The organism is Halobacteriovorax sp. RZ-2 (genome assembly GCF_043196685.1).
Lineage (GTDB): Bacteria > Bdellovibrionota > Bacteriovoracia > Bacteriovoracales > Bacteriovoracaceae > Halobacteriovorax_A.
This window is the reverse complement of sequence record NZ_JBEBMR010000003.1, coordinates 1-115,343: the sequence shown is the minus strand read 5'-3', so window position 1 is coordinate 115,343 and position 115,343 is coordinate 1. Positions and strand designations below refer to the sequence as shown.

Below are 115,343 nucleotides of genomic sequence, written 5' to 3'. Positions count from 1 at the left end.
AATTACACCAATGATCTTATCTTCACGGTTATGAATTGGGTAACAGATAATTGACTTTGTCGTGAATCCATTTTGCTCATCAAAGGCATTATTAAAACGAGACTCATCACTTTCAGTACAAATATTTAAAGCAACACCTGTTGTGAAAACAGAACCTGCAACACCTAGGCGATAATCAAATTTTAGTCCCGTCTTATCAAGCCCTAAAGCGGCAATGGCCTCAAGCTCATTAGTATCTGGGTTAATTAGAAAGATTGAAGAGCGTTGTGCATTTAGGATACGAATCACTTCTTCAAGCATCGTATCAAGAAACCCTTCTTTATCACCAAAGTGAGTAATATCTTTAAATAGCGAAAGTAAAAGTGAGAACATTTCAAATCCTTCATTTGGATCTGTATAGCGCTCTTTAAGTGCTGATTGAATCAGACAATCTTTTAATCTCTCAGATGAAAAACTCATGATATATGATTCAAGAAATTTATTAATTCCCTTTTCAACATCAAGTTCAACACCATAGATAATTTCTTCATCTTCTAAAACATTTGAGAAGGCACGAACAACTCGTCCCGTAAGATCAAGATGCTTCTTTTTAAACTGTAGAGAAACCTCTAGTTCTGTTCCAACAGAAATTCTCTCATGTGTTTTAAAACCAAAACCTGTAACAGAAATATCAACAAGTTTAGCGTCATCGATATACTCGAGATGCCCAACCTCATCTTCTTTCTGAACGAGAAAACGTAAATTATCCGCTTCCTCAACTGGAATTCTAAATGATTGAAAGAACTTAAATTCTGAAAAACTGGCGAGCATGATAATCCCCTCATTAATGCTTTACAGTTATTAATCGGTAAAATTTGGTTAAAACTTTAGGGTGATGCCCAAAATTATTGGCTATAAAATCTATACGATGGCCCTGATTATGCCCTATTTGCTTGCCTGATGAGCTCACAAGCAATAAGATGTGATATTAAAATTAGTTGTAATATTGGATACTTGCACCATGTAGGCATATATTCACGCATTTAAAAATTGGATGAAATATGATTTTTGAAGGTTCAGAAAAGAAGGCCGAAATCATCGTTAAAGATGGCCTTAACTTACTAGAAATCCCTGATACTTTTTGGGCCCAGCTAGTTGAAAAAGCGAAAGCGACAATCCTTTCGAGCGTTAAAAATGACAAGTTGAAAGCATTTCTACTTTCAGAGTCCTCTCTCTTTGTTTGGGAAGACCGAATGCTTATCATCACTTGCGGCCAGACCACATTAATTCAGGCCATTGACTTCTTTACTAGTGAATACGGAAAGGATTCAATTAAACAACTTATCTTTCAAAGAAAGAATGAGTACTTTTCTCATATGCAGCACTCAACTTTTATGGATGATATCAAACTACTAGAAAATAAATTTAGTGGAACGGCATTTCGTTTTGGAAATATTGATGATCACCACAACTATATTTATTTCCTCGATCAAGAATACACTCCATCTGCGGATGATCACACATTTGAGCTTCTAATGTATGAAATCTCTTGCGAAGCGAGAAAACTTCTTACAGATGAAAATGTAACAAAGGATCAAATAAGAAATTTATTAAAACTTGATGAAATCCTACCGGGATTTGAGCTTGATGATTTCGTTTTCAATCCATATGGTTATTCTTTAAATGCCATTAAAGATGATAACTACTTCACTTGCCACATCACTCCACAAGAAGAGTGTCCATATATTAGTTTTGAAACTGATATCGACATGAAGGAAATAGCAGGAGTTCTTATTGATGCTATGGAACCAATCTCTTATGACTTCATTGAGTTCTGTCCAAATCAAGATGGAAATTGTGGGCTTAATGTAAACCCAGGAGAATACAAGGCGAAGACTCAAGTTGAAAGCTATTTAAAATGCGGCTATATCATGTACTTTTCACACTTTTACAAGTTACGTACAAACCGCTTAACACCATATAAATTACTTTAAAAAAATAAAATCAGGAGACAGTTATGCACAGTAACCTATGGATCGAAGAAAGATATAAAGATTTTTACGGGATGAGATATAAAGTAGAGAACGTTCTTTACTCTAAGAAAACTGAATTCCAAACAGTAGACGTAGTTGAAACAAAAGGGCATGGAAAAATGCTTCTTAACGACGGTCTAGTTATGGTAACGGAAAGAGATGAAATCGCTTATCACGATATGATTTCTCACGTTCCTTTATTTGTTCACCCAAACCCGAAAAACGTACTTGTTATCGGTGGTGGTGACGGTGGAACAGCGAGAGAGGTTCTGCGCCACTCTTCTGTTGAAAAGTGTACAATGGTAGAAATCGATGGTGCCGTATGTGAAGCATGTATGGAATTTATTCCACAAACAGCTGAAGTACTAAAAGGTCATCCAAAGCTAGATCTAATCATTGGTGACGGTGTTAAATTCGTTCAAGAAACTACTGAGAAGTTTGATGTTATTATCATCGACTCAACTGACCCAATCGGTCCAGCGGCCCCTCTATTTGGCCCTGAGTTCTACACAAATGTAAATAAGTGCCTTGCTGACAACGGTATCGTTGTTTCTCAAGGTGAGTCACCTTGGTTTGAAGCAGAAATTCAAAAGAGCATGTTAGGTGTTCTAAATGATATTTTTAAAAATACATTTATCTACAACTTCTCTAACCTAACTTACCCAGGTGGACTGTGGTCATTTACTTTTGCAACAAAGGGCGACACTCACCCAATTAATGACTTTAGAGAAGAAGCTGTTGCAGAAAGTGGACTTGAGTTCTCTTACTACAATGCTGGACTTCATAAGGCGGCATTTTATCTTCCTACATTTATGAAGAAGAACCTTGAAGGGCTAATCCAAAACCCTTAAGGAACAAAGGATCTAAAATGCAATACTGGCTCTTTAAAAGCGAACCTGATGCTTTCTCTATTGATGATCTTGCAAGAAGACCGAAGCAAACGGAATCTTGGGATGGAGTGAGAAATTATCAGGCCCGTAACTTCATGAGGGATGAAATGAAACTTGGCGACAAGGTTTTCTTTTATCACTCAAGTTGTAAAGAGCCAGCTATCGTAGGCCTCGCTGAAGTCGTTAAGGAGTCCCATCCAGATAAGACTCAATTCGATGAAAAATCGAAGTACTATGATCCAAAAGCAACGAAAGAAAATCCACGCTGGTTTCTTGTGGATGTAAAATTTGTCGAAAAATTTTCAAAAGCATTAACGCTAAAAGAGATGAAAGCAGATAGTCGCTACGAAGAAATGCCTTTAGTTAAGAAAGGCTCTCGCCTATCCATTATGCCAATCCCTAATAAGATTGCGACAACGATATTAAAAGATATTGAAAACTAGAGTTTGTAAAAACTCGCGCCCGAAAGTTGTATAACTTAGAAATAGAGTCACAAAAGATAAGACAAGCCCTATCGTAAAGAAGCTTAGAATAACAAGGCCTGTACGGCCTATAAGTGCTTTTATTGGCTGCTTATAATAGAGAGACAGATGTGAAAGGTCATTATGTCCATGAACACCACCAAATTTGTACTCCTGAACGCCACCACCTTGAGTGTCTTCAGATGTATTTAAATCGACATCAGATAGGTCCTGAATTGGCATTTCCCACTACTCCTCACACCAGCTTATTCGCTGATATGAAGAGTATCGGTAAATGCTTAAATTATTTTAATGATTCGGTTATTGAATAATTTGTGATTCTTGAGATGTGTGATTAGTTGCTGAAATTACAGTACTTTCTTCAATTAGTTCAGAGTCATCATCGCTACCAATTGTTTCTTCAACTAAATCCATTTTAGTTGCCATAATTTCACTGGCCGCCTCAATTTGTCCTCTAACTTCTTCAATCTCACAAGCAATATCTTGTTTTGAATCTAAGTAAGAATCAATTTCATCACGACATATAGCTAGTTTTTCAATTAGTTGATCCTGATTTCCACGGTAAGTTTCTTCAAGATTTGAAAGTAGTCCAATTACATTATTAAAGAATTTTGCAAGATTACGACTTAGGGCCTCAAGTTCACTACTACTTTGAGTCATTTCAGAATCATTGAGTAGGCTTGCTTGAACGTCCACACGAAAGCTTAACGTCTTAAGTTGGAAGATAAGATCTTTCATATCCTGGAATTCATTCATAAACTTTTCAAAAGTTTCTTGGAATTTAGAATCCCCTTCTTCTGTTTCAATCTTTGCATCACTTTGCTTTGGTAGCTCTTTGATAAATTCAAGTGCTCTTTCTCTTAACTCATTAACTGCATCAACAATTGGCCCCATTCCCTTGTGTCCATCATTGATCACAAGTAGCTGGTCCTTAATATCTTCCACAGTATTTTGAAGTTCAATATTCATTAATTCAAATTGAGAGATTTGCACTTTTTGACTTTCAACAGTTTCCATTTCTTGTGAGAGCTTAATTTGAAGTGACTGCTTACTATCTTTTAATTCTTTCATTTCATTTGTCAGTCTTTCAACTTCCAGACGAAGTAATTCACTATCATTGAAAAGACGCATTTTTGCGTAATACTCTTTAATCATAGGAATGATAGCGATAATAGCAAGTACACCTGCTACAACCATAAAGATAAGATTGTATAAGCTTCTTGTAATAAGCCAATTATAGATAAGAACACCATGTGTCATAAGAGATAGTGCGCATATGATGATGTAATTCGATTTTGATGTTGGCGATTTTGGTTGTTTTGGTGGTTTGATTGAATTCTTTTCAATTTTTAAAGACATGTTATCGATCCCTGACAAACTTTCTTTTAATAATACAATAATTATCAAACACTAAAGTAAGTAAGTCAATTATCAGGGACCGATTATTTCAGTATGAATCTAATAACTTATAACAAGTTTACTTAAGATATGTGTAGCTCTTTAGACAGTCTTCATAGAAGTCTACTAACGATACTCCATCACGAGGACGAATTCTTCCTCGCGAAACTTGGCGATCGATATAGCGCTTAACCTTAAATGCCATAAATTCAGGATTATACTGCATTGTCGATAGAACCTGACGAGCAGAGTTTCCTTCAACAGTCTCTTCAATATAGAAGCCCTTCGGATCATCGCTATCTGCATAGACGTGTACTTCATTAACTCGTCCAAAGAGATTGTGCATATCACCCATAACGTCTTGATAGGCTCCTGTTAAGAAAATACCAATGCGATACTCCTCTCCTTCATTTAGCTGGTGGACAGCAATCGTCTTCTTAAATCCTTCATCTGGATCATAGAAGCGATCAATCTTCCCATCACTATCACAAGTGATATCTGCAAGAGTTGATCTCTTAAGAGGTTTTTCATTCAGACGTGTCAGTGGAACAACTGGTAGTACCTGTTCAATGGCCCAACTATCACACGCAGACTGGAAAACTGAAAAGTTACAAAGGTATTGGCCACTTAGTGTATTTTCAAGATCCTCCATTAGTTCCGATTGAAAGTCTTCTTCAGGAACGAGTGAATTAATTTCTTTAAGAATACGCAGGTGCATTGTCTCAATTTTAGCGCGTTCTTCAAGCTCAAGAATCCCAAGCTTGAAAGCGTGAATTGAGTCTGTCTTAATTTTTAAAGCATCATTATATGCTTCTTGCCAATTTTTCGTTTTCTCTAAAACCTCACCAACTTGTCTCATCTCTGTCACAAGATTATGTTCGCCAGTTTCTTGCTTAGTTGAAAACTCAATCTTAGTATTATCAATTTCACCAATGATATTTGTGATAACACAACTGTGGTGTGCCGTGATTGCGCGTCCACTTTCAGTGATAATATGTGGATGCTCAACACCCTCGAGATCACATACAGACTTTAGTCCATAAACGATATCTGTAATATAGTCCGTGATCGAATAATTAATTGATGAATCGTTTGTCGAATTTGTCCCATCGTAGTCAACACCAAGGCCACCACCTACATCAAAGTACTGAAGAGGTGCTCCAATTTTCTGCATCTTACAATAAATACGTGAGCCTTCCTCAATCGCTTCTTTAATAGAACGGATATCAGTAATTTGAGATCCAATGTGGAAGTGGAAAAGCTTTAACATATCCAAACGGTCATGCTTTTTTAAAAACTCAATGGCCAGGATGATTTCAGAAGTTGTTAAACCAAACTTCGCTTTATCTCCACCACTAGACTCCCATTTACCACGGCCCTTAACAGACATGCGGCCACGAATTCCAATAAATGGAATAACCCCATGCTCTTTACCAAGTTCAACAAGCATGCGAAGCTCAGAGAATTTTTCGATAACAACAAATACCTTACGTCCAAGCTTTGCACCAAGAATGGCAAGCTTTAGGTAGTCGCGATCTTTGTAACCATTTAGAACTGTAAGTGAGTCAGCGTTATTATTATATGCGAGAGCAGAAAGAAGCTCAGGCTTAGAGCCAGCTTCAAGTCCGTAGTTGTAGCGAGAACCTGCATCAACAATTTCTTCAACGACTTCTCTCATCTGGTTTACCTTGACAGGGTAAACGCCAAAGAATTTCCCGCGATAATCTTCATCATCAATTACCTTTTGAAAGGTATTATTTAAAAGCTTTACTTGCGAGCGTAAAATATCATGAAAACGAATTACTAAAGGAAGTTGAATTCCTTGTTCTTTTGCTTCTTCAATAACGTCATTAATAACGATTCCAACATTCTTATTTGGATTTGGAGTCGCTTTAAGTTGTCCATTTTCTTCGATCTTAAAATAACCGTTACTCCACTTACTTACGTTGTAGAGGCGATCAGAATCTTGAATTGTCCAAGTCTCATTTGTCATTTCTTAAACTTCCTTTTCTTACTAAGACTTCGTTTTGCTAGTTAGAAGTAGGATCATCTCCCTTACAACTTTTGCAGCAAAAACAGAACTATTCCCAGATGAGTCAATCTCTGGAGCTAGCTCAACAATATCACAACCTACAATATTCTTTTCTAGTAGGATTTTTACAAAACTAATAAATGAATGAAAGTCTTCTCCACCTGGCTCCGGTGTTCCTGTTCCTGGAAAGAAACTTGGATCAAAGTAGTCTAGATCAAGAGTTAAATAAACAGGACGATCAGCAGGGATCGCACGAACTCGATCTAAGAACTCTGCGCGTGATTTTGCAATAGTTCCATTCTCATTCATATACTCATATTCTTCTTTTGTACCAGAGCGAATCCCATATTGAATAAGACTATGCTTTGGCCCAAAGTGATCAAGGCTTCTCTTGATAATTGAAGCATGTGAATAGTGGTAACCAAGATATCCATCACGAAGATCAGCATGTGCATCAAGATGAATTAAAACAAGATCTTCAAAATCATGAAGGTACTTCTTAATTGGAGCATAAGAAATTGAATGCTCTCCACCAAGAGTCATAATTTTAATATCGTTTTCTTTTAAATTAATGTGATCAAAATTCTCTTCGAAACAAGCAGTCGCAACTTTCCAACTCTGCTCTTGTTGATCCGCAACTGGAAGGTTTCCAAGATCATAGAAAGTGCAATCTTCTGTTGAGAGATCGAGATATGGTGAATAAGTTTCGATACCATCAGAAACTTCTCTTAAAGCATCTGGCCCTAAGCGCGTTCCTTTTCTGAAACAGGCCGTTCCATCAAAACCAAAACCAACAAGGTTAACACTATGTGGTCTAACTTCGTCAGTAACAATTGCCATATCATAAGGCGTATTTGGGGCCTCTAGGCCCGCTAATTTCCATAAGTTCTTTTCCATAGGCTACTAATAAATCCTAATGGAATTTGAGTCAATTTAAATTGATATGAAAGTGTAAAAAAGTGGTCCAAAATGGCTTTTAAGTCACTAAAATGACTAAACTTTAATCAATCTGGTTCTTTCTGGCCGTAACATCAGTACGAGTCATTGGAGCATGAAAAACTGCGAAGTCAATTGACTCGCGAAACATCTTCCAATACTTCTTATGATTGCGGTTATCACTTGAAGGAAGCTCAAGCGTATAAGTAGGAATCTTTCTCTCATTTCCAGCATAGTTTCCTAAACTTCCAGGAAAGAAAGGATAATTCTTCACACGATACCCATTGGCCTTCTTACTCATTGTATTAAGAAGTTCTTCGGCCTTTAGCGCTAGGCCATCCTCTTCATGAATATGATTAGAAACCACTGGCCCATCATAGTCGAGAATCGTTAATGGGGCGTGAACTGTAATAATCTTATTTGGGTTATAACGTGAGATAATATTCACTTGAAAGATTGTCTCTTGTTCAGAGTTTGCAACCTTACCAGGATATCTACGCTTGGCAGCTCCATAGCGAGTTTTCCATAAGTGTAGGGCCTTCTTTTCCCAATCCTTAGTTGGAAAGTTTCTATTTGGATCAATTCCACGGGAATTTGTTCTAGTAGGTCTTCTCTTAAAGAATGAATCAGGAGAGACAATTGGAGCAACAGCAACGAGATTATCTTTTAACTTCTTTTGCCCTTCAATCGTAGCAACTTCATGATAAAGGTGGTGTAGAATATCGAAACAAAACTTAATCGGTGTAATTTCATCACCATGAACACCACAAAGAACTAAGGTCATATTCTTAGGTTCTTGCTTATGTTCTTCCTCGTCACCAAAAACGGTCCACATAATTGGACGCCCTTGATGAGTGTCTCTTACATGAATCCACTTATACGAGTCACAGTGAGACTTTCCCCATCCGTACTTTTTAAATTTCTTATCGATATCACCGCAGAATGATTTTACGCGCTTTGTGTTTGCAACAGTTGAAAATTCATTCTTATGAGAATGATCCGTGAAGCTTAGACTTTCACTAGTGACGGCCTTTTTAGGATGCTCAATTTTTTTTCTTGCGACTTCACCTTGCTTGGCCACCTCTGGAGCTTTTGATGCATCATGTCCGTCTTGGTTACTATTAATAACCTCAACACCAGAACATGAAAGTAAAACGATAATTAAAGAGAATAAAATTGTGTAATTAAATTTTGATAATCGATTCATAGCTACCATTAAGGCCAAATTAATATAGTGTTATAATATCATATATAATTTATAGATATTCAATATTTTAGTGAGATATTACGCAATATGGAAAGCCAAAACTTACTCATTTTGACAACCAACCCAAGGCTTTACGCCTGTACTCAACTCGAAGCAGCGATCAATGAAGCGACTCATTCGTGCCGTTTCTCTGATCCATACTCCGTTAGTGACGAGGAATTGGCCTGGGCCGATGTTGTGATTAATCGTAACACAGGCCTGAACTATAATGATGATGACCTTGAAAAAATGGCCATACTCGGGCCCAAAAAAGTTATCAATCCTGTTACTTGTTCACGTGTACTAAGAGACAAGTTTCAACAGTGGTTACATTTCAAAGAAATTCTTGGCCCTTCTCAGCTAATTGAAACGTATTCACTTACACAAGGCCCTGACGACGCCAACATGCAAAACAAGTGGGTTATCAAAACAACACGAGGTCAGCAGGCCAAAGGTGTCTATCCATCAACAGATATCATTAATGACCGAAAGAAGTTAATTGCTAAGGGAGATCTCAACTATATCATCCAACCCTATATTGAATTGAAGTCTGAATGGCGTGTTCTACTCTTTAAAGGAATATCTTCAAAGAAGGTTGAAAAGATCATTATTAGAAAGTTACCCAAGATTACACATAATGATTTTCATATACTTAATTTTGCTTCTAGTAGTTGTGAAATTATTGAAGAAGACAAGACGCCGCAACAAGTGCTTTCTATTGCAGATGCAGTTGCCGGTAGTCTTGATTTCTACTTTATCAGTGTTGATGTCTTAGAAGAGAGTGAAGAACAAGGTGGTGGCCACCGCTTAATCGAAGTCAATGGATGCCCTGGGATGGCCCATAGTGATGAAATACTCCTCACCTCAAAGCACCAGATGACCATGGCCCAATTATTCATGGAAAAAGTTATAAATAGCTGAAATCACATTTTAGAAATCAAATATATTTATCACATGTCAATTTTTTGTTTGATTATTAAAACTTTTGACGATAAGATCAAATGAGGAGACAAGTTAATGTATATTTGTATATGTAACGCCATTACACAAGATATGCTCGATAATGCAATCAAGCAGGGACAAACTGAGAAAGAGGTTATCAATAGCCTTGGCATCGGTAACTCATGCGGTGTTTGCTTATTAGAACAAGTTTCTGCCGGTCTTGCTAAAAAGAATCTAAAAGCTAATCAGAAAGAGCAGGCCAATGAAGTTAAGAATAACTTAACTCCAGTCAAAAAATAAAATCCTTGAAACACATCCCAATCTTCTATAGCATTAATTCATAATTAATTATTGAAAGGGATTAATCATGAAAGGTGATCAAGACGTAATCAAAGCATTAAATAATGTTCTTACAAAAGAATTAACGGCCATTAACCAGTACTTTCTTCATGCAAGAATGCTTGAGGACTGGGGACTCGATAAGATCGGCCATCTTGAATATAAAGCAAGTATCGATGAGATGAAGTACGCTGATGAAGTTATTAAGAGAATTCTCTTCTTAGAAGGACTACCTAATCTTCAAAAGCTTGAGAGAATCAGAATTGGTCAGAATGTAAAAGAAATCATCGAAGCAGACCTTGAAACAGAAGCTGAAACTGTACCATTATTAAAAGAAGCAATTGAGCTTTGTGAGAAGAAGCAAGATTATGTTTCTCGTGATCTTTTATCTAAGATCCTAGACTCAGAAGAAGAGCATGTCGACTGGCTTGAGACTCAATTATCACTAATTGAAAAAGTGGGTATTGAGAATTACATGCAATCTCAAATTGAAATGAAAACAGGACACTAGTCCAAAATGATAAAAGCCTCGCTTAGCGAGGCTTTTCTTTTATCTGTATGGCAGACTATGCTTTTTCTTCGATTGGTTTTGGAAGTCTTGCAATCATTAGAATTGGAATAATCAAGAAGATACTTCCAAGATAATATGGAGCTGCCGAGCTGTAGCGCCAGTAAACAAGAGAGGCAACGATTGGCCCGATAACTCTTGCTAAAGCTCCAAGGGATCTAAAAACACCAATGACATGTCCCTGGCTCTGTGCCGGAGAATACATTGAAACAAGTGAAGTTAGACATGGGATTACTAATGACGATCCCACAGCTAAGAAAAATAGACCACCGTAAACAAGCCAAGAAGACTCTGCTAGGCCAATTAGAACAAGTCCCGGAATAATTGTCACAAGACCTTGAAGAGCCATACGCTTCTCACCTACTGTATGGGCCTTACGGCGAACATATCCACCTTGAACAAGTGCTAAGATAAGTCCGATAAAGATAAACATATAAGCGTTATCCATCGATGAGTAGCTTAGCCTCTCTGCCGCTAAGAATGTTAGTGTAAACTCCATCCCACTAAATGCTAGTAGGAATAAGAAGTAACCAAAGTTAGTTAGGTTAACACCTTTATATGGAAGTGGTTTGAAAAGTGTAATCGGGTTTGCACTTCTTTCACTTTCATGTTTACCACGCTTCTCTTCAGGAAGAGTTTCATCAAATTTATTAAATAGATTAACTAAGTTAAATAGTGAAAGAACACCTGCTACAATTGCGGCCATTGAAAATGGATTCACGCCGTAATCAGCAAGTACTGGATAAATCTTAGTTAGATCAAACAGAGAAAGAATCCCACCCATTGCTGGCCCAATAATAAAACCTAGAGCGAAGGCAATACCAATCGTTGCCATCCCTTTTGAGCGGTTCTTCTTTGTTGTCACATCGGCCACAACAGCTGTTGCTGTCGAGATATTTCCCCCCATGATCCCACCAATGAATCTTGCAATAATAAGGATTGTAAAATTACCTGCAACGGCCCAAAGAACATAACTTACAAAAAGGCCAAATACTGAAACAAGCAGAACTGGCTTTCTTCCGATACGGTCAGAGATTGTTCCCCAAATTGGTGCGGCAACAAATTGTAGTAATGAGTAAAGAGCACCTAAGGCACCACCAAAGAGTACGATAGCAGAGAAGTTACTTGCTCCTCCAGCTTGTGTTAGCGTATCGATTGAACCAAAGATCGCTTTTAAGAAAACGTTATCAGCATCAACAGTTAAGTAATACTTAGCAAGTGCTGGAAATAGTGGGAAGATAATTGAGAATCCCACAAGGTCTAAGAATAATGTTAAAAAGACGATCTTAAGCGACTTCTTAGCATTATCACTTAATGGCTCTGATTCCATTGTTTGCTTTGGCATATCCATGTATTTTTCCTCTTCTAATTGATACTCTATTTTTTCGACTTCCTTTGGGTTCTCACAAAGTGTTTCAACATAATCGGCAAAACCTTTGGCCCAATTTTCGTCATCATTCAAACACTCAATAGCGTGAATATGAGTTCCAAACTCTTCAACTTCTTCTTGTAACTCAGTTCCAATTTCATCAATAGTTTCTAAGCAATCTGCAACGAAGGCCGGGCAATAAACAGCAATATTCTTTGCGCCACCTTTTGCAAGATTCACAGTGTATTCATCTGTATATGGAGTTAACCATTCTTCACTTCCAAAGCGAGATTGGTAAGTCATGTGAATTTTTTCTGGATCAATGCCAACAACTCCTTGCTTGATAAACTCGAAAGTTTCAAAGCAGTGCTGATAGTATGGATCTTTCTTATAGATAACTCTCCTCTTTGGAATACCATGGAAGGAGATCACTAATTCATCAATACTTTCACTAGCAAGCTTCTCATTAATCTTTGCAATTGAATTATCAATAAAAGCATGGAGGCGGTGAAAATTTGTAATGACTTCAAAGTTTGGAATCCTAACCTTAGTTTCTAAAAGCTTTCCAAAGAAGTCAATTCCACTGGCAATTGTTGATTCTGAATATTGTGGAAACATCGGAATAACGATTAACTTTTGAGCTGGATCTTTTCTCTCATCAAGCTCCTTTTCCCACTTTGCATAGACGTCAGCAACCTTAGGTCCACAAAGTAAGAACGCATGTTCGACTTCAATATGCTCAGGAGTTAATTCATTTACTCGATGAGTGAATTCGCGAGTGATTCTCGTTAAAGGAAATTCACTCCCTTCCCAAATTCTACTATAAAGAGCTGCCGACCTCTTTGGCCTAAAAGGTAGCACAAAGAGATTTAAAACAATTTTCCAAAGTCTTGGATCGATATCCACGACTCGCGGGTCGGCCAAAAATTCTTTTAAGTATTTACGCACATCCGAAGTTGATGGTGATTCAGGAGAGCCAAGTTGAACAAGAACAACCTTAGTAACCTTGTGCCCACCTTTTTTACCAACTGGAAATGTTAAATGATCATGACGCATTGCCATTGTTCCTTGATAATGTTAAATTAAGTAAATATAACCTATCAAAATAATTCAAGAGAGTCGATAAATGTCAGCATCGAAAAAAACTATTAAAAAAACAAAATCAAAAGCAAAACAATCACCGAAGGGAAGAAATGTAAAAGAACTTGATGCATTTGCACTAGGTTCAGCAAATACTGAATATCCAGATACGTATGCCCCAGATGTACTTGAGGCCTTCGACAATAAGAATCCAGGAAGTGATGCTTGGACGACTTTTGTGTGTACAGAGTTCACATCTCTATGCCCAAAAACAGGTCAGCCTGACTTTGCTCGTATCTACATTAATTATATTGCAGATAAGAAGATGGTTGAGTCTAAGTCTTTAAAGCTATACCTATTCAGCTTTAGAAATCACGGTGACTTCCACGAAGATTGTGTGCAAAAAATTTGTGACGATTTAACAAAGCTAATGAAGCCAAAATACGTAGAAGTTATTGGTGAATTCACTCCAAGAGGTGGAATTTGTATCTACCCATATGCCTCAAATTCCAACAATAAGAAGATTTATAAGGATATTCGTGCAAAAAGATTTAGCGAATATGCTCCAGGTAAGTATACAATGGACTTATCTAAAATTTATTAATTTAGCTTGAAATGAGGAAAATATGAGCCTTGGAATTACAGAAAGTTTAATTATCCTAGCTATCATTATTCTACTATTTGGAGGTAAGAAGCTTCCAGAACTTGGTAAGTCTCTAGGAAAGGCCATTACAGGCTTTAAACATGGACTTAAAGAAGAAGATCAGCCGGACAATACTAAAACTGCCAGCAAAATCGAAGACCAATCAAAGAATGAAAATAAGAATAGCTAGTTTCTAATTTTGTAGAACAGTTATTACCTGCTTAAGGGTAAATGGTTTTGGTAGAATACCACTAACACCTTTGCCCTTAATCGTATCAGAATTAATCGAACAATCACCAGTTGCAAGAATAAAAGGAGGCATCTTCTCTTTTAGAACCCCTTGCGCCCTAGTTGCTAATTCCATTCCATTTACTTCAGGCATTTGGTAATCCGAGATAACATGCGAATACGTATGTTCACCTAGAGCACTCAAGGCCGCACTCGCATTTGCACAAGCATCGACTTGATAGCCCTCCATCTGTAAAGCATCTTGTAAAAGCTCTAAAATTTCAATTTGGTCATCTACTAACAGAATACGTTTTACTTCTGGATTTGTTGAAATAGACATTGATTCAATCATATATATGCTCTCTTTTGTTTAAACAAAAATAAAAAAACCTATCTTTCGATAGGTCTTTTTAAAACACAATATTTATTGATTCAAGTAAATTATTCTATAATTTCTAAAACAGATCTTTTTTTCAACTTAGTTGAAGCAGCATTAAGAATTGTTCTTAGTGCGCGAGCTGTTTTCCCTTGCTTCCCAATAACTTTACCAAGGTCAGTTTTATCAACCTTAAGTTCGATAACTGTTGTTTGTTCACCAACAATCTCGTTTACTTCTACTTGCTCTGGCATATCAACTAATGCGCGACTAACTGTATCGATTAAGTCTTTTAACTCACTCATCATGAACTCCTTCTACAAAAATGCCGTTTATGCTTTTTTAAATGAAAAACAAAAATTACTAGTTAAGAGTAACTTTGTTCTTCTTTAGAAGTGTTCTTACAGTATCAGAAATTGTAGCACCTTTACCAAGTAGCTCAGAGATTCTCTCAGCTTTGATATCGATAAGGTTATTTTCTTTAAGTTGTGGGTTATATTGACCTAACTTTTCGCTGAATTTTCCGTCTCTTGCATTTCTTGAGTCAGCTGCAACGATTGTGTAAATAGGCATGTGAGTTCTACCACCGCGTTGTAATCTAATTGTTAACATTAAGTACTCCTACATCAATTTGTAACGCTTATAATAAATATATTAAATAATTCCTAAATAAATAATTGATTTTAAAAAGATAAGCAATATCTTTTTTCAAATTTTTAATTAGAACCGTAATGTATTAAAATATATGCCATATGACAAGCAAAGAAAGCGAAAGTGCAAAATTTATCGACCTTCACGGCCATTCAGGGCCAAACAAAACAGCTCCTATTGAGGATTTTTGCATTTATTCATACTCACCGCAAATCAATGACTTACCTAAAGAAGGCCAATTCTTTAGTGCTGGAGTTCACCCATGGAGGCTTACTGACGCCGTTACTAGCTTTGAGGAAGTTAAAGAACTGTGCAAGATGAACTTATGCCTTATGGTCGGGGAGGCCGGCCTTGATCGCGCTATCGAGACCAATTTAGAAATACAAGAAAAAGTCTTTAGCTGGCACATTAAATTGGCCAACGAATTAAATAAGCCTCTCATAATTCATAATGTAAGATGTCTGTCTGAAATATTTCGCCTTCACAAGGCCTATCCTGGCCATACTCCTTGGATACTTCATGACTTTAATGGAACGATGAAGGATATGACTGACTGTCATGAGCGCACAATTTACACCTGCCTCGGTCCCCGCTTCTACGAGTCGTCTAATGCAAAAATAAGTAGCACCATCTTGAATAATAAAGTGGACTTAGAGTATATCTTCTTTGAAACTGATGATCGTCGTGATCTAAAAGTTTCCGACATCTATTGTGAGTTTGCGAAAAGACAAGAGCTCGACCTATCAGATCTAAAGGAAGAAATTTGGCACAACCTCAGGCGCCTTCTTGGCAAAGATTTAACGATTTAATTGAATTTAGAGCGCTTTTAGCTCCCATGGTAGGCCTCTCGCATGTTGCTCTTAGAGATGCCCTAAGGCCCTACTTTCCAAAAGATGTAAAAACCTTATGGGCCACAGAAATGTTAAATTCAAGAAGACTACCTGATCAAGTCCTTGGAGAGACTCCTGAAACATTCAAAAGTGAATCTGACTATGGGCTCTACCCACAAATACTTTGTAATGAAGAAAGATATATTGAAAAGGCCATCCCGAAACTAGAGGCCTGGGGAGCAAGTGCCATTGATATCAATATGGGCTGCCCAGTGAAGAAGGCCCTAAAGCATAATTACGGTGTTTCTTTAATGGGTGATACAAAGTATGCAGCAAGTGTTGTGGAGATGGTTAAGAAACATGCTACGGTTCCTGTCTCGGTGAAACTTAGGGCCGGCCATCAAAATGATAAGAGCTTTCTTTTAGACTTCTGTAGTGCCCTTAAAGAAGCCGGCGCGGACTGGCTAATTTTACACCCAAGGCTAGCGGCCCAAAAAAGAAAGGGAGTTGCAGACTGGGAGCAGATAAAATTCCTACAAGAAAGTATCGATCTTCCAATCATTGGTAATGGCGATATTCAAGATCACGGCGACATTGCTCAAATGCTAAATGAAACAGGCTGCCAGGCCGTTATGCTAGGACGCTCTCTTACTGCAAAGCCATGGCTAATTACGCAATTTGCATCTGATCAAGGTTATGAACTTGATGAGTTCCAAAATCAATTTCTAAGCGAAGACCCTCACCTTCATGCTCGCTACTATGGTGAATTTGTGAAGGCCTATATAAATGCTTGCTTTAAATACTATGAACCAAAGGCCGCCCTTAAGCGCATTCGCTTCTTTTTAAAAGTTGGGCATGTATGGCTTAATTTTGGCCATAGCTTTACCAAGAAACTTTTTGGATTAGAAAGTGCGCAAGCATACAGTGATGCCATAGATCTTTATATGGATAATTCTTCATTGAAAATTTCGAAAAGAACGAATCTACGTTACTAGTGTTCGCAGTGGTTACAACGACATAACTTAATATTAAGTAAGTGCGCTGCAATTAGTGCTAGGCCACCGACGATAGATGCCACAACTTCAACTGTTCCAATTGAATGAGAGTGCATGTGCATATGCATATGACCAGCATGATCAGCTAAGAAGTATTGATTAAAGTGCCCAACTAAAATAGCGGCCATTCCTAGGATACCAATAAAGAGTGGTCTCTTATCATTGTGAACTTTTAGGTTCTTGATAAAAGCATAGAGACCTACTGGTACAACAATGAAGATCGCAAGACTGTGAATCAGTGGATTTTCAAAATATGTGGCCAGTGACGGAACAAAGATAATCAATAATGGAATTGCCATGCAATGTAGGCAACATAAGACAGAAACTAGCAGGCCTGCACGATCCGCTGATTCGTCGTATTTAGATGTTTTAACTTCTTCCATTTTGTTGTCCATAAGCGTCCAATTGATTGATATATGTATATATAGAGAATTCTGTGACTCAAAGCAAGTAATTATTAAAAAATTACCATCATTAAAGTGTTGAAAATACTTTCTAATACGATACACTTGTAACGTAATATTATTTACGTGTATCAAGAAAATCTTGCTACAGGGGGAAAAAATGAGTGGTTTAGATGATTTTTTAAAAAAGAAGAACAAGCAGGCCAAGCATGCACTAACTTCGTCAAGTGATGAGATTGTGAAAAAGTGTAGACACCTGTTAGAAAGAATTCAAGATGAAGGTAGTGAGAAATATGATGAACTTTATGCTCATTTTCGCTTTCGCTACGACAGAGTAAATGTACAGAAGCACAAAGTTGAAAAATTCTTAGAAGAGCTACAACAAGAACTCGATCGTCTTGGTAAAGATCCGATTAAAGTTCTTGCAGAATACGATAAGCTAATCGAAAAAGAACTTGAGGCCATAGGCCACGTGGAAACTTACCAAAGCGTTAAAAAGTCGACAAAGAAGGCCATTAACAGAATGGCAAAAGCCGCTAAAGAGGTTTCAGACGACGTTGAAGAAGCCGTTGAGGAAGTTAAGCGTACAACAAAGAAAGTTGCAAACGACCTAACAAAGAAAGCAAAAGAGGCCAAAAAAGAAGCTAAGAAAGTTGTAAAAAAAGCAACCAAGAAAGTGGCCAAAAAGACTGCGAAGAAAGCAGCAAAGAAAGTGGCCAAAAAGACTGCGAAGAAAGTAGCAAAGAAAACGGCCAAGAAGACTGCAAAGAAAGTAGCAAAGAAAACGGCCAAGAAGACTGCAAAGAAAGTAGCAAAGAAAACGGCCAAAAAGACTGCAAAGAAAGTAGCAAAGAAAACGGCCAAAAAGACTGCAAAGAAAGTCGCGAAGAAGGTCGCTAAGAAAACGGCCAAAAAAGTAGCCAAAAAAGTAGCCAAAAAAGTAGCCAAGAAAACTGCAAAGAAAACTGCCAAGAAAGCTACAAAGAAAAAATCAAAATAAAAAACAAGGCCCTCGTTTGAGGGCCTTTTCTTATAAAACTCTACTCTTCAAAAAATAAAACTTTATCACTATTTCGGAGCATAAATCCCTTTATGTGATCATTCATATCAACAAATAACTTAAAAACCTTCTCTTCCTGAGGAAGTGAGCTATCAAATGTTTTATTAAATAACTTGATATTCTTACAAACGACAGATGATGCATAATAAGTATCTGAAGTTTCATAATAATTAAATGTTCTATCCTCACCTTCACCGCTATACTTACCAAGATAAACGCTTACTGTAGAAATACTTCCTGACTCTTCTTGTTCGGCCGTATAACAACTCGTTGAAGAAACTGTTGCTAAATCAACAATTCTTAAAGTTTGTAGGCCCGCTACTGCATAAAAATTAAATGCACCTACTAAAATTACCAAAGCTAATTTCATAAACTCTCCTAAATATTTTTTCCATATTTAGCATGACCAATGAGACATAAATACTCCCCTGAAGTATTTACAATAAGCTAAAGAAGCGCGTGGGCAATAGAGAAATAGATAATGATTCCCGTCACATCGCAAATTGTTGCAACAAAGGGAGTTGAGGCAGTGGCCGGGTCAAAGCGAAGCTTCTTAAGTAGAAAAGGAAGCATTGATCCAACGAGAGTTCCCCACATCACGATACAAATAATACTGCACCCTACAATGAGAGAGATACTTGCAAAGTTTACGCCGTAAACTTCGTTTGCATGCGGCCAGAAATAAATTCTCATGAAACCAAAGATTCCGAGAATAAATCCCATAAATAGGCCAGAACCTAACTCTCTTAAAAAGACACGAAGAGAGTCACTATTTTTAACTTCACCAAGAGCAAGGGCGCGAATAACAAGCGTTGATGCCTGCGCCCCAGAGTTTCCACCTGATGAAATAATAAGAGGAATGAAAGTTACAAGTGCAACTGTATGTGCAATAGCAGCTTCAAAGTGAGTCATGGCAGTGGCCGTAAGCATTTGCCCAATGAAGAGAATAACAAGCCAACCAAGACGTTTCCTTGTCATCTCAAAGAAGCCAACTTCAAGATAAGGAGCATCAAGAGATTCAACGGCCGCGATTTTTTGCATATCTTCTGTCGTCTCTTCCTCGACGGCCTTGATAATATCATCAATTGTAATGATCCCTTTCATACGGAATTCTTCATCAACAACCGGTAGAACAACTTGCTCAAAACGACTGAAGACACGACCAATTTCTTCCTGATCCATATTATCTGGAATGGCAATAAGGTCATCACCCGTTGTCATTAGCTCTGAAATCTTTTGGCCGTCGCGAGCACCAAAGAGCTCACGTAGAGATACCACCCCTACTAGCTTTTGAGCTGTGTCGATAACGTAGGTATAGTAAATCGTTTCAACGTTACTTAGTGTTTGAGTACGAATGTAGCGAATGGCCTCTTCCACCATCATATTTGCACGCAGGCGAATATAATTGGAATTCATAAGACCACCGGCAACGTCTTCGGCATAGGCCATAAGGGCCATAACTTCAACGCGAGCATGTTTAGCTAAGAGAGAAAGAGTCTCTTCTACTTGCTCATAATTCAGAAGTTGTAAAATATCGGCCAAGTCATCATAGGCCAAATCATTTGCCCAACGTCTTTTAAGGTCGCGGTCAAATTGTTCAAAAAGATCAGCTTGGTAATTTGAATCAAGGGAGTCAAAGAAGTCCTGGGCCTCTTCTTCTGACATACTATTGAAGGTCGACAGACGCTCGGACTCAGAAAGAGAAGGCCAATCTTTTAGGGCAATACCAATTTTGGTAAATTGCATTGTGTTCTCAATTTCTGGATGAGTTTCGTTTGTCATTTATTTTGCTCCCACAAAATACTAATCGACGTTTTAAGTACAAACTTTAATAAAATTAGCTAGTTAGATTTTGACATCACATCTTTACTGGCACTTTCAAAAACGGCGCACCATCTTCTTCATTAAAAATGAACTCTCCCCCATTCATATTGTATTGAATACTAGGGATTAAAAGTCGAGGAGCACTTAAAACAGCATCACGAGATGTTCTAAAGTCCAAGAACTCTTCTTTAGTAGTACTTGCCTTACACTGTATATTATTGCGCTTTTGCTTGCCCACAGTTGTCTTAAACATAATCTCACGTCCACCTGGGCCGTAATCATGGCCGACGTATATACTACAATTATCATCGAGAGAGTAAATTTTTTGAATCGACTCATAAAGGTCGTCAGCACTCCCCTTTGGAAAATCGCAACGGCCAGTTCCCATATCAGGCATAAAAATAGCATCTCCTACAAAGATTGCTTCCTTGTTAATGTATAAACTCATACAAGCAGGAGTATGCCCCGGAGTCTCAATAATTTCGACTTCGAGATCTTCTGCGACTTTAAAGACCTCACCTTCACGAGTTAATAAATCAAATTGAGAGCCGTCTTCTTTTACCTGAGAACGGAAGGCCCCATTAAAAACGTTTTGTACCTTTTTAATATTTTCATGAATGACGATCTTAGCACTAGGGTAATATTTCTTTAGGCTCGACGCACCAGAAAGATGATCCGCGTGAACATGGGTTTCAAAAATATATGAAAGCTCTAGATCCTTCTCTTTTAAGAACTCATGAATGAGTAAAACTTCTTTTGTTGACACTGATCCACTTGCGTAGTCAAAGTTTAAAACAGGATCAACAACAATGGCCTTCCTTGTTTCCAAAGAGTAAATGATATAAGTCAGAGTATTTGTGTCTTTATCAAAAAAAGAGTGGATCAACATTTAAAATTCTCCTAATCCTTGAGGGTATATTTGCACCGCGCATCACAAAATGAAATTCACTTAAAAATTCACTTAAGTTTTGGTGATTAAAGGATTATAATCCAATCAAATAACATTTTAAAATTTTTATTAAATTAGACAAAGGAAATGTATCAATGTCAGCATTACGCTTTTATTTGACTAACTCCGTTGCTAAAAAGCAAGTAATGGGAGTTACGGGACTACTTCTGTGTGGTTTTCTACTATCACACATGCTTGGTAACTTTTTACTAATGGTTGGAGCAGACGCTTTTAACAAGTACGCTTACACGCTTACTTCAAACCCACTAATCTACGTTGCAGAAGCTGGTCTTCTTGTAATCTTTTTAACTCACCTCTTTATGGCCCTGAAACTTACGATGGAAAATAAAGCAGCTCGTCCAGTTAATTACTACATGAAGCAACCAACAGGACGTGGAGCAACTTTCGCATCTTCAACTATGCCATACACTGGTATGCTAATTCTTTTCTTCATCATCATGCACTTAATTAACTTTAAGTATGGTGCTGTATATATGACAACATTAAATGGAATGGAAGTTCGTGACCTTTACAAGACTGTAATTGAGTACTTTGCTTCTCCTCTTAATGTGGGAATGTATGTAGTTTTCATGATTGTTATTGGAATTCACGTATCTCACGGGTTCTGGTCAGCATTCCAATCAATTGGATTTAACCACCCTAAGTATATGCCAGCGATCAAGTTTCTTTCAAAACTATACGCTGTTGTCTTAACTGTTGGATACTCAACAATCGCAATTTGGTGTCACGTTAAGGGAGGAATGTAATGACTAATATGAATATCAAAAAAATGGATGGAAAAGTTCCTGCTGGTGACGATATCACTAAAGTATGGACTCAACATAAGTTTAATATGAAACTTGTTAACCCTGCCAACAGACGTAAGTTTGAAGTAATCGTTGTTGGTTCAGGACTTGCTGGTGCATCTGCTGCAGCAACTCTAGGTGAGCAAGGTTATAATGTTAAGTGTTTCTGCCTTCAAGACTCTGCAAGACGTGCTCACTCGATTGCAGCTCAAGGTGGTGTTAACGCTGCTAAGAACTACCCAAATGATGGTGACTCAATCTGGCGTCTATTCTATGACACTGTAAAAGGTGGAGATTACCGTGCACGTGAAGCTAACGTTTACCGTCTAGCGGAAGTTGCAAATAATATTATCGACCAATGTGCGGCACAAGGTGTTCCTTTTGCTCGTGAATACGGTGGGACTCTTTCTAACCGTTCATTTGGTGGAGCTCAGGTATCACGTACTTTCTACGCTAGAGGACAAACTGGTCAACAGCTTCTTCTAGGTGCTTACTCTTCTCTAATGAAAGAAGTAGGTCGTGGTAAAGTTCAAATGCTAACTCGTCGTGAGATGGTTGACCTAGTTATGGTTGACGGTCGCGCACGTGGTATTATCACAAGAAACGTAATCACTGGTGAATTCGAAAAGCACGCAGCAGATGCAGTTCTTATGTGTACAGGTGGATACGGAAACGTTTACTACCTATCAACAAACGCAATGACTTCAAATGGTTCAGCAGCATGGAAGGCCTATAAGAAAGGTGCAATGTTTGCTAACCCATGTTTCACTCAAATTCACCCAACTTGTATTCCAAGACACGGTGAAAACCAATCGAAACTAACTCTTATGTCAGAGTCTCTAAGAAATGACGGACGTGTTTGGGTTCCAAAAGTAGCTGGAGACCACAGAGCACCAAATGATATTCCAGAAGAAGAAAGAGATTACTACCTAGAAAGAAAGTATCCTTCATTTGGTAACCTTGTTCCTCGTGACGTTGCTTCTAGAAACGCAAAAGAACAAATCGACCAAGGTAAGTCAGTACGTGCTGGAGAAGAAGCAGTTTACCTAGACTTCGCTACAGCAATCGCACGTGATGGTGAAGATGCTATTAAAGAGCGTTACGGTAACCTTTTTGATATGTACGAAAGAATTACTGATGAAAACCCATATAAAGTTCCAATGAGAATTTACCCTGCTGTACACTACACAATGGGTGGACTATGGGTTGACTATAACCTTCAAACAACTGTTCCAGGACTATTTGCTCTTGGTGAAGCTAACTTCTCTGACCACGGTGCAAACCGCCTAGGTGCTTCTGCACTTATGCAAGGTCTAGCAGATGGTTACTTTGTTGCACCATTTACAGTTCCTAATTATTTAGCATCTGAAAAACTTATGGGTAATAAAGTTGGAACTGATCACCCAGAATTTGATAAGGCCCTAACAGAATCAAAAGATAGATTCTCTAAGCTACTTTCAATCAATGGGACAAGATCAGTTGAATCAATTCACAAAGAACTTGGTCAAATCATGTGGAACCATGTTGGTATGGCAAGAGATGAAAAAACTCTTAAGGCCGGAATTGAAAAGATTAAGAAACTTCGTGAAGTATTCTGGAAAGACGTTAAAGTTACAGGAACAGCAGATGGGATCAATATCGAGCTTGAAAAAGCTAACCGTCTTGCAGACTTCCTAGAGCTTGGTGAGTTAATGGCACGCGACGCTCTTGAAAGACCAGAATCATGTGGTGGTCACTTCAGAGAAGAGTCTCAGACTGAAGAGAATGAGGCCCTAAGAAATGACAATGACTTCTGTCACGCAGCTGTATGGGAATACATGGGTGAAGGTAGTGAGCCAATTAGAAACGTGGAAGAACTAGACTTCCCTAACGTTCCACTAACACAAAGAAGTTACAAATAAGAGGTATATGATATGAGTAACAATAATAATATGACACTTCATCTAAAAATCTGGCGTCAAAAGAATCGTGAAGATAAAGGTCAAATGGCCGACTATACTTTAGAAAACGTTTCTCCGGATGCTTCATTTCTTGAAATGCTAGATCAGTTAAACGAAGAACTTATCCCACAAGGTGTTGAGCCAGTAGCTTTCGATCACGACTGTCGTGAAGGTATCTGTGGTATGTGTTCTCTAATGATCAACGGTCAAGCACACGGGCCAGAAGCTGAAACAACAACTTGTCAGCTTCACATGAGAAAATTCTCAGATGGTGACACGATTGTAATCGAGCCATTTAGAGCAAGAGCTTTCCCAGTAGAAAAAGACCTTATGGTTGATCGTAGTGCATTTGATGAAATCATCGCAGCTGGTGGTTTCGTTTCAGTTAACACTGGTAACGCACAAGATGCTAACGCAATCCTAGTTCCAAAAGAACAAGCTGACCTAGCAATGGATGCTGCTGCATGTATTGGTTGTGGAGCTTGTGTTGCTTCATGTAAGAACGCTTCTGCTATGCTTTTCGTATCGGCTAAAGTTTCTCAAATGGCACTTCTTCCACAAGGACAAGCTGAAGCTTCTCAACGTGTTCAAAACATGGTTAAGAAGATGGATGATCTTGGATTTGGTAACTGTACTAACGAAGCAGAATGTGAAGCTTCATGCCCGAAAGGAATTGAGATCACAAATATTGCTCGTATGAACAGAGAGCTACTAAAAGCAGCTGTTACTTCTAAGACGACACCAACTGTTTAATTAAGTTAATTAAATTCAGATAAAATAAGGGCCTACAAATGTAGGCCTTTATTTATTGTAAGCTCCAACTTCACAGCGTAGAATAAGTGAAAGGAGCATTTATGAAAGTATTAATTTCTCTCTTAATGACAACACTTACACTCGCATTATCACCGGGTGACAAAGCGCCGCAATTCACTCTTAAGAATCAAAATAACGAAATAATTAAGCTCTCTGCTTTCAAAGGAAAGAAAGTCATTCTAGAGTGGTATAACGACGGCTGCCCCTTTGTGAGAAAGCACTATGATTCAATGAATATGCAACAAACACAGGCCCTTGCAAAAGAAAGTGGTTATCACTGGCTTTCCATCAACTCATCTAATGTTGGTAAACAGGGATATATCAAGGACGCACAAGCTGCGAAGAATCGTCTTCAAGTTGAAAAATCTCAAGCGGCTCACTTTCTCATTGATACGGACGGAACAGTTGGCAAGCTTTATAATGCCAAGACGACTCCTGAGATTTTTATCATCAACAAAAATGGAATTATCGAATATATGGGTGCCATTGACAGCATCCCTTCGGCCGACAAAAGTGATATTCAAAACGCTCGAAACTATGTTAAAAACGCATTAGAACAACTAAAAGAGAATAAGAAAGTAAGTCCAGCACGAACGAAACCGTATGGATGTAGTGTTAAGTACTAATGTTTATTTATAACGAAAATACCCAATTATTTGTTAAAAAGATCAGACTCATGGCATGTGATATCTTCGCAAGTATTGGGCTATCTTTTAAACGCTCACGCCTCCATTATAAAGGCGTCATGTACCCACTTACATTTGTCGTCAATGACTCTGATAAGATCCTAGGCTTCTACGATCCACTGATTTATCAGGTTGGTATCAATAAATGCTTTCTTACAATTAACGACGACAAGCTCTTAGAAAATGTTTTAAAGCATGAGCTGGCCCATTTCCTAGTCCATATTGAATGTGGCATCCACGAACAGGCCCACGGAGTGGAGTTTAGAAATATATTTAAACGCTTTGGTTGGGACGAGAGCTTTTCAAAGTCTCAAGTCAACCTTACGGCCTTCGTTAAAACAAATGATAATATTACGGCAAAGATTCAAAAGCTTCTTGAACTTGCCAAGTCGGAAAATGAATTTGAGGCCAAGCTTGCAGCAAAGAAGGCCAACGACCTCATCCAAAAGCATAACCTGAATAAGCTTAAGCTTAATCATTTAACGCGATCAGATTTTGATATGAAGGAATTTGAAGACACCTATGTCAGACGTGTTGCCTCTTTCAAAAGACGAAATATTCTTCACGACTGCCTCTACGATATTCTAAAGGAATATGCTGTCTCACCAGTTTTTAGCTCAGGCCGCGGTGGTGGTTATCTTGAAATTATCGGGGCCAAAGAGAATGTTGAGGCCGCTCACTTTATCTATGACTATACAGCTAATGCAATAGAAGGCCTATGGAAGCAGGCAAAGAAGACATCAAATTTAAAAGGTGTTCGAGCACGTAACTCCTACTATAAGAGCTTTACCAAGTCGTTTCTAAATGAGTTAAAAGGCCACCAAAGTAAACAAATCAGCTCCCGTGAGCTCATTCATATAAAAGGCCTAGCAGAGGCCCACAGAAATCGCGTCTACCCTCGTGTCTCATCACAAACAAGTCAAGCAACAAGCTTTGATGCAAATGCATGGAATCTTGGCGCTAAGGCAGGAAAACAATTTAAAATGGGTAAAGGTATTGGCCAAAAATCAGGGACGAAACTTCTAAGTAACTAAAATCTAGTTAGACATCTTTCTTCGCAAAATCTCTTAATATTTTGCCTGAATTACCGATATGATACAGGTAAAGCGGAGATCTAATGGCGAAGATAGCAAATTCCAAAAAAATAATTAAAGGATTTATCACTCAATGTACGATGGTTTTTAAATCATATGAGTACCATGTTGTTGAGTCTAAGAATAAGTCCAACCTTTGGCACTTTAGCGTCTCTAAAGATGACAAGAAATACGTCGTCTACTGCACAAACTCACTTGAAAAAGTACAAGGAATTATCAAGATTGCTCTTAAGAAACTTCCTGAAGATACTAAGCTTGTCGTTATCTGTGACAACTTCTCTCCAGAGGATCGCACAAAGGCAGAGTCTAACTCATACACGATTACTGACTTAGGTACGATTAAGAAATATGGTATTGATTTACTAGAGGCCAAGCAACGAGAAACTTTGGCAAAAACTCGAAGAGCTGCTTAGTTATTTAGACACTCTTTTTATCTGCGCCGTAAATCCACTTGTGCTGCTGACCAATCACTCTAAAAGGCCCACCTTCTAATTGATTCCACTCTTGAATATCGATGAATCTCTGCATTGGAAATTCTTCACTTGGTTCAAAGCATGGAGTTAAAACCCAAGGAAATTCAATTGAACCTAAACTCTCCTCAAGCTTTCTGTAAGCACCTAGAGTATAATCAAAGTCCTTACGATCAGCGATAACTGCTTTAAGCTGAAATTTTCCAACATAGTTTTGGGCAAGCTTTTCAATTAGAGATAAGCGAGTTTGAACTCCAGTAGAAGGAGTTTTAAGATCAAATGAAATATAGTCGAGATTTTCAAAAACCTCATCAACAACACGTGTTCCAGCTGCTTCAATATTTAGCTTAAAGCCTTTCTCTTTTAGAAATTTTGAAAGGGCCACAACACTTGGAACATGCTTAGGATGAAGAGGATCTCCACCAGTAATTGAAATCCAATTAATTTTTCCCTGATAAGACTCTTCTAAAACCTTTTCAAAGATCGATTCAATTGATGTTGGTTCAATTTCAAAACTCCAAGTATCCATTGAGTCACAATTAATACAACCAACAGCACAACCTTGAAAACGCACGAAGACCTGTGAGCGTCCAACAAAGACTCCCTCTCCTTCTGTAGCGCGGTAAATGTCGTTAATAAGATACTGTTGCATTGAAAAACCTTCTTAAAGGGTATTTATATAGCATAAGGCCTTAAAATGTCATATATTTAAAAGTAAATCGAGTAATTGCTACATGAAAAATGGCCCAAAGGAAGAAATATGATTGATATAGATGAACAATTTCGCGCAGTCATCGCTGATTTACAGGCCGGCAAAAGACCAAATTGCACTTATACCAAAGAAGACTTCAGTGTCTTTAAGGCCCGCTTTGAGGAGCTAAATCGCGAAGAAAATTGGGAGGCGCTCATTCCTCTTCTATGCTTACTCGATAATACAATTACTCTCGATCATATTATCTACCCTGAAATCATGGATTGCTTGGCACTATGCCATGACCCAGAAGTCCTAACTCTATGCCTTGGAGTGGCCAGAAAACAAATTATCGATGAATTTCATAAAAGAGGCGAAAGGCTGCCTTTTGATTTTCTTGAGGCCCTAGAAAAACTTGTCGGTCACCAGAACCCAGAAGTCTTTGAATGGACACTACGCCTGATTGAGTCACTCGGTTCACAGTCGATCTATTTTAAAAAGGCCGTCTTAGAGGCAAAACCAGGCTTCTTTGCACGCTTTAATCAACACAAGAAGGCCTGTGTGGAAATAATTGAACTGCTTGAACACCGCTGGCAATAGTGTGTTACAATTGGATTCATGGATAGAAAGTTTAGCGCCAACGACAATTTTGAATTACTAAAGAACGAACGCAATATTGCTAATAGGCAAATGTACCAAATGCAGCCTTCACAAGAGGTTCAAGTTCAAATCTTTCCAGACAAGAGTGTAACACCCGCAAAATTTATTCCAAACACAACAATGCCTGGTACTTTCAGGGCCCACCCTACAACAATTGCGGCCATGAGAAGTGATCTCTTTGCTAATATGTATGACGAAGCATTTGAAGAACTGAGTGCGATAATCACCTGTTCAGGCTGTAAAACAGAGGTTGATAAGCAGTTTTGGAAGTTTTGTCCTCACTGTGAAGCATCGTTTCCAAAAAACTAGCTCTAAACTATTGATATTCCATGACAAAGTAATCCTTTGTAAGAAAAATACCTTTTACTAACACCTCCCCGACCAGTAAATTCTTTCTACAACACACGAACACAATATTTGTTGTGCGTAATTGTTTTGCCTAAGCGCAAAACTAAGGTTACAAACAACTTGTTTCACTGGAAGAAACACGGCACAAGGGAGTCGAAATGAACAGAGCTAACTCGTATCTATCGGACAAGCAAATAGCTGCACTTAAAGATGCGCTACTTGCTGACAAAGAAAGAATTCTTAACAAAAACAGTGAGAAAGAGCAGTATTGCATGGACAAGAACGAACTACTTGACCCTCTAGATGAGGCAGTAGCAAACGTTCAAACATCGCAGGAAATTCGTTTCAGAAATCGTGAAAACTTCTACGTAAAGAAAATCAACAAAGCACTGACAAAAATCGAAAAAGGTGAATACGGCCTTTGCGATGAGTGTGATATTGAAATTGGTTTTGATCGCCTGATGGCGAGAAATACTGCTGAGCTTTGCATTGCATGTAAGGAAGAAGCTGAGCATGAAGAGAAATCGAATGTTTACTTAAAGCGTTCTAAATCTCTTGGAAAGACAATTGCTGAAATAGGAAAAAGATAAAAAATAAGGCCTCATTAGAGGCCTTTTTTATTTGTGCTTATTTTCTAAAGTAACTAATGCTTAATAATTCAAACTCATCTGCAATATGATATTGCCCCGTTGAGAATTCCGCTGAATTAGCGATTCCGCTATCAATGACACTCTTTCTTATATCTTTAATCTCATCTCTTTGAGCATCAAAGTACAGAACGTAGACTTTTGAAGAAAGCTTATCAACTTTCTTAGCTCTAAGCCCCTGCTCGCTTAAGAACTTTTGTAGATCGACAATATTGGCCTGATCAACAGAAACGATAAGCTTATCACTTGCTATACTTTGACAGGCACCCTTACTATCTTGGGCCAGGCCAATGCCTGAAAACTTAAGGCCATGATCTTTTTCAATATTTGCCCTTAGACAGTAGTCGACCTTCTCATAAGAAATACGAAAGGCCATTGAAAGCCTTGGGCCACACAGTCCATAAGAGTGAATCATATCTATTTTTTCGGCCTTAAATTTTTGTTCATGTAAGTATTGAACGACTTGGCCTAGAACTTCATCACGATTTGTATTAAGACTTACTTGATCATTAAAGGATGCAATTTTCGTACGTCCTTGGTCTTCTTTATACCAACATGTATCGTTATTTACCGAAATTAACGGACCTGCATAGATAAATTTACCTAGGAGTAATGAAAGTAAAGAGATAATTATTTTGTTCATAAACTTTCATCGGTATTTAAAGCACAAAATTTAGTGTAGACTTAACTTATGACAGGCAATGATTACGAGATCAAACTAATTGAGAATATCACTCGGACATTTTACACCAAGGCCATTAATGATGTTTTTATTGGCTATCACTTTAGAAAAATAACGGCCAACAATGGCCCTCTAGCAAATATTGATGACTTCAATGAACACTTAGAGGTTATCAACGCCTTTTGGCAGGCACAGTTATTAGGAATAAAATTTCCACGTCCTGCGGCCCACCTACTTGAGGCCCATGAATACTTAAATATCCGCATGGGCGAACTTGGACGATGGGTAATGCTGTTTAAGGAAACATTAGAAGAGTATAGAGAAGAAAATCCTGAGTTTATTAATGCATGGGAAGTTAAGATCGATGCTTTCCAAACAGGATTTAAGAAGTACTTCTTTAAAGAATAAAAAGGGATAGGCGCAACAGGAGATCGATATGTTAAAACTTGAAAAGAATTTTCAAAACTTAACACTCAACTCTTTTCCATCGAAGCTAGCACTTCTATGTATTCTCTTACTTGTTGTCGGACTTGGTAGCTACCTGAGCTTCAATAATAAACTTGGTCAAAAGGATCTTCTGCTCTTTCTCTTTACTCCAACAATCGTATTATCACTTCTTAAATATCGTCATCTTGAGATGAGTAAACCCAGAAATACAGCAAGGCTTGTTGCCCGCTCACTACTAAGGAAGCAGATCACTCAATTTGGGCTTGATGAAATTAAAAGAGTCGAACTCTTAAGAACCAGAGGTGCTACGGCATCAAATCACGCCATTCAAATACATTTAAAAAGCGACAAATGCTTTCTTATTACCAGTAGTGATATCATAGGAACAAATAAGAAGTTAGAAGAGTATCACGAAGAAATTAATCAGTGGCTAATGGACTAATCACACTCTTCTTTTGTTTGTGGGTTTTTGGCCTTGTAGACTTGTTTAACAAAGTCCACAAGAACGGGCTCACTAGCAACATCATCAAATAGCCAGTTGCGAGCATAGTATTGATTAAGCTTGTATGCTGCCAAACAAGCTTCCTGAGACGTTAAGTATTGCACGACAATCATTTCAACTAATCTAACTTTAAAGCGCTTTGGTGAGCCCACAATGCAGCCAGCAGGATAATCCTTACAGTCTAAATGTCGCCCCTCTTCTTTTAATCCAATACGAACTTCTTCAATTGTATTGTCAAACTTATAGGCCATATCAAACATTTCTAAAGGAGTATAAATATCCTTTTCTGAACATGATGACATAACAAAGAATGATGAAAGAAAAAAGAAAATGCTAATACGTTTAAACATATTAGCATTTTATCATTTAACGGCGTCTGCCGCGAGAATTTTTTGATGTACGAGATGGTGTACGAGTGCTTGTTCGTGAAGTAGTCTTCTTTTGAGGAAGCTGCCCTCTACGAGCAACTTTCTTTGTCGCCTTCTTAGCACCAGATTTCTTTGTCATAGACTTTAAGAAGATCGGATCAATCTTTAGAGTATCCTGATTCTTAATGGCCTCGTTAATTTGACCAATTAATTTCTGATCCTTTTTTGTCACAAAGTTGTAAACACTTCCAGCTCTTCCGGCACGTCCCACACGGCCAGAACGGTGGATATAGTAAACAGCTTCAAATGGAAGGTCATAGTTAAGCACCCATTGAAGAGTCTTAATATCAATCCCACGAGCGGCCATATCTGTTGTGATAAGAATACCACCTGTCGCTTTAAACTTTTTAAAGTTCTCACTTCTTTCTTTTGCTGTGATATCACCATGAGAAACATAGAGATTTTTTACAAGATTGGCCTGCTTCATATAATTATATACTTCAACGGCCTTCTCTTTTTGGTTAACAAAGATAATCCCACTACCCTTTGCTTCTTTTTTAATGAAAACATCAAGCATGGCATTCTTCTCTGTATAGTCCAGAGCGATATTAAATGTTTCAATTGTTTGAGAAAGTCCATGAGAGCCAATTAAGCTTACCGACTTAAACTCCATTCCAGAGAAGAACTCGGCCTTAAGCATATCAAAATCATCTGCCATCGTTGCAGACACAAGACATGCTTGATACGGCGAAGTAAGGTGGCGACGAATGGCCTTAAGCTCACGCATAAAGCCCATATCAAGTAGCTGATCAGCTTCATCAATCACAAGATACTCAAGGTCATCTAGACGGATCTCTTTCTTTTCAAGCATCGACTTGATACGACCAGGTCCACCAATAAGAATATCAAAAGTTTGCTTTTTAAGAGTGCTTACTTTCTTTCCTTTTTCACCACCAAGAGCAAGACGAACACGTAACTTTGCATGGTGAGAGATCTTCTTACATTCATCAGAAACCTGCATCGCAAGTTCTTTGATAGGAAGTAAGATGATGGCACGAGGAGAACCAGCTTTTTGGTTCTTTAAGTCAGATTCTGTTTCTTTTAGCTTTTGAAATAGAGGAAGAAGATAACTCAGGGTTTTTCCGCTACCTGTTTGGGCCTGTACCTGAAGATTGTGGCCATCTAGAAACTCTGGAATTGCTTCTGACTGAACTTCTGTCGGCTTAGATAGCTTATTTTCTTTTAAGAAACCTGCAAACAGGTCCATATCAACGATTTCAACAAATTCTCTTGTGTTTTTTGCCATTTTGTACTCTCCTAAATAGACAACTCCGCTCGCGACCAGAATTGGTCTACGCAGAAATAAATGGGGGGATCTTTTGATCCCCCGATATTTAACACAATGTTTCTTAAATTAGAAGTGTAGTCTGAAGTTTACAGAGTGAATTGTTGAAATTTTCACACCTTGTACTTCTGAAGTGATTGGCTGCTTAAGAGAATACATGAAATCCATGAATCCTAGCTTAAGTCTTGGAGTTAGAGTTAGGTGTTCAGAGTCAACCATCCCTCTTACAGTAACAGCTAGTCTTTCTTTCCAAACATGGAACATTACGTCTGTACCAGCATAAACTCCATCAGCAAAATCATAACCATCTCTCATGTGGAAACCTACGAATGGACGAACTCTCATATTTGAAAGATTGAAGCTATAATCAGTATGCATACGGTAACCAATTTCTGGCTCATATAATGGAAGATAACCTTCATCATTTTCAATCACTGTCGCAAGAGCGATATCTTGGATCTTAAACATTGTTCTGAAATTTGATAGCCAGTGAAAACCATAAGTGATGTCGGCCATCGCATAAAGAGTCATATTTTGATCAAGGTTTTCAGTATCGATAACATCACCGTCACCAGCAATTGCATCTTGATCAAGAACACGTCTTACGTCAGCTCGATATAAACCATAAAGAGAAAATGAACCAAAGTGTCTCTCATTCTTATAATCAAAATTAAGACCAGCTGTAACGTCTGCTTTTACATAAGCATCGATAATAGGTGCCATTGAACCAGACCCTGAAAATGGAATCGCTGTTCCACCAAGAGCATCTGTTAGCTCAGCTTCAAATTGAGTTTTTTCAGCACCTGTTAACCCAAGGTCATCAGCTAGTTCAGAAACAGTAGAAGTTGTTCCAGCAAGTACTTTATTTAAAACTGTTTGTGTAAGCTTATCTTGAAGAATAGTCTTCGTTTCAGCATCTACTGGGATTGCGTTAATAAGAGTATCAGTTTCAATCTCTTCTTCACCAATTCCAATTAGTGAACCAACATTCACACCAAGTCTAACGCTTGGACTGATTAGCCCTTTGAAAGCATTAAATGATGGAAGAGGAACTCCTACTTCAACATTTAATCTAAGGTTTTGTTCCGTATCAGCATAAGCAGAAAGTACATCCGCTGCCGCTTGATCAGGATCAGCTGCATCTGAAGCATCAGATACATCACCTACTAGTTCCATAAGGTCTGTATTAGCATAAACTGACATATCAACGAGAAAGTCATGCCCAGGCTCTCTTAGGAATTCTTGAGTTTGAAATTTGTCTTCCATTAAGCGAAAACGATCCTGTACATCATAATTAGCATCGGCCGCAAAAGTCATTTGTCCTGCTAAGAGCGTAGCAAACGTCGCTCTTACTAAAAAAGATTTTTTCATTTATTTGTCCCCTTCCGTGGTTAAATCTTCTTAATTGTCTTAACCAATATTAACACGGAATGAATTCTAAAAATTAGTAGGAAAATTTATATAATCCCTTTAAAATAGAAAGGAAATTAATTGAAAATTAACAAAGGTTGACTATGCAGGTTGGTTTTATCCACAGCACTTCTAATGAAAATAAAGAAATCATTATCTCAGTTAAAGAGTTCTTCTTTAAGGAAGAAAATAACGAATTAATTATTTCTGAAAACGGTGGAAGCATCAAGGTTCAGGTTGATGATGACTGCTTAGTCCTAAAGTTAATTCAAAAAATTCAGGATGCAAAACTTCAAGAAACACCTCTTCAAGAAGGCTCGACTTACTTCATGGAAGTTGGAGAAAGACTTAGCTACAAAAGAAGTGAATTCAAATTAAAAACTCTCTCTCATGCTCAACAGTTACCTGACGAGTTTGAAGTCACATCTGAAAAAGATGAAGATGACCTAGGTCTTGATGAAGTACAAAGCTTCCATCACCTAGAAGACCAAGAATCACTTGAAGAGATCAAAAAAGCGACTCAAGACAGCTCTCCTTCATTTGAAATGACAAGTAGTGATATGCTTACAAGAGATGAATCTGATGATGACTCCGACAGTGACGAAGAAGATATTTCATTTATTATCGATACTAATGAAGATCAACCAGCACAGCAAAAAGTAGATGAAGATACTGACTCTCTTAGTATCACTCAAGTTCTAAACGTCGCTCGCCTGCAAAATGCAGAAGCCGAACAAGAAAAGAAGGTTGCAAAACAAACTGAGCATATCAGCCGCCCTCTAGGTGGAAACAAGAAGAAAAAAACAAACAAAAATACGAAGAAGAAATCGACAAAATCAAAAGAAGCCTCAGGCCTTAAGCTAGGAACTGCCCGCGACTATGAAGGTGCAAAAATAAGAAAGGCACAACAGAAGAAGAAAAAAGCAAAGCAGAATGAAAATAAGTTAGTGGGGCCTTTTACTCGCTTTGTGAGTGCCCTATCACTAGTCTTTGCAACCACGATTATTTCAACACAAGTAGAAGTTGAGGCCGTCGAGTCATTAAGTGTAAAACTGGCCGACTTGGCCAATACAGAACTTGCAAAATATGTTGAGTTTTCACTAAGTCCAGATATTGCAAAAATCTTTATCGTTCTTTTTGGAATCTTATTTGTTTCCAACTTAGTATTTAGTGTGTCGCCAACTCTCTTTATTAGTGGAGCGACTACTTCTGGCTCATTCCTATCAAAGAGGGCCAAGGCCGTACTTAGAACACCACTAGATTTAATTGCGCACCTTATTCCTCTTTTTGAGATGCCTGTGATTTTTGATACTCCCTCACTAAAAGAGTTAATCACTCGAGGACGTATTACTTATCGAGTAAAAGGTTTCAAGTTTATTTCACTTATTAACTTAGCTATTTTTACTCTCCTAGTAATTGGTTATCCAATTATCCAGGAAGGCTTTTCAGATACCGCAGCACCAACACAAATCAATGTTTCTAAAGAACTTGGAAAAAGGCCATTAAAGATCAAAGAGCTTCTTATCTCAAAGAAATTCTCACAAGAGCATATTATTCTTAGAGTTGGTGGGTCTAGGCCAAGCTACTTTATCATTAACAAAGACTCGGCCAACACATATGTCGTTAAAATGACGGATTCGATGCCATTTGAAAGATTTGAAAATAGCTTTAGCTCAATTCCGTTCTTTAAGTACCGCTACCCTTACCTAAGTTCATTTTATAAGGATGAAAAGTCGAGCTATTTAACAAGAGAAGACTTTGGAAAATTATTCTGGGCCGGTGAGATCATTAAGGGCCGATCGACTAAAGACCTTGTCCATGTTGATCTACTCGCTATTGGCCAATCAAAGAAAGCATTTTCAGAATTTAAAATGGATTATAAGCAGTATCGAAACTTGAATAAATTCACTTCATTCTATCGAGGAAGTAGTGATGAGATTTATCTCTACATCGCACAAGATCAAGTTATGCAATTTGCTAAGGTTGGCGGCAATATGAAATCAAGTGAGCTTGAAGGCTTTACTTTCCTAGCAAGGCCAAAGGTTAAAATTGAATATATCGACAGTGTTGAGAAGGCCTTTCAAGGGACAAATAAATCAATTTTAATGAGCCAAATTGCAGAGATCAACCAACTTGTCTCTCTTAAGGACAACGGTGAAAATCGCGCCTCATTCGTAAAATTTGCCAAGGATCTGGCCAAATTTTTACAAGGTAGTACAAATACTGTTGGACAAGAAGCGGCAAAAGAAATATTAAAGCTAAGTACTTTAAATAATTAAAGTTAGTAGAAATATTTCAACAGTCGAGTTACGACAAAGGGTGATCTATGCGTATTCAAGATCAAGTCAAAGAACACTTCAAGTTCAAAGTTGTCCACGAAGATAAGAACTCAGGAGCAAGAGCAGGTGTTATCACAACTCCTCACGGAGAAATCCCAACACCAGTTTTTATGCCAGTTGGTACTCACGGTGCAATTAAAGCACTTCCACCAAATTTCTTAAAGGATCTGGACACTAAAATTATTCTTTCAAATACATACCACCTTCACCTATCACCAGGTTCAAAACTGGTTCAAAAAGCAGGTGGACTTCATAAATTTATGAATTGGGATAGACCAATTCTTACTGACTCTGGTGGATTCCAGGTATTCTCTCTTCAAAGAAAGAGTATCAAGGAAGAAGGAGCAGAGTTTAAAGATCACAAAGGTAAGGCAATTATGCTTTCGCCTGAGACATCAATCCAAATTCAACAAGAGCTTGGATCAGATATCATGATGGCATTTGATGAATGTATTCCATATCCTGCAACTCGTGAGTACACAAAGAACTCAATTGATCGTACTCACCGTTGGCTAGATCGTTGTATCGACGCTTGGACAAATCCAAAGCAAGCGCTATTTGGAATCATCCAAGGTTCAACTTATGATGACTACAGAGATGAGTGTCTTGATGAACTTGTTAAGCGCGACCTTCCAGGTTATGCCATTGGTGGTGTCTCTGTTGGTGAAGGGCCTGAGCTGATGGAAAAGATCGTTAAGTACACAGGACCTAAGATGCCAAAGGATAAACCACGCTACGTAATGGGCGTTGGGAATCCAGAAGACCTTTGCATGATTTGGGAATATGGAATCGATATGAGTGACTGTATCATTCCAACGAAGTTTGCTCGTGGTGGAACACTATTTACAAAACGTGGGAAAATCAGAATTCGTCACAAGAACTATCGTCGTGACTTCTTTCCAATTGAACCAAATTGTAAGTGCTACTGTTGTGAGAACTTCACACGTGCCTATGTGAAGCACTTATTTGACTCAAATGAGATTCTAGGACAAGTTCTAGCGACTATGCACAATATTGAGTTCTATAAGAATATGGCCGAAGAAGCTCGTGAGGCCATCTTAAACGATCGCTACAATGAGTGGAAAGCTGACTTCCTAAAAAGTTACAATAAAGATGACGGTGCAAAAAACTAATTAAGTATTCAATATAAGGGACACACATGTGTCCCTTTTTCTTATAAACTTTTCAGATATATAGACCCATTTTACATTCTAAGCTAAAACCTCGTATGAGGAAGTTCTACTTAGTTTTACTAATCACATTTATTACCACGACAAAGCTAACCATGGCCAAACGCTATATTGGTGGTGATGAGTGGAATAGACAGAAAATAACGAAGGAAACTTTCCACGTTCAAAAAGCGACAACGAAAGAATTAATTCTAAGAACAGTAAAAGTCGTCAATGAAAGACAAAAGAAAGTTGGAACGGCCTTTCTTTATAAGCAAGATGAAACAACATATACCTTCTTAACTAATTTCCATGTTATCTCAACTCACAGAGAATGTCGTGATTCAAAAATTCTTATTATCAACGAAGAGTTTAAAAAGTTCCGTGCAAAGTGTGAAAAGATTCTCGACTCTGGTAGCATCAAATCCGGATCAGACTATACCTACTTTAAAGTTAAAAAAACCAACCGTATTTCATTTCTAGAAAACCTAAGTGATATCAACTTAAACTTCCCCACTCCTAAAGCAGGAGACCAATTAGTATCTGTTGGTTTTGGTGCTGGCAAGGCCGACCTTAGAAGATATGATGCAAGCATTATTCAAGATAAGGATTGTGTCTACCTAGCAGGAAATATCGATTTGATTTTTAACAAAGAAAAAGTAAGAGACGTATTCTTTACGGCCTGTGACGCACAATCAGGAGACTCAGGTAGTGCGATCATGAACAGTGACACAGGAGATATCATCGGGCTCTTTTTTGGAGTGGCCGATCAAGATAAGAATAATCCCCTATCCACAAGTGAGATTTGGGATAATATCGGAACAGACTATTTGGATTTCTATACAAATTCTTCCATGTCGATTGATTTAAAAACAATTCAATTGAAATAAAAAAGGAGCACCACGTGCTCCTTCTTTCTTATGCTTGATTAATTGCGCTTGAAATAATTTTTGTCAGCTTTTGAAGGTCTTCAAATTTCACATTATGGAAAAGAGAAATTCTAAATTGGTTCTTACCAAGCTTTCGATAAGAATCGATTCCGTTCACAACACCTTGTGCTTCAAGTACTTTAATTAGCGCTGCCGCTTCATACTTATCATCCACGTTGATTGTCGCAACAGAAGTTGAGCGATATTTTTCATCTGCAACATACGCCTCTAAGAAACTTTCTTCCTGGGCCCAACCATAGATCATATCAGCTTTCTTGCGTGCAAGATCAACGGCATTCTTTTGTCCACCTTGTGAGTTCATAAGTTTTACTTGCTCATTAAGGAAGAAAAGAGTTGAGATACTTGGCGTATTATATGTTTGATTCTTTACTGAGTTATCAATAGCTGTCTGCCAATTCATAATTCCTGGGATATAGCGATCAGTTCCATTAATTTCTTGTGCTCTCTTTAGTGCTTTTGGTGACATGATAGCAACAAACAGCCCGCCCTCAGAAGCAAATACTTTCTGCGGAGAAAAGAAATAGCAGTCAATTTTTGAAATATCTAAAGGAATCTGTCCCGCACCACTTGTTGCATCAACAGCAACGAGAGTATCGTCATTTACATTTGGAATAGTCGTTGTCTGAACACCAGTTGATGTTTCATTAAGAGTGAAACAGATCATATCTGCATCAGCATGCACATCAGAGCCTTGTGGTTCACAACCTTGACCGTACTCACTTACAACTTCTTGTGCTTCAATCCATGGGATTCCATTATGTGACTTAAACCACTTATTTGAAAACTCTCCACATGTATAGTGAACACTTTTATTACGAACAAGACCAAGTCCAATCATATCAAAAAGAAAAGTAGCACCACCGTTACCCATAACAACTTCATAACCCTCTGGTAAGTTGTAAAACTTTGCTAGGCCTTCTTGAATCTCTTTCACAAGATTTTTCACGGCCGGCTTACGATGAGATGTTCCCAAAAGATTTGCTTTTGTTTCAGCAAGACGTACTGAAAACTCAGTTGGTATTAAAGATGGACCTACACCAAATCTTGGATCACTTGGAATTAATTCACTAGGTACCTTATAATTTTCGAACATATTTAAAATCCTTTTTAAGTGGTTAGGGGTATTTTAATGAAAATGCTAGTATTTGAAAACAAATAAGAAGTTGTCAAACCTTGAAAACTTCTTAACAATTATGACATGAAAATATCTCGTTCCTTACTTCTATGCATTATATGCATACTTCCATTTTCTATAGCTGCTAAGGATCTTAGTATTCCTGGCGAATTCTCACTTGGAATTGGGAACTTGACGAAGTATGTCGGTAAGATTCAAACCGATATTGATGGTGGTAGAAATTACTTCACATTCAATCCTTTCATTAGAGCAAATTATCGAACAGATATTCCGTGGCAAAAGGCCCTTAATCTTGAAGCGGGACTAACGATCCCTAAATCAAGTGAGGATAGCGCTGTTACAGTAACGAATTTCTGGATTCATGCCCTTCTTGAACATACATTTACTCAAAGCTTTAGAATGCATGCAGGCCTTGGTGTTTTCTTTACCTATACGGCCATGGATGGTGAGATTCAAACATTAGGAAATGGAATGTCGACGCAGCAATTCTATACTCCAGAAGATTACCAAACTGCTGTTAATAATATTGTCATCCTCGGCGGGGACTACTTATTTAATAAGACGTACTTTGTTAATGGACAATTAAGTGTCTTCAATATTGAAGATGGTGACGAGCGAGCATTCAGCTATGCTTTATCGCTAAACTATACATTTGGAAATAAATAATGAAGCTTATTCTCTGCTTACTTTTTTCGACGTATTCATTCGCATTTACAATCAATGCAAATATTCCAATCCGTTTTTCAAATCCAGAAATACGTGTTGATGTTGCAGACAACGCCTGTGCAAATATTACGGACTCAGCAGATGAAATCATGGATATGGTAGAGATTGCAGCAAGTGAGTACTGGAATAAAATTGCAACAAGTAGCCTTCATCTTAAGGGCGGTAATATTTTAACGGTTGATGCAGATTATACTACTGAACAAATCTGCGCCGCAGGTGAAGCTGGCTGCGTCAGTCAGGTCCCAAGTACGAATACGCAAATTCTAATCGTCTGTAATAGCAATAATACAGTTTTTACTTCAACTGGAATTTTAGCTGTTACTCTCCCAAATAATCTAAGTGGTACTGAAATCCAGGGCTCTGTTATTGGACTCAATGATATCGCAGGTACTCGCTACAACGATCAAACAAGAGCACAAAAGATTGCTCTTTTTGCACATGAAATCGGCCACGCTTTTGGCCTTGGGCACTCTTCAAAAGAAAGTTCTCTAATGTACTTTAGAAACCTCACTGGCCGAGAAACAATTGGGCAAGATGACTGGGACGGGGCCACATACCTATACCCAAAAGAGCAAATCCCAATGTGTGGCTCAATTGCACCGGTTAAGGATAGTGCCAATCTCGGTGGTCATATTAATGAGGAAATTGAAAAAAAGATAAGTACGCAATATTCTGAACGCCCATCAGCAAAGGATTCCGCCGCCTTGATCGCAGGTCTGGGCATGTTATTATTGGTCTTAGTTACATCTAAGAAATTTGCACAAGCAAAAATTTATTAACAAAAGACAATATTTTACTAAAGTATTGTCAGTAAGTACCGATAATCACATTATGGAATCAAAGTCAGGTAAATTTATTATTGGAATTCTCATTATTTTCTTATTCAAGATTACTGTTGCAGATAATATGAGAGACTCCAAATCACAGAAAGTAACAATCTCAGTTCTTAAGTAAGAGCTAATTTTGTAAAGTGTTCACCTCTTTTGACGTAATTTGCGTATTGGTCAAAAGAAGGAAATGCCGGTGAAAATAAAATAACATCTGCACTAAACCCTGCTTTAAATATCTCATCTAAATTTTCAAAATATTCAGATTCAATCTCAAAATTTAATTCACTTAAGACTTTTCCAGACTCTCCAAAAAAGAGAATCTTTTTAATCTGATCTTTAAATGGCAAGAGCTTTTCTAGCTGATTATCACCGTGTCCTCGAAGCTGGCCACCAATAATGAGTTCTACATCCCCTAGATCCTTAACTCCATTTAATGCAGTTAGTGTTGCTTCCCAATTTGTCGATTTTGCATCATTAAAGAAGTAGTGCCCTTTATCTTGCTTAATCATTTGCAAGCGATATTCAACACCATTAAAGACCTCACAGGCCCTTTGAAAGGCCTTAATATTACCTGTAAACGCATCCCACATAAGATAGACAAAGTACGTATTCACAAGATTATGTTCACCGTAGATCTTTAGTTTACTAGGATCAATAACTTCAGATAGTTCTTCCTTAACCTTTTCAATTGAAAGGTCCAGTTGATGCTCATTGCGAATTGCATACTCATTCTTAACTTCTAAATCATTAGGAAGAAAGGCAATTCCTTCATTGGCCATATTTTTGAAGATTTCGAATTTATCTTGTCCATATGTCTTTAAGTCATCGTAGCGTTCACCGTGACTAAAAGTTAGATTTAAAAGCCCAGCAACATCACATTGAAACTCATCAATCAGGTTGAGCTGGAAGCTTGAAAGTTCTAAGATAATACCTTGAGCTGGTTCACGCTCTCCGCTCATGCGCTCATAAATATAATCACAAAAAGGTGTACCAATATTTCCACCAACAAAGTAATCCCCTGTTGGGTCCTGCTTGCCACACTCCTCTAGAAAGGAAACAACAGTGGTTTTACCATTCGTCCCTGTGACACCTAAAATTGGGGCATCAGCAAATTTATAGGCCAACTCAATCTCGCACCAAATCGGGCAAGTCGCTTTTGAAAATAATGGAAGCTCCTTAGACATACCAGGAGTCAGAATAATTAGGTCCATCTCTCCTAGAATATCGCAGGCCTCATCCTGAGCAATCTTGCCCTTGATGCACGAAGAGTCCTCAAGGGCAGGCCACGTTTCAACGGCCCCCTGATTAACTAAATAAATATCCTTACCTAGAAAAGTCAGTAGGCGTAGAGCTGAAAGGCCAGAAAGCCCAAGGCCAACAACTGCGATTTTATTATACTTATTTAGCGATTCATTAATGATCATATGACTATTACCTTCCAAATCATGGATAAAAGTGCTACATTGCTGTGCATGAATTACCAGCAATTATTTTTAAACCTTGCCTCTATTTTAAGGCCATATAGTCAGCTATGGCAAAAAGAAGTTCTCCAGGCTTGGCGTGCTGGTGAGATTGATGAAATCATTCCAGAAGATCTCATTGCTCCCTTAAGAAAACTTAGTCATGAAGAACTCTACGAGCTTGACTGCTTGAGAGATTATTCAAAGCTTGAAGAAGGTCCACTTAAGTCACTCTTAAATTCACTAAAAGAAAATGAAGTTTATGAGACGGTTGAAGAGTCCTTAATTCGTGGAGTCGACGAACTTCCAAGTTGGGCGTTTTTTAAAGTTAAGGGAAAGAAGCAGGATGAGATCCTAGCGATTGCAAACTTCCTAACGAAGCTTAGAGATAAAGAAGGCGACTTCAAGCACACTGTTGATATTGGAGGAGGCGTTGGTCACCTATCACGCACTCTTGCTCATTACTTTGGCATGGAGATGATTAGTCTTGATATTAATACTGAATTTCAAGAAATTGGCCGCAGTCGCCTAAAGAAATACCCTACACCAGAAGGTGCTAAAGACGTAAAGTTTATTAACCATGACTTTAGCATCGATTTAGAGGGAAAAGAAAATGCTCGTATATTCAGTAAAGACTCCTTTTCACTAGGTCTTCACACATGTGGCCCTTTGGCCGTAAAGCATATGCAAGTGGCAAGTGGCAATCAAACAAGAGGGCTTCTGAATTTTGGCTGCTGCTATAATAAATTAGACCCAAAAGAGCATACTAACCTCTCTCAATTTGCAAAAGAAAATAACCCACTACAAATTGAAAGTAATTGCTTAACACTCGCAACTCGAGGTCATCAAAGTATGGAACTTGAAGACTTCAATCAAAAAAAGCGAGTGAAGTTTTATCGCTACTGTCTTCAATTCTATATCGATACTGTTTATGGAAAAGAAATCGACATCATCCCTATTGGTGATGCTCACAAGAGACTCTACGCCCTTTCATTTAGTGAATATGCAATTGCAAAGCTAACTGAAAATAATATTCCAATTAACTTAAGTCCAAAAGAACTTGATCAGTTCTTTGAAGATCATCAAGATACTCTAGAGAAATTATTTCTAGCAAATGTTGTTCGTTGGCAATTTGGACGTGCCCTAGAGCTTTACCTTCTCTATGATCGTGCTATCATGCTACAAGAGCGAGGAAAAGAGGCCAAGCTAATGGCCTTCTTTAACGAAGTTGAATCCCCTCGAAATATTGGAATTTGGTATCATGAAGCAGAATCAAAATCATAAAAGTATTTTAATTACTGGCGCAACGACAGGCATGGGTAAGGCCTTCGCTGACCACTTTGCGACTCTAGGATTTGATCTCTATCTGCATGGACGAAACCTTGCCCTGCTCGAGCAAAATGCAAAAGAATATCAAGATAAGTATCAAGTTAATTGTGAAATTATAATCAAGGATCTCGCAGATGAGGATGCTTGTGAATTTGTGATTTCAAAAATAAAAGCGCCACTTACATACCTTGTGAATAACGCTGGATTTGGAGTCGCAGGAAAGTACCCAGAAACAGATATTGAAAAACAAGTAAGAATGCAAAGAGTGCACGTCGAAGTACCAATGCGCCTTACTCATCACTTTCTTCAACAAAGTGAGCAACTTAAAGTTATCAATATCGCCTCTCTTTATGCCTTCTTCCCAGTACCAAGACAAAGTGTTTACGCTGCTTCAAAAAGCATGCTTCACTCTTTTAGCCTGGCCCTAGGACGAGATCTAAATGGAACCAATAAACAGGTCATCTCTGTCTGCCCTGGACTTGTCTATACTCAATTTCGTATCAATCAAGGAAAGGCCGAAAAGCAACACTTTAGTGGAATCTCATCTGAACAAGTCGTTAAAGAGACAATGGACGCACTAAGTAAAAATAAATTCTATATTGTTCCAGGTTTTCTAAACAAAATCTTCAAAACACTACTAACGACAATTCCTCATACACTTACGCTACGAATCATCGAGCGAGTCAACACAGGGCGTGGTTACTAAAAATACCTTACACCTCTAGTCAGATATATAATTACCCATTAAAATGGCGCCCACACAACACACAAATTAATTGTAAATTAAGAGGACACCATGCAAACAACAACTGTTAATATCAATGATATTAAATTAAATAGTGAATACCTAAGAACTAATACTGATGTTGAGACATTAAAAATCAGTATCGAAAATATTGGTCTAATCAATCCTCTAACAATCAATAAAGAAAACGAACTACTAGCTGGTGCTAGAAGATATCAGGCCCTAAAAGAGCTTGGAATTGAAGAAGTTCCTGTTCATGTTGTTGACCGCAAGTCACTAGAGCAAGAGTTAATTTCAATTGATGAAAACCTTGTGAGAAGAGCACTCGATAAACTTGAATTTGAAAAGTGTCTTAACCGTGGGCGCGAAATCTTTGAAGAGCTAAACCCAACGGCCACTAAGATTGAAGTTGATGTTATTGCAACAACAACAGAAGAAAAGAAGCTTGAGAAGGCAAAAGAAGAGCAAGACCAGGATTCATTTGCTGCCATTACGGCACAAAAGACAGGTCTTTCAAAGAGTGTGATCAAAGGTGCAATTAAAAGAGATGCCCTTGCATCAGAACATGTAAAGAAAGCACGCCAACTTGGTCATATCAATGCAAGTGTTACTAACGAGATCATCAAGCTAGACAAAGAAGTTCAAGACAGCGTTCTTCCAATGATCTCAGATAAAACAGTAAAAGAAGTAAAACAAATTGTTGCAGCAGCAAAGCGTGGTGGTGTTCAGGAAGCCGAACAAGAAATTGAAACGATGGAGCCATTGCCAGCAGAATATGCTCACCTTAGAAACCTTTCAAAGAGAATGAATAAGAACCTTACTCGTATTCTTTTAGAAGAGCTTACTTACGAAGGTAAGGAGTCTGCTTCAATCATGAAAGAACTAAGAAAGATGCAAGAGAATCTTGAGCGCTTCTTCAACATGGGAACAACTTCTAATCATGTAACTTCTGATTCAACTGAAACACAGGAAGTTATTTCTGAGCCTACGATTGTACTTGATGAAGATCAACAAGAGTTCAATCCAGAGTACTCTCTCTAAACCCAAACCACTTTACAAAAAATTGACAATATAACGCTTTAGGCAGATGACGAATTACTTGGTCATCTGTTTAAAGTTTCGTTATGATATTCGTCATGAAACTAGTCAAAGAGAACACCCTTTTTATTATGTGGATTGTTGCCATACTTGCAGCAGCTGGCTCACTATTCTTTAGTGTCATCATGGAATTTGTTCCGTGCACACTTTGTTGGTGGCAGAGAATTACCATGTATCCACTTGCAGCGATCTTACTGATAGGCTTTTATCAAGATGATAAAAGAAGCATTCTCTATGGTGCCCCTTTTATTATTTCAGGATGGGCCATTTCAATTTATCACAACCTCGTTCAGCTTAAGGTCATTCCGGAAAGTGCGAGTCCCTGTGTAAGTGGTGTCCCATGTTCAGAGAAATGGATTAACTGGTTCGGGTTTATCTCAATTCCAATGTTGGCATTCTTCGCCTTTACAATTTTATTTTCACTATTCTTATTAGAAGTTTATAGCAACAAGGATTTCTTAAATGCAAAAAAGTCATAAAATTATAGCTGCAATCGTTACTGTTATTGCAGTCTTTGCCATTAGTGCAACATTTTACAAAAAACAACAAGCGGCCAAGCTCGGTTTTATGGCCAATGAAAATCACAAATTATTTGTCAGAGATTACTCTCCTTCTATCGGACCAGATGATGCAAAAGTTGTCTTAGTCGAATTCTTAGACCCTGAGTGTGAGTCTTGCCGTGCCTTTGCACCATATGTAAAAGAAATCGTAGAAAAATACGAAGGTAAGATAAAGCTAGTTGTTCGCTATGCGGCCTTTCACAAGAACTCGGCCTATGCAATCTCAATTCTAGAGGCAGCAAGAAAGCAAGGTCAATACTGGCAAACTCTTGACCTACTTTTTAAGAGTCAACCAGCATGGGGAAATCACCACAACCCACGCCCAGACCTAATCTGGAATTACTTAACAACACTAGATCTAGATATTGATCAAATCAAAAAAGATATGCATGATCCGAAATTCATGGAATGGATTAAGCAAGACGCAGAAGATGGAAAGACACTTGGAGTTCGTGGAACACCGACTTTCTTTATCAATGGAAAACCATTAGAGCGTTTTAGCTATCAACAACTAGAACTACAGATTCGTGAAGAACTAGAAAAATAAGTAGAATGCATACCTTTGCCAACTCCCACTTTCTAAAATTAATTGAAGATAGTGGGAGTGCATGCCCAGAAAGAGGTTGGGAACCCACTCACCTTGCGACCAACAATAATCAGCTCATTTCATATATCAAATCACACAGCTACGGTGAGTATATTTTTGACTGGGCCTGGGCCGATCTCTATCACCGAATGGACCAAGAGTATTACCCAAAGCTTATTCACGCCATTCCTTTCACACCAGTAAATAATAGTAAATTCACTCAAGAATTTGATGGGACGCTTCTAACAAAGTCTTTTAATATGTATCAGGAGTTAAACCTATCTAGTGAGCACTACTATTTTACAGATAATAGCTATTATTGCCTGAAAGACTTAGGCTTCTTTAAACAAATTACGACTCAGTATCATTTTATTAATGAGTACGCTTCATTTGAAGACTATCTTTCAAAGCTTAAAAAGAATAAGAGAAAAAGCATAAAGAAGGAACGAAAGGCATGCCACTCATATGATATTGAGATTAAAAAAGTATGTGCAAGTGAGCTTACAACAGATGAACTTAAACAGATATATGGCCTATATTTAACAACGATTGATAAGAAGTCAGCTTATGCCTACCTTACTCTCGATTTCTTTCTTGGGTTAAACACCCTAGAGAATTGTTTTTTTCACCTGGCCTATAAAGAAGATTCAATTATTGCCATGGCGCTATTTTTTGAATCCACAACAAAACTCTATGGACGCTACTGGGGAGTTCACCCTCTTCATCAAAATAAGTATGAGTTTCTTCATTTTGAAATGTGCTACTATATGGCAATGGAGTATTGCATCGATAATAAGCTAGAGATTTTCGAAGCTGGTGCCCAAGGAGAACAAAAGCTCTACCGTGGATTTAGGCCAGTTGAAATTGAGTCATGGCATCACTTAAAAAACACACAATTACACGAAGCTATCGCTAATCACGTTAAGAATCAAAACTTGAGCGTAAAACAATATCATGAAGATTTAAAAGAGCTACTTCCTTTTAAGTAGGTCGGTACGTCGATACTTTTGGCAACTTCAATAACTTACATTCTTCTAACTTCATTTATTCTTAGTTAAAGTCAATATTGACGTAGGAGTATGCTCATTTTACGAAAATAAAGCATCAAAATGCTGGATTTCATATACAAAAGCACAAATATTGAAAGCAAAGAGCATTAGAAGTGCGCTAAGTAGTAGTAATTGCCAAAAGTATCGACGTACCGAACAACAAGGCCCCTGTTAAGGGGCCGGTATTATTAGTTAATTGTAATGTGAGAATCTTTATAATCGACCTTTAAGTCTTTTTCTTCCAGATCATGTGCCATGATCTCTTTTGATAAAGGTCTTGTTACTAATCGGTTAAAGATTGAAGCAAGTGGTCTTGCACCATAGGCCTCGCTGTAACCTTGCTCATTAAGTCTAGCGCGCACACTTTCTGATAAATCTACCTTAAGCTTACGGCCAAGTAGTCTCGAGTTAAGTAAGCGTACTTGCTTATCAATTAGCGAGTTCATGATTGAGCGATCAAGTGCATTGTAAGTTAGCACTGAATCAAGTCTACCTAAAACTTCTGGCTTAAATGCTGTTTCAACAACTTTTGCATTTGTCGTTAAAAGGATAATCGTATTTTTAAAATCAATTGTACGTCCTTTATTATCAGTTAGCCTACCGTCATCTAAAATTTGTAACAGAATATCACCAAAGTCATGATGGGCCTTTTCAATTTCATCAAAGAGAATTACTGAATAAGGGTGACGTCTTACCGCTTCAGTTAGAACACCACCCTCTTCATAACCAACATAACCAGGGGCGGCACCAATGAGTTTACTCACTGAGTGCTTTTCACTAAATTCAGATAAATCAAAACGTATTAAGTTATCCTGTGTATCAAATAAGAACTCACATAGTGCCTTTGCTGTCTCAGTCTTCCCCACACCACTAGGACCTTTTAGGAGGAACGAACCTAGTGGTCGAGAAGGGTCTGTCAGACCTGCGTGGGCCGAAATAATTGTATCAGCAATTTCTGTTAATGCTTCTTCTTGTCCGTAAACACGTGACTTTAAAAAGCCTTCAAGTTGTAAAATCTGCGCTTGTTTTGACTTAAGGATTTTCTCGACAGGAATTCCCTTTTGTCTTGAAATCACAAGAGCAATATCTTTAGTCGCAAGAACCCAATCGTGATGACAAGATTCAAGCTCTTTTTCAACTTCTGGAAGCTGAGAGTATTTAATCATTGATGCCTTCTCATAGTCTTGACTTCTTTCAGCAGCTTCTAACTCGAAGTTTAGGCGATCTCTTTGATTCTTTAATTCAGAGACTCTCTTAAGTGAAAGAACCTCTTCTTCCCAAGTGCTTTTTTGCTCATTGAATTTTTCTTCAAGCTCTTCAACTTCCTTGGCCAACTTTTCATTGTCCTTATCAATTTGCATATTCACTTTCTTTGAGCGAATTTCAGCTTCTAACTCTACGAGTTTTGCAGGCATCGCTTCCGCAGATAGTTTAAGTGCACTTGCCGCTTCATCCACAAGGTCGATGGCCTTATCTGGTAAATTCTTATCTGTAATATATTGATCAGATAAAATAACGGAGTTAAAAATTGCATCATCAGAAATCTTAATTCCATGATGAATCTCTAGCTTCTCGCGAATCCCCATTAAAATTTCAATAGCATCTTCTTTTGATGGCTCATTTACCGGTACTGCTCGAAAGCGTCTTTCAAGTGCACTATCTCCTAGAATATATTTTTGATATTCTTCATCAGTCGTTGCTCCAATACAATTGAGCTCTCCTCTTGCAAGAGCAGGCTTCAAGAGATTGGCCGCATCCATAGCGCCATCTGTTTTACCAGCACCAACTAACTGGTGAATTTCATCGATAAAGAGAATCGAAGTTGCTGCATTTTGTTTAATATATTTTAAAAGCTTTTGTAGACGCTCTTCAAATTCACCGCGAAACTTAGTTCCGGCCATCAGAGCACCCATATCAAGTGCATAGACAGTCTTTCCTTCTAAGACATCAGCAACAGTTCCCTTAACAATCATTTCCGCAAGGCCTTCAACAATAGCAGTTTTACCTACTCCGGCAGGCCCAACTAAGACAGGGTTATTCTTCCCACGACGTCCTAGAATTTCCATTACCGCACGAATTTCTTTCGAGCGTCCAATGACAGGATCAAGCTTACCTTCAGCGGCCATTTCATTCAGGTTCGTCAGGAAGGCAGGAACCTCCTCTTCATCGTCTCCATTCATAGCAGAGTTAAAGACATTCGGGTCAATATTGAGACTGGAGAGGGTTGTCACAATATGCTTTAGAAGGTCAGTTTCTGTTACTTCCTGACGGCCTGATTGAATAGCATTGGAAGATGCCAATGTGAGCCACTTACTAAGTCCTGCAGTAGGTCTGACATTATCAAGTGAGACTTCCTGAGAAGCTTGAGGTAAGCGCTCGATTTCTGATTTTATATCTTTTAATTTATTCTTTAATGCTCTTGATGAGAAAGAAGAAGGATTCTTCACCAGCCCATAAGCAAGGTGCCACTCAGATAGTTGAGTATTCTTCTTTTCCATTAGAAGAGATTGGGCAATATCGAGACTGCCTGCAACGATTGAATCGTACTTATTCATAAAAATTCCTCCACGCAAATTCTTGGGTATAAACACCTAAAATCATGAGGTATTTTTCCCCTTCTACTAATAAGATGGGACGTGTTTTATAATTGTCAAGGTAACCAAAATATTTTTTCGAAATAAATGAGATTATTATGAATAAATTTTTTCTTCAGCTTTTCCTTATCTTTGTTTTAATCCTTAAGTCCCAGGCCTTTGCCCAGAAGCTACCTCCCCTCGACTTAAGCTCTCCTCGTGCAACCATGAATTATTTCCTTAAGTCCATGAAGGCCTATAAACTTGGAAATGACCAAGGACTTGAACAAGCGGTACTGGCACTAGACGGACGCCATATTCCGGATACAGTTAAGGAATTTAAATTAAAAGATTTCTCAAGAACTCTTATTACTGTTTTTGATCGTATCGAATATATTGATGTAAAGAGAATTCCTCGTAAAGTTGATGATGGAATCTGGTACTACCGAAAAGAAGTCGTACAAGTAGAAAATAAAGATCACAATGTTGAAATTTCTATTCGCCAAGTACAGCGTGGGGATAAAATGGTGTGGCTTTTTACGAAAGAAACAATGTCGTCGCTACGTTTTTATGACCTCTCACTAAAGGGTAAGAAAGTTGCAAAGGATGTCGTCTATAGTCAGTCTCCAAAAGAGCGTTTAAAAGAATATCTACCTGCATGGACTTTTCATCAGCGCTTCCTTCTTTTAAATATTCACTGGATACTCTTACTTGTCATTACTCTCTTTAGTTTTATTATTGACCGAATTGTGCGCCATTATATTGCGGCCAAAACAATATCAATTCTTAAGAAAAGAAATATTACCTTTACTGAAAAACAACAAAATAGGCTAACTTCACCATTTGGTAGCCTTGCCTTTGCCTATATTTTCCAAACACTTGCTACGTGGATTGATCTGCCTGCCGATGCTCTCGTCTTAGTCGTTAAGGCATGCGATATCGTCATGGCCATTTCAGTCGTCTTTATTCTTAATCAACTACTAACTGTTATCTGCCTCTACCTTGAGGACAAGGCACGTGAAACAGAGAATAAATTTGATGATATTGTTGTTCCACTTATTAGAAAGACAGCAAGATTCTTTATCTATGCAGTCGGTATCATTTTTATTGGTGATGCCCTCGAACTGGATATGAAATCAATCCTTGCCGGTATGGGAATTGGGGGGATCGCCTTTGCACTTGCGGCCAAGGATACAATTTCTAACCTCTTTGGTTCATTTACAGTTCTTTTTGATAACCCTTTTACAATTGGAGACTGGGTAAAGATTAATAATGATATCGAAGGAATCATTGAAGAAGTGGGAATGAGATCCACAAGGATCAGAACATTTCACAACTCGCTCCTATCCGTTCCAAATGGAAATCTTATCAACGCCAATATAGACAACCTTGGGCGCAGACGCTTTCGTCGTTTTAACACAACTTTAGGAATCGATTATGCGACTCCACCAGAGAAGATTGAAAATTTTTGTGAAAGTATTCGCCAAATTATCGTTGCACACCCGATGACGAGAAAAGATAATTTTCAAGTTTATTTTAATAGCATGGGTGCAAGCTCACTCAATATTCTCGTGTATATGTTTTGGGAAGTGCCAAGCTGGGATGATGAATTAAATGAGAAGCATAAATTCTTACTCGATATCCTAAGGGCCGCTAAGAAGCACGGAATTAACTTTGCTTTCCCTACCCAAACTCTTCATGTTCAACAGGACCCTGGTGTCACTTATACGCAAGAAGACGTGGATTTTGGCCGCTCACAGCAGATTGCAGATGAGCTTGCGAGCGACAGGTGGAATGCACCTAACCGCTCGTCTGAACTTCGATTAAAATAAAATCTACAAAGGCCTTAGAGTTAAAACTTTAGGGCCTGACTTCTTCATAAGATCAAAGCTAAAAATTTGAGGACGATACTCATCATTCATAAAACGCTCTCTCTGATTATCATAATAAGGAGAAAGCATATGTCCAGAGTTTCCTAAAGGTAGAATTCCATAAGAAATATCAACATTAGCAAAATCGATAAGACGACGAGTACTAGGCCCAGTTACCGGCGTATGCCCACTGTCACAAGAGACACGTCGAATATGATTAATGCTATTGATCGAGCCATTTGCCTCATAAGGACCATGGTTAAATAGCTTTGCAAGGTACTTATTCTTTGCAAAAGGGTGAGGCATCGTAAGTTGGTGAACACGTCCCCAACGCCAAGTACTTATGTCTTCACCAAGTTCGTCCTTTAAGTACGCCACAGCTTCTTTAAATGCCATAGCAACAACAGTATCACGATCTTCCACAGGTGCAGTTTTTTCAATATCCCACCAATTATCAAATGGTGTATCAAGTAGACGATAGTAGAAAATCCAAGAATTGATGGCCTTACAATACTTAGTGTAGTCCTCGCCCATCTCATCCATTAGAAGTTTACGGATACGCATATTAGTTTCATGAAATATTGTAGGTGCAACTTGCTCCTTACGAGAGTGTCCTTTCCAATCCATAAAAACTTCAAGGGCCTCTTCTTCAAGAGAGCTCATCGGATATTTCTTAACTGCATTATGAATGATCTTCTGCATCTTGCGATTATTCGTACTAAAGCTTGCAGTTTGTACCATCTTTTGAGAATCCATATCCCAGTTATCACGAAGTTCGAGTGACTTTAGGATTGTATTGTAGCGATTATCTGAGTGCCAACCTCCACGATGATAGATTCCTTCCTTCATTGTCTTAGGTGCATCATTAGCAGAAACAATAAAACCATTTTCAGGGTTAATTTCATGTGGCTTCTCATCAAATGAATAGACGCCTAAAATCTTACGATCTGGAGTTTGTACAAGATCTGACTCAAAAGGATGAGACCTCTTATAGCTATCACCCATGATAAGTCTAGCAACATTACCATCAGCATCAGCATAGACAATATTTAGGCCAGGGGACTTTACAATACTTGTGGCCTTCTTAATCTCTTCTAAGTTCTTTGCACGGCCTAGCCCAAAAAAACCTTCAATCGGTTTATTACCTTCTTGAAAAAAGCTAAAATGAGCGGCGATATTCTTCGCATCTTTATTTACGGCCTGAACGATCTCATTAACAACAGGCCCTTTTTCACTCCACTTAATTTGAAAATCAATTGAGTCTTCACCTTTAACTTTAATTAGTGAATCCTCAATGCGAACAACTTCAAAATCATCTTCTAACTGATAGAGATCAACATCATCTGTATAACTGATAGTTAATCCCCAACCGAGCTTACGATTATGTCCCATGGCCGGAAATGGAATCAGTGGTAGAAAGTGGCCATACATATGAAAGCCTTCTTCTTTATTCTTTATATTTGCTTCATACCAAATATTTGGAGCTGAGAAATTAATATGTGGATCACTTGCAAGGATTGGGCTTCCAGACTTTGTCTTTTTGCCAGAGATTGCCCAAGCATTTGAGCCTGTAAATGTCCCGATACCTTTTAAAAGTGATTCATAGTCGATAAAGCTTGCATCAACGACACGTCTTAAACGCTTCGAAAAATCAACTTCGTTATTAGCAAATAGATACTTGAAGTCACGATGCTTAACCTTGGCCATAATACTTTGATAAGCAACTTCATTTCTCATAAATGGAGAGAAGCTATAGTTTAGATAGACGAAGACACCATAGATATCCTCAATATCAATTTTCTTTGGCCTAATTCCTAATAAGAAAAACTCAATTGGCCTTACATTATTTTCAAGATAGTAATTATAGCCGGCCATAAATGATTCAAGGTCTCTTTTAACAACCGGATCAAGAGAGGCCAAAATACCTTCACGAATATACTTAGAATTTAAAGTGCGAAAAAGTTTATCGACAGCAATAAGATCAGGGCCAAGGATTTCGGCAAGTCTTCCCTGTCCAGCACGACTTATAAGTTCATATTGAAAGTTACGGTCACTGGCCATTGAAAAACCAAGAGCATAATTCATATCGTGGCGAGAGTCCGCTTCGATGTGAACAACACCTTCGTGGTCACGATAAATCTTTGTTAAACCATTTAGGCCATCGATTTTAAGACTTCCATGCATTACCGGGAAAGAGCCTAAGAGCATAAAATAAACAGAAGCGATTATTAAAACAAAAAGGCCGATAGCAATACCTAGAATCTTTCTCATGATGATCTCTTAATTCTTAAATAGATTGTTACTTTTAACTAATTCAACGACTTCCTCTGGAAGCATTTTTTCCCAACCACTCTCATCTTTTTCGATCATTTCAATAACTGTTCGAGACCAGATTCCTGATGCTTCTTGATCATAACCTTCAAGATCAACGATTAGCTTATTTTCACGAAGGTACTTAACAAGAAACTCTAGCGAGCTATCATAAGTTACATCCGCAAAGCTTAAGCGTTTCTTTGAGTCATGATCATCGGCACATGGGTAGAGGTATAACTTCGTGTTAAGTCCAAATAACTCTCCAAGGCCACCAAGAATTCCAAAAGATGTATTCTCATAATGCTTGATATTTAAAATTTCATTTAAGTTGTATGTGTTTGTAATAAAAGCAATTTGATTCTTAGCAATTGGTTGTAAGAATTGATTTAATTCGAAATAAGAAGCAAAGTTTGTGATCAAAACTTTTTGCTTAATCTTTGCAAGTAAATCAACACGAGCTAAGAAGTCAGCATTATCAATTGATGATGAACGAGAAAGAAGTTTTGACATTGAAATCTCTGAAAGAGTCACAACATTCTCACATTTCTCACTTGTACATAATAGCTCACGCCCAACTTTAAGAGCATCAACATTACCCTTTGTTGGTGGCCTAAAAGAACCTCTAAGAACAACAAGTGGCTTGCGATATAAGTAATCCTTGATTTGAACAACTTTACCATTCTCATCAAACATCACGGCCGAAGTAAACTTTCTCTTAACAAGTTCTAAAGAAAGAATACGTGGATCAATACCATCAAAGGCAGGGCCTCTAACGTCAATCATATCAATTCTTAAACGACTTGCTGAAAGGTTATCCATTAGAGATGAAACTAAATGAGAAGAATCACTCGTATTGTAGAAACAGCTGTGAATCATATTTACACCAAGAAAACCAATGGCCTCTTGTTGCTGAAGATTTTCTTGATCAAGCATATTTACGTGAAGAATAAGATCAGATGGTGCAGCTCCTGCTTCATGTTGAAAGCGAACACCAAGCCAACCGTGACACTCACCGCGTCCCGAGTAACTTTTTGCAGCAACAGTATCGGCAAAGCAGAAGAATTTCGTTCCTTCTTCTCTTTGATCCTTGAGACGCTTGTACATCTTTGTAAACTCAGTCTCTAGCATCGTATGCAGACGACCTTGTGAAACATAACGTCCCGACGCTTCCACACCGTAGATCGCATCAGAGATTTGCATATCATAAGCAGACATCGTCTTAGCAACAGTACCAGCCGCCCCACCAGCTCTAAAGAACTCGCGTGCAACTTCTTGTCCTGCGCCAATTTCTGCGAAACTGCCGTAAACTTTATTATCTAAATTAATTTGTAATGCTTTTTGTTTTGCTGATAGAATTTGGCAAAAATCCATAGTATAAATTCCTTAAATTTTTTTAGTTATAATAACAGCTTAGGACTCTATATGGCAAAAGAACACGACACGAATCTCTTTAAAAAACACATCTTTATTTGCAAGAGCTGTAAGAAGAATGAGTGCCCTATGCTTGAAGATGCCATGGCCCTAAAGAGCGAATTGAAGTCTTATTTCAATGAAAAATATGGAAAGGGTGTTGTCAGGGTTACATCAAGCGACTGCCTCGGAAAATGCCGCGAAGGTATCCATATTGTCAGTTATCCTGAGGCAAAGTGGTTTAAAGACGGCACCAAAGAGTCTGCTCAAGTCTTAAAAGACTACGTAGATTCAAGTATTTAGGTGAAGTTCACAAAAAATTGACTTAGATTTATCAAATATTATCCGATAACGATGCTATAATATCCTTAGGAAAGGAACCAAGGAGTGATTATGTGGATTCCTGTTATCATCGTCGGTATTTTAGTTGGAATTGCTTCAGTGAAAGAGAAGCAGGCCCGCGAAAAAAGAGCTAAGGCCTACATCCCTATTAAGGTCAAAGATTAAATAGAATTAGTTTTTGGCAAATTGAACGGCCACTTCTTTAGCGAAATACGTTAAAATCATATCGCATCCAGCGCGCTTAAAGCTCGTTAACATCTCCATTGCTACAGCATCGCCATCAACCCAACCATTTTGGGCAGCGGCTTTTACCATTGCATACTCACCTGACACATTATATGCAGCAACTGGAAGATTTGTACGCTCTTTCATCTTAGCGATGATATCAAGGTAGCTGATTCCTGGCTTAACCATTAAGATATCTGCTCCCTCAGCTTCATCAAGTTCAATTTCACGTAAGGCCTCAATTGTATTGGCCGGATCCATTTGATAAGTCTTCTTATCACCTGCTTTAGGTGCACTATCAAGAGCATCTCTAAAAGGCCCATAGAATGCTGAAGCATACTTGGCCGTATAAGACATAATTTGCGTGTTAGTGAATGAATCACTATCAAGGGCCTCACGAATAACCGCAATACGGCCATCCATCATATCTGATGGGCCAATGATATCACTTCCCGCTTGGGCCTGTGCAAGTGCCATGGCCGCAAGAATATCTAGTGTTTCATCATTTAAAATCTCACCAGTCTTTTCACAAACAAGCCCATCATGGCCATCACTTGAGTAAGGATCCATTGCAACATCTGTCATGATAAGCATATCAGGACAAGCATTCTTAATATCTTTAATTGTCTGTTGAAGAAGGCCATTTGGATTCTTTGATTCAGTAGCAAAGCGATCCTTAATTGAATCATCAAGGGCAGGAAATAGTGAAACACACTTAATACCTAAGTTCCAAAGCTCTTTTACTTCCCTAACGATAAGATCACGAGAGTAACGATTAATCCCAGGCATAGATGTCACTGGTACTGTTTGATTTTGTCCGTCGATAACGAACAGAGGCATAATTAGATCATCTACAGTCAGAGTCGTCTCACGCATAAGAGATCTCATCGCATGATTCTTTCTATTTCTTCTTGGTCGAATATTATTTAAATACATCTCTATAGTCCCTTTTATAATCCCATTTGAATTTTAGTTTTAAATGCAAGAGCATACATTGAGATTTGCTTAATCATGCTCGAAAGTCCGTTGGCACGAGACATTGATAAGTGTTGGCGAAGGCCAATTGTATCTAAGAAATCAGGCTTCGTTGCAAGAATTTCATCTGGTGTGGCATTCGAATAAACACCAACAAGAATTGAAACAATTCCCTTTACGATGGCCGCATCACTGTCGGCACGAAAGTAAAGCTTGCCATCTTTAAGCTCTGGAATTAGCCATACTTGGGACTGGCATCCTTTCACTTTATATTCTTCTTTTTGTAAATCTTCAGGTAGGGATTCCATCTCTTTTCCACGAGAGATGATGTGCATATAGCGATCTTCCCAATCGCCAAAGCCGTTGAATTCTGAAATAAGTGCGTCAACTCTTTCTTGTATTTGCAAAATGAACTCCTTAAGTCAATATGTATCGGAGTCTAGCATTTTTTAGATAATGCGTGAAGCAAACTCCACTACTTTTTCTATTTGAGCGGCAATGTGGTCAATAAAGTTTTGAAGGGCAATGAAAAATCCGTAATTTCCAACTTGATTCGTTAGCATCGCAATCATTGAGTCTAAAATATCAAGGTATGGTTGCAAACCAAATTTCTTTACCAATAATTCAAGATAAGTAGCGACACCTTCCACGTCACGTCCTTCGTTAGTTACAACATATAATGGGTTCTTAATTGTGGCCACGAAAGCTCCTTTTTTGTCTCTTAATTATAGTTATAAAGTCGAATCATTCCACGAATCAATTAAATTTGCGATTTTATTAAATTGTTCATGTAGCGGGCGATATTCCTTGGAATTATAGGCATAGATTGACTTTTTAGCGGCCTGAGATTTCACAATCTGGGCCTTATTAAAGAATGGAGCAATAAAGCGGTCATCTCCAGTTACCTTTCGAATAAGTTCCTTAATCTCGTCAAGATCACTTTCCTCTTGCTTACGTCTAGTGTCCATTAGATTTGGAATATGCGTGATTATCCCAGGAAGCTTAACAATTTCCATATCCTCAATATCAGAGAGCATTCCATAGAAATGCTCTAGTCCCTTCATTGAAAAGTCATCAGGCCTAAAAGGAACAATGACTCCATCACTCACACAAATACTATTAACAACGAGAAGTCCAAGTGTTGGAGGGCAATCAATAAGAATATAGTCGTAGCGTTTTCTAATTCCAGCTTGCTCAACATATTTTTTTAAAATCATTTGTCGTGGAGAACTTATTCCCGCCACACATAATTCAAATCCAGATAGTTCTTGGGCAGATGGAAGAAGATCCACACCTACATCTGTTTTAAATACGACTTTTTCAAAAATAGTTGAAGTGTGCATATGCTTAAGCTCTTTTACAGAGTTAAGTAGCAGGTTGAAAATACTAATGCTATCGCGGCTTTCTTCGTGGCCAAAGAGATAGCTCATATTGGCCTGAGGATCCATATCAATAACAAGAACCTTATGTCCTTTCTGGGCCAAGGCATGTGCCGTATTAAAACACATCGTTGTTTTACCAACTCCACCTTTTTGGTTAAGAAAAGAAATGATTTTTCCTTTTCCTAAGTCTTGTGATTTTTCAGCACGATTGCGACCAAAGAACATAACCTTCTCCCAAGAATCATTCATTGTCATGATACTCAGAGATTATATCATAATTTTAAGTGTTGGCACCAATTAGTCATACTGATTTGGGTCAAGTTCGATAACACAACGCAGACCAATTCTACTACTCGCCTCAGCATCAGGAAGAAATTCAAATGCGTAGACACCTGCACCAGAAAGACTTGCATAATCACCACCACTAACCATACTTCCGTTAACTCCATTAGTGTTGTTAAAGATTCTAAAAATCTCATCATCATGAAGTTGAGAGTTCGTGATTCCAGCAGTTGAACCAATTCTTAGAGTATAATCATTAATGACACTTCCAGGCATGGCATCTTCAGTGGCCTTAGCGGCATTAGAAATAGGAATACCAAAAACATAGTTAAAGTATCTTGCACTATAATCTGAAACATTTTCGAATAAGTGGCTATCAAGCTCAAGATCACAATCATTGTCCCCATCCGAGTCATTACATGGCCCAATAAATGAATCCATTAGGTAATCACCTGTTCCACCATAAATATCGGCCTTAGTCGAAACGATTGAAGCAAAAGAGTAGATATTAGCGTTGAAGCCATATGCAGTATCTGAAATCTCTGCAACATTTCCGACAGCATCTTGTACACCAAAGGCCGAAGTACAGTCCTGAGTAAATACAGACCCTGTATGAAGTGAGCGAATACCTGAAGAGTTTGTTCCAGGGATAGTGTGAATATCAGATGAACTTAAATTATCGATATCCATGTACGAAGACTCAAGGCCACTTGCCCCTGATGCATTACATTTACTAGAAGAGTTTAGTGCTAGTCCCCTTTCCACGACTTCGATATTTGCATCAGAAGTTGCTCTTACATCCCAAGCACTATAAGCGATCTGCTCGTCACGTGTTGGAAGCTTATAAGATGTCGCCGCTCCATATCCAACAATAGTCGGAGATCCTGTAAGAGTCGTACATGCATTTACAGCATTAGCATTTGTAATATTTGTTAGCGGTGGCAAGAAAGATTGAAATGCCACTGCTGAATCAAGAGTCTGATTAGAGAAACTCTGCCATACCCCATTTTTCACATAACAAGAGCCTGTTGATCTCTCATAGAAAACAGATCCATCTGGCCCATCATAAGCACCTAGGTTTTGAGCGACACATTGTCCATCTGTTGTATCACAACTTGTTTTAGAATACGGACATCCCATTTCAAAACGAGGAACAAGTAAGTCTTTGCCAAAGTCATAAATTGAGCCAATAGTCCCAAGAGCAGAAGCAGTATCACCAAAGCCTTTGTACTCGCATACATAATTGCTATCAATGAAAGAGTCTGAATGCATCATCTCACATGCCTTCTTGTTAACCATCCAGCGGTGAACAAAGGCAAAGTTCTCTTGAGGAGCAACGACTGTTAGCTTCGCTACATTATTATTTGTTGTAATCTCTAAAGATTCATTATCACCTAGTTGATTCGTAAAACTTAGAACAGGTCTTACTTCATAGACATAAGTGTGATTTGGAACAGGAGCTAAACGTGAGTTCTCCCCATTATCAACATATGTATTTGATGAAGTAATAAGGCTTCGGTTTAGAGGGTTACTGTAATTAAAAGTATGAAGAGGCCCTGCCTTCTTACGATAGACATTATAACCTAGAATTGCTCCAGATGTACCTACAGTGAAGTTCTCCCATTCAAGATTCACACTTGAAGTTCCATGATATGGAATCCAATTTGTCCCATCAGAGTAGAAACAATCTTCACCCGTTGTTGCACGGTAACCTGTATTAAATAGGAATTTTCCATCATTATCACTTGCTAATAATGTTTCAGTTTGAGAGTTGAAGACAACACTAACAGATGATGCATCACCTGAGTCATATGTAACATCACCAATACAACTTGCACTACCAAGATCATCACAAGTCGTCGTTGTATCTTCTAGAAGTCCATTAGTTGTATAATCACGATTAACTTCTGAAATATTACAAGCAACAGATTTATTAACTAATACCCAATCATTTGAAGTTGTCCCTGTTGAGTAATAACACTGATTAGATGCCGTACGATAAATTGCTCCAGGCGCATCCGGGACAATATTATTAGTAGCTGGTGAAACTGTTCCGTAACACTCATTTCCACCATCACATTTTGTAAGAGAGTGAGAACAAGTAAAACTAGACTCCACTCGAATACCAAAGTGGTTAACTTTTGTACCAAGTGCTTTTACATCGGCCCAACCGTGATGAGCAACTGTTTGAGGCTCAACTCTAACTTTGAAAGAAACAGATGTTCTTGGTGCACCAGTACCATTATCAACAAGGTCAAATGAAATTGTCGTTTCACCAAATTGCGATGCCGTTGGGATCATTTTGATTCTAAGAATTTCATTGATTGAAATTCCATTATCGATTACTCCGCTGGCCATGGCCCCATTTATAGCAGCAAGATCCCCTGCTTCACTATATTCACCATCAAGGTCAGTATCTTTTAAGAATTGAATATTCATTGGCTGAATAAGAACATTATTAGTTGAAACAACATTTTCAATCGTTACCGTTTGAGAAGCTTCATTAATGCTTCCACCTTCACTGATAATAACATTATCAATAATAATATCTTCTTTTTCACCTACGATAACATCACTCATAAAGCTTGCATTCTGAACGCCATTATTTGAAGCAACGGCCCAGTCATCAGTATCAACTGATTCATAACATAGTCCATTAGTACGATCGAAATAGACAACAGGATTATCACTTACGTGAGAAGTAGGATTGAAGCTAGGAGCTCCATGACCAATACAATTATTAACACCACATTCAGTACGTCCTGCGCGGCGATCATAAACTGAATAATTACAAATGACAGGAGCATCAGAAGTTTCTTGAACTATAACATCAAGACTTTGTACAACTGATTCTGCATTGCTTGAATCCCTAACAACAAATTGGAAGTCATCAGGAGTTCCCATTGTGTTAGCACTATTACCATTTAATGTTTCATATAAACATGTGATGGCACCACCTGAAGAGATGGCACAATCTTTAATTGTTCCTTCAGTACCAGCAAGAGATCCTTGCCCTGCCATCGTGTTGATACGATTTCCACTTCCATCAATGAAGTAAACTGTAAGAGTTGATGTTGTATTGTCGACATCAGAAACACTTCCTAGTGAAATTGTTTCACTTACTTTATTCCAATCTGAAGACTCATTCATCGTGTGCGTAAAAGGGCCACCTGCCACAACAGGCGGATCATTTTTAGCATTGATGACAACATTGATATAACCTGTCGTATGGAAGTCTGCCATACTCGTTAAAGGAAGTGGAGAATCCGAAATTTGATACTCGACAGTAAAGACACCATTTGCATTTCCATCAAAGAAGAGATTACAAAAAGTAGCGTCGTCCACACTATTAGCATGGAAAGTATCTCCTGGAGCTCCTGTACAAGAACCTTGAATATCAGGGTAACTTGTTAAATTTTTAAATTTATAACGTAGATCAGAGCTTGGAAATCCCATGTAAGAATCATCAGATGCAGTTGGGAAATAGAGACCGACTGCCGTTTGAGCACCAGGAGTTCCAGTACTATCCTCATCAACAGTAACTGTAATAATATTTGCAGCAACTGGCTCATCATCAACTTCAGTGATTCGAACTGAAGCAACTCCAGTATTTGAATACTGGCCATTTGCATAGATTTGGTACTCGACCATATCTTCTGCGGCCGCATTGAAATAATCGGCACTAGTAGTAAACGCTAATGTACACTTACCGAGTGAACAATTACATGAAATATTTGAGTTTTGTACACTTGCATGAACCGAGCTTGCAATACAGTAAGTTGCAAAGTCACCATCATAATCAAAGTAACCTGAGACAGGTATTTCATTAACTTCACTATCAAATTCAAAAGTAATGAGAGAATCTTCAGCGACAGTCGCACTTCTTGTTGCAGCAACACTTGGTGCTTGATCAACATTTGTCACATCGACATATAACCTTGAAACAGCACTATCTCCATCATCATCACTGATGTAGAAGTCAATATATGAAGATCCATTTGTATGGCGAGAAGGCTCAATATTCATCGAACAAGTACCACTAATACACTCACAAGTTGCACCTAACATTTTAATTCCAGGTGTTGGACTCTCCGTTGTATTTGGACCAGTTATCGTTGCAACAATGATTGGATTAATTGTTACACTTGAGTTAATTGCATTAATAATTTGCAGCGAAGTTGAAAAGCCTGCATCAATTTGAACCGTAATTGTATTTGTTGCAATTGAAACGACTTCAGAACCGGCCGAAACAGATGGGTTATCAACAAGTTCAAGATAAAGTTCTGAGTGATTCATTGCATTCTGCCAAGTATTTACTCTTTCAAATGTCATTGAACCAATTGTTATCGATTGATTTAAACCTGTTGCGCTATTAACAATAGTACATGAAGTAGGTATTCCCCCATTTTGATCTGTGAAAGAAATTGGAAAACTTGTCTTGGCCGCATCTTCAATCAATGAAACTGAAGTTGTTGTAATAACCGGTGCCTTTGGAGAAACGTCAAGAATACAACTTCTTGTGATTTCATCAAAGTAGTGCCCATCATCACAGCTTGCCTGCTTTAAAGAATTCATCTGCGGTGTACAGCCGATGAAAGCACTTAAAAATATTGAAATTAAAAGTATACGATTCATTATCTTTCCCAAGTATCCCAATAACTTATCGCCAAAATATTTCTTAACTTTAAACAAAGACAAATAAACACTTACGTTATTTCAATATTATAGAAGATAGCTAATCTTGCCTCTAGAATGATGTGATATTGAATACTTAGAAATGGAACAAGTAGACAAAGCGCCTAAAATAACTGACAAGCGCGATCACCTACTGACAGAACTTAAAGTTTTGATTAAGTGAGCAAAGTGCTTCTCTCATTTCTTCATTCTCTTCTTTAAGCTTATTATTCTCTTCTTTCAAAGAAGCAATCTCACGAGTATTTGTTGAAACTTGGGCCTCAACACCTTCACTCATAACCTTATACATGGCCATATTCTCATCTAGCTCTTTAACCGCTTCAATAAGTGGCGAAACAAGAACAGCATAATCAACAGATAGCCAACCATCTGCATTTTCAATTACGGCCGTTGGAAATTGCGCCTGAACATCTTGAGCGATGACACCTATTGAGTGCATTCCAGGAGAGAGTGATTTATCATTCCAATCAAATTCAACACCTTTAAGGGCCTTGATCTTATCAAGGGCATGATCAATCTCCGTCACATTATCTTTTAGTCTTTTATCTGAAGTACAATTTGTTGCTCCGGCCCCAGCTCCAAGTGTACAATCTGTCGAGCCTTGAACTCTTAGATTCCCTACCACATGAAATTGTTCCGAAGGTGTTGTCGTTCCTACCCCAACACGTCCAGCGGCCGTAACAGTCATACGATCAGTGTTTGCAGTAGAAATTGTCACAGGTAAATTTGAGCCTACAGCTCCTGCCGTATTTAAGTTTCCAAGCTTAATACCTGAGCCATTATCAACTAAAACTTCAAAATTATTTAACGTACCACCTTTAAACACGACATTATCAATTCCACCCTGTGAAATAATTTTCTGTGCAGAAGTCACCTGGCCAAAAAATGCAGAACTTGTGGTTGCATCCCCAGCAATAGTGTTAACAGAGATATTACCAAAATCAACGTCACCAGTTACAGTAATGTCACTATCAAAAGTTGCATTACCTGTTACCTGAAGAGTCCCATTAACTACGGCCGCACCTGTTGTATTAAATGCGCCAGTATTTGTAAGTCCACCTGTCGAAGTAATCCCATTTCCTTGAATGGTCCCACTCGCCGTTAGATTTGTCGTTGAAAGGTTTCCAGAGTGTGAAAGAGTCCCTGAAACAATTGTATTACTAAGTTGTGAAATCCCTGTAACATTTAAGTTGCCGGCCAATTGAGTACTACCACCAACAACCATTTGATAACCAGAAGTATCAGAAACAGCAGTACTTCCAACAAGTAGTCTTCCATTATGAGTAAGCCTCATATTCTCTTGTTGAGTATTTGTCGTATTTGCTGTCGTATAAAAATTTAACTCCGTACCAAGATTTGTTGCACTAAAGTTCTCAGTCGCAGTTGAACGAATACTTGCCGTATTTACAATTCCACTTCCCGTGTCTCCACCAAAGTTTAATAGGCCAAGAACATCACTCGCTGTCGTCATTGACGGTGCAGTTATTAGCCCTTGAGAGCTTGCAAGATTGATTGATGACTGATTGCCACCATAAGAATAAAACTGTCCACTCGCATCTCCAGAATCACTACGCACATCAATTTGTGCAGTAGCATTAAATGTTCCTAGATTTGATGTGTGTCCAAAAGATAAATTTCCATTTGCATCGTAAAGAGCAAAGTCAGAAGACTCTGATTGGAAAGCAATATCACCTGGGCCAGAGCTACCAGCTGTAATTGTCGTTGTTCCACTATTTGTCATGTTAACAGCATTAATATTTGTTATCCCTGAGCCATCTCCAACAAAGTTGGCCGCAGTTATCGTTGAAGAAACATTTAAATTGCCGTTGATTCCAGAGTTTCCGTAAACGTAGAAAAGGTAGAGAGGATCAGGAACACCACCAATAGATGTACGTCCTGCTGAATCGATGAAGAACTCTGCAGAGTTCCAGAAGTTTGATGCTAAGCTATCTCCATCTCCATCAACATCGATAAAGAAGAAGTTCATTCCACCAACATTTGTGTTATTACCGTAAACACCCATCGTAGCGTTATGTTCTTGTCGTAATCCAAAAGAGAGAGCTCTTGCCCAACTTGAACCAAGTCCGGAACTAACATTACCTCCAACATGAAGAAGAATACTTTCCTCTGCAGTTGTAGGACCTGCAATATTTCCACTTACTGTTAACTTTGATGGCCCTTCATATGGGTCATCTGAGATTGTAACTTTTCCACCAGAACCTGTGCGTCTGATATGTGAGCCATTAATATCCCATGGACCTGCATAACTACCATTACTTAGTTGTAGATCCCATTTATTTGTTGATTCATTAAAACGAATAATATCACCTGCTGTAAAGGTTTCGACATTACCATCACCATTTAAATCACCTGCAACAGGTGCAGCGTCGTTTACAACATAGAAGTCACCATTATTAACTCCAGCAACAGAAGGAGCTGTGACTCCCCCACCTGTATCAAGAATGAGACGTCCTAAATAATTAGAACCACCTAGATAATCAACCGCAACCCATGAAGCACCATTATACTGTAGAACTTGGCCAGCGCTTGAAGCACCGAGAGAGCTTAACTTAGAGTTGGTGATTGCACCGTCTTGAATTTTACTTGTAGAAATCGAACTATTTTGAACATCAAAGCTAACAGAAGTTACAGTTTGTCCAAAGGCATCTGTTACAATTAGATCATAGATAAAGCCACCAACGATTTTTAAACCATTAGGAACCCCTAACCTCACCATATTTGAAGACTTTGATAAAATATTTAAGTTGATAACCTGTGGGCCATTCTTTGTTTTAACCGCACTAATCGTTGAAAGATTTGTTCCATTAAGAATTAGCTGATTTGAAGAAACTTCAATAAGTGTAATCTGATGTCTTTTCGTAAGATCAGATGTATCCGATGAGTTAGTATTATCACGGCCTGTATTGCTAACAGGTTTACACGCAATAAAAAGTACAACTAAGAGAATGTAAAAAGTATTATTAAGTTTCATATCCATAAATCCCTAATTCATATCGGAGATTAATAAATAAAGTTAAACTATTAATATTACTATACCAAAGCACTTGGTTAACAAGAGCAAATAAGGAGTATTTGCCAATGATTTCTTTAACTTGTCATTGGTTATAAAATACTTGCATGAATAGCTTTCAAAGATTTTTGCAAACTCTACTAGTCACTATGACATTTCTAACATTGGCCAATCACGCTCTTGCTGAAAAATACGACCTCAATACAAACTTGATTGTCATTCAAAATATTGCCAATGACGGAATGTCTTTTGTTATTCGTAAAGGAAGAGCAGATAATATCGTTAAAGGCCAAGTATCCCTATTCTCTTCGAAAGAAATCTCTTTTACTGCTCGTGCCATCTCTATAACGAAAGAATACTCACAGTGGATTGTAACAGACAATAATATCAGAGTCCCGTTTGAGAAAGGACAAATTGTCACAGTTAACTATTCTCCTGAAAGAGTTTGGTTAGAGATCCCAAAGATACTTGGAGATGAAAATTATAGAAAGATGCTTGCTGAAGAAGAGATGTCTCTTAGAGAAAAACAATTTCAGCGCTATGATAATCGATTTGAATTCTTCTATGGGAAGAATCAGGGCCTAAGTGAATCAACAAGCTCTAGTACAAATAATGATGGCACAAGAACTGGGGATACATTCCAATTCAATTATGCCATCCCTATAAACCAGACATTCCAAACAATTGTTGGCTTTCGCTACGACCTTGACCTACTCACTCTCCTCAACCCAAACGTTGAACAAGAAACGAAGAGAATGATGGGAACAGCGGCGCTAAAAATATCATTCGATAATAACTGGAGCTATCGTTTCAGCTACTTTGTTTCACTTGGAGTTGGTTTTGGGCGTTCTGAAACAAGTATCCAAGACACTGTAAGAGTTGGAAGTGCAATGCTTCTTCCATCCGTGAGTTTAGGACTTGAGTACAAAGTTTCAACTTCCCAGTCACTTATTTTTAAAGCAAATTTTGATGCTATCCAAGCAGATGAAGAATTTGCAGATGGCTTTCAGCAATCCACAGATCAAACAATGTTTGGGCTATCTGTTGGTTACGCTTTCTAAGTATCACCTTCTCCATCGTGAGGGATTGAAGGCTTAATCAATATCCTAATGATATAGGCAAAGAACGATTCTTTCTCTCTTTTATGCTTAAAGAAAGAAGCTTCAGAAACAGGTTGTAACAATAAGGCAATCAGTAGAATTACTTTCATCTTTCCTCCCTAATTAGAAACAATAGTAAAAGGAAAACATACTGAAAATTGAATGTCACTTGATGAGATAAAAAAATAGGCCTTCATTAAGTAATCTTAAGAAGGCCTATCAATTATTTGATAAATTCGTTTAGGAATTATTTCTTTGCAGCTGGAAGAACTTCGATTAGTTCAACTTCAAAAGTAAGTGTTGCACCACCTGGAATTGATGGAGGAGCACCTTGGTCACCATAAGCAAGCTCAGATGGAATTACTAACTTAATCTTTCCACCTTCACCAATAAGTTGCATCCCTTCAGTCCAACCTTTGATAACTCTGTTAAGTGGGAATTCGATTGGCTTATTTCTCTTGTAAGATGAGTCAAATTCAGTACCATCTCTTAGAGTACCTTTGTAGTGAACTTTTACAGTATCTGTTGCAACAGGCTTCTTTGCAGAACCAGCTTCAATGATTTTATAAGCTAGACCAGATTCAGTCTTCTTAGCACCTTCTTTCGCTACGAATTCAGCAAGAAATTTTGCACCAGCATCTTTTTCAGTCTTAGATACTTCACTCATTCTCTGATTTACGATATCTCTAAATTTGAATGCAAATTGTCTTGTATCAATATCAGTTGCATCCTTAGTCATACCATCACGAACACCTTGAACAAGGTTATTCATTTCTCTTTCAGTAAGTTTAAAATCTTTAAATCTCTTTCCGTAAACATGCCCAACTGAATAAAAGATCTTATCATTTTCAGTCTCTGGCTTTACTTCAGCTTTCTTACCACATGAAACAAATAGTAATGGCGCAATTGCCACTGTTGCTAGTAGTTTCTTCATTTAACATCCTTTGTCTAAATTTATTGAAGTCTAGTTACTAATTAATATTTATCTTAATAGATTAAAGTGCTTTAGTCCGCTTTTCAAGCCTTAAATATTTTCGTCCATTGCCTTGTTGGCCAACATATCGCAATGCTCATTTTGCGGGTGGCCACTGTGTCCCTTTACCCAACGAAACTGTAGGTTTGAAAATCTTCCTGCGACTTCATCAAAGCTCTGCCATAACTCAATATTTTCTGGAGTTTTCTTGTCGGCTTTTTTCCAGCCACGTGACTTCCACCCTGGAACCCACTTTGTGATACCGTCAACAACATACTTAGAGTCACTATAAAGAAAGGCCGCATGACTATTATCAAGGCCCATCTCCTCTAATTCATTTTCTAATGATTTCAGTGATTCAATTGCTCCAGTAAGCTCCATACGGTTATTAGTGGTTTGAAACTCAAAGCCAGAGCTCTCAAAGAAGACCACACCCTCTGGGTTTTGTCCCATTGCACCCCATGCACCAGGCCCAGGGTTTCCACGACAACCGCCATCGCTATAAACGGTGTATGCACCCATTGCTTCCATCGGGATACTAAAATGACCATTACCACTTGCAACACCATTGTCGACATCTTCAAGAAGCTCAACACTTTCTCGAAGTTGTGCAATTGCATCATGATCGTCTTGCGTATCGAGAACGCTTTCTAAATATTCTAAAGTTTTTAGTATGCTTTTCTTTTTCATTACTTAAGGATTCCTTTTTAAAGTCATAAGTATAAATCTTCATTTACAAAAAAGGAAACTTCCACCACAATTTCTTTATGGAATTTATAAAATTAGAGTCAGGTAAAACAGTTAACAATCTTGAAATCGAAGCTTTTAAAAATAAAGTTGAATCATCTCGCTATATCTACCTCATGGCAGGAGTTCACGGAGATGAAATCGAGGGAGTTCACTGCCTAAAAGAAATCTTTTCGTGGCTCAAAAATGAAGTAGAGACTGATCTACCTTTAGTTATCATTCCAATTGTTAATAAGGACGGGGTTCATGCTGGCACACGTATTAATGCCAATGGTGTTGACTTAAATCGTAACCTTCCTACTCAGAGTTGGGAGGGTGAATTTGAAGAGGCCAAGTACAACCCGGGAACAGCACCTTTAAGTGAACCTGAAAACCAATATTTAGATAAACTCTTTAAAGAGTATCCACCGGCCTTTATTTTATCGATCCACTCATGGAAGCCTATTGTGAATTACAATGGTGACTGTAAGGATGTGGCAGAGCTTTTGGCCAAGCACAATAAGTATCCTATTGCAGATGATATCGGCTACCCAACTCCAGGCTCACTTGGAACATATGGAAGTGTCGATCTTGGTGCGCCAGTGCTCACTTTTGAATGTCCAACTGTCGACACAGGGATTACTGTCGAAGAAGTTTGGCAAGAAAATGAAGTCGGCTTCAAAGAAATGATCACGTCTGGAATTTTGAAACGATTCCTCTAAAAGTTAATTTACTCTTCTTAAACAAAATTAACTTATCTTAGCTAGCGTCCAATCCGTTAATAAGGCATATTCAAAATGAGAGTGCTGCACTGCGGCGCCCATGTTTTAAATTTGGTATAAATATCATTTAGGCCCCAATATCCCTCATAATCCCTCTCTCTTTTTGGGCCTAGGTGTAATCGGAGGCCGTCCCACGGCCTCCCTTTATATTCTCCATAATTTCGTCAACTCCCTAAACAACCCTGTAGATTTTCCAAAGTCGGCGTCTTACACCTCCTATTGTTATATATTTACTTCAAATGCGAACTCGTCCGAAACTGAACAAATGGCATACTGTTTGCATCAAGTATTGAACGAATATCATTTTCAGGAACGAAAAAAGGAGACAGAGTGACACCATTTAAGTGTATCTCATTAATTTTACTAGCACTTACAACAACATCTGTTGTTGCCCAAAGTAGCACTAGTAATATCCAAGGTGTCAAAAAAGCACCGGGTGCGACTAGAAATTGGTCAGCTAGAATCGATACGACAGTTTCAAGAGACTTATTAAAGACTTCTGAAGCAGACCATTATAGTGGAATGTATAACTCATTTCGTTTCAATATTATTACAGATAAAGGTAGCTTCGCAGCTAAAACAACAATATCAAAAGACTTTGTTGATGAGCGAAAAAGTAGAATCAGTGATACGTCTGTATCCTTTACTAGAAAGGCTTCTCAGCCATTTGATGGGGTTGTTTCTTTTGGTACAGCATCAATAAAACTACCAACAAGTAAGGTATCGAGAAAATATTCTAACCTTCAAGCAGGAATTAGCTTAAGTGAAGGCCTATCAATAGCCGATAGTGTTATTGGGATTAAGGACCTATCTGCATTAGTTATTCTTGGTGCATCCAAGAACTTCCATGAGTATGAAACATCAATGACTGGAAGCTCAAATACTTCATATAGTCTTTCTTCAGTTGCATATCTGACATACAGCATGTCGGATCAGCTATACCTATCACTTGGAGGAACATATATGAAGGGTTGGACATATCAGAATAACACAAAAGATGCTTATTCGTTCTCACAAGCTGTTGGTTACAGCTTTGGCCCTAAGTACAACCTAGAAATAGGACATGAATTTGGAGGAACTCCCCTATCACCAGATGGAAAAAAGGTTGAGATCGACCTATTTGATGAAAGAGATTCATCAGTTTATGCATCACTAACAATAAAAATTTAGAACACACATAACGAAGACAAAGAGAAAGAAGAACAAATGACAAAAAGAACAAAGGTAGATGAGAAAATGAAAATCAAAAATGAAAACAAATTTGGAATGCTTAGAGGCCTTACACATGCTTTCGCATTGGCAGCTATTCTTTCAAGTTGTGCAAAAACTCTTCCTGACAAAGAGCCTGATTTTGCCCAAGAAACTTACCGAACAAAGAACTCTGTTACTTCAGCAAAGTTAGTTATTGAATCAAAAGCAGTAGCGACTCAAGAAGAACTTTCGATAAATGATATTTCGACAGATCTTATCGATACAAGTGTTGGTAGTGAAGCAAAGACTCTCTACTCTATTAATATTGTTAGCTCTAACGATAAGACTTACAATGTACTTGTAAAAGACCTTCTTATTCCAGCTGAACAAGCAGGGCAACAGTTCGAGATTACATTTGATCTTACAACAAACTTCCTAGTAGCTTATATTGCTCCTGTAAACTCGAGTATTAAAGCACTAAGCCAGTCGAATAAGATTATCCGCGATATTCTTCCTGTCAAAGCTTCAAAGCTTGATCGTATTCCATTATTTCAATACGGTGTTGACTTCTTCCAAAGAGAAAATGTTAAAAACGATCTTGATGAGAAGACAAGACGAATCAGATATGTTGAAAAAGATCGTTCTGAATCAACTCACTACAAAGTTGACTACCTAATCGAAAACAGAACATACACTGGTGTCTTCGGGATGAACCAGAAAGAGATCGCGACAATCTATCGTCGTGACAAAGTTGAAAGTAACCTATTCACAGTAGGTCAACTTGAAGAACGTATTTTTAATAATGACAATGCCTTCACTACTTCAAAGCATGATGGCCACGTTTTTGAAAACAAAGATCTTATTAAGGTTATTTTAGATGACAATGATAATACAGCATATTTTGCTCGTGTTATTAAGAAAGAAGAGCTTACTGATAATGAAGAACAACTAGTTCGTGCAGAAAGATTCAACCTACTATTTTCAAGATGTGATGCTGATACAGCAAAGAGAGCAAAAATCGCTCTTGAGAACTGTTTTCTACGTTCAGAAATTTCTGAAAAAATTAAGTACGTTAAATTCAAGTATAACCTTGATGACAAAGAAGAAATTCTAGCTGAAACAATCATTTCAACGAGCACAAACTCTGAAGATGCAAAATTTATTCAACTAGAAAAAGACTCTAAACCAGAAGAGATCTACCCAGCAGAGATCAGAAGTGAACTATCAACTGCTTGGCTAAAACTTGAAAAATTTAAGAACCAAGAATTTACTTTTAGAAGAGTTTTAGAAGACTCTCCAAATATTTTCAACTATAGCTTTGCAGGTTCTAAAGCAAGCTTCCATGTTGAGATTGTTAAGTTTCACTTCGAATCAGATCGTGTACATGTAAAGAGATCAAGACCGCTTCTTCAAAGAACTGGTTCATCTAAAAACGATACTGAGCCATTACTATCTTTCGAAGCGGAATATTTCCGTGAAAGTAAGAATGACAAAGGTGGAATCGTTTACGTTCCAGCAAGCCACAATGACGAAAGAGCATTTGCAGTTGTAAACCTAGGTAATGATCTAATTGGTGATGTTCTTACTTCACTTGATCCATACCTAATGAGTGTTTGTGGTGGTGGAAAGGCCCACGGTCTAACTGAAACTAATAATATTGTACAAGTTGTTGATGGAAAGGATGACTACTTAAACTTTTCAACTCAATCAACTTATAAGAAAGGTAACCTATTTAACTGTTCAGACTTTGGTGGAGATTACTGGGGACCACAGAATGAAACAATGACGTTCACAGAAAGAACGACTTTCATGAAGTACAACCACGAATATGAAGAGCCAGAGCAAAACCTTACTTACGAAGTTCAAAAGAAGTTTAACTTTGGACTATTCACTGGTTCTAAGCTAGTTCCAAAGGGACACTCTGAGCAGACTCGTAACTTCGATACAACAGTTGGCCTACCGATGGTATTTGATATCAGAAATGGTAAGAATATCGAGTACGTACTGACAGGAATTCCATCGAATAAATATGATAAAGCTGGAAACATTGTTAGAAAGCTTACTAAGACAGAACTTGACCTAAGAAATAAAATCATCGTTTCTTCTCAAAAAGTTGTTGATGATATCAACCTAGGTTTCAAGCGCGCATTCAAAGGAACTCAATACGAAGGACGTGGTGATGTTATCACTCTTAAGATTGAAAAAGATGACTCTATTCCAGCAGGAACGAAGAATCTTAACCTTACTTACAACCTAGATGGTGTAGCACAGACAGTAGATATTGAAGTTGTGGAAAAAACTCACTTAGGTGACCTACAACGTAACCACATCTACTGGGTAGAAAAAGCGACTTCAAGTTCAATTATTGGTCTTGGTGGTCCATCATTTAACCCAAGAAATGGTGTTGTTGAATCTGCTTCTGTTTACCTATACGGTGGTAACATGAAGTCATCAATCGATTGGATGGTTGACAAGGCAATTTCTGAAAAGAATTTTGTTAAGAATATTACTCCTACTAAAGAGCTTCAAAACCTTGCAGATGAGCTTAACAAGAAAGCAATCGAAGATGCTTTAGCTGAGCACAAGGCAAAGACTCAAGCAGCTGGTCAAGATACTCAAGTTGCAGACTCAGGTGAAGTAGAAGTTGAAATCGAAGGTGAAACAGTAACTCAAAGCACGAAGAAAGCAGAGATGAAATCTCACCGTCACGGTGTTGCTCACACTAACTTAAAGAGCAACCTACTTAAGACAATTAAGCGTCCAAATATCGCTTCACAGATGGGGAAAATCAAAGATGCTCACCGTCTAATGAAGAATGACTTTAGAGCTAGCTCAATTGATAAAGAAGAAGTTCTACTTAACTTCTCAAGTGCTAATAACAAGCAAGCAAAAGCAGTAAGTGCTGCTTGGCAAGCAATTGCTAATAAAGATGATGTTGCACTACAGGCTGCAATCCACGGAGAGAACTCACTAGAGACTCTTCAAGCGAAGATCAAGCATGCTATGGAGTACGATAGAAATGGTAAGAAGAACCCAATCTGTAACCATGAAACAGCTGAGTTTGCTCTAAGCAACCTTGCTAAGAACTATGATGTTCTAAAAATGGCAGAAACAGATGAAGGTAAGAACGATATCCTAATTGATATTTGGATGCCTACTCTTGCTCACGAAATTGGACACAACCTTGGTCTACGTCACAACTTCGTTGGTTCATTTGATAAGAAAAACTGGCTATTTGCTGGTGAAAAAGAAACGAAGAGAACTTCATCTTCAGTTATGGACTATACAATTGATGACCACGCAACTTACGATGGCCTAGCTCCATACGATGTATACGCACTACGTGCAGCTTATACAGGAATGGTTGAGCTTGAAGGATACACTAACTCAAGAAAGAAATCGATTGAGATCAATGGTGTTGACGTTAAGGTATCTTCTGTTGAATCTGAATTTGAACCAGGTCTATACTACCACCTAGTAAGAATTCAAGATGTAGTTGATGCACTTGTTGGTGAAAATGGTAACCCTGCAAATATCTCTAAGCATAGACTTATGGCAGAAGCAGGCCTTAAGAGAATCAGATTCTGTTCAGATGAGGACGCAGGAAACTCTCCTCAGTGTAACAGACACGACTTTGGTTCATCTTTTGAAGAAATCGTAGACTACCAAATTTCAGACTACCGTCAGATGTACGAATATATCTACTTCCCAGGTAAGCGTAAGGAATTCTACGGTGGAGCAGCATTTGGTTGGCTAATGGATAAATTCTATAAGCTAAGAATGATGAACGAAGAAGTATTCTATCACCTAATTTACACTCCTGAGTTGTACTCTCAAGCAGATCAAGCAACTCATGATGCTACAACTAACGACCTAGTAAATGGTGTAATCAAGTCACTATTCTTCCTACAGTCAGTAGTTGCGACTCCAGATATCACTCCAGGAGCTGGACTTGATACTGAAGCACAAAGAAATAAGAGATTTGTTTCAACTCTAGTACCAACACAGACTGAAGTTACAGCTGAAGATGGAACAGTTCTACAAGTAGCGACTCAAAAGCCAATGGTTGTAGAAACAAAGTGGAACGAAGCAATCTCACTTGATAGTGATTCATATAGAGCGAAGAACCGTGGTATTGAATATGACAAAGCAGCAGCTCTTGTAGCGCTTACAGAGTCTGAGTCATACTCATACAAGTACCGTTCAAACTCTCTAAGAATTCCATACCAGTTACTAGAGCAGTATCTATTTGGAATTGATATTAAAGATTCAATTGTACAATCAACAATTGGAGAAGTTCTTTCTGGTCAAGTTACTCCACTAGTATATGACCCAGCAACAGGACGTAATATCCCACTAACTAACGGAGCTTTCAGTGTTGAAGTTGGTGAAGTTGAAACAAACTATGCTGCGATTGGTGGTCTAGTTTACGGTAATATTGATACATTTGAACAAACAGCTAACCCTGCACGTGCATTTTGGGTAAACCACATCTCTCAAAGAGATCTACTTACTGAAACTTTTGAGCACGAAGGGCAAACTTACCAAATCCCTGAGGATTATGTAGCTGAGAAAACAGATATCAGAAAAGCATATGTACCTTACGCACAAGATTCATATGTAGCTGGTAATGTAATCCAAAAAGCAAGTATGATGCAGTTAATTTCTCACGATGAGCGTTGGTCAACATTCTTTGGTGAATGGGAAAAGGCGCAAATTGAAGGACTTCAACTTGCACAAACTCCAGCGGCACAAGATGCAACTGAAGATACAATGAAAGCTCAAAAGACAGAGCTTGAAATGGCAGCAGCTCTTGGAGATGCAGCAGCAATTAAATCTGAGATGCAGAAATACTTCGCTCAAATCAATGCTCTTCTTGCTTCACAAGATCAAAAAGAGATGATTGCTGGGTTCCTTGCTCAAAGAGCACTTGTTAAACAAGCTGGTTCATACTTTGTATCAGCACAATTTACAGCGATGATGAATGACATTGGTCTTGAAGGTGTAACACTAGACTATATTAATCAAGTACTAAGTCAGGCCATCGTACCAATCACTTTTGAAGCAGAAGCATGTCGCCTTTCAGAGCAGTACTGTTCAACAGTTGATATGATTCAAATGGCGAAGACTGGAAATAAGGATAGATACTTAGATAATAAGATCACTAACCTTCTGAATAACTTCTCAATGCCTTCAGTTAATGAGCAAGGTCAAGTTGAGTTATTCGCACCAGTTATTACTAAGGTCATCCAAGGTCTTAATAATAACGAACAAATCAAGCTAGGAGATGTTTTCTTAAGAGATATCCAAGAAAACAGCTTCGCACAGATTCAACAAATGGATCAGCTTGTTGGTGAAGCTATGACGAAAATGAAAGTTACTAAAGACGTTGATAGCTTCTATGGAGATATGAAAAGAAACGTAAAACTTCTTGGACTATACTTCAGAATGATTAACCCGATGGAAGGAAAATAATCCAAACCATCTACCGATAAATTGTTCTTAAATTTGAAACCCGCCCTGTCCAGGCGGGTTTCTTTTTTTGGAGGCGTCATTTGCCACGATGGCAAAATGATGCCGAACAACCCAGAGGCGACCACGATGGGAGCCTTCGGGTAACCAACTTCACAAATCTCACTACTATTCATTGAATTAAAGATTGTTATAATTTGAAACCACGATGGAAATAACGCCGAACAACCCAGAGGCGACCACGGCCTGCTTCGGCTCCAGCCTCTCGCAGGCATACAGTTCTTCCTGAACATAATGGGAGCTTTCGGGTAACCAACTTCGCAAAACTCACTACAACTCGATCCAAAACCTCATCTTCTTCACATCATCAACTTCAATAATATTCTCAAGCTGGCCACCATTTTTACGAATTGTCTTCTCAGATCCAATATTCCCCTCATCACAAGTTACAAGAACCTTTTTAAGGCCCTTAATATTGTCCCTAACGTAGTTTAAGGACTCAGCAAGGATTTGAGTCGCATAACCTTTACGGCGGAAACTAGGGCATACTCCGTAACCAATATGGCCACCAACCTTTAAAAGATGATCATTTAATTCAAAGCGAATTGAAGTACGACCTACAATTTTACCCTCATCATTAAAGGCGAAGAGTAAGGCCGCCGGCACATGCTCTTTTGGAATATGAGTCCCCTTTGCAAACTCCGGAGCTATCGAAACATATTTTTCAAACTCTCCATTAGCTAGAGTTTCCCAGTAATGGACAAAGTCAAAATTGTTTTCCCAATGCTCGTCAAAAGCAGCAAAGAATTCATCCTTATCCTCATGAGTTAAATATCTAAGAGTAATTTTATTCATGTATCTCCTTCATCTTTAGAAGCTCAGCACACGCTAAGTAAATATCTGCTTGTAAGTGGCGGCCTTCTGACTTTAAAATTCGACAAACCTCTTCAATAGTAGCAGTTCTCAAAGTGTTAGAGTTAACGAAATTAACATCCCCAGTGAAAATGACGGCAGCTGAGGCAGGATGTGGAAAATGTTCTCGTAAAGGCGTCTCGTACTTATCTTCTAAGATCCAATGCCCAAGCTTATTAATACTTTTCATACTAATGCCGAGTTCAAGACCTAACATTCGCTCTAAACCAAAAATAACGCTCTCTCCCTCTTTTAATTCTCCTCCTGGATAATCGAGCTTACCACTGTCTTTAACAAGGTATAGCCACTTGTCACCGGCCCTCGGAACAAAGAAGATATTGGTTATAAGAGATTCATTAATTGATTCTTCAGTTAAGAAAAAACGGCGTTTAAAATGCTCATTATCAACTGGAGACAAAAGAGTTGAATATTTATCTATTTCCATAAGGTGATTATACCAGAGAAATAGAAACAAAAAGGCCCTCTTTCGAGGGCCCTATATAAAACAAAATATAAGTTTGAATTATGCTTTATCGAATTTGATAACTTCAGTTGGACAAGCTTCAGCTGCTTCAAGAATAAGAAGTCCGTTATCAAGAGGTGCATCTGGACGAATTACACAGTTAGTATCTGTAACTTCGAAAACCTCTGGGTAGATACCTTCACAAGCGTTACAAACAATACAACCTTCTTCAATCCACACCTTAGAAACTGCGAAGTTCTCTTGAGCAGGAGCTCCTGCACCAGCAGCACCAGCGAATTCACCAGCAAATTGTGGGTTAGCAGAAATTCTAAGACCTACAGGAATATCTCCTTGAGGAATTGAGTCTGCAATAAATGAACGAGTTGTTTGGTGGTAAAACATTTTTGGTTTTACATAACCATATTTCTCATTGAATGTTTCAACAGTATTCTCAGCACCTCGGAAAGCTTCAATAAACTTGCGTCCCTTCATTGTGCGAGATTGTGTAAGGCCATCTTTTGACTTAAGTTCAATTTCTACAGTTGAAGAATCAAGATTCTCAAGCTCTAGAATTTCTTTAAAAGCAGGACCCATCTTAACTTCGATACCAAAGTCTGAATCTTGAACAGCAAAGTCACTTGAAACAGTAACTTGTGTTTTCTTACCAAATGGGTTGAATAGCCTAACAATAACATGATTGAATTTTGCAGGCTCTCTCGAATTATTCCAACGGTAACCAAAAGCAAAACTTTCATCGTCTGAAGATTTTAGAACTTCAAACTTCGACTTCCCAAATAGGAAGAAGAATGAACCTGAAAGAAGGCTTAAAACACCTAGTTGGACAACCATCCCTGTTACAACTAATAATGCAATAGCTAATGCAATTAAAGTAGTATTCACTTTATCTCCTTAAATTTCACTTGTAATTTCCTAGAGTATAGCACGAATTAAAATTATTCGTCTAAGGAATTACACATAGTTAAATCGATTTTATCTAACGCGGCAGGACTAAATCCCACACAGCTTTTAACAAGTCCACTACTGGCAGCAGCAAGTCCAAGTGTTTGATTTTGCGATCTTATCCAATAGTGACCATCGGCCACTTCCATTTTTAATGTTTGGCCATTTATAAATCGAAGCGCTGTGGCCTCGTCTAGTTCTAATTTTTCAAACCCAATTAGCTCAGTAATAGGATTTGTATAATTCAATAAAAACTCATTAGCGTCGAAGTTATCATCGTCAAAAACGCAGAGGTCAATACTGTTACTGAGGTCAATCCCTGCTGAATTCGTTCGACGTAAATCTTCTAATGCTCCTCTTGTTCCAAGCTTCTTAGCAAGATCATCAAAAAGAACACGTATATAAGTTCCAGAAGAAACACAAACTCGGAAAGTAACTTTACGCCCTTGAACTTCTAGTAACTCAACTTCATGAATTCTTCTTTCTACCGGTGGCTTTTCAATGAAGACACCTTCACGGGCCCACTCATGTAATGCCTTACCTTCATGCTTAGTTGCAGAGAAGGCCGGAGGGCTTTGCATATATGAACCGACAAATGATTGAAGTTCTTTATTTACTTCATCAAAGCTTACTTCAGAGAAGTCTAATTCTTCTAACGTTCCTTCTTGCGTATCAAAGTCCCCAGTTGGAGAATTAATACCAAGGATTCCTGTAGCGATATATTCTTTAGAATCAATTTGAGTGTATTGGTTGAGTCTTGTCGCAGGCCCAATACCAATAACTAAAAGACCTGTTGCAAATGGATCAAGAGTTCCGAAGTGCCCGATCTTTCCAATATTTTTTGGAAGGTTTCTTTTAAAGCGTCTAATCACATCAAATGATGTCATCCCTTTTGGTTTATCAACTTTAAAAAAGAAAGGCCCAAAGATTGGGCCTTTAAATTTCTTATTTCTTGAAGCCATTAGAAAGACTTTCCTTTATCTTTTTCAGATTGCAGAAGTTTTTCAATTTCCTGCTCATCTTCAAACTGAGAATCATATTCTGCAGTTAAAGAAGGCGTATGCCTTACTTGTAAAGTCTTAGCAAGGTGACTTCTGATCTTACCTAAAGAAGCGTCCATTGCCTTAGCAATATCACCTCTTTTGGACGGATCAAATGTATCCCAAAATAACTTTGCCGTAGAAAAGTCTGGGCTTATTTCAACTTTTGTAATCGAACAAAAAGTAAACGCTGAATTGTCTAATCCACGACGAAGCAATTGGTTTACTTCGTTTTTAATTTGTTCTTCATACTGAAGCTTTTTCTTATTGCCACTCATGACATCTCCAACCGAATTAAAGAATTGGTGAGTCTGCTGTTAAAACATCCTCAAGCTTACGTTTCTTTTCTTTCAGTTTATATGCTTCGAATAGGTCGCCAACTTTAACATCGTTGTAGTTCTCTAGGCCAACACCACATTCGTAACCATTTTTAACTTCTTTAACGTCGTCTTTAAATCTCTTAAGAGAAGACATCTTACCATCAAACATGATCTTACCTTCTCTAAGAAGACGTACGTTACAACCAACTTGAATAGATCCATCAACAACAATAGAACCTGCAATTGTTCCAACTTTAGGAACAGAGAATGTATCACGTACTTCTGCGCGCCCGATATACTCTTCAGTAAACTCAGGATCAAGAAGACCTTCAACTGCAAGTTTCACATCATTGATTAGTTCATAGATAATTGAGTAAGTCTTTACATCAATTCCATACTGCTCAGATAACTTACGAGCAGATGTAGATGGTCTCATATTAAATCCAAGAACAAAGGCACCTGAAGTATTCGCAAGTTCAATGTCTGAGTCACTAATTTGACCTACACCACCACGGATAACTTTTACCTCAACTTCTGGATTTGAGATTGTTTCAATAGCAGATTTAATTGCTTCAAAAGAACCTTGTACATCTGAACGAATGATAAGGTTAAGATCTTTCTTTTGACCTTCTTCAGTAGCAGCTGTAGCAAAGAAGTCTTCAAGAGAAACTTTTGGCCCTTGAGTTTGTGCAGCTGTTTCGATTCTAATTCTTTCATCAATACGGTTTTGAGCAATTTTCTTAGCTTCTCTTTCGTTCTTAACAACGTTAAGAGCATCACCAGGAGAAGGAGCTTCACCTAGACCAATAATCTGAACTGGCATTGAAGGACCAACTTTCGAATGTTGCTTACCTTTGTGATCAGTTAGGCTTCTTGCACGTCCGTAAGTTTCACCTACAACGATAGAGTCACCTTTCTTAAGTGTTCCAGTTTGAACAAGAACAGTTGCAACTGGACCACGTCCATGCTCAACTCTTGATTCAATAACAACACCTTCAGCAGGACCTTTCGGCTCTGCTCTAAGCTCCATAATTTCAGCTTGTAGAGCAATTGCTTCTAGAAGCTCGTCAACACCGTCTCCCTTAAGAGCTGAAATGTGACAGAATTGAGTTTCCCCACCCCATTCTTCAGGAGTGATGCTAAACTCAGTTAGAGCTTGTTTAATACGATCTGGGTTAGCACCTTCACGGTCCATTTTGTTAACCGCTACAATTAATGGCTTACCTGCAGATTGAATATACTTAATTGATTCAACAGTTTGAGGCATTACACCATCATCTGCTGCAACAATAAGAATTACGATATCTGTAATATCAGCACCACGCTGTCTCATAGCACCAAAGGCCGCGTGACCTGGAGTATCTAGGAAAGTCAGCTTAGAGTCTTTAACATCTACCGAGTAAGCTCCAATGTGCTGAGTGATCCCACCAGCTTCGCCAGCAGCAATCGATTCATTTCTAATATAATCAAGTAAAGTTGTCTTACCGTGATCAACGTGTCCCATGATTGTAATTACAGGTGCACGTAGAGGAAGCTTATTAATTTGCTCTTCAGAAAGCTCTTCCTTCCCAAGTGCTGCATCCTCATCAAATGACTGATCTTCTACTCTATAATCGTAAAGGGCAGCAATCTGACTAGCTAGTTTAAGGCCAATATAGTCACCATTTCTAACAAGTAGATTTAGATCAAGACACTTATCGATCATGTCTTTAAGCTTCACAGAAAGTTTCTTAGCTAATTGCTCAGCGTAAGCACCACCGTGTAACTTAACAACTCTTTTTGCTTCTTTTACTTCTGTAATCTCTGTTGATTTCGAAGGACCTGAATACTGACGCTTTCTCTTAACTTGAGTATACATTGGGCGACCAGTTCCCTGTAGAGAAGAGTATGATTTAAGCTCAGTCGTTGCACGTTCTTCATTTAAGGCTTGTGAACGATTAACTGTTTTCTTAGCACTTAGCATAGAAGCAAGACCACTTAGACGATTCTTATCCTTCTTCGCTGTACGATCTTCGTCAGTTCCAACAGGGCCAGCTTTAGAGTTAATATCATCTTCGGCCTTCTCATCTTTTCCAGCAGCTTTCTTCGCTTTGCGAGCAGCGGCCTTCTCTTTATCTTCCTTAGTCGGAGCAGAAACAATTCTAAGACCAAATGGCTTACCATCTAAAGTCGTCGACTCTTTCTTTTCTTCTTTTTCCTTAGGAGCTTCTTCAGTCTTAGCTTCAGGAGCAGTTTCTTCTTTTACTTCCTTAGCTTCAACTTCAGTCGTTTCTTCTTTTGCTTCAGCAGTCTCCGCCTCTTCCATCACAGGAGTGCTTACAGACTCTTCAGTTTTTACTTCAACAGCTTCAGAAGATTCGATTACAGCTTCAGTGTTTTCATCATCAGAAGTAGCCTCCGAAGATTTTGATGAAGCTTTACGACGTACAACAGTTTTCTTTTTACGAGTAACCGTTTTCTTAGCAGGCTTATCTTCCTCGCTCTCATCGTCAGCTTTTGCTGCAGACTTCTTTCTAACTGTCGCCTTTTTCGCAGCTTTCTTTTTGACCGTCTTCTTCTTAGTTGCCTTCTCAGCAGAAGCACCTTCAGCACTTGATCCAGCAAGTTCTTGCCACTTAGTAATATCTTCATCAGATAGTACAGACATGTGGTTTCTTACTGAGAATCCGTGAGACTTCAGCTCTTCTACGAGGTCTAATGGCTTCTTTCCGAGTTCATTGGCCAATTCAAATATTTTCTTAGGCATTTTTTCTCCGTAGTATGACTACACTTTTCTATTTTAAAATTACTTAATTTTAAATGCAGCTAATTCTTCTCTTAATCTTCTTTCTGCTTCATTAAATTTATCAACACCTTCTTCGTCCTGATCAGCACCTTCTTTATTAATAATACCTAGGTACTTAGGAACAGCAGAAGCAGATACTAATTCTTCTTCACCTTCAGGTTGAAGTTCAATTGTTCCTTCTTCAACTAGCTTTGCTGCTTCATCAATTGCAGTTTGAGCTGCAGCAGCATCAATACCGGCCATTGAAGCAATTTCTTCAGCAGGAGTTGCCATGAAGTCACCAATTGCCATGATGCTATTTTGAACAAGAACTTGTGCCATTGCATCTGTAACAGATGGGATTTGAAGTAGGTTTTCAACTGCTTTATTAACTTTCTCTTGAAGTTTAGACTTCGAGATGATGTTAATATTATAACCAGATAGCATTGCTGCCAAACGTACGTTTTGTCCACGACGTCCAATAGCAAGTGATAACTGATCTTCTTCTACGATTACGTCCATTGATTTTGAATCGTGATCGATCGAGATATTTTCAATTTCAGATGGTGCAAGAGCTGCAACTGCAAATGTTGCTAAATCATCATTCCATCTTACGATATCAATTTTTTCACCTTGAAGTTCATTTACAATATTTTGAACACGTGATCCTTTCATACCAACACAAGCACCTACAGGATCGATATCTTTATCTACTGATTGAACAGCAATTTTAGCTCTTTGACCTGGCTCTCTAGCAGCAGACTTGATTTCAATAGTACCGTCTTGAATTTCAGGTACTTCAATTTCAAATAGCTTCACAAGGAACATAGGAGAAGTTCTTGATAGTCTAATTTCTGGCCCACGGTTAGTCATTACTACTTCTGTTAAGAATGCCTGAACTCTATCACCTGGATTGAATTGCTCACCAGGAATCAACTCTCTTCTTGAAAGAACAGCATCTGCCTTTCCAAGGTCAACGATAACATTTCCACGCTCATATCTTCTTACAATACCTGTTACAAGGTCACCTTGTCTGTGCTTAAACTCAGAGAATAGGATTTCTCTTTCAGCATCACGTACTTTTTGCATGATAATCTGACGAGCAGTTTGTACGTCAACACGAGTAAAGTTAGGGTTTTCAATTTTAATACCTAATTGATCACCAATTTCAACATCTTCATCAAGTTCTCTAGCATCACCTAGATTGATTTCGATAATTGAATCTCTTACTTCATCAACAACGTTCTTATATTGGAAGATCTCGACATCGTCATCATCTTCATTATAACGAGTTTCGTACTCACCCTGGATACCAAACTTCTTTCTTGCTGTTACTAAGAAAGCTTGTTCAATAGCGTTTACGATAATTGACTTATCGATCCCACGGTCTTTTCCTAAAACATCAATAATCTTACTTAATTCTGAGAAACTCATTTTTCACCTCAAACAATTACACTTCTGGTTCAAGTGCGATCTTATTAATATCATTTAAGTTTAATTTTAAATCAAAATCACTATCGAGAGTCACATCGATGAAGTCATCGCCAAAGCTATTCAGAACACAAATAATCTTTTTGGCACTAGCTGTCTTCTTATCAAACTTTTCACCTGGAAAAAGTTCACCAAATTTCTTATTCAGTTGAACTAAAATACGCTCACCGATGCTTAATTCTAGATGCTCTCTCGTTTTTATTTTTCTAAACATCCCTGGAGAAGATACTTCTAAAACAATGTCATCAGGAATCCATTCAAGTGCTTCCATTGGCTCACTAAAAGCGCGGTCAACATTTACACAATCCTCGATAACGGCCGTCTTAGTTTCTTTATTCATTATATAGACACGTAAAGTTTTAGAGCCTTTTATATATTCCATATCGTATAGAAGATATCCTTCTCCACTTACTACTTCTTGAGTAAGTTCATAAAACTTTTGTTCCATACCTGAATAAGAGATATCTAAATCCATTAAACGCATCCCATATGCTTTTACAAAAAAGCCTATAAAAATAAAAAAAAAGGGTAGCCCCAAAAGTCTACCCGATTATATCTTGTTAAATATTTAACTAATCGTTATTTACTCAAAAATTGAAAAAACTTTTCTAATTTCTAAGTACTTATTAATTATCAAAGATTTTGAAATCTTGTCAAGGTTTGTCATTGATAACTTATGAAAACAACTTCAATTTACGACTTTCTGCATTATAACAGCACTACTTCCATCTGCATAGAAATTCTTCTTTAAATGAATTTTCTCAAGACCCAAAGTTTCATAAAACCTGATAGCACCTTCGTTTGAAGCTTCCACCTCAAGGTAAACTTGAAATGTTTGGCCATCAAAAGTCCTCTGACAATGACTCAACATGTCTTCAAATAGCTCCTTAGCTATAGAACGTCTTCTGAAGTCTGGATGAACAATTATTTTATATAAATGGCAAAAATCCGGAGCGTTGACTTCAAAAACACAAATTCCTTGAATCTCACCTTCTTCGGCCCAAATGCATGAGATCTCTCGTCCACTTGAAGCCAGGCCCAACCAACTTTCTTTTGTCCAAGGCCAATTAAAGAAACTTGACTCAAACTTCGCCAGTTCCTCGAGCTTCGGCCCTTTAATATGAGAAAGTAGACTTTGCTTAAAATCACCCATGGTTACAGAAATAGTCTCGAATTAATATTCTTAAAAACAAAATCTTTGTATTCAGTAAGTTGTGAAGAAGATGCATCTAACTTATTAGATTCCACAAAGCTATCATACCTCTTCTTAAGCTCTTTATTGGTGTTATAGATTTCATAGATTTTACCAACTAGATCTTTTGAAACCTTACATTTTCCAAGCTTAGGATTATCCATGTACTCGTTTTCAAGGTTTAGTGACTTTGATAAAACCAATGCTCTTAAAACCAAGTCTTTTTCACTAGCAACTAAATTGCGTGGCCCGATCTCTACTTGTTCAAGCCTTGAACTCAATCCAGACAGCCTTTGGATATAATTATCCTTGCCTATTAAACAAAGACTCTGATGATATGCTTTTAAAAGTTCATTGATATTATGGCCAAAATAAATCTGCCCATTAACAGAGAAAAGGGCCCTATCTTTAAGGGCCCATATATTCATCATAAATATTGAAATAAGAATAAATCGCATTAAGTATAATGCTAATTAAACTGGAGAACTAATGTCAACGTTTGCAACAGCTTTACCAGCTGTAAGCTTTGTTTCCATTTGATAACGAATCTTAACATCAGGATTGAAAGTATATCCGTCTTTTCCACGAATAATGTACTTTCTTTTCGTATTACTATTATCCTTAGGCTCAATAAGCTTTCTTAGACGAGAGATGGACGTGTAGATAAGCTTATCGTGAATAAGAGGATTGTATTCATCTTTCCAAATCTCACGTGCTAAATCTTCTTTGTCGTAAAATGAACCACGATTTTTAGCAAGCAAGAAAAGGATCTCAAGAAGAACAAAGCGGTGTTTAAAGTCAATCACACCAATATTCTTCTCTTTTACTTTTCTATTATTACGATCAAGATAGATATCAACACTAGAATCATTTACTTCATGAATTTCAGCATCAAGTACATTAGTTAGACGCTTAAAAGTTGTTGAATCAACAGCTTGCTTTGCAAGGTTGTAATAAAGCGTCGCTCTATCATAATCACCTTTAACCTTTTCAACTTGTCCAATCCCTAAAAGGATATAACCATAAAGGTTCCAACACTTCTTATTCTGAAGAGTGATATTTGCAAGATTAAAGTGCTTTAATGAAGCCTCGACGTCACCCTTAGCAATCAGGATTTTTCCGTAAGTCATATGCATTGATCCACCAAGATATTCCTTATTAATGATTTTTAATAAGTTATCTAGTTGGGCCATATAATCAAGAGATAGATCAAACTCTCCTCTATTATAAGCGTTATTAGCAAGGGCCAATAAACACTTCGAGTGAAGATCTGGATCGTTTTCTTCTTTGGACTTATTATAAGAAAGCTCTAAGTCGCTAAATGCACCTGCAAAGTCATTTCTATATGATTTAATTAAACCAGCGTAATAGAAGTATTCAGCTGAAAGACTTCCTAAGTTCATCTGTAGATCATTAATGATATTTTCACTTTGATTTACATACTTAGCAGCTTTTTCATCTTCTAACTTCTCAGCTGCAATCCTAATAAGAAAACTTAGAATTTTTAAAACGCGATAATTATCCTGAGGACACTCAGCACAGTCGATGGCCTTTAAGAAATTTACTTCGGCCTTATTAAGATCGGCCTTATCATAATGAAGCTTCCCTAGTTGATAATATGCCTTACCAACTTCTAACTTAGTCAAAATATCTTGCGAAGGAATAAGCCCTTCACCATGACCAAGAAAGCCTAAAACTTCAGTCTTAAAGCCGTCATTTACTTTATTTCCAGATTCTTGTCCCCCGACAATCTGCATATCAACTCCCTATTTCCTATTCCGCTGTGAGAATTTTGTGGAATCTTACCACAACATGTTCATAACATGTCATCACGCTGCCCGTCAAAACTCTTTACAATAACTAAAATAATTACATTCAAAATATTGATGAACCCTTTAATCATTTGATATTATGGGCCTTTAAAGTAGGATTTATTCCAAAATTTTATGGAGATTACATGCCCAAGTACGATTTAGACACAATCAGACACTCGAGCGCCCACTTAATGGCGCAAGCAATTTCAAGACTTTACCCGAATGAGAACGTTCAATTTGGCGTTGGACCGGTTATTGAGAATGGCTTCTACTACGATATTCTGATGGATCGAACCCTGGGCGAGGAAGATCTTCCAAAAATAGAAGACATGATGAAAACAATCATCAAAGAAAAGCTACCTATTGAAAGAAAAGTTATGACAAGACCTGAAGCAGTTGAATTCTTCAAGTCACAAGGTCAGGAACTTAAGGTAGAGCTTATTGAAGCGATTCCTGAAGATGAAGAAGTTAGCTGCTACTCTCAAGGTGAGTTTATCGACCTTTGTCGTGGGCCACACGTTGAGAATACAAATGACCTTCCACAAGGGTTTAAATTACTAAGCATCGCCGGCGCTTACTGGCGTGGAGATGAGAAGCGTGAAGTAATGCAAAGAATTTACGCGGCTTCATTCCAAGATAAGAAACTTCTTAAACAACACCTGATGATGCTTGAAGAAGCAAAAAAGCGTGACCACAGAAAGCTAGGTAAAGAGCTGGAGCTATTCCACTTTGAACCTGTTGCTCCTGGTGCACCTTTCTTTATGCCTAAAGGAACAATCGTTATTAACGAACTTGTTAACTATATTAGAAGACTATACCGTATCTACGAATACGACGAAGTAATCACTCCACAGATCTTAGATAGCTCTCTTTGGCACACATCTGGTCACTACGAGCACTATAAAGACGATATGTTCTTTTCAAAGATTGATGATCGTGAATATGCAGTAAAGCCAATGAACTGCCCATGTCACATGCTTATGTTCAAGCACTATAAGTATAGTTACCGTGATCTTCCTCTTCGTTATGCAGATTTTGGACGTCTTCATAGAAATGAAAAGGCCGGGGCCCTTGCGGGTCTAACTCGTGTCCGCTCATTCTGCCAAGATGATGCCCATATCTTCTTAGCGCTTGATCAAGTTCAAGAAGAAATTCAAAGAACAATGAAGATGATCTTCACTGCTTACGAGCTATTTGGATTTGATAATATTACAGTTAATCTATCAACTCGCCCGGAAAAGAAAGCTGGTGACGATAAGACTTGGGATATTGCAGAAAACGCACTTGAAGAAGCACTAAAGGCTTCAGGTCACGACTATGTAATAAAAGAAGGTGACGGTGCATTCTATGGGCCAAAAATTGATATCGAAGTTGCAGATGCTATTGGACGTAAGTGGCAGCTAGGAACAATTCAACTAGACTTCCAACTACCAGATCGTTTTGATCTTAAGTTTACAACAGCGGATGGTGGAGAAGAAAGACCAGTTGTTGTACACCGTGCCCTACTAGGATCACTAGAGCGATTCTTTGGTGTTTATACTGAGCACGTTGCAGGTGTTTTCCCATTCTGGCTAGCTCCAGAACAAATCGTTATTGTTCCAGTTAATAATGATGCTCATGGTGAAGCGGCCCACAAGATTAAAGATCAGTTATTTGCACAAGGTTACCGTGTAAAAGTCGATGATCGTAATGAAACAATGGGATATAAGACACGCCAAATTCAAAAGTCTAAAATTCCATTCATGTTCGTTATCGGTGACCGCGAAATTGAAAACAATGCAGTAGCTGTTCGTAAGCATGGTTCGAAAGGTTCGTTCAATTGGACGAATGCAGAAATGCTTGAGAAACTAGCAGCACTAGATAGTTTAAAATACCCTAAAGCATAAGCTTTAGGGTTTTTTATATTCACTTTTAAAAGAAGGTTTCCATGGAAAGGAAAAATATCTTAATCATATGTGGTGGTGGCTCTACTGAGCATGAGGTTTCTCTTCGCTCGGCCGCTTTCGTAAAAGAGCAAGTGGCCCTCATCCAAGAACTCAATCCTATTGTCGTTGAAATGACAAAGTCAGGTGACCTCACTCTAAACGGTCACAAAGTAAGCCTAAACGGACAAATCTTAGAAACAGCAACCGAAAGGCCATATATCAATTATGTCATTCCTGTAATTCATGGCCCTCCTGGAGAAACGGGAGAGATACAATGCTTTTTAGAAATGCATAAACTTCCCTACTTTGGACCTCGTCATGAAGGGAGCAGTATTTGCTTTAACAAAGTAACAACCAAGCTATGGTTTGATCATTTAGGAATTCCAAACACGCAGTGGATGTCAATTCATAAAGAGCTACCTTATGATCGAAGTGAAGTTGTGGACTTTTTCGAAAAATCAAATAACGACGTTTTTATAAAGGCCGCAAGTCAAGGTTCTTCAGTTGGTTGTTATCATGTTACAAATAGAGAGGACTTAACTGATGCTATCAATAAGGCCTTAGAATATAGTGACGACATACTTATTGAAAGGACACTTATAGGACGTGAGTTAGAGATTGCCGTATTCGAGCAAGATGGAAACCTCCATGCTTCTAGGCCAGGTGAGATCGTCAATGCAGGTGACGAGTTCTATGACTACGATCAAAAATATAGCGAACAATCAAAGGCCAAGACATTTGTTGAAGCGCCGAACTTAACAAATGAGCAAGTCTCTCAAATGCAAATCATTGCAAAGACTGCATTCAAGTGTCTCAAACTAAGACATCTTTCACGTATCGATTTCTTCTTAAGTGAAGGCAATATCTATTTAAATGAAATCAACACATTCCCAGGTATGACTAGTATTTCGATGTTTCCGAAGATGCTAGAAAACACTGGACTAAAATTTAGCGATTTTTTAAAAGAGAAGATACTTAAAGAAGTTAGATAATTAAAAACATTCAAGGGTTACAGATATGGAAATCAACTTAATCACAAAAAATAGCCACGAACATGCAAAAGAGAAACTTGCGACAATGTATAAGGATAACTTTACTTCAGCTGAGAAGAAAGAATATATTCCACATCACAAATTCTCTCAAGGTCCATACCTTGCGATGGAGACAAGCGACGAGAACTCTCCCGAGTTCCTTTTGGATGCTGCCTCACAAATTGCAACACTAGGACTTGGATTCAATGCGACGGCACTCTTTGGCACGACGATGCATGAAAGTGCGTGGACCGGTAATTATCTTGATTCAACATTTATTGAAATTGCAGACTCATTTAAAGAACTCCTTAGAGAAAAGGCGTCAAATAATAGGCTAACACCTGTCTTTGTTAACTCAGGAGCAGAAGCAAATGAAGTTGCCCTGATTATGGCCTATAAAAAGAGGGCCCACACAGCTGCAAACCAAATCATTGCATTTGAAGGTAGCTTCCACGGACGCTTTCTTTCAACTCTTTTTTCAACTTGGAACCCAAGTAAGCGTGAGCCGTATCAAATTGAAGGACACGAAACAACATTTATAAAATACCCAGAAACCAAAAGTGATCAATTCTTGATTGAAATCGATTCAGAATGGACAAAACTATGGGAAAATCCTTTTGCACAAAACTTTGAAGCAAAGCTTGCTGATTTTGAAAAAAATGCAGATGAACTATTGAGATCAGAAATTGCATCTTTAAGACAGCTACATGAAGTTCTTAAAGAAAATACACACTTTGCAATTCTAGTAGAGCCAATGCAATGTGAAGGTGGTGATCGCTATTCAACAAATCGCTTTCACGTGGCGCTTAACTTACTTGTGAAATCATACAAAGTGTCAGTTATCTATGACGAAGTTCAAACAGGCTTTGGCCTTGGGCGTGATTTCTTTTGGCACAGAACATTTGACCTAAAAGATTCACAAGGGAACCAGATAAATCCAGAATATATTACTTGTGCTAAGAAGGCCCAAAGTGGAATTGTTCTGACAGAAGATCCATGTTGGGAAAATAATGAATTTCAAACATCCTCAGTTATCAGAGGTTACTATCAAGCGATTGCTATTGATCAATTACGTTATAAAATCGCAGCAATTGAAGAGTACACTAGAAATAAGCTCTCAGAACTTGTAAGCAAGTGGGATCAACTTTCTTCTCCTAGATGTTTTGGAGTGGCCTTTGCTTTTGACTTATCAGATTCAAAAGACATTGCTCCGTTTATTTCAAACCGCTTTGATCTGGGTCTACTCTATTATCAGGCGGGAGATAATACGTTACGTTTCAGACTTAACACTGCCTGGACAAATGAAGATATTGACTATCTTTTTGATGCAATCAATGAAATTGCTAATCGAGTCTATAAAGGTGAATCAACTGATCTTAAGTATACCCCTAAAACAAAAGTTAATTCTCCAAATGAATACCTTTGGCATAGTAAACTTGTTGAAGCCTTCAAAGGAGACGTACAAGACAAAGATGCATTTAACTTCGCTCAAGAGTTCTTTAGTAAAGAATTCAATTTAGAACTCATTAAAATTGACGGTGAAAACTTCGATTATTACAAACATAAAATCGAAGAAATTCAACGTCATACTTACGAACCGACGAGACAAACAAGCATTGAAAAGTTTAAAAAGATCGCTCACTGTAAGGACTCAATTGCAATTGCTCTATTAAGTGAAACAAAGCAATTAGTAGGAATCTCTTTTGCAGGTAAAATATCGCACTTCCCTCACGAAAGTGGACTTCGCCTTGTTAAGTATTTTGACAACTCAAATACTCTCTACATGTTAGATACGACAATCGTAAATATGGAGCAATCTCAAGGGATGGGGAAATACTTAAAGTATGCACTTACTCTCCTAGCAAGTGCGTATGGGAATGACTATATCTACGGAAGAAATCGTGACATCCATGCAGGAGCAATGCTTGCTATTAACTGCTCTCTTGGTGCAATTATTGAGATGAGACTTAAAGAAAATTATCTTGATGATGAAGAACATCGTGACGTCATCATTTACCGTCAAAATCTAAAATGGAAAAATGAAGATTTGAAATATTCAACTTCTCCTATTTTAAATACGGCCTCTTTCGAGAGCATGCCAACACTTGTAAACAAGGTATGTCTATCAAACTTTATTGATGAAAGCTTTATGGCAAATCTAAAAGAATTTAAAGGAGTTGTGCCAAAAGAGTTACAGCACTTCTTTACAGCAAGTGGGCATAGTGAATGCGTTGAAAAAATCTTCAAATCAATCTTAATTAAGAATCAAAAACAAAGAACAAAGGTAATCTCTTTTAATCATGACTACTTTGGTAAGCAAAGCTTTATGTCAGCTACTCTTTCTGGTGTCTTAGACTTCTACCCAAATTCAAAGGTTGATACTCTTGGACAACTAAAAGAAAAACTTTCCTCAAAAGAGTACTTAGCGGTGTTCATTGGTGATCTTCTCGTTAATTTCTCTCACGACGAACTTAAGGAAGTTATAAAAATTGCACACGACAATGGAACTAAAGTTGTCTTTAATGAAAGTGTATACTTCCACAGTAAAAAGAAGCTGTTTTCAAAAGAACATGGAATTATTCCTGATGCTAGCTATATCCATATTGCGGGACAGATTGGTATCTGTATGCTTCAAGAAGAAGTCTATGAATCAAGGCCATTGATGATGATCTCAACATGGGATGGTGATGCTTACGCTCTTTCTCAAGCAGTGGTCTACCTAAAGTCACCGGCACAGACAAGCAAAGAGTTTAAAATTATCAATGACTCTTCTTACAGTTTCGCTTTAAAAGCGCCAAATATTTTTGGTAACCAAACAAGTAAGAAGTGGTATTTTACATGTTAATGACAGATTTAAATCTACCAATATTTAAGTACGATGCTAGTGGCCCATATGAAAATGGGCTGAAGCATGGTGAAACTTTTAAAGAGGCAATTAAAGAATTAGTCGAAATTCGCACAAACCTTTTATTAAAAAGATCTCCTCACTTAAAAGATAAGCTCGATGAGTTTGCACAAATTCAATTTGAAGAAACAATGAAGTTTGATGCGGCCCTCGCACAAGAAATCGAAGGTATAGCTAAAGGGAGTGAAACATCAGTTAGAGATATTATCATTCTCAATAATTATACAGACTTTAGAGACATTCAGTTAGATTATGAGAATCAAGATGAGGGTTGTACATCAGTCTCTTATATTGATGAGACAAATAGTATTGCTGCTCAGACATGGGATATGCATCAAAGTGCGAAAAACTATCTCATGCTTATTGATATCGTTGATGAGAACAAAGGCACACGTCAGCTAATTTATACTGTTTGTGGATGCCTAGGGTTAATGGCAGTAAATAATCACGGACAATTCATTGGCGTTAATAATATTAATGTCGTTGATGGTGTAAATGGAATCATCTGGCCTGCACTTATTAGAAAAGTGGCCCAACAGAGCAAATTAGAAGAAATTGGTAAACTTCTTATGGAAGCACCTATCACTTCAGGACATAATTATTTAATTAGTGATGGTAAGTCTGCCTATAATTATGAAATTACTCCAGGCCAAAAAGAAATATTAAATTCTAATCCAAAAGGTTTAATCTTTCATACAAACCATTGTCTTGGTGAAAAGGTAAAAACAGTCGAAGACCAAAATAATATTAGTAAAACCACTCATGCAAGGTTTGATCTGGTTAGTAAATACAAGAATGAGATAAGTGATGAAGCTTCAGTTATGAAGCTACTAATGTCCCACGACGGCCATCCCCTATCAATTTGTTCTCACTTTGCACCAGAAGGAGCAAAGGATCCATCTCAGACATGCGGAGGGGCATTATTTAATTATCAGACTCAAGTATTTAAGGCCTGGAGAGGCTGCAAAAAATATGACAAAAATTTTGAATATGTAGAAATTCATCTACCCCTAATTTTATGAAAAATTAGATTTTAAAGTGAGAGTTTATGGCCCATCTACCTTTTTTTCACACATGGACAAAACAAAATCAGGCCAAGAAAATCGACATCCACAAAACTTTTGAATGGGGCTACCTCACGACTGAAGGAAAGAAGATTTATGACCTTTCCTCTGGTAGTTACCACCAATCATTTGGTACTCGAAATAAGCAAATAGAATGTGCTATGATCGATCAAATCCAAGCGATGCCAATGGCCATCCCTAAGTGCCAATACAGTTTAAAAAGCTCAGTATCTCAAAAACTTCTAAATTCTATTGGAATTGACGGGCGAATTTTTTATACAACTTCGGGAGCAGAATCAAATGAGAATGCCATAAAAATGGCAAGACAAATTACAGGGAGACAATTCATTCTCTCATGTGAAACATCATACCATGGTGCAACTCTAGGGGCCTTAGCCCTTACAGGTGATTGGCGCCGCGATGGTGCCGGTATTCCTTCAAACTTTCATGCATTCATTCCTAATTTCTTTAATGACCCGGACTTAAATGAAACAAGAGAAGTAATAAAGGAAATTGGAAGCGCTAATATTGCAGCAATCTGCCTTGAAGTTATAACAGGTGGAAACGGTGTTTTTATCCCACCGCAAAGTTATTATGATGAACTTTCCAAGCTTTGTCAGGAAACAGGTATAAAACTAATCCTAGACGAAGTTGTCTGTGGTTTTGGACGTACAATGACTAACTTTGGCTTCCAAAACTTTAAAAATCTAAGGCCTGACTTTATTACACTTGCAAAGAATATCTCAGGGGGATTTTTTCCATTTGGAGCAGTCTTTGTCAGTGAGGACAATGCATCATTCTTTGATGAAAACACACTAAGTTGTGGACTAACAAATGCGGGCCATCCAATTGGACTACGTATACTTGATGAAGTTCTAACTTTAATTGAAGATGAAAAATTTATTAAAATAAGGGAAGAGAACTTTCAGTTATTAAATACATTTAAACAGAAGATAGATAATTCAAAGTCGTTCTCTGGAGTCAGGCATATTGGCCTTCTTATGGCCATCGACCTTGATGATAATATTATTGAAAGTAACCAATTATGGAATAAGCTAATGGATAATGGCATCTTTATTAATATGACGAAGCGATCCCTTATTCTTTGTCCATACTTAAACTACTCTCCTCTTGAGTTAGAAAAATGTTTAAACAAATTATTAAAAATAATCGAGGACTCACATGTACAGTAAGATATTTCCAAGTGCCCAAGAGGCCCTTAAGGATGTAGCAAGCGGCTCAACAATTATGAGCGGAGGCTTTGGCCTTTGTGGAATACCAGAAAATTCAATTAACCAATTAGCTCAGATGGACCTAAATGACTTAAAGGTCATCTCAAATAATATTGGGAACTCTGGTCGAGGGCTTGTAAAACTTTTAAAAAAGAAAATGATTTCAAAAGGATTCTGTTCTTATGTGGGAGGTAATCCCGATCTTGAGGCGGCCATGTTTGCTAACGAGATTGAAATTGAGCTAGTACCACAAGGAACTCTGAGTGAAAGAATTAGAGCTGCAGGAATGGGAATTCGTGCTTTCTACACACCGACAGGTTATGGAACCGAAGTTGCAGAAGGAAAAGAAGTAAAGGAGTTTGATCGCCCTTGTATCCTAGAAGAAGCACTTCATGCAGACTTTGCAATTATCAAGGCACAAAAAGCTGATCCATATGGAAATCTTTGGTTTAAAGAAACTGCACGTAACTTCTCTCCTCTTATGGCGATGGCCGCAAAGACAACAATTGTCGAAGTTGAAGAGATCGTCGAACTCGGTGATATAAGGCCAGAAGACGTCCATATTCCAGGAGTCTTTGTTCAACGTGTTTATCAAGGTACTAATTATGAGAATGCTATTGAGTTCTTAAAAACGAGGGAGTCTTAATCATGTGGACAAAAGAACAAATGGCAAAAGAAGTAACGACTCTCTTCAAAGAGAATTCAACAATAAACTTAGGAATTGGTCTACCGACAATAATTCCATCACAACTTCCAAAGAATCATAGCTATATCATTCATAGTGAAAATGGCGTTCTTGGGGTTGGAGATAATCCAACAGAATCAGAAGTATCGGCAACATTAATTAATGCAGGTAAGGAAACTATTACAGTTGAAAAAGGTGCCAGCTTCTTTGATAGCTCCATGAGCTTTGGAATGATCAGAGGAGGCCATATCGACTTCTGTGTCCTTGGGGGAATGGAAGTTGATACACAAGGCTCTCTTGCCAATTGGAAGATCCCTGGCAAGAAAATAACAGGTATGGGTGGTGCCATGGATCTAGTTAACGGTGCAAAGAATATCATTGTTATGATGAGACACTTCAGCAAAACTGGTGAACCAAAACTTTTACCACAGTGTAGCCTACCCCTTACGGGAAAAAGTGTTGTTGATTATGTTGTAACTGAATGCGGAAGTTTTAAAGTTAAAAACGGAAAGTTTAAAGTTTTAAATTTAGCAGATGGAATGACGATTAAAGATTTGAATAAGAATTTTGATAACGAGATTTTTGAGTAAAAAAAAGAGGGCCCTGCAACTGGCCCTCCATTTTTTCGGCTTCATGCCTATCTCTTGCTACGACATCCTGTCGATCAATTAAATTATAACGCACAATAATGAAAAAAGCAGAAAAAAAATAAATGGGTAAACATTTCCATTTAACAATAAGGACGTTTATAATTAAACGTAATCACAAAAACTTACGGGGAATAGATGAGTATTTTCAACAGGAATAAAGCGCCAAATAACAAACAAACTTTTACGTATTTTATTCCTTCTCCACCGGCCAGAACGACACCATATCAAGAAAAAGCATTTGATCAGGTAACTCAATTCTTAAACTCAAAAGAAATGGCGTATAATATCACCCACACAGCAGTTAATGAGAAAGGTCTTTGGATCATTGTCGAGATCCTTGGAAAACAAAAAGCTGTAACGAAAGTAATACAAGAGCTTAATGATTCATTTAATTCAAATAATATTGGAAGTAATGATTCAGAACTTGAAATTTATTACGAAGAGAATGAAGAGTTTCATAAAGATGATAATTACAAAGCTTAAAATGAATAAATTTAAAAATTTGATATTGCTACTACTAGCAATGACTGCACTTGCTAGTTGCTCTGAAGTTGAAAAGAAACTGAATACTTCACAAAGTATCAACCACACTTGCCCAATTGTTGAAAAGAAAAATAATATTCTATTAGATAATGAAAAAAATGAACAAGAAGTAACCAAGCTCATTAGTTCAAAATCTAGTAACTCTAGTTATCGTAATCAAATATTAAACTTTACTCTATCGCAACTTTACTTCGCACCACATGCGACGACATTAAACTCTCATACCCTACTCATTGCAAAGGTTGCAGGAAAAGAGTTTTTTATCAATAGCATTCCACAGAAGCAAAATGACTTTGCCTTCATGAATGCTGTTTCTCAAATGGCCAAGTTTTATAAAAAACCATTATCGATTAGATCAAGACTTGGACTAATTGAGAGAAACTTGAGTGAATATGTCTATGCCTCAAAATCACTAGAGCAATATATTAAGGATAATCAGGCAGAACTTTTCAAAAACAAAGACCTTAAGAGATTATATTTTCGCGGGGCCCAAGGAGTTCGAGAAAACGAGCTATTTGCAAGACTTAGCTACTTAAAAAGACTTAACAAATTAACAAAGTATGCAAAAGATCATAATAGTATCAGTAGTTACAATTCCAATTATCTCTTTAGAAGAGGAAATTATAGCTGCTCATTTGACTCTAAATTACACGACTCAAAAATGGCGATTCTAAAAAGACCTAAGAAGTCATACTATAATACATTCTCTCATTACAAAGATAAGAATAACTACGTTATTGGTGTGACAAGCTCCCTTCCTGAAATTGGTAGTTCGATTGGTGATGTTCTTTTATCTAATTTTGAAAATGATAATTACACTGCCCTATGTATCAGTGAGTACTACCAAGGAAGAAGGTACCTTCTTTTAATGAATGGTATTACTTATAATGCTCAAGTCTTAACTGAGCTTATTAATAACTTCCCACAGGTTGCAAATGCTCAAGACTATATGAATACAAAAAGGTCACTTGTCCTTCAAAATCCTAAAAGAACAATCTCGGAAATCTATGGAGTGACACAAAATGAGCAAGGCACTGCTCAATACTATACACCAGCACTTGGAAACCTTACGATACTTGAGCTTAATAATGGATTAAGTACTTACAAAGATCCTAGAAATGGTCAACTTACGTGCAAGTAACACTAATCGGTAAGGCCTCACAAAAGTCTTGGACATTATCAGTTGATGAAACTGACATGAACTTAACAATTCTTGAGTTCTTAAGAAGCAAAGAAATACCGGTGGCCTCAAGTTGTGACGGAGAGGAAATCTGTAGGCTTTGTATTATTAATGATGACTTATTAGCTTGTGGCCTACTAGTCAAAGATATCATTCAAAAGTATAATTCAATTATTACTATTTCATATTTATAAACTTTAAAAAGGGAAAAACTATGCGTTATTTATCATTTGATATTGAAGCAACTGGATTAGAAGAAAAAGACTTAATCATCGAGTTTGCAATGGTTCCCTTTTGTGCAAAAACAAAAACAATAAATAAAGAACTCAAAAAACACTTCTATATAAAGTGCCCTAGCTTTGAAGAGCTCAAGCCTAACTTAAATCAATGGGTCATTGATCACAATAAAGAATTGATCGAAAAAGCTCATGCAGAAGGCCTTTCCCTTGAAAGCTTCAAACAAGAACTTATTAACTACTTTGAGTCTGAAGAAGTTAAAGAGTACTTTGGAAATAAGAAAATTACATTATTTGGTAAGTCCATGAGTGCAATAGACCTTCCATTCATGACTCGAGATCTTGGTTGGGATTTTATGAGAAAATACTTCGAACACCGTCAACTCGATCTCTCATGTATTGCTTACGGCCTAATTGATATGGAATTAATTCCTGCTGAATGCGAATCGGGTTCTAAGCTTATGAAATTTTTAAATATGGGAGATGTTGCCCATACAGCACTCGAAGATGCAGTTAACACAGCACTTATGTACTTTAAGTTATTAGATCTAGTGCTTGTGAAAAAACTCTAATGGGTCAAAGGCCTTAGAGTCGTGTCTAATTTCGAAATGTAAGTGGTCACCTGTTGATTTCCCAGTATTACCTACTGCTGCAATCACCTGGCCACGAGCAACTTTTTGACCTTTTCTTGTGTAATTTTTATGGTTATGGGCATAGATCGTAAAAAAACCACCAACATGTGAAACAACAGTAATATTCCCGTAACCAGACTTTCGTCCACTGAAGACAACAACACCTGCATCTGCTGAAACAATATAGGTTCCCTTGCGGGCGGCAATATCAATGCCCTCATGAGGTCTTCCCCAGCGATGTCCATAGCCAGATGTGACACGATTAGATGAAGGTACCGGCCAAAGAAAACGAGAGCTCTTGCGAAGTTTTTGATAATTTATTGAAGAGATTGTTCTACCTTCAACTCGATTATAAAGAATTCCATTCTTATACGGTAGAAAGATTGTATCACCCTTCTTAAATGCGGCACCCTTATTGAACTCTTCAATTTGCCATTGTGGAATATTAAAAATATCTGCCAGTTTCTCAGCATTATAATTATCCGTTAGCTTAATATAGCGGCCATTTTTAAGGGTCGTACAACTAAGTATCGTCAGTAATGTCGCAAGAAATAGCAATGACTTCTTCATTTGTCCTCATTCGTTTAAATCGCAAATGAGGACAAATTCAATCAACTAATTAAAGTCATTTGGAAATTTTTGCCGCCCATTCATGGAATACATCGGACGAAAAATTCAAAAGGTTTAGGAAAGAAAACGAAATATTTCCGTTCATGATGGCGTGGTGATCTGAAGTCGTGTCAGGATCAATCTCTAAAGGCGATCCACCAATCCAAAAATACTGGCGCCCCATTTGATCTACCCTTTCATACACTTCCTCACTGTATCTTCTCATTTGAGGAGTTGTCCAAACGATTTCACCGACCTCATTGGCCGACACATTTGGTACATTAATATTTAACAGCGAGCACTCTGGCATCTCTAAAAGAGTATCGGACTTATCTTTTACTAGGTTTCTAACGATCTCAGCGGCCGTTTGAAAGTGTCTAACCTCATCACTTGATCTCATTACTGTTGAAACAGCAATGGCCCTAATTCCTTGAAATACGGCCTGCCTTGCAGCACCAACAGTTCCAGAATAATAGATATCTTGTCCTAGGTTAGCACCATGGTTAATTCCTGAAATAACAAGGTCTGGCCTAAAATCTAAAACAGAATTAATTCCAATTAAAACGCTATCTGCAGGGTAACCATTACAACTAAATGTATAGTCATTTATTTTTTCGACTCTAATTGGATCGTGAAGTGTAAGGGCCTGAGATGTTGCTGAACGCTCTTTATCTGGAGCAACAATAGCAACATTGGCAATATCTTTTAGGCTTTCGTAAAGACACTGAATTCCTTCAGCAGAGTATCCATCATCGTTTGAGAGTAAAATATTCATAGATTATTTATTCATCAAAAGCTATTAAATAGCAAGGGCCTTTATCGTAGCACCAAAGTATTCTGATAGCTTAGGGACATCGATATTACGGTAACATCGTTCAACTTGTGACGAGATCTCATACTTAAGATAGTCAGGATCAAGTTGCTCAATAATTCCAATTAAAAGATTTGAGTTCCAATTTAACTTAACACCTAACTCAAACTTCTCATTCTTAGAGGCCATTACTTTTGTATAGAAATTCACGATAAAGGCATTAAGCTGGCCTTGATCTGACATACGATGAATATCTTCATATGAGAAAACAACACTTTGGCATAAGTGAGATTGAATCTTTTCATAAACTTGGGAATCTGCAATATCAAAAATAATAGAAAATGGCCTACCTGCCCTCTCTAATTCTTCTTTAGTGTGCAGTCCACTTTGGCCATAGTTTACTCTAATATTAGGATGTATTTTTGAGACTTGTTCAATGACTGAATCAATAACGATAGGAGAATCGTTTTCAAAATGAAGCTCAACAATATCTTCAAGCTTAAGTAGAGACTCTCTTAAAAGCTCTTCAACGACATAACCTTGGATGAAGTTAAAACTTCTTGGCCTAAAGTCAAAACCATAGGCTCCCTTTGCCATTTCATTGGCAAATTTAAATCCTCTTTTGTCGTATATACCTTCAAGTACAAATCTCATCTTAATAATTCTACATGAAAAACTTATTCATTGCTTGAAAGAGGATATTATTGCATGAAGTCCCTACAGATTCTGGATGAAACTGCATTGTTAGAAAATGATTAGGCCTATATGCCATTAATAATTCATGATTTTTATCAAAAACCAGCTGAGTTTCACTTTCCCATTTACAAGACTTATACTCTCCACTACTAACCTGCAATGTTAAAGAGTTGTATCGCTGAAGCTTGGCCCTCATGAGAACTTCCCTATCAACTTCACTAAAGCAATCAAATAAGATTGAGTCCACTCCTAACTCCATCTCGACTGCTTGTCCATGCATCGGTTTAGAACTTCTCACAACTTTTAACTCATCAAACAAATGAAGAATTATTTGATGCCCAAGGCATATGCCGACAAGACGTCTTGCTTTTTCAAGCTCAGCTTTAAAATCAATCTCAGCATCACTAAATAGTTTTAAATACTCATCAGGATGGCCTGGGCCTGGGCCAAGAACAACTAGATTATTTTTTAGAGAATGAGTGATATTTGAAAGCGAAAGCTTACGAAAATTAATAACTTCGATATCAAAGTCAAAATCATTAAAGTAAGAGAGTATATTATTTGTAAAACTATCTTCAAAGTCGATAAAGACTAGCTTCACAGAGTTACCCCAAAGACAGAGTCAAAATTCTTAGCATTATAGTTAATAAGAATCTTTAACGAAATCGACTGATCGAGATTTAGCTTATTATTAACAAACTCATCTTTTTGCCTATACTCAATATCAAATACCCAACAATTATTTAAAGGATTATATCGAGTACCAAGGTAGGACTCATAAACTCTTTCAAGTTCAAAGTCGTAATAGTAACCTGTTCTAAATGAAAAGATATCATTCAATTCAAAGTCCACATCAATCGTAAAGTAGCGACGATCTTCAGAGAATGAGTCGTAATTAAACCCTAGTTCATACTGAAATCTTCTTAGATCGTGTCTCATACTTAATGAAGTGATATGCTTACTCTCCGTGTGGAAGTAATACTCAGAAAGATTTAATGAAAAGTTATTAAGGTTTAGTCCACTTAAGATTGCAAGTCTTGTTAATCGCTCACTTGTATCTGTCGTAGAATCATCATTATCTTCAAGGATTAAACCTTGTGAAATATTAAAGTATGCAATTTTTGAATATTCATAATTATCAAGTTGATAATTGAAATTCTTAAACATCTGATAATTAGGCTTAGGTGTTTTTTTCAATATATTATTATTAAATACTAATTCAATCGTATTAGACTCTGGTAAGTCAGTACGTGTTGATACATCTTGAAGTGTATTATTTCGACCTCTAATAATATCCCTTTCATCAAAACGTCCATTATCCTCAAGTAGAGCGAATTGGTCACCTAGCTTTTCATTACCACGATACTTTTGAGCATTATAATAAAAGTGATTAAGGCCAAACTTAAGACTATGCTTATAAGAAGAACGATATAATTTTCTAACATCTAACTCTTCACTTTCTGAGCGAGGGATTTTAGCGATTAAGTTTCTCTCTGTATCTTCAATAAGAACTGGTTTAACAATCTCTTCTTGGATATAAGCTCGGCCATAAACTTTCTCAATATCCACCCACATTGATGTATTAACGTAATTTCCGTATTTGTATCCATTCTGTTTTTCAGTATTTTCAGTTGGCAGAACATAGTATTGAGCATCAAGGCCTGATTCCATTTTTATATTAATGTGTGAGATAGGCCTAAGGACAAACTCTAAAGATGGATTATAATCAAAGCGCTGAATATTTCTATAATATAAGTTTTCATTCACAACATCTTGTTTGAAATAGTCAAACTTCAAATTTTGATAAAAGTTAATTTTAGAAAGAATGCCTTTCGAATTGAAGATATTAAATGGCCTATGACCAACACCAAGCCTTGCAGTATTTTGAACATAATCAGTATCAAAGCCTTCAGGATCACTAAAGATACTATTGCTCATAAAGCTTGAGTATAAGTTTGCAATAACAGAATCACCCATATAGTCAGTAGAAAGACGTGAACCCTTCTCACTTCCCATATAAATATTTTTTTCAAAATACTCTTCATAGTCACTTTGAATATCAAGATCTGTTAGGTATGTTGAGTTGGCCCAGAAAGATAACTTATTATTTGGATGGTAGAAGTAATTAAGCTTATAAGCGCCTCTGATCTCATCCTCTCCACTAGGCTCAAGGTCTAGCTTTCCAGGTTGCCATATTTTATCATTTACAGTTTTTCCATCAAACTCAATATTAGAATATTTTCCAAGAGTATTTCGATACTCAACAGCTAATCCATTTCCACGCTTTCCAAAGACAGTAGGAGAAAAAGTAGCATCACTATTATCATTGATGGCCCAAAAGATTGGTTGCTTGAAATAAAAGCCTTCATCAAAGTCAAGGCCGATCGTTGGAAATAAAAGTCCTGACTCTCTGACCTTTCTGATTGGTAGAGAAACATATGGAATATAAACAATGATTACACCATTAATTTTTACAAAAGCATGTTTCAGGCTAATATAGTCATCCGGGACAACTGTTACCTCTTGACCTTGAATACTCCATGACTCAGGACAGTCCTTACAAGTTGTAAACTCAGCTTCAATGGCCTTAAAAACACCACTATCATGGCGAACAATTTCCTTACCTCTTAAAACAAAGTTTTCATCAACTAGTTTGGCATTTTTAACAGAGAACTCTGCCTTTTGTAGAGAGTATGAAATTTGTGTTCCATAGAGATTGAACTTAGGGCCGGCATAACGAACATTCCCCCAGATCTTTCCAATTTTTGTCGCTAGAGAGATACTGGCCTTTTCACCGTAGATCGTATCATTTCCAAGTTTGATAATAACATTACCATGTGCCTCATATGAGTTATCACTACTTTTACGATAAGCTTTATCTGAAAGAATTTGGACTTCATCATTTTCACCAAAGGCCAAAACCTTTGGAGTATCTGCATAGGTATTAGTTTGAATACTTAGAACGAAGATACTTTTGCATACAAGCGATAAAGTAATAAGAGCCCACAACAAGTATTTTGTTGGAACCAGATCTAAGTGATTCGATATTTGATTGTTTTTTTGCGTCAATTTCCTCATTAGTACTTAATATTGTATCGAGAAAATTGTGCAATTCATACACTTTTGTGCCTGTCTTTAAGTTTTGTTGAAGTGTTTCTTTACTAAGGGCCCTTTCGTGCTCATAGCTCAAAATATTAATGGACTTAATAACACAAGGATAAGTTTCGTATAGCTTCAAAGTTGATTTTATCTGAGCTTCTCTTCCTGAAGAAAAACTCATGAGAACATCATATGTCTCTTGTCCTTGGCAATCTGAAATACTTTTTAATAACTCTTTATGTCCTAGTTGATTATGAGCTCCAACAAAAACAAAGTCTCTGCCATCAACACTCATACGATCCCAGCGACCAGGAGTAAGTGGCCATTGAATAGTAGAGATAATTTCTTCATCAAGCTTTTGCCCTGTCGACTCCTGATAAAGAGCTATTGCCATTTGTCTATTCTTCTCAAAATAAGGTAAGTCCTTATTTTGTGTGACAGAATTTAAAGCAATATCATCACGTCCACACCATTGAGATAGAGTATCTTTTAGGAAAGTTTGCTCTACATTTTCAAACAACTTTCCACCCATGCGTGTAATACCATATTTCTCAAATAAAATTTCTTTTAAAGTACTACCTAAGATCTCTGTATGATCTAGGCCGATAGAGGTTATCGCAGCAATGGGCCTTGTAAAAATATTTGTTGCATCAAAGCGGCCACCGAGGCCAACTTCGAGAATGACAAAATCAGTTTTATGCTTAAGAGCAAATTTTATAAAGAGAACAAATAAGGCCTCGTAAAAAGAGAGTTTAAGATCTCTAATAACTTCTTCGTGCTCATTAAGTAATTCAGTTAAATCTTCTATTGAAATATTACTTTCATTTAATTTAAATCGTTCAGTGATTGAAAGAACATGAGGAGAAGTCCACAAACAGCTCGTAAAACCAGCTCTTTGATAAAGGTGGCTTAAGCCATGGCAAGTCTCACCCTTGCCATTTGTCCCACCAACTATAATAACCTTAGATCGCGACTCAATGACACGTCTATCATGAATAAGAAAGTCTCTGATGTGATCAAGCTTTGGTCTAAAACTCTCCTTACCACATAGTTGTGTTAGACGTGCTAAAAACGCGCCTTCTAGTTTTTGACAATTGGAAGTATCTGTATTTTTCACGGCAAGAGATATCTCACGAAAAGAAATTTTTGACTATAAAAATCTCTTAAAACTTATAGGCCTTACTTTCCGAGGCCAGAATATTAATTCGGCCATCTCCATTAATAGCATCAATTTCTTTCGTTAGCTGATCTAAGTAATTTGGCTTTAGATGCCCCAAGTAAATAGGAATATCCTTAGGCATCTTTTTTATTTCAAGGCCCATTGTCTCAGCAGTATGATGACGACTATCTGTCGCTAGTTGAAGGTATGAATTAGGAAAGCTCACTTCCGAAAAGATCGCTTTAATATTATTAATTGTCTTGGCCTTTTCCCAGATCGCATCTGTTGGACCAGTATCCTGTGTAAAGATAATTGCACTGTCACCTTTTTCAATAATAAAACCAAGTGATCCAGCAAAGTGATTTACTTTGACTGCATGGACAGTATATTCTCCAACCTTCTTTGTTTCTCCACTTTCAATATTTGAAAACTTTAAAGTAGGATCACTTTCGGTTGGAAGTTTTGTAAAGTCCGGCCAAATCTCATCATTAAGTAGGTGCATTTGAATATTTGATTGTACCTCTTTCGAAGTCCAAATATAGAAAGGATTATCTTTTAAACCAAAACAATTATCGGCCAGAAAGGCCAAGTCAGAAATATGATCTAGGTGAGAATGTGAAATAAGAATATTATCTATCTCTGTTTGTTCTTTTACACTTATACCTGTTGCAACAGATCCTGCATCAATTAATAATTTATCATCCACTAAGTACGATGTTGCTCGACACTGTGGAGAGACCCCACCGTGGCCTCCAATGACTTTAACGATCATTCTAACTCCAATTTATTTAATTTTAACTTGGATTAGAAATTTTTACTAGTAATAAGACACTGGAAAAAAAGGATTATTTAGAAGTAAGCTCTTGATAAATATCTTGCGTCTTTCGATTAGTAATTTTTGCCAGTAATTTTGCAAGGTTTTTTGGGGTCTGCTTGCCAAGATAGTTCTGTGCCAACTTCTCAAACTCTTCATTTGAAGCAGTATTGGCCCCTTCTAACTTAGGCCATGAGATAACAAGAACAAACTCTCCTTTTGCATTGACCATCTCTTGTTTAAAGTCCTTGGCATAAAAACGAACACACTCCTCAAACTTCTTTGTTAGTTCACGACAAACACTGACCTGAGCTTCAGGAAATTCTTGCGATAATTGCTCGAGAGTTCCATGAACACGATGAGGAGATTCAAAAAAGAGAGACGTTACATTTGCTTGATAAGCTTGCTGAAACTTTGATGAAATCTCACCTTTCTTTCGTGGTAGGAAGCCATAAAAGCAGAATGGATTTGGCGCCATCCCACTTAACTCAAGGGCTACAGTAACAGCACTTGGCCCTGCAACAGATGTTACTTCTCCACCTTCTTTAATAAGCTCTTTTACTAAAATATGTCCCGGATCAGAGATGATCGGACTACCTGCATCTGAAACAAGAATTGGCATTTGTGCTGACTTAATCAGCCCAAGAAAATAAGGAAGACTATCTTGAGAGTGATCGTTGAATGAAACAACTTTCAAGTCTGAACGCTCAATTTCTAATTTTGATAAGAGAGAGCGAAAAACACGAGTATCTTCAGCAAGAACAAGATCACAACTACAAAATGCCTGACGCATATTCTCAGTTATATCCCCAAGGTTTCCTATTGGTGTTGTTACAAGTGTTAGTCTCAAGCTTAATCCTAATTTTTAATGATTCCCTTTATTTATAACTTACATAAGAAATAACTTCCATCTAAAATCTTAATGCGCCATGCGTTACAATAAATATCAGATGCTGTTATTTTGTAGAAGAAGGAGTTTAAATGACAATGCAAGCAAGAGTACGTACAGATTCAACAGGAAATATCACTGTTCATATCGAAGGTGGAATGGATTATGAAAATATCATCCCTCTTAAGCAGGAGTTAGCGTCAATCACTAACACTCACCCTACTTCATTAATCACTCTTGACCTAACGGCCCTTAACTTTGTTGGCTCGTCTGGAATTGGTGTATTTGTTGATACAATTAAGGCCCTAAACAAAAGACGTGATCAGGTTAGACTTTCCAATGTTGCGCCAGAGTTTTTAAAAGTATTTAAGATCTACAATTTTGATGCAATGGAAATTCTAATTAACGAATTCGAAACTGACGATACAGAACTTTCACAATTCTATGGTCAGAAGAAACGTACTTTTCAGAACTGATAATTTAAAAGATTCACATAAAAATCTTGGCCTGGGCGTTCTTGTTTAAAACCAATTTCGGCCGGGCCTTCTAAAGAAAAGCCATCCTGATTAATTGATCCTTGATAATTGTACCCACCGCCTTGAAAGCGCGAATCCTGATAAGGACTATCGTTTGTATCAGGATAATAGTAATTTTCCTGACTTGGTTGCATACGATTATTCTTTCTATACTCATGACTTCCAACAATATAGCCGCCAAAGATTAAACCAGCATAAAGTCCAAGAGATGCACCAATGGCAACAGAGCGACCAGAAGAACCGAATGCCATTGCGGCAGTTCCAAGTAGTGCCCCACCAACAGTTCCATATCCTGCATTTAAAGCGACAATTTTCACACGAGGATCCATGTCTGCTTTAGCTTGAAAGCTTGTAAAAGTTGTTGAAATAAAAAGAGTAATTAAGAATAATTTTTTAACCATATGAAAATTGTAAAAGAAGGCCTCGTTCGATGCAAGGTAAATGTTGTTCAAACTAGCGACACTGTGCACGATATTTCAAAATAAGAAGAAATAAAGTGAGCACTATTTAACAATCTTTGCTTCTGAGAATGGGACATAAAGCCACTGGATTTCACTTCAAAAACTCTAATTAAGTACTCTCCATTATACTTGTAGATTCCAGCAATATCGACTTGGCCACACCCAAGACGGCGCAACATCGTCGGACAAATTAAAAGAGGAACTGATTCGCGGTGTACAATACGAGACTTCTCAATTTCGAGCGATATCCCCTTAGCAATTTTCTGGTGTGACAAATTCTTTTACCCCTTTAAATGATTTACGATGAATCGGGGTAATACCATATTCTGCGATGGCATTGCGATGAACGGCCGTAGGATATCCAGCATTTTTTTCAAATCCGTAATGAGGATACTTCTTAGCTTCTTTAATCATAATATGATCACGACATACTTTTGCAATGATTGAGGCCAGGCCTATAAGTGACGACTTTGAGTCACCTTTAATGATTGGATGAATATCTTTAATTTTCTTAGAAGAGAATGGAAACTTTCCATCTACTAGAACAACAGACTTTGAATCGCAAAGAAGATTGTGACAACTTTTTTTCATCCCTAGTAAGCTTGCCTGAAAAATATTAAGCTCATCAATTTTCTTGGGCGTAACTTTCTCAACACTGTATTCAAATAGATCATGCTCATTATTTTTCAAAAATTTTTGAATACCTAATTGATCAAGAATACTTTCCATTTTCTTAAGTGTTAATTTCTTAGAGTCTGTTACTCCTAATGAATTAAGAGCTTCAATTAGAGTGTCTAATTTTGTGACCTGTACTTTTATTGCACAAGTAACAACAGGTCCAGCAAGAGGACCTCTACCAACTTCATCAGTTGCTAAGATAAATTCGTGATCTGTAATAAATTGATTTTCAAACATAGCTTAAAAAAGAAGGCCCACTATAAAGCGGGCCTCTTTATGACTTAAATAGTTTTTTAAATTACTTTCTATCGTAGTCAATTGCGATACGTGCAGATTTACCTGAACGATCTCTAAGGTAGTAAAGCTTAGATCTTCTAGATTTACCTCTTTGAACGATCTCAATCTTTTCTACGTTTGGTGAGTGAAATGGGAATACCCTTTCAACACCAATTCCAGAAGAAACTTTTCTAACTCTGAAGTGACCAGATAGTTTACCTTCTTCTTTCATTGCAATAACTACACCTTGGAAAATCTGAATACGAGATTTTTGACCTTCAGTGATTCTTGCGTGAACAGCAACAGTATCCCCAGTTTTAAAAGTTGGGAAAGACTCTACATTTGCGTTCTTGTAATTTTCATTTACAACGTCTACTAAATTCATTACGAACTCCTACAATAACGTTTTGAACTTCTCAGAGGACCAACACAGTGTTGTTCTTAAGCAAATTCTATTTCAAAGTCTCAGAGGCACTATTCAGTCGATCTAAATAGATGGCAACTGCCGAGCGAACAGACAAGTGATTATATCCATCTGCACTTCCACCAAAAATTGGCTCAAGCGCGAAATGTGCCCGTTCGAGTACTTGTGCGTGAAGACCCCATCCTGTACCAAATAACAGGAAGATAGGCTTTTTGTCAAGGCGCGCATTATTGATCAGGTCAGTTTCTACACCGTTATTTGAATCAAAATTCGCTCCAGTAACACAAACTAAAGGCTCAACGCCTTCTATCTCCTTGATTTTATTAATCCCTTCTTCTACTGAAATTACGAGACGTGCAATAGCGAGTGCATCCTGACGATCAGGATTATAAACACCAGCATCATCCTCTTCCCAGTGACCAAGGATTCGATTAACTAACTTATGTTGGGCCTCAAGAGGCGTCACAATAAAGTAATTCTTAATTCCAAATGTACGACAGCTTCTAGCAATATCGTGAATATCAAGATTTGTTACAGAAGTCGTAACAATATCATCTCTCTTATTTTTAATTGGGTGGTGTACTAGGCCCAGATAAATATTATCTTTCATCTTTAGTATATCCTTAATCTTTATTTCTCATATAGGCCTTGTATAAATCAGGCCTATACTTCTTTGTATATTCTAACTTTTTACTGTGATTAAACTCATCAATCAACTTATGATTTCCCTCTAATAAAACGTCAGGGACTCTTTCGTCATTAAACTCGGCCGGTCTCGTATAAACCGGTCCTTCAATAAGCCCATCCTCAAAAGAATCAAGAATCGCACTATCTTCATTACCAAGCGCTTTTGGTAAGAACCTCATCATGGCGTCAACGATAGTCATAACGGCCAACTCTCCACCAGATAGAACATAGTCCCCTAGCGAGATCACTTTTGTTACATATTGAGAGATGAAGCGCTCATCAATCCCCTCATAGCGGCCACAGATAAAAACATATTGCTTATTATTCTGTTGAAAGCCTTTGGCCAATTCTTTTGCTTCTTCATTATCAAAAACATCCCCACGAGGAGAAGTATAAATAATCTCTAACTGAGACTTATCAAGGGACTGAGTCTCTAGAATATGATTAATTCCACGCTCTAACACATCAGCGCGAATCACCATACCTGGGCCTCCACCATATGGAGCACCATCAACGCCTTTAAAACTTTTTGGTGAAAAGTCACCTAGATAAAGCGTATTAAACTCAACTTCATTTCCCAGAAACTTACCAATTACACCACTATCTTTGAAGGCGGCGAAGAACTGTGGAAATAATGTTAAAACCCAAACTTTTTTCATTACATTAGATGTGGAATGTAGCACTCCACACGATTCTCTTCTAAATTAACTAATTTAACAAAATGATCAACAAATGGGATATCCACATGCTTTCCATTCACTTTCGTAACAAGAACAATATGAGCACCATTATCAAAGTACTTCACAACCTTGCCCACAATATCTTCCTTCTCTAGGTCATAGACATCTAAACCCACAATATCGGACATATAAAACTCGTCTTCATCTTCAATGTCTGGAAAAATATCGCGGCTAACATAGATTTCAAAAGGAAGCATCTCTTCAGTAATATTGCGATTATCAACACCACTCAAGTATGCGATGACTTTATTACCAAAAGAAATTGTCTTAATTTCTTTTTCTTCACCATCTTTACTAATTTTACTTCCACTTAGAGGCATGGCCATAAACGTCGAGCCATTTCCAAGAACGCTATTAACCTTATTTTCAAGGTTAAATACAAACGCTCCCTTAATTCCATGGGGCCTAGTTGCTGTACCAAGTAAAACCATATTTTCTAAATTTTTCTTCATGTTGCCTTATACCATGACCTCTTCATTAAATCATCATTATATTTTTCAGGTATTTAACTTGCCATTTTTATTAGCTATCGTTTTAATATTTATATTAGATTATTTATTCATGGAGAGAATTATGAAAAAACTAATGACAGTTGCAGCTTCTCTAGTTGCAATTCCAACAATCGCGGCGACTGCAACAATTGATGCGCCAACAATTTATGGAAAATTAAACAGAGTTGCACTTTACACTGACAACGAAAACTCAAACAGAACTTCTTTTTCAGGTTTTGTTGACGTTGATTCTTCTGAGTCTAGACTTGGAGCAAAAGGAAAATGGGGAGTTGAAGGAATTGAAGGTACTTACGTACTAGAAATGGGTCTTAACTCAACTAAAGGAAATGCTGGTAATGACTACAGAATCAGAATGAGACAAGCAGCAATTGGAGCAAAGACATCATTTGGTACATTCAAAATGGGTCAAACATATACTCCACTTGACTATGTAATGCTTAAGTCTGATCCACTAAGCTCAACTGTAGCCTCAATGGCAGGTTCTGACACAAGTGCAAGAATTGACGGTGCTGCATCTGGTGGACTAGGTTTCAGATACCGTGCAAGAACAGATATGTTCTCATATGAAACACCAAGCATGGGTGGACTTACAATTGCTCTTTCAACTGATCGTGGAAATGGTAACGACAACGACCCTACAGCTAACTACGGTGACACTCACTACTCAGGTCTTGTTAGATACCAAAGAAAAATGGATAAGGTTGATCTAGACCTTTACGCTGGTTATGACCAATGGGCAAGTGCTGCAACTGAAGACAGTAACTACACTCTTGCAGGTGTAAACCTTGGAATGGGTAGCTTCAAAATCAACCTTGGTTACAGTATCGAAAATAATGATACAACTGCAGCTGATAACGAAATCGATCGTATCCTTGCTGGTATCACTTATATGCTAAACAAAAATGTTTTCACAGTGACATACCAAAACCGTGACGAGAAAGATCTTAATAATGACTACACTCAAATTGCAGCTCACTACAGATATATGTTTAATAAGAATATTGACTTCAATATTACTTACCTAACATATGAAGTTGATGCTGGTGCAACTCAAAATGATGCATCAATGGCAGCAGCTGGTGTTCAGCTAAAATTCTAATTTTTCAAACTAGCTAAATACTTTAAGGCCCACTAAAAAGTGGGCCTTTCTTTTTCAAAAAATATCACTATAATAGCCAAATGAAATCTGATCAAATTAATTCAATTGCCATCATGCGAACTTCGGCCCTTGGGGACATTATTTGGACTCTGCCAATGCTCAATCGCATTCGTAAAGCTTACCCAAATGCTAAGATCTATTATATTACAAGCAATACCTTTGCTCCTCTAATAGAAGGTATTGAGGGTATTGAGCTTATAAAAATAGATAAGCCAAAGAAGCTAAAGGATTACTTCAAATTAAAAAGAGTATTTGCTCCTTATAATTTTGATGTACTTCTTTGCACACAGGCAAACTTAAGAATTAACTTTATCTATCCTTTTATAAAAGCAAAAAGAAAGATTGGCTTTGACTTAAAAAGAGGACGTGATCTCCAAAAGATCTTCACCTCTGAAACAATTCCTTTCAAAAAAGAACACTCTGTTAACGCTTTTCTTGGTTTCAGTGATTACTTAGGTATCGATTCAAAGGAAATTGAGTTTAACCTTCCTTATACCAAAGAAGAGGTTGCACAACTTCCTTCAAGTAACTTTATCGTTATCCATCCGAAGGCATCTTCACTACAAAGAACATGGCCAACAAAAAGCTATATCGAGCTAACAAATCAAATTGAAGAGAAATTAAAGCTTCCTGTCGTACTGACAGGTATTCCAAGCGATAAGGATATTTGTGACTCCATTGAAAAAGAATCAAAAGCTAACATAATTAATCTTTGCGGAAAAACATCTTTAAATGGTTTAAAGAATGTATTTCTAAAATCAAAGCTAGTTATCGCACCGGACTCAGGTCCCGCCCATATGGCGGCAGCTCTAAGTAGGCCAGTAATAGGTCTCTATACGGCCGTTCCTCCAGAGTACACTGGACCATTCGGACAGATAGATAATTGTGTTAATGCTTATCCTAGAGCTCTAGAGAAGTACTTCCATAAGTCTCCAAATGAAGTTCCATGGCGTTTTCGAGTAAAAGAAGATGATATGATGAACTTAATAAGTGTAGAAGAAGTATTCGAAAAAATTACTTCTATCCTATAACTCATACAGAATATAAAGAAATGATTAATCCTTTTAGCAAGGATCAGTAATGTCGTATGAAATTTAATCTTAAAAAAAGGCAAAAAAAAAGCCAGATCATTGACCTGGCTTTTTATATAGAAGGTGCATCTTCCTAGTCTCACACCAAGTTACCCTGGCACTACCTTCGGCGCAAGCGGGC

General features: G+C 37.7%; 113 protein-coding genes (1 of these 113 running past the window's edge). 54 read left to right on the top strand and 59 right to left on the bottom strand.

What is annotated here, in order from left to right; genetic code table 11:
* Positions 1 to 810, bottom strand: partial view of a sigma 54-interacting transcriptional regulator gene (locus ABMA78_RS12215; protein ID WP_392860398.1) — the 5' portion only. Its footprint begins 1,134 nt before the window's first position; 810 of the gene's 1,944 nt are visible here — the first part of the coding sequence; its start codon is at positions 808 to 810; its stop codon lies beyond the left edge, outside the window.
* Positions 811 to 1,040: 230 nt separating this feature from the next.
* Here ABMA78_RS12215 and ABMA78_RS12210 point away from each other — a divergent pair, with 230 nt between their 5' ends.
* Genes ABMA78_RS12210 through ABMA78_RS12200 form a run of 3 tightly spaced genes read left to right on the top strand, consistent with a single transcriptional unit; the run spans position 1,041 to position 3,345 of the window.
* The gene (locus ABMA78_RS12210; protein WP_392860397.1) at positions 1,041 to 1,973 is read left to right on the top strand and encodes an adenosylmethionine decarboxylase; all 933 of its coding nucleotides are present in this window, start codon (positions 1,041 to 1,043) and stop codon (positions 1,971 to 1,973) included.
* A gap of 23 nt (positions 1,974 to 1,996) precedes the next feature.
* Entirely contained in the window at positions 1,997 to 2,863 is an 867-nt protein-coding gene (gene speE / locus ABMA78_RS12205; RefSeq protein WP_392860395.1) for a polyamine aminopropyltransferase, read from the top strand.
* Positions 2,864 to 2,880: 17 nt separating this feature from the next.
* On the top strand, positions 2,881 to 3,345 hold the full coding sequence (locus ABMA78_RS12200) for an EVE domain-containing protein (RefSeq protein WP_392860394.1): 465 nt from the start codon (positions 2,881 to 2,883) through the stop codon (positions 3,343 to 3,345).
* Here the strand turns inward: ABMA78_RS12200 and ABMA78_RS12195 are convergent.
* The 5 genes from ABMA78_RS12195 to ABMA78_RS12175 all read right to left on the bottom strand — a co-directional run bounded on the left by ABMA78_RS12195 (position 3,325) and on the right by ABMA78_RS12175 (position 8,957).
* The gene (locus ABMA78_RS12195) at positions 3,325 to 3,606 is read right to left on the bottom strand and encodes a hypothetical protein (RefSeq protein ID WP_392860392.1); all 282 of its coding nucleotides are present in this window, start codon (positions 3,604 to 3,606) and stop codon (positions 3,325 to 3,327) included. The genes ABMA78_RS12200 and ABMA78_RS12195 overlap by 21 nt on opposite strands.
* Before the next feature lie 78 nt (positions 3,607 to 3,684).
* A complete protein-coding gene (locus ABMA78_RS12190) occupies positions 3,685 to 4,743 on the bottom strand; it encodes a hypothetical protein (RefSeq protein WP_392860390.1) in 1,059 nt (352 codons plus the stop codon).
* Between the two features lie 118 nt (positions 4,744 to 4,861).
* Positions 4,862 to 6,775 carry a biosynthetic arginine decarboxylase gene (gene speA / locus ABMA78_RS12185; RefSeq protein WP_392860389.1) on the bottom strand — a complete coding sequence of 638 codons (1,914 nt, stop codon included), beginning with the start codon at positions 6,773 to 6,775 and terminating at the stop codon, positions 4,862 to 4,864.
* Between the two features lie 21 nt (positions 6,776 to 6,796).
* Positions 6,797 to 7,711: an agmatinase gene (gene speB / locus ABMA78_RS12180; RefSeq protein WP_392860388.1), complete on the bottom strand. Its 915-nt coding sequence runs from the start codon at positions 7,709 to 7,711 to the stop codon at positions 6,797 to 6,799.
* Between the two features lie 103 nt (positions 7,712 to 7,814).
* On the bottom strand, positions 7,815 to 8,957 hold the full coding sequence (locus tag ABMA78_RS12175) for a M14 family zinc carboxypeptidase (RefSeq protein ID WP_392860386.1): 1,143 nt from the start codon (positions 8,955 to 8,957) through the stop codon (positions 7,815 to 7,817).
* Positions 8,958 to 9,044: 87 nt separating this feature from the next.
* Here ABMA78_RS12175 and ABMA78_RS12170 point away from each other — a divergent pair, with 87 nt between their 5' ends.
* The 3 genes from ABMA78_RS12170 to bfr all read left to right on the top strand — a co-directional run bounded on the left by ABMA78_RS12170 (position 9,045) and on the right by bfr (position 10,788).
* Positions 9,045 to 9,917 (top strand): RimK family alpha-L-glutamate ligase, encoded by an 873-nt coding sequence (locus tag ABMA78_RS12170; RefSeq protein ID WP_392860384.1) that lies wholly within the window; start codon positions 9,045 to 9,047, stop codon positions 9,915 to 9,917.
* 96 nt (positions 9,918 to 10,013) lie between these two features.
* Positions 10,014 to 10,238 (top strand): bacterioferritin-associated ferredoxin, encoded by a 225-nt coding sequence (locus ABMA78_RS12165; RefSeq protein ID WP_392860383.1) that lies wholly within the window; start codon positions 10,014 to 10,016, stop codon positions 10,236 to 10,238.
* Between the two features lie 67 nt (positions 10,239 to 10,305).
* Positions 10,306 to 10,788 (top strand): bacterioferritin, encoded by a 483-nt coding sequence (bfr, locus tag ABMA78_RS12160; RefSeq protein WP_103217041.1) that lies wholly within the window; start codon positions 10,306 to 10,308, stop codon positions 10,786 to 10,788.
* Positions 10,789 to 10,843: 55 nt separating this feature from the next.
* Here the strand turns inward: bfr and hemH are convergent, their stop codons facing one another.
* Positions 10,844 to 13,276 (bottom strand): ferrochelatase, encoded by a 2,433-nt coding sequence (gene hemH / locus ABMA78_RS12155; RefSeq protein WP_392860381.1) that lies wholly within the window; start codon positions 13,274 to 13,276, stop codon positions 10,844 to 10,846.
* A 64-nt stretch (positions 13,277 to 13,340) separates the two neighbouring features.
* Here hemH and queF point away from each other — a divergent pair, with 64 nt between their 5' ends.
* Together queF and ABMA78_RS12145 are read left to right on the top strand one after the other, a co-directional pair.
* Complete coding sequence (gene queF / locus ABMA78_RS12150; RefSeq protein ID WP_392860380.1) at positions 13,341 to 13,898, top strand: preQ(1) synthase; 558 nt, start codon at positions 13,341 to 13,343, stop codon at positions 13,896 to 13,898.
* Positions 13,899 to 13,920: 22 nt separating this feature from the next.
* Positions 13,921 to 14,127 carry a twin-arginine translocase TatA/TatE family subunit gene (locus ABMA78_RS12145; protein ID WP_392860378.1) on the top strand — a complete coding sequence of 69 codons (207 nt, stop codon included), beginning with the start codon at positions 13,921 to 13,923 and terminating at the stop codon, positions 14,125 to 14,127.
* Positions 14,128 to 14,130: 3 nt separating this feature from the next.
* Here the strand turns inward: ABMA78_RS12145 and ABMA78_RS12140 are convergent, their stop codons facing one another.
* The 3 genes from ABMA78_RS12140 to rpsP all read right to left on the bottom strand — a co-directional run bounded on the left by ABMA78_RS12140 (position 14,131) and on the right by rpsP (position 15,153).
* The gene (locus ABMA78_RS12140; protein WP_392860377.1) at positions 14,131 to 14,517 is read right to left on the bottom strand and encodes a response regulator; all 387 of its coding nucleotides are present in this window, start codon (positions 14,515 to 14,517) and stop codon (positions 14,131 to 14,133) included.
* A gap of 89 nt (positions 14,518 to 14,606) precedes the next feature.
* Complete coding sequence (locus ABMA78_RS12135; protein WP_021267274.1) at positions 14,607 to 14,846, bottom strand: KH domain-containing protein; 240 nt, start codon at positions 14,844 to 14,846, stop codon at positions 14,607 to 14,609.
* Between the two features lie 58 nt (positions 14,847 to 14,904).
* Positions 14,905 to 15,153 (bottom strand): 30S ribosomal protein S16, encoded by a 249-nt coding sequence (gene rpsP / locus ABMA78_RS12130; RefSeq protein WP_021267155.1) that lies wholly within the window; start codon positions 15,151 to 15,153, stop codon positions 14,905 to 14,907.
* A 140-nt stretch (positions 15,154 to 15,293) separates the two neighbouring features.
* On the opposite strand from rpsP, the gene ABMA78_RS12125 reads away from it, so the two are divergent.
* Complete coding sequence (locus ABMA78_RS12125; protein WP_392860374.1) at positions 15,294 to 16,001, top strand: TatD family hydrolase; 708 nt, start codon at positions 15,294 to 15,296, stop codon at positions 15,999 to 16,001.
* Entirely contained in the window at positions 15,956 to 17,017 is a 1,062-nt protein-coding gene (locus ABMA78_RS12120) for a tRNA-dihydrouridine synthase family protein (RefSeq protein WP_392860372.1), read from the top strand. The genes ABMA78_RS12125 and ABMA78_RS12120 overlap by 46 nt, the downstream gene beginning before the upstream one ends.
* Here ABMA78_RS12120 and ABMA78_RS12115 read toward each other — a convergent pair.
* Positions 17,014 to 17,472 carry a MerC domain-containing protein gene (locus ABMA78_RS12115; protein WP_392860371.1) on the bottom strand — a complete coding sequence of 153 codons (459 nt, stop codon included), beginning with the start codon at positions 17,470 to 17,472 and terminating at the stop codon, positions 17,014 to 17,016. The two genes, ABMA78_RS12120 and ABMA78_RS12115, sit on opposite strands and share 4 nt — an antisense overlap.
* Positions 17,473 to 17,641: 169 nt before the next feature.
* On the opposite strand from ABMA78_RS12115, the gene ABMA78_RS12110 reads away from it, so the two are divergent.
* Positions 17,642 to 18,481 carry a hypothetical protein gene (locus ABMA78_RS12110; protein WP_392860369.1) on the top strand — a complete coding sequence of 280 codons (840 nt, stop codon included), beginning with the start codon at positions 17,642 to 17,644 and terminating at the stop codon, positions 18,479 to 18,481.
* Between the two features lie 40 nt (positions 18,482 to 18,521).
* Here the strand turns inward: ABMA78_RS12110 and ABMA78_RS12105 are convergent, their stop codons facing one another.
* The 3 genes from ABMA78_RS12105 to ABMA78_RS12095 form a co-directional block, all read right to left on the bottom strand.
* Positions 18,522 to 18,911: a hypothetical protein gene (locus ABMA78_RS12105; protein ID WP_392860367.1), complete on the bottom strand. Its 390-nt coding sequence runs from the start codon at positions 18,909 to 18,911 to the stop codon at positions 18,522 to 18,524.
* A gap of 77 nt (positions 18,912 to 18,988) precedes the next feature.
* Complete coding sequence (gene mgtE / locus ABMA78_RS12100; RefSeq protein WP_392860365.1) at positions 18,989 to 20,323, bottom strand: magnesium transporter; 1,335 nt, start codon at positions 20,321 to 20,323, stop codon at positions 18,989 to 18,991.
* Between the two features lie 76 nt (positions 20,324 to 20,399).
* On the bottom strand, positions 20,400 to 21,254 hold the full coding sequence (locus tag ABMA78_RS12095; RefSeq protein WP_392860363.1) for an MBL fold metallo-hydrolase: 855 nt from the start codon (positions 21,252 to 21,254) through the stop codon (positions 20,400 to 20,402).
* Positions 21,255 to 21,409: 155 nt separating this feature from the next.
* On the opposite strand from ABMA78_RS12095, the gene ABMA78_RS12090 reads away from it, so the two are divergent.
* The 6 genes from ABMA78_RS12090 to ABMA78_RS12065 all read left to right on the top strand — a co-directional run bounded on the left by ABMA78_RS12090 (position 21,410) and on the right by ABMA78_RS12065 (position 27,066).
* A complete protein-coding gene (locus tag ABMA78_RS12090) occupies positions 21,410 to 22,081 on the top strand; it encodes a succinate dehydrogenase cytochrome b subunit (protein ID WP_392860362.1) in 672 nt (223 codons plus the stop codon).
* The gene (locus ABMA78_RS12085; protein WP_392860360.1) at positions 22,081 to 24,021 is read left to right on the top strand and encodes a fumarate reductase/succinate dehydrogenase flavoprotein subunit; all 1,941 of its coding nucleotides are present in this window, start codon (positions 22,081 to 22,083) and stop codon (positions 24,019 to 24,021) included. Before ABMA78_RS12090 ends, ABMA78_RS12085 begins: the two co-directional genes overlap by 1 nt.
* Positions 24,022 to 24,051: 30 nt before the next feature.
* The gene (locus ABMA78_RS12080; RefSeq protein WP_040314528.1) at positions 24,052 to 24,813 is read left to right on the top strand and encodes a succinate dehydrogenase/fumarate reductase iron-sulfur subunit; all 762 of its coding nucleotides are present in this window, start codon (positions 24,052 to 24,054) and stop codon (positions 24,811 to 24,813) included.
* A gap of 101 nt (positions 24,814 to 24,914) precedes the next feature.
* The gene (locus tag ABMA78_RS12075; protein WP_392860358.1) at positions 24,915 to 25,499 is read left to right on the top strand and encodes a redoxin domain-containing protein; all 585 of its coding nucleotides are present in this window, start codon (positions 24,915 to 24,917) and stop codon (positions 25,497 to 25,499) included.
* The gene (locus ABMA78_RS12070; RefSeq protein WP_392860356.1) at positions 25,499 to 26,593 is read left to right on the top strand and encodes a SprT-like domain-containing protein; all 1,095 of its coding nucleotides are present in this window, start codon (positions 25,499 to 25,501) and stop codon (positions 26,591 to 26,593) included. The genes ABMA78_RS12075 and ABMA78_RS12070 overlap by 1 nt, the downstream gene beginning before the upstream one ends.
* Positions 26,594 to 26,676: 83 nt before the next feature.
* Positions 26,677 to 27,066: a hypothetical protein gene (locus ABMA78_RS12065; RefSeq protein WP_392860354.1), complete on the top strand. Its 390-nt coding sequence runs from the start codon at positions 26,677 to 26,679 to the stop codon at positions 27,064 to 27,066.
* Positions 27,067 to 27,070: 4 nt separating this feature from the next.
* On the opposite strand, the gene ABMA78_RS12060 is transcribed toward ABMA78_RS12065, so the two are convergent.
* Positions 27,071 to 27,775 (bottom strand): 4Fe-4S cluster-binding domain-containing protein, encoded by a 705-nt coding sequence (locus ABMA78_RS12060; protein ID WP_392860353.1) that lies wholly within the window; start codon positions 27,773 to 27,775, stop codon positions 27,071 to 27,073.
* 108 nt (positions 27,776 to 27,883) lie between these two features.
* On the opposite strand from ABMA78_RS12060, the gene ABMA78_RS12055 reads away from it, so the two are divergent.
* The 3 genes from ABMA78_RS12055 to ABMA78_RS12045 all read left to right on the top strand — a co-directional run bounded on the left by ABMA78_RS12055 (position 27,884) and on the right by ABMA78_RS12045 (position 29,412).
* On the top strand, positions 27,884 to 28,414 hold the full coding sequence (locus ABMA78_RS12055; RefSeq protein ID WP_392860352.1) for a hypothetical protein: 531 nt from the start codon (positions 27,884 to 27,886) through the stop codon (positions 28,412 to 28,414).
* An 18-nt stretch (positions 28,415 to 28,432) separates the two neighbouring features.
* The gene (locus tag ABMA78_RS12050; RefSeq protein ID WP_392860351.1) at positions 28,433 to 28,783 is read left to right on the top strand and encodes a hypothetical protein; all 351 of its coding nucleotides are present in this window, start codon (positions 28,433 to 28,435) and stop codon (positions 28,781 to 28,783) included.
* A 197-nt stretch (positions 28,784 to 28,980) separates the two neighbouring features.
* Positions 28,981 to 29,412, top strand: a complete 432-nt coding sequence (locus ABMA78_RS12045; protein WP_021267338.1) for a TraR/DksA C4-type zinc finger protein — start codon at positions 28,981 to 28,983, stop codon at positions 29,410 to 29,412.
* A gap of 37 nt (positions 29,413 to 29,449) precedes the next feature.
* On the opposite strand, the gene ABMA78_RS12040 is transcribed toward ABMA78_RS12045, so the two are convergent.
* Positions 29,450 to 30,112, bottom strand: a complete 663-nt coding sequence (locus ABMA78_RS12040) for a hypothetical protein (protein WP_392860350.1) — start codon at positions 30,110 to 30,112, stop codon at positions 29,450 to 29,452.
* A 48-nt stretch (positions 30,113 to 30,160) separates the two neighbouring features.
* Here ABMA78_RS12040 and ABMA78_RS12035 point away from each other — a divergent pair, with 48 nt between their 5' ends.
* Positions 30,161 to 30,559: a hypothetical protein gene (locus ABMA78_RS12035; protein ID WP_392860349.1), complete on the top strand. Its 399-nt coding sequence runs from the start codon at positions 30,161 to 30,163 to the stop codon at positions 30,557 to 30,559.
* A 28-nt stretch (positions 30,560 to 30,587) separates the two neighbouring features.
* Positions 30,588 to 31,040: a hypothetical protein gene (locus tag ABMA78_RS12030; protein ID WP_392860347.1), complete on the top strand. Its 453-nt coding sequence runs from the start codon at positions 30,588 to 30,590 to the stop codon at positions 31,038 to 31,040.
* Here ABMA78_RS12030 and ABMA78_RS12025 read toward each other — a convergent pair.
* From ABMA78_RS12025 to ABMA78_RS12015, 3 genes are all read right to left on the bottom strand, one after another.
* Complete coding sequence (locus ABMA78_RS12025; RefSeq protein ID WP_392860346.1) at positions 31,037 to 31,450, bottom strand: hypothetical protein; 414 nt, start codon at positions 31,448 to 31,450, stop codon at positions 31,037 to 31,039. The two genes, ABMA78_RS12030 and ABMA78_RS12025, sit on opposite strands and share 4 nt — an antisense overlap.
* Positions 31,451 to 31,466: 16 nt before the next feature.
* Positions 31,467 to 32,774: a DEAD/DEAH box helicase gene (locus ABMA78_RS12020; RefSeq protein ID WP_392860344.1), complete on the bottom strand. Its 1,308-nt coding sequence runs from the start codon at positions 32,772 to 32,774 to the stop codon at positions 31,467 to 31,469.
* A 108-nt stretch (positions 32,775 to 32,882) separates the two neighbouring features.
* Complete coding sequence (locus ABMA78_RS12015; protein ID WP_392860343.1) at positions 32,883 to 34,184, bottom strand: hypothetical protein; 1,302 nt, start codon at positions 34,182 to 34,184, stop codon at positions 32,883 to 32,885.
* A 143-nt stretch (positions 34,185 to 34,327) separates the two neighbouring features.
* Here ABMA78_RS12015 and ABMA78_RS12010 point away from each other — a divergent pair, with 143 nt between their 5' ends.
* The 3 genes from ABMA78_RS12010 (at position 34,328) to ABMA78_RS12000 (ending at position 38,621) form a co-directional block, all read left to right on the top strand.
* Positions 34,328 to 36,502, top strand: coding sequence for a hypothetical protein (locus tag ABMA78_RS12010; RefSeq protein ID WP_392860341.1), 2,175 nt, complete (start codon positions 34,328 to 34,330; stop codon positions 36,500 to 36,502).
* A gap of 47 nt (positions 36,503 to 36,549) precedes the next feature.
* A complete protein-coding gene (gene tgt / locus ABMA78_RS12005) occupies positions 36,550 to 37,695 on the top strand; it encodes a tRNA guanosine(34) transglycosylase Tgt (RefSeq protein WP_392860340.1) in 1,146 nt (381 codons plus the stop codon).
* Positions 37,696 to 37,790: 95 nt separating this feature from the next.
* Positions 37,791 to 38,621, top strand: a complete 831-nt coding sequence (locus ABMA78_RS12000; protein WP_392860338.1) for a serine protease — start codon at positions 37,791 to 37,793, stop codon at positions 38,619 to 38,621.
* 28 nt (positions 38,622 to 38,649) lie between these two features.
* On the opposite strand, the gene ABMA78_RS11995 is transcribed toward ABMA78_RS12000, so the two are convergent.
* Entirely contained in the window at positions 38,650 to 39,774 is a 1,125-nt protein-coding gene (locus ABMA78_RS11995; protein WP_392860336.1) for an aminotransferase class V-fold PLP-dependent enzyme, read from the bottom strand.
* A 105-nt stretch (positions 39,775 to 39,879) separates the two neighbouring features.
* Here ABMA78_RS11995 and ABMA78_RS11990 point away from each other — a divergent pair, with 105 nt between their 5' ends.
* The 3 genes from ABMA78_RS11990 to ABMA78_RS11980 are packed head-to-tail and all read left to right on the top strand — an operon-like array spanning position 39,880 to position 41,496.
* On the top strand, positions 39,880 to 40,482 hold the full coding sequence (locus tag ABMA78_RS11990) for a hypothetical protein (RefSeq protein ID WP_392860335.1): 603 nt from the start codon (positions 39,880 to 39,882) through the stop codon (positions 40,480 to 40,482).
* A complete protein-coding gene (locus ABMA78_RS11985; RefSeq protein ID WP_392860333.1) occupies positions 40,482 to 41,321 on the top strand; it encodes a matrixin family metalloprotease in 840 nt (279 codons plus the stop codon). The genes ABMA78_RS11990 and ABMA78_RS11985 overlap by 1 nt, the downstream gene beginning before the upstream one ends.
* Before the next feature lie 52 nt (positions 41,322 to 41,373).
* Positions 41,374 to 41,496 (top strand): hypothetical protein, encoded by a 123-nt coding sequence (locus ABMA78_RS11980; RefSeq protein WP_021267166.1) that lies wholly within the window; start codon positions 41,374 to 41,376, stop codon positions 41,494 to 41,496.
* On the opposite strand, the gene murD is transcribed toward ABMA78_RS11980, so the two are convergent.
* A complete protein-coding gene (murD, locus tag ABMA78_RS11975; RefSeq protein WP_392860331.1) occupies positions 41,489 to 42,796 on the bottom strand; it encodes a UDP-N-acetylmuramoyl-L-alanine--D-glutamate ligase in 1,308 nt (435 codons plus the stop codon). The two genes, ABMA78_RS11980 and murD, sit on opposite strands and share 8 nt — an antisense overlap.
* Positions 42,797 to 42,844: 48 nt before the next feature.
* Here murD and ABMA78_RS11970 point away from each other — a divergent pair, with 48 nt between their 5' ends.
* From ABMA78_RS11970 to ABMA78_RS11945, 6 genes are all read left to right on the top strand, one after another.
* Positions 42,845 to 44,116, top strand: coding sequence for a methyltransferase (locus tag ABMA78_RS11970; protein ID WP_392860329.1), 1,272 nt, complete (start codon positions 42,845 to 42,847; stop codon positions 44,114 to 44,116).
* Positions 44,094 to 44,867, top strand: a complete 774-nt coding sequence (locus ABMA78_RS11965; protein ID WP_392860327.1) for an SDR family NAD(P)-dependent oxidoreductase — start codon at positions 44,094 to 44,096, stop codon at positions 44,865 to 44,867. Before ABMA78_RS11970 ends, ABMA78_RS11965 begins: the two co-directional genes overlap by 23 nt.
* A gap of 90 nt (positions 44,868 to 44,957) precedes the next feature.
* Positions 44,958 to 45,947, top strand: a complete 990-nt coding sequence (locus tag ABMA78_RS11960) for a ParB/RepB/Spo0J family partition protein (RefSeq protein WP_392860326.1) — start codon at positions 44,958 to 44,960, stop codon at positions 45,945 to 45,947.
* Between the two features lie 95 nt (positions 45,948 to 46,042).
* Positions 46,043 to 46,483, top strand: coding sequence for a disulfide oxidoreductase (locus ABMA78_RS11955; RefSeq protein ID WP_392860325.1), 441 nt, complete (start codon positions 46,043 to 46,045; stop codon positions 46,481 to 46,483).
* Entirely contained in the window at positions 46,467 to 47,111 is a 645-nt protein-coding gene (locus ABMA78_RS11950; protein ID WP_392860323.1) for a DsbA family protein, read from the top strand. Before ABMA78_RS11955 ends, ABMA78_RS11950 begins: the two co-directional genes overlap by 17 nt.
* A gap of 5 nt (positions 47,112 to 47,116) precedes the next feature.
* On the top strand, positions 47,117 to 48,139 hold the full coding sequence (locus ABMA78_RS11945) for a peptidogalycan biosysnthesis protein (RefSeq protein WP_392860322.1): 1,023 nt from the start codon (positions 47,117 to 47,119) through the stop codon (positions 48,137 to 48,139).
* A gap of 248 nt (positions 48,140 to 48,387) precedes the next feature.
* On the opposite strand, the gene ABMA78_RS11940 is transcribed toward ABMA78_RS11945, so the two are convergent.
* Positions 48,388 to 50,754 (bottom strand): ATP-dependent Clp protease ATP-binding subunit, encoded by a 2,367-nt coding sequence (locus ABMA78_RS11940; RefSeq protein ID WP_392860321.1) that lies wholly within the window; start codon positions 50,752 to 50,754, stop codon positions 48,388 to 48,390.
* Between the two features lie 137 nt (positions 50,755 to 50,891).
* On the opposite strand from ABMA78_RS11940, the gene ABMA78_RS11935 reads away from it, so the two are divergent.
* Positions 50,892 to 52,604 (top strand): mechanosensitive ion channel family protein, encoded by a 1,713-nt coding sequence (locus ABMA78_RS11935; protein WP_392860319.1) that lies wholly within the window; start codon positions 50,892 to 50,894, stop codon positions 52,602 to 52,604.
* A gap of 3 nt (positions 52,605 to 52,607) precedes the next feature.
* On the opposite strand, the gene ABMA78_RS11930 is transcribed toward ABMA78_RS11935, so the two are convergent.
* Both ABMA78_RS11930 and ABMA78_RS11925 read right to left on the bottom strand, forming a co-directional pair.
* Positions 52,608 to 54,914, bottom strand: a complete 2,307-nt coding sequence (locus ABMA78_RS11930) for a penicillin acylase family protein (RefSeq protein ID WP_392860317.1) — start codon at positions 54,912 to 54,914, stop codon at positions 52,608 to 52,610.
* Positions 54,915 to 54,923: 9 nt separating this feature from the next.
* Positions 54,924 to 56,327 (bottom strand): TonB-dependent receptor, encoded by a 1,404-nt coding sequence (locus tag ABMA78_RS11925; RefSeq protein WP_392860316.1) that lies wholly within the window; start codon positions 56,325 to 56,327, stop codon positions 54,924 to 54,926.
* A gap of 51 nt (positions 56,328 to 56,378) precedes the next feature.
* Here ABMA78_RS11925 and ABMA78_RS11920 point away from each other — a divergent pair, with 51 nt between their 5' ends.
* A complete protein-coding gene (locus ABMA78_RS11920) occupies positions 56,379 to 56,669 on the top strand; it encodes a hypothetical protein (protein ID WP_392860314.1) in 291 nt (96 codons plus the stop codon).
* A 210-nt stretch (positions 56,670 to 56,879) separates the two neighbouring features.
* On the opposite strand, the gene hemB is transcribed toward ABMA78_RS11920, so the two are convergent.
* The 6 genes from hemB to ABMA78_RS11890 form a co-directional block, all read right to left on the bottom strand.
* Positions 56,880 to 57,869, bottom strand: a complete 990-nt coding sequence (hemB, locus tag ABMA78_RS11915; protein ID WP_392860313.1) for a porphobilinogen synthase — start codon at positions 57,867 to 57,869, stop codon at positions 56,880 to 56,882.
* A gap of 14 nt (positions 57,870 to 57,883) precedes the next feature.
* A complete protein-coding gene (locus ABMA78_RS11910; protein WP_392860311.1) occupies positions 57,884 to 58,315 on the bottom strand; it encodes a SufE family protein in 432 nt (143 codons plus the stop codon).
* Positions 58,316 to 58,357: 42 nt separating this feature from the next.
* A complete protein-coding gene (locus tag ABMA78_RS11905) occupies positions 58,358 to 58,609 on the bottom strand; it encodes a hypothetical protein (protein WP_392860310.1) in 252 nt (83 codons plus the stop codon).
* 30 nt (positions 58,610 to 58,639) lie between these two features.
* The gene (locus tag ABMA78_RS11900; RefSeq protein ID WP_392860308.1) at positions 58,640 to 59,545 is read right to left on the bottom strand and encodes a ParA family protein; all 906 of its coding nucleotides are present in this window, start codon (positions 59,543 to 59,545) and stop codon (positions 58,640 to 58,642) included.
* 42 nt (positions 59,546 to 59,587) lie between these two features.
* Positions 59,588 to 64,207: a hypothetical protein gene (locus tag ABMA78_RS11895; protein ID WP_392860307.1), complete on the bottom strand. Its 4,620-nt coding sequence runs from the start codon at positions 64,205 to 64,207 to the stop codon at positions 59,588 to 59,590.
* Between the two features lie 190 nt (positions 64,208 to 64,397).
* Positions 64,398 to 67,259: a tail fiber domain-containing protein gene (locus ABMA78_RS11890; RefSeq protein ID WP_392860306.1), complete on the bottom strand. Its 2,862-nt coding sequence runs from the start codon at positions 67,257 to 67,259 to the stop codon at positions 64,398 to 64,400.
* A gap of 188 nt (positions 67,260 to 67,447) precedes the next feature.
* Here ABMA78_RS11890 and ABMA78_RS11885 point away from each other — a divergent pair, with 188 nt between their 5' ends.
* Positions 67,448 to 68,359: a hypothetical protein gene (locus ABMA78_RS11885; RefSeq protein WP_392860305.1), complete on the top strand. Its 912-nt coding sequence runs from the start codon at positions 67,448 to 67,450 to the stop codon at positions 68,357 to 68,359.
* Here the strand turns inward: ABMA78_RS11885 and ABMA78_RS11880 are convergent.
* From ABMA78_RS11880 to ABMA78_RS11870, 3 genes are all read right to left on the bottom strand, one after another.
* On the bottom strand, positions 68,356 to 68,508 hold the full coding sequence (locus tag ABMA78_RS11880) for a hypothetical protein (RefSeq protein ID WP_158246795.1): 153 nt from the start codon (positions 68,506 to 68,508) through the stop codon (positions 68,356 to 68,358). The two genes, ABMA78_RS11885 and ABMA78_RS11880, sit on opposite strands and share 4 nt — an antisense overlap.
* 137 nt (positions 68,509 to 68,645) lie before the next feature.
* Positions 68,646 to 69,332 (bottom strand): FKBP-type peptidyl-prolyl cis-trans isomerase, encoded by a 687-nt coding sequence (locus ABMA78_RS11875; RefSeq protein ID WP_392860303.1) that lies wholly within the window; start codon positions 69,330 to 69,332, stop codon positions 68,646 to 68,648.
* A gap of 90 nt (positions 69,333 to 69,422) precedes the next feature.
* Positions 69,423 to 69,893, bottom strand: a complete 471-nt coding sequence (locus ABMA78_RS11870; protein WP_392861016.1) for a ribonuclease H — start codon at positions 69,891 to 69,893, stop codon at positions 69,423 to 69,425.
* A gap of 245 nt (positions 69,894 to 70,138) precedes the next feature.
* Between ABMA78_RS11870 and ABMA78_RS11865 the strand changes: the two genes are divergently transcribed.
* The 3 genes from ABMA78_RS11865 to ABMA78_RS11855 all read left to right on the top strand — a co-directional run bounded on the left by ABMA78_RS11865 (position 70,139) and on the right by ABMA78_RS11855 (position 77,545).
* A complete protein-coding gene (locus ABMA78_RS11865) occupies positions 70,139 to 70,819 on the top strand; it encodes a M14 family murein peptide amidase A (RefSeq protein WP_392860302.1) in 681 nt (226 codons plus the stop codon).
* Positions 70,820 to 71,209: 390 nt separating this feature from the next.
* Entirely contained in the window at positions 71,210 to 72,049 is an 840-nt protein-coding gene (locus tag ABMA78_RS11860; protein ID WP_392860301.1) for a hypothetical protein, read from the top strand.
* A 36-nt stretch (positions 72,050 to 72,085) separates the two neighbouring features.
* Positions 72,086 to 77,545: a zinc-dependent metalloprotease gene (locus ABMA78_RS11855; RefSeq protein ID WP_392860300.1), complete on the top strand. Its 5,460-nt coding sequence runs from the start codon at positions 72,086 to 72,088 to the stop codon at positions 77,543 to 77,545.
* A gap of 327 nt (positions 77,546 to 77,872) precedes the next feature.
* On the opposite strand, the gene ABMA78_RS11850 is transcribed toward ABMA78_RS11855, so the two are convergent.
* The 11 genes from ABMA78_RS11850 to ABMA78_RS11800 form a co-directional block, all read right to left on the bottom strand.
* A complete protein-coding gene (locus ABMA78_RS11850; protein ID WP_392860299.1) occupies positions 77,873 to 78,397 on the bottom strand; it encodes a GNAT family N-acetyltransferase in 525 nt (174 codons plus the stop codon).
* Positions 78,390 to 78,899, bottom strand: a complete 510-nt coding sequence (locus ABMA78_RS11845; protein WP_392860297.1) for a hypothetical protein — start codon at positions 78,897 to 78,899, stop codon at positions 78,390 to 78,392. The genes ABMA78_RS11850 and ABMA78_RS11845 overlap by 8 nt, the downstream gene beginning before the upstream one ends.
* Positions 78,900 to 78,977: 78 nt before the next feature.
* Positions 78,978 to 79,817: a ferredoxin gene (locus tag ABMA78_RS11840; protein ID WP_392860295.1), complete on the bottom strand. Its 840-nt coding sequence runs from the start codon at positions 79,815 to 79,817 to the stop codon at positions 78,978 to 78,980.
* Between the two features lie 53 nt (positions 79,818 to 79,870).
* A complete protein-coding gene (gene truB, locus ABMA78_RS11835) occupies positions 79,871 to 80,839 on the bottom strand; it encodes a tRNA pseudouridine(55) synthase TruB (RefSeq protein WP_392860294.1) in 969 nt (322 codons plus the stop codon).
* Positions 80,839 to 81,195 (bottom strand): 30S ribosome-binding factor RbfA, encoded by a 357-nt coding sequence (rbfA, locus tag ABMA78_RS11830; protein ID WP_392860292.1) that lies wholly within the window; start codon positions 81,193 to 81,195, stop codon positions 80,839 to 80,841. The genes truB and rbfA overlap by 1 nt, the downstream gene beginning before the upstream one ends.
* A 16-nt stretch (positions 81,196 to 81,211) precedes the next feature.
* A complete protein-coding gene (gene infB, locus ABMA78_RS11825; protein WP_392860290.1) occupies positions 81,212 to 83,983 on the bottom strand; it encodes a translation initiation factor IF-2 in 2,772 nt (923 codons plus the stop codon).
* A 39-nt stretch (positions 83,984 to 84,022) separates the two neighbouring features.
* Positions 84,023 to 85,435 carry a transcription termination factor NusA gene (gene nusA / locus ABMA78_RS11820; protein WP_392860288.1) on the bottom strand — a complete coding sequence of 471 codons (1,413 nt, stop codon included), beginning with the start codon at positions 85,433 to 85,435 and terminating at the stop codon, positions 84,023 to 84,025.
* Positions 85,436 to 85,451: 16 nt separating this feature from the next.
* Positions 85,452 to 85,967 (bottom strand): ribosome maturation factor RimP, encoded by a 516-nt coding sequence (rimP, locus tag ABMA78_RS11815; protein WP_392860286.1) that lies wholly within the window; start codon positions 85,965 to 85,967, stop codon positions 85,452 to 85,454.
* Positions 85,968 to 86,180: 213 nt separating this feature from the next.
* A complete protein-coding gene (locus ABMA78_RS11810) occupies positions 86,181 to 86,645 on the bottom strand; it encodes a GNAT family N-acetyltransferase (protein ID WP_392860284.1) in 465 nt (154 codons plus the stop codon).
* A 2-nt stretch (positions 86,646 to 86,647) separates the two neighbouring features.
* Positions 86,648 to 87,115 (bottom strand): hypothetical protein, encoded by a 468-nt coding sequence (locus ABMA78_RS11805; protein WP_392860282.1) that lies wholly within the window; start codon positions 87,113 to 87,115, stop codon positions 86,648 to 86,650.
* Positions 87,116 to 87,157: 42 nt separating this feature from the next.
* Entirely contained in the window at positions 87,158 to 88,441 is a 1,284-nt protein-coding gene (locus ABMA78_RS11800; protein ID WP_392860280.1) for a winged helix-turn-helix domain-containing protein, read from the bottom strand.
* Positions 88,442 to 88,641: 200 nt separating this feature from the next.
* Between ABMA78_RS11800 and thrS the strand changes: the two genes are divergently transcribed.
* The 11 genes from thrS to ABMA78_RS11745 all read left to right on the top strand — a co-directional run bounded on the left by thrS (position 88,642) and on the right by ABMA78_RS11745 (position 100,521).
* Positions 88,642 to 90,384 carry a threonine--tRNA ligase gene (gene thrS / locus ABMA78_RS11795; RefSeq protein WP_392860278.1) on the top strand — a complete coding sequence of 581 codons (1,743 nt, stop codon included), beginning with the start codon at positions 88,642 to 88,644 and terminating at the stop codon, positions 90,382 to 90,384.
* A 41-nt stretch (positions 90,385 to 90,425) separates the two neighbouring features.
* Entirely contained in the window at positions 90,426 to 91,415 is a 990-nt protein-coding gene (locus ABMA78_RS11790) for a D-alanine--D-alanine ligase (protein ID WP_392860276.1), read from the top strand.
* Positions 91,416 to 91,440: 25 nt separating this feature from the next.
* Positions 91,441 to 94,299 carry an aminotransferase class III-fold pyridoxal phosphate-dependent enzyme gene (locus ABMA78_RS11785; protein ID WP_392860274.1) on the top strand — a complete coding sequence of 953 codons (2,859 nt, stop codon included), beginning with the start codon at positions 91,441 to 91,443 and terminating at the stop codon, positions 94,297 to 94,299.
* Positions 94,299 to 95,381: a C45 family autoproteolytic acyltransferase/hydolase gene (locus ABMA78_RS11780; protein ID WP_392860273.1), complete on the top strand. Its 1,083-nt coding sequence runs from the start codon at positions 94,299 to 94,301 to the stop codon at positions 95,379 to 95,381. Before ABMA78_RS11785 ends, ABMA78_RS11780 begins: the two co-directional genes overlap by 1 nt.
* A 26-nt stretch (positions 95,382 to 95,407) precedes the next feature.
* Positions 95,408 to 96,616, top strand: a complete 1,209-nt coding sequence (locus tag ABMA78_RS11775) for an aminotransferase class III-fold pyridoxal phosphate-dependent enzyme (protein ID WP_392860271.1) — start codon at positions 95,408 to 95,410, stop codon at positions 96,614 to 96,616.
* Positions 96,606 to 97,301, top strand: a complete 696-nt coding sequence (locus ABMA78_RS11770; protein WP_392860270.1) for a CoA transferase subunit A — start codon at positions 96,606 to 96,608, stop codon at positions 97,299 to 97,301. The genes ABMA78_RS11775 and ABMA78_RS11770 overlap by 11 nt, the downstream gene beginning before the upstream one ends.
* 2 nt (positions 97,302 to 97,303) lie before the next feature.
* Positions 97,304 to 97,930 carry a 3-oxoacid CoA-transferase subunit B gene (locus tag ABMA78_RS11765; protein ID WP_392860268.1) on the top strand — a complete coding sequence of 209 codons (627 nt, stop codon included), beginning with the start codon at positions 97,304 to 97,306 and terminating at the stop codon, positions 97,928 to 97,930.
* 195 nt (positions 97,931 to 98,125) lie between these two features.
* On the top strand, positions 98,126 to 98,473 hold the full coding sequence (locus ABMA78_RS11760) for a hypothetical protein (RefSeq protein WP_392860267.1): 348 nt from the start codon (positions 98,126 to 98,128) through the stop codon (positions 98,471 to 98,473).
* Between the two features lies 1 nt (position 98,474).
* The gene (locus ABMA78_RS11755) at positions 98,475 to 99,674 is read left to right on the top strand and encodes a hypothetical protein (protein ID WP_392860265.1); all 1,200 of its coding nucleotides are present in this window, start codon (positions 98,475 to 98,477) and stop codon (positions 99,672 to 99,674) included.
* Positions 99,665 to 99,907 carry a hypothetical protein gene (locus ABMA78_RS11750; RefSeq protein ID WP_392860263.1) on the top strand — a complete coding sequence of 81 codons (243 nt, stop codon included), beginning with the start codon at positions 99,665 to 99,667 and terminating at the stop codon, positions 99,905 to 99,907. Before ABMA78_RS11755 ends, ABMA78_RS11750 begins: the two co-directional genes overlap by 10 nt.
* Before the next feature lie 20 nt (positions 99,908 to 99,927).
* Positions 99,928 to 100,521 (top strand): exonuclease domain-containing protein, encoded by a 594-nt coding sequence (locus ABMA78_RS11745; protein ID WP_392860262.1) that lies wholly within the window; start codon positions 99,928 to 99,930, stop codon positions 100,519 to 100,521.
* Here ABMA78_RS11745 and ABMA78_RS11740 read toward each other — a convergent pair.
* The 8 genes from ABMA78_RS11740 to rsmI all read right to left on the bottom strand — a co-directional run bounded on the left by ABMA78_RS11740 (position 100,498) and on the right by rsmI (position 108,619).
* Positions 100,498 to 101,151 carry a M23 family metallopeptidase gene (locus ABMA78_RS11740; protein ID WP_392860261.1) on the bottom strand — a complete coding sequence of 218 codons (654 nt, stop codon included), beginning with the start codon at positions 101,149 to 101,151 and terminating at the stop codon, positions 100,498 to 100,500. The two genes, ABMA78_RS11745 and ABMA78_RS11740, sit on opposite strands and share 24 nt — an antisense overlap.
* A gap of 55 nt (positions 101,152 to 101,206) precedes the next feature.
* Positions 101,207 to 101,965, bottom strand: a complete 759-nt coding sequence (gene surE / locus ABMA78_RS11735) for a 5'/3'-nucleotidase SurE (RefSeq protein ID WP_392860260.1) — start codon at positions 101,963 to 101,965, stop codon at positions 101,207 to 101,209.
* A gap of 24 nt (positions 101,966 to 101,989) precedes the next feature.
* Positions 101,990 to 102,655, bottom strand: coding sequence for a hypothetical protein (locus tag ABMA78_RS11730; protein WP_392860259.1), 666 nt, complete (start codon positions 102,653 to 102,655; stop codon positions 101,990 to 101,992).
* Positions 102,656 to 102,665: 10 nt separating this feature from the next.
* Positions 102,666 to 103,298 carry an aminodeoxychorismate/anthranilate synthase component II gene (locus ABMA78_RS11725; protein WP_392860257.1) on the bottom strand — a complete coding sequence of 211 codons (633 nt, stop codon included), beginning with the start codon at positions 103,296 to 103,298 and terminating at the stop codon, positions 102,666 to 102,668.
* Positions 103,295 to 105,706, bottom strand: coding sequence for an LPS-assembly protein LptD (locus ABMA78_RS11720; protein WP_392860256.1), 2,412 nt, complete (start codon positions 105,704 to 105,706; stop codon positions 103,295 to 103,297). The genes ABMA78_RS11725 and ABMA78_RS11720 overlap by 4 nt, the downstream gene beginning before the upstream one ends.
* Positions 105,642 to 106,913 (bottom strand): hypothetical protein, encoded by a 1,272-nt coding sequence (locus ABMA78_RS11715; RefSeq protein WP_392860254.1) that lies wholly within the window; start codon positions 106,911 to 106,913, stop codon positions 105,642 to 105,644. The genes ABMA78_RS11720 and ABMA78_RS11715 overlap by 65 nt, the downstream gene beginning before the upstream one ends.
* A gap of 46 nt (positions 106,914 to 106,959) precedes the next feature.
* Positions 106,960 to 107,727, bottom strand: a complete 768-nt coding sequence (locus tag ABMA78_RS11710) for an MBL fold metallo-hydrolase (protein WP_392860252.1) — start codon at positions 107,725 to 107,727, stop codon at positions 106,960 to 106,962.
* A 73-nt stretch (positions 107,728 to 107,800) separates the two neighbouring features.
* The gene (rsmI, locus tag ABMA78_RS11705) at positions 107,801 to 108,619 is read right to left on the bottom strand and encodes a 16S rRNA (cytidine(1402)-2'-O)-methyltransferase (RefSeq protein WP_392860250.1); all 819 of its coding nucleotides are present in this window, start codon (positions 108,617 to 108,619) and stop codon (positions 107,801 to 107,803) included.
* Between the two features lie 131 nt (positions 108,620 to 108,750).
* Here rsmI and ABMA78_RS11700 point away from each other — a divergent pair, with 131 nt between their 5' ends.
* Complete coding sequence (locus tag ABMA78_RS11700; RefSeq protein ID WP_392860249.1) at positions 108,751 to 109,134, top strand: STAS domain-containing protein; 384 nt, start codon at positions 108,751 to 108,753, stop codon at positions 109,132 to 109,134.
* Here the strand turns inward: ABMA78_RS11700 and ABMA78_RS11695 are convergent.
* The 7 genes from ABMA78_RS11695 to rimM all read right to left on the bottom strand — a co-directional run bounded on the left by ABMA78_RS11695 (position 109,125) and on the right by rimM (position 112,912).
* Positions 109,125 to 109,595, bottom strand: a complete 471-nt coding sequence (locus ABMA78_RS11695) for a hypothetical protein (protein ID WP_392860247.1) — start codon at positions 109,593 to 109,595, stop codon at positions 109,125 to 109,127. The two genes, ABMA78_RS11700 and ABMA78_RS11695, sit on opposite strands and share 10 nt — an antisense overlap.
* A gap of 47 nt (positions 109,596 to 109,642) precedes the next feature.
* Entirely contained in the window at positions 109,643 to 109,930 is a 288-nt protein-coding gene (locus tag ABMA78_RS11690; RefSeq protein ID WP_392860245.1) for a hypothetical protein, read from the bottom strand.
* Positions 109,908 to 110,570: a ribonuclease HII gene (locus ABMA78_RS11685; protein ID WP_392860244.1), complete on the bottom strand. Its 663-nt coding sequence runs from the start codon at positions 110,568 to 110,570 to the stop codon at positions 109,908 to 109,910. The genes ABMA78_RS11690 and ABMA78_RS11685 overlap by 23 nt, the downstream gene beginning before the upstream one ends.
* A 61-nt stretch (positions 110,571 to 110,631) precedes the next feature.
* Positions 110,632 to 110,994 (bottom strand): 50S ribosomal protein L19, encoded by a 363-nt coding sequence (gene rplS, locus ABMA78_RS11680; RefSeq protein WP_392860242.1) that lies wholly within the window; start codon positions 110,992 to 110,994, stop codon positions 110,632 to 110,634.
* 67 nt (positions 110,995 to 111,061) lie between these two features.
* Entirely contained in the window at positions 111,062 to 111,643 is a 582-nt protein-coding gene (locus tag ABMA78_RS11675; protein WP_392860240.1) for an RNA methyltransferase, read from the bottom strand.
* A gap of 13 nt (positions 111,644 to 111,656) precedes the next feature.
* Complete coding sequence (gene trmD, locus ABMA78_RS11670; protein WP_392860239.1) at positions 111,657 to 112,379, bottom strand: tRNA (guanosine(37)-N1)-methyltransferase TrmD; 723 nt, start codon at positions 112,377 to 112,379, stop codon at positions 111,657 to 111,659.
* Positions 112,379 to 112,912, bottom strand: coding sequence for a ribosome maturation factor RimM (gene rimM / locus ABMA78_RS11665; RefSeq protein ID WP_392860237.1), 534 nt, complete (start codon positions 112,910 to 112,912; stop codon positions 112,379 to 112,381). Before rimM ends, trmD begins: the two co-directional genes overlap by 1 nt.
* A gap of 121 nt (positions 112,913 to 113,033) precedes the next feature.
* Between rimM and ABMA78_RS11660 the strand changes: the two genes are divergently transcribed.
* Together ABMA78_RS11660 and ABMA78_RS11655 are read left to right on the top strand one after the other, a co-directional pair.
* The gene (locus tag ABMA78_RS11660; RefSeq protein WP_392860235.1) at positions 113,034 to 114,071 is read left to right on the top strand and encodes a porin; all 1,038 of its coding nucleotides are present in this window, start codon (positions 113,034 to 113,036) and stop codon (positions 114,069 to 114,071) included.
* Positions 114,072 to 114,151: 80 nt separating this feature from the next.
* The gene (locus ABMA78_RS11655) at positions 114,152 to 115,162 is read left to right on the top strand and encodes a glycosyltransferase family 9 protein (protein WP_392860234.1); all 1,011 of its coding nucleotides are present in this window, start codon (positions 114,152 to 114,154) and stop codon (positions 115,160 to 115,162) included.
* Positions 115,163 to 115,343 lie beyond the last annotated feature (181 nt).

Bases quoted from the DNA above. Each gene is read 5' to 3' on its own strand.
- ABMA78_RS12170 (WP_392860384.1), top strand. From the start codon at position 9,045: ATGGAAAGCCAAAACTTACTCATTTTGACAACCAACCCAAGGCTTTAC.
- ABMA78_RS11955 (WP_392860325.1), top strand. From the start codon at position 46,043: ATGAAACTAGTCAAAGAGAACACCCTTTTTATTATGTGGATTGTTGCC.
- rimM (WP_392860237.1), bottom strand. From the start codon at position 112,912: ATGAAGAAAAATTTAGAAAATATGGTTTTACTTGGTACAGCAACTAGG.
- ABMA78_RS11950 (WP_392860323.1), top strand. From the start codon at position 46,467: ATGCAAAAAAGTCATAAAATTATAGCTGCAATCGTTACTGTTATTGCA.
- ABMA78_RS11940 (WP_392860321.1), bottom strand. From the start codon at position 50,754: ATGAATAAGTACGATTCAATCGTTGCAGGCAGTCTCGATATTGCCCAA.
- ABMA78_RS12080 (WP_040314528.1), top strand. From the start codon at position 24,052: ATGACACTTCATCTAAAAATCTGGCGTCAAAAGAATCGTGAAGATAAA.
- ABMA78_RS12030 (WP_392860347.1), top strand. From the start codon at position 30,588: ATGTTAAAACTTGAAAAGAATTTTCAAAACTTAACACTCAACTCTTTT.
- ABMA78_RS12135 (WP_021267274.1), bottom strand. From the start codon at position 14,846: ATGAGTGAGTTAAAAGACTTAATCGATACAGTTAGTCGCGCATTAGTT.
- hemB (WP_392860313.1), bottom strand. From the start codon at position 57,869: ATGTATTTAAATAATATTCGACCAAGAAGAAATAGAAAGAATCATGCG.
- ABMA78_RS11880 (WP_158246795.1), bottom strand. From the start codon at position 68,508: ATGAAAGTAATTCTACTGATTGCCTTATTGTTACAACCTGTTTCTGAA.
- ABMA78_RS11875 (WP_392860303.1), bottom strand. From the start codon at position 69,332: ATGAAGAAACTACTAGCAACAGTGGCAATTGCGCCATTACTATTTGTT.
- ABMA78_RS12200 (WP_392860394.1), top strand. From the start codon at position 2,881: ATGCAATACTGGCTCTTTAAAAGCGAACCTGATGCTTTCTCTATTGAT.
- trmD (WP_392860239.1), bottom strand. From the start codon at position 112,379: ATGAAAAAAGTTTGGGTTTTAACATTATTTCCACAGTTCTTCGCCGCC.
- ABMA78_RS12045 (WP_021267338.1), top strand. From the start codon at position 28,981: ATGAACAGAGCTAACTCGTATCTATCGGACAAGCAAATAGCTGCACTT.
- ABMA78_RS11700 (WP_392860249.1), top strand. From the start codon at position 108,751: ATGACAATGCAAGCAAGAGTACGTACAGATTCAACAGGAAATATCACT.
- ABMA78_RS11800 (WP_392860280.1), bottom strand. From the start codon at position 88,441: ATGCAGATTGTCGGGGGACAAGAATCTGGAAATAAAGTAAATGACGGC.
- hemH (WP_392860381.1), bottom strand. From the start codon at position 13,276: ATGGCAATGCGTCATGATCATTTAACATTTCCAGTTGGTAAAAAAGGT.
- ABMA78_RS11770 (WP_392860270.1), top strand. From the start codon at position 96,606: ATGTACAGTAAGATATTTCCAAGTGCCCAAGAGGCCCTTAAGGATGTA.
- ABMA78_RS11760 (WP_392860267.1), top strand. From the start codon at position 98,126: ATGAGTATTTTCAACAGGAATAAAGCGCCAAATAACAAACAAACTTTT.
- ABMA78_RS11930 (WP_392860317.1), bottom strand. From the start codon at position 54,914: ATGAGAAAGATTCTAGGTATTGCTATCGGCCTTTTTGTTTTAATAATC.
- ABMA78_RS12210 (WP_392860397.1), top strand. From the start codon at position 1,041: ATGATTTTTGAAGGTTCAGAAAAGAAGGCCGAAATCATCGTTAAAGAT.
- ABMA78_RS12035 (WP_392860349.1), top strand. From the start codon at position 30,161: ATGACAGGCAATGATTACGAGATCAAACTAATTGAGAATATCACTCGG.
- rbfA (WP_392860292.1), bottom strand. From the start codon at position 81,195: ATGAGTGGCAATAAGAAAAAGCTTCAGTATGAAGAACAAATTAAAAAC.
- rimP (WP_392860286.1), bottom strand. From the start codon at position 85,967: ATGGATTTAGATATCTCTTATTCAGGTATGGAACAAAAGTTTTATGAA.
- truB (WP_392860294.1), bottom strand. From the start codon at position 80,839: ATGGCTTCAAGAAATAAGAAATTTAAAGGCCCAATCTTTGGGCCTTTC.
- tgt (WP_392860340.1), top strand. From the start codon at position 36,550: ATGCGTATTCAAGATCAAGTCAAAGAACACTTCAAGTTCAAAGTTGTC.
- ABMA78_RS12060 (WP_392860353.1), bottom strand. From the start codon at position 27,775: ATGCAACAGTATCTTATTAACGACATTTACCGCGCTACAGAAGGAGAG.
- ABMA78_RS11885 (WP_392860305.1), top strand. From the start codon at position 67,448: ATGACATTTCTAACATTGGCCAATCACGCTCTTGCTGAAAAATACGAC.
- ABMA78_RS11790 (WP_392860276.1), top strand. From the start codon at position 90,426: ATGGAAAGGAAAAATATCTTAATCATATGTGGTGGTGGCTCTACTGAG.
- ABMA78_RS12000 (WP_392860338.1), top strand. From the start codon at position 37,791: ATGAGGAAGTTCTACTTAGTTTTACTAATCACATTTATTACCACGACA.
- ABMA78_RS11675 (WP_392860240.1), bottom strand. From the start codon at position 111,643: ATGAAAGATAATATTTATCTGGGCCTAGTACACCACCCAATTAAAAAT.
- bfr (WP_103217041.1), top strand. From the start codon at position 10,306: ATGAAAGGTGATCAAGACGTAATCAAAGCATTAAATAATGTTCTTACA.
- murD (WP_392860331.1), bottom strand. From the start codon at position 42,796: ATGATCATTAATGAATCGCTAAATAAGTATAATAAAATCGCAGTTGTT.
- ABMA78_RS12070 (WP_392860356.1), top strand. From the start codon at position 25,499: ATGTTTATTTATAACGAAAATACCCAATTATTTGTTAAAAAGATCAGA.
- ABMA78_RS11685 (WP_392860244.1), bottom strand. From the start codon at position 110,570: ATGTTTGAAAATCAATTTATTACAGATCACGAATTTATCTTAGCAACT.
- ABMA78_RS11965 (WP_392860327.1), top strand. From the start codon at position 44,094: ATGAAGCAGAATCAAAATCATAAAAGTATTTTAATTACTGGCGCAACG.
- ABMA78_RS11775 (WP_392860271.1), top strand. From the start codon at position 95,408: ATGGCCCATCTACCTTTTTTTCACACATGGACAAAACAAAATCAGGCC.
- ABMA78_RS11810 (WP_392860284.1), bottom strand. From the start codon at position 86,645: ATGGGTGATTTTAAGCAAAGTCTACTTTCTCATATTAAAGGGCCGAAG.
- speB (WP_392860388.1), bottom strand. From the start codon at position 7,711: ATGGAAAAGAACTTATGGAAATTAGCGGGCCTAGAGGCCCCAAATACG.
- ABMA78_RS12050 (WP_392860351.1), top strand. From the start codon at position 28,433: ATGGATAGAAAGTTTAGCGCCAACGACAATTTTGAATTACTAAAGAAC.
- ABMA78_RS11850 (WP_392860299.1), bottom strand. From the start codon at position 78,397: ATGAATAAAATTACTCTTAGATATTTAACTCATGAGGATAAGGATGAA.
- ABMA78_RS12190 (WP_392860390.1), bottom strand. From the start codon at position 4,743: ATGTCTTTAAAAATTGAAAAGAATTCAATCAAACCACCAAAACAACCA.
- ABMA78_RS12085 (WP_392860360.1), top strand. From the start codon at position 22,081: ATGACTAATATGAATATCAAAAAAATGGATGGAAAAGTTCCTGCTGGT.
- thrS (WP_392860278.1), top strand. From the start codon at position 88,642: ATGCCCAAGTACGATTTAGACACAATCAGACACTCGAGCGCCCACTTA.
- ABMA78_RS11695 (WP_392860247.1), bottom strand. From the start codon at position 109,595: ATGGTTAAAAAATTATTCTTAATTACTCTTTTTATTTCAACAACTTTT.
- ABMA78_RS12115 (WP_392860371.1), bottom strand. From the start codon at position 17,472: ATGGACAACAAAATGGAAGAAGTTAAAACATCTAAATACGACGAATCA.
- ABMA78_RS11745 (WP_392860262.1), top strand. From the start codon at position 99,928: ATGCGTTATTTATCATTTGATATTGAAGCAACTGGATTAGAAGAAAAA.
- ABMA78_RS12020 (WP_392860344.1), bottom strand. From the start codon at position 32,774: ATGGCAAAAAACACAAGAGAATTTGTTGAAATCGTTGATATGGACCTG.
- ABMA78_RS12040 (WP_392860350.1), bottom strand. From the start codon at position 30,112: ATGAACAAAATAATTATCTCTTTACTTTCATTACTCCTAGGTAAATTT.
- ABMA78_RS11895 (WP_392860307.1), bottom strand. From the start codon at position 64,207: ATGAATCGTATACTTTTAATTTCAATATTTTTAAGTGCTTTCATCGGC.
- ABMA78_RS12090 (WP_392860362.1), top strand. From the start codon at position 21,410: ATGTCAGCATTACGCTTTTATTTGACTAACTCCGTTGCTAAAAAGCAA.
- ABMA78_RS11900 (WP_392860308.1), bottom strand. From the start codon at position 59,545: ATGACAATGAATGATTCTTGGGAGAAGGTTATGTTCTTTGGTCGCAAT.
- nusA (WP_392860288.1), bottom strand. From the start codon at position 85,435: ATGAGTTTCTCAGAATTAAGTAAGATTATTGATGTTTTAGGAAAAGAC.
- ABMA78_RS12075 (WP_392860358.1), top strand. From the start codon at position 24,915: ATGAAAGTATTAATTTCTCTCTTAATGACAACACTTACACTCGCATTA.
- rpsP (WP_021267155.1), bottom strand. From the start codon at position 15,153: ATGTTAACAATTAGATTACAACGCGGTGGTAGAACTCACATGCCTATT.
- speE (WP_392860395.1), top strand. From the start codon at position 1,997: ATGCACAGTAACCTATGGATCGAAGAAAGATATAAAGATTTTTACGGG.
- ABMA78_RS11960 (WP_392860326.1), top strand. From the start codon at position 44,958: ATGCAAACAACAACTGTTAATATCAATGATATTAAATTAAATAGTGAA.
- ABMA78_RS11870 (WP_392861016.1), bottom strand. From the start codon at position 69,893: ATGGGTGCATACACCGTTTATAGCGATGGCGGTTGTCGTGGAAACCCT.
- ABMA78_RS12105 (WP_392860367.1), bottom strand. From the start codon at position 18,911: ATGAAATTAGCTTTGGTAATTTTAGTAGGTGCATTTAATTTTTATGCA.
- speA (WP_392860389.1), bottom strand. From the start codon at position 6,775: ATGACAAATGAGACTTGGACAATTCAAGATTCTGATCGCCTCTACAAC.
- ABMA78_RS11765 (WP_392860268.1), top strand. From the start codon at position 97,304: ATGTGGACAAAAGAACAAATGGCAAAAGAAGTAACGACTCTCTTCAAA.
- ABMA78_RS12015 (WP_392860343.1), bottom strand. From the start codon at position 34,184: ATGAAAAAATCTTTTTTAGTAAGAGCGACGTTTGCTACGCTCTTAGCA.
- ABMA78_RS12175 (WP_392860386.1), bottom strand. From the start codon at position 8,957: ATGAATCGATTATCAAAATTTAATTACACAATTTTATTCTCTTTAATT.
- ABMA78_RS12125 (WP_392860374.1), top strand. From the start codon at position 15,294: ATGACAAGCAAAGAAAGCGAAAGTGCAAAATTTATCGACCTTCACGGC.
- ABMA78_RS11990 (WP_392860335.1), top strand. From the start codon at position 39,880: ATGAAAATATCTCGTTCCTTACTTCTATGCATTATATGCATACTTCCA.
- ABMA78_RS11985 (WP_392860333.1), top strand. From the start codon at position 40,482: ATGAAGCTTATTCTCTGCTTACTTTTTTCGACGTATTCATTCGCATTT.
- ABMA78_RS11755 (WP_392860265.1), top strand. From the start codon at position 98,475: ATGAATAAATTTAAAAATTTGATATTGCTACTACTAGCAATGACTGCA.
- ABMA78_RS11920 (WP_392860314.1), top strand. From the start codon at position 56,379: ATGGCAAAAGAACACGACACGAATCTCTTTAAAAAACACATCTTTATT.
- ABMA78_RS11865 (WP_392860302.1), top strand. From the start codon at position 70,139: ATGGAATTTATAAAATTAGAGTCAGGTAAAACAGTTAACAATCTTGAA.
- ABMA78_RS11805 (WP_392860282.1), bottom strand. From the start codon at position 87,115: ATGATGAATATATGGGCCCTTAAAGATAGGGCCCTTTTCTCTGTTAAT.
- ABMA78_RS11945 (WP_392860322.1), top strand. From the start codon at position 47,117: ATGCATACCTTTGCCAACTCCCACTTTCTAAAATTAATTGAAGATAGT.
- rplS (WP_392860242.1), bottom strand. From the start codon at position 110,994: ATGAATTTAGTAGACGTTGTAAATGAAAATTACAAGAACGCAAATGTA.
- ABMA78_RS11970 (WP_392860329.1), top strand. From the start codon at position 42,845: ATGAATTACCAGCAATTATTTTTAAACCTTGCCTCTATTTTAAGGCCA.
- ABMA78_RS11780 (WP_392860273.1), top strand. From the start codon at position 94,299: ATGACAGATTTAAATCTACCAATATTTAAGTACGATGCTAGTGGCCCA.
- ABMA78_RS12010 (WP_392860341.1), top strand. From the start codon at position 34,328: ATGCAGGTTGGTTTTATCCACAGCACTTCTAATGAAAATAAAGAAATC.
- ABMA78_RS11995 (WP_392860336.1), bottom strand. From the start codon at position 39,774: ATGTTCGAAAATTATAAGGTACCTAGTGAATTAATTCCAAGTGATCCA.
- queF (WP_392860380.1), top strand. From the start codon at position 13,341: ATGTCAGCATCGAAAAAAACTATTAAAAAAACAAAATCAAAAGCAAAA.
- ABMA78_RS12065 (WP_392860354.1), top strand. From the start codon at position 26,677: ATGGCGAAGATAGCAAATTCCAAAAAAATAATTAAAGGATTTATCACT.
- ABMA78_RS12195 (WP_392860392.1), bottom strand. From the start codon at position 3,606: ATGCCAATTCAGGACCTATCTGATGTCGATTTAAATACATCTGAAGAC.
- ABMA78_RS12145 (WP_392860378.1), top strand. From the start codon at position 13,921: ATGAGCCTTGGAATTACAGAAAGTTTAATTATCCTAGCTATCATTATT.
- ABMA78_RS11785 (WP_392860274.1), top strand. From the start codon at position 91,441: ATGGAAATCAACTTAATCACAAAAAATAGCCACGAACATGCAAAAGAG.
- mgtE (WP_392860365.1), bottom strand. From the start codon at position 20,323: ATGACAAACGAAACTCATCCAGAAATTGAGAACACAATGCAATTTACC.
- ABMA78_RS12095 (WP_392860363.1), bottom strand. From the start codon at position 21,254: ATGTTGATCCACTCTTTTTTTGATAAAGACACAAATACTCTGACTTAT.
- ABMA78_RS11710 (WP_392860252.1), bottom strand. From the start codon at position 107,727: ATGATCGTTAAAGTCATTGGAGGCCACGGTGGGGTCTCTCCACAGTGT.
- ABMA78_RS11980 (WP_021267166.1), top strand. From the start codon at position 41,374: ATGGAATCAAAGTCAGGTAAATTTATTATTGGAATTCTCATTATTTTC.
- surE (WP_392860260.1), bottom strand. From the start codon at position 101,965: ATGAATATTTTACTCTCAAACGATGATGGATACTCTGCTGAAGGAATT.
- ABMA78_RS12110 (WP_392860369.1), top strand. From the start codon at position 17,642: ATGAGTGGTTTAGATGATTTTTTAAAAAAGAAGAACAAGCAGGCCAAG.
- ABMA78_RS11935 (WP_392860319.1), top strand. From the start codon at position 50,892: ATGAATAAATTTTTTCTTCAGCTTTTCCTTATCTTTGTTTTAATCCTT.
- infB (WP_392860290.1), bottom strand. From the start codon at position 83,983: ATGCCTAAGAAAATATTTGAATTGGCCAATGAACTCGGAAAGAAGCCA.
- ABMA78_RS11660 (WP_392860235.1), top strand. From the start codon at position 113,034: ATGAAAAAACTAATGACAGTTGCAGCTTCTCTAGTTGCAATTCCAACA.
- ABMA78_RS11740 (WP_392860261.1), bottom strand. From the start codon at position 101,151: ATGAAGAAGTCATTGCTATTTCTTGCGACATTACTGACGATACTTAGT.
- ABMA78_RS12025 (WP_392860346.1), bottom strand. From the start codon at position 31,450: ATGTTTAAACGTATTAGCATTTTCTTTTTTCTTTCATCATTCTTTGTT.
- ABMA78_RS12140 (WP_392860377.1), bottom strand. From the start codon at position 14,517: ATGATTGAATCAATGTCTATTTCAACAAATCCAGAAGTAAAACGTATT.
- ABMA78_RS11730 (WP_392860259.1), bottom strand. From the start codon at position 102,655: ATGAGATTTGTACTTGAAGGTATATACGACAAAAGAGGATTTAAATTT.
- ABMA78_RS11925 (WP_392860316.1), bottom strand. From the start codon at position 56,327: ATGGATTTTTGCCAAATTCTATCAGCAAAACAAAAAGCATTACAAATT.
- ABMA78_RS11655 (WP_392860234.1), top strand. From the start codon at position 114,152: ATGAAATCTGATCAAATTAATTCAATTGCCATCATGCGAACTTCGGCC.
- ABMA78_RS11855 (WP_392860300.1), top strand. From the start codon at position 72,086: ATGACAAAAAGAACAAAGGTAGATGAGAAAATGAAAATCAAAAATGAA.
- ABMA78_RS11845 (WP_392860297.1), bottom strand. From the start codon at position 78,899: ATGGAAATAGATAAATATTCAACTCTTTTGTCTCCAGTTGATAATGAG.
- ABMA78_RS12055 (WP_392860352.1), top strand. From the start codon at position 27,884: ATGATTGATATAGATGAACAATTTCGCGCAGTCATCGCTGATTTACAG.
- ABMA78_RS11890 (WP_392860306.1), bottom strand. From the start codon at position 67,259: ATGAAACTTAATAATACTTTTTACATTCTCTTAGTTGTACTTTTTATT.
- ABMA78_RS12165 (WP_392860383.1), top strand. From the start codon at position 10,014: ATGTATATTTGTATATGTAACGCCATTACACAAGATATGCTCGATAAT.